76 protein-coding genes, 1 tRNA gene, 1 other RNA gene and 1 pseudogene (2 of these 79 cut by a window edge) are annotated in these 115343 nt (G+C 61.3%); 57 read left to right on the top strand and 22 right to left on the bottom strand.

Features of this window, described 5'->3' with window-relative positions:
- Both ACGHIZ_RS11345 and ACGHIZ_RS11340 read left to right on the top strand, forming a co-directional pair.
- A protein-coding gene (locus ACGHIZ_RS11345; protein WP_390448152.1) for an ABC transporter ATP-binding protein crosses the window boundary here: on the top strand, positions 1–1689 show its 3' portion. 36 nt of this gene lie to the left of the window's left edge; the window shows 1689 of its 1725 coding nt (coding positions 37–1725); its start codon lies beyond the left edge, outside the window; the stop codon is at positions 1687–1689.
- Between the two features lies 1 nt (position 1690).
- A complete protein-coding gene (locus ACGHIZ_RS11340; protein ID WP_390448149.1) occupies positions 1691–3685 on the top strand; it encodes an ABC transporter ATP-binding protein in 1995 nt (664 codons plus the stop codon).
- A gap of 108 nt (positions 3686–3793) precedes the next feature.
- On the opposite strand, the gene cysE is transcribed toward ACGHIZ_RS11340, so the two are convergent.
- Positions 3794–4498 (bottom strand): serine O-acetyltransferase, encoded by a 705-nt coding sequence (gene cysE / locus ACGHIZ_RS11335; protein WP_118081701.1) that lies wholly within the window; start codon positions 4496–4498, stop codon positions 3794–3796.
- Between the two features lie 223 nt (positions 4499–4721).
- On the opposite strand from cysE, the gene ACGHIZ_RS11330 reads away from it, so the two are divergent.
- Together ACGHIZ_RS11330 and ACGHIZ_RS11325 are read left to right on the top strand one after the other, a co-directional pair.
- Entirely contained in the window at positions 4722–5360 is a 639-nt protein-coding gene (locus ACGHIZ_RS11330; RefSeq protein ID WP_138113555.1) for a DedA family protein, read from the top strand.
- Positions 5361–5657: 297 nt separating this feature from the next.
- Entirely contained in the window at positions 5658–6710 is a 1053-nt protein-coding gene (locus ACGHIZ_RS11325; protein ID WP_035138743.1) for a branched-chain amino acid aminotransferase, read from the top strand.
- Positions 6711–7270: 560 nt separating this feature from the next.
- Here the strand turns inward: ACGHIZ_RS11325 and ACGHIZ_RS11320 are convergent.
- A complete protein-coding gene (locus ACGHIZ_RS11320) occupies positions 7271–7822 on the bottom strand; it encodes a LemA family protein (protein WP_082421874.1) in 552 nt (183 codons plus the stop codon).
- A 211-nt stretch (positions 7823–8033) separates the two neighbouring features.
- On the opposite strand from ACGHIZ_RS11320, the gene ACGHIZ_RS11315 reads away from it, so the two are divergent.
- A complete protein-coding gene (locus tag ACGHIZ_RS11315; protein ID WP_390448144.1) occupies positions 8034–8618 on the top strand; it encodes a TetR/AcrR family transcriptional regulator in 585 nt (194 codons plus the stop codon).
- A gap of 3 nt (positions 8619–8621) precedes the next feature.
- Here the strand turns inward: ACGHIZ_RS11315 and ACGHIZ_RS11310 are convergent.
- Positions 8622–8711, bottom strand: a tRNA-Ser gene (locus ACGHIZ_RS11310).
- A gap of 51 nt (positions 8712–8762) precedes the next feature.
- On the opposite strand from ACGHIZ_RS11310, the gene tadA reads away from it, so the two are divergent.
- Positions 8763–10544 carry a tRNA adenosine(34) deaminase TadA gene (gene tadA / locus ACGHIZ_RS11305; protein ID WP_390448141.1) on the top strand — a complete coding sequence of 594 codons (1782 nt, stop codon included), beginning with the start codon at positions 8763–8765 and terminating at the stop codon, positions 10542–10544.
- A 226-nt stretch (positions 10545–10770) separates the two neighbouring features.
- Here tadA and ACGHIZ_RS11300 read toward each other — a convergent pair whose 3' ends face one another.
- Together ACGHIZ_RS11300 and ACGHIZ_RS11295 are read right to left on the bottom strand one after the other, a co-directional pair.
- The gene (locus ACGHIZ_RS11300; protein WP_238023331.1) at positions 10771–10929 is read right to left on the bottom strand and encodes a helix-turn-helix domain-containing protein; all 159 of its coding nucleotides are present in this window, start codon (positions 10927–10929) and stop codon (positions 10771–10773) included.
- Between the two features lie 66 nt (positions 10930–10995).
- A pseudogene (locus tag ACGHIZ_RS11295) lies at positions 10996–11214 on the bottom strand (transposase); the annotation flags it as partial.
- Positions 11215–11380: 166 nt separating this feature from the next.
- On the opposite strand from ACGHIZ_RS11295, the gene istA reads away from it, so the two are divergent.
- Entirely contained in the window at positions 11381–12619 is a 1239-nt protein-coding gene (gene istA / locus ACGHIZ_RS11290) for an IS21 family transposase (RefSeq protein ID WP_390447819.1), read from the top strand.
- Positions 12620–12627: 8 nt separating this feature from the next.
- Positions 12628–13404 (top strand): IS21-like element helper ATPase IstB, encoded by a 777-nt coding sequence (istB, locus tag ACGHIZ_RS11285; RefSeq protein ID WP_390447822.1) that lies wholly within the window; start codon positions 12628–12630, stop codon positions 13402–13404.
- A 99-nt stretch (positions 13405–13503) separates the two neighbouring features.
- Here istB and ACGHIZ_RS11280 read toward each other — a convergent pair whose 3' ends face one another.
- Positions 13504–14259 (bottom strand): transposase, encoded by a 756-nt coding sequence (locus ACGHIZ_RS11280; RefSeq protein ID WP_390448138.1) that lies wholly within the window; start codon positions 14257–14259, stop codon positions 13504–13506.
- Positions 14260–15082: 823 nt separating this feature from the next.
- Here ACGHIZ_RS11280 and ACGHIZ_RS11275 point away from each other — a divergent pair.
- The 3 genes from ACGHIZ_RS11275 to ffs all read left to right on the top strand — a co-directional run bounded on the left by ACGHIZ_RS11275 (position 15083) and on the right by ffs (position 27206).
- Positions 15083–22084 (top strand): Spy0128 family protein, encoded by a 7002-nt coding sequence (locus tag ACGHIZ_RS11275; RefSeq protein ID WP_390448135.1) that lies wholly within the window; start codon positions 15083–15085, stop codon positions 22082–22084.
- 12 nt (positions 22085–22096) lie between these two features.
- Positions 22097–27016, top strand: a complete 4920-nt coding sequence (locus ACGHIZ_RS11270) for a Spy0128 family protein (protein WP_390448132.1) — start codon at positions 22097–22099, stop codon at positions 27014–27016.
- Positions 27017–27110: 94 nt separating this feature from the next.
- Positions 27111–27206: signal recognition particle sRNA small type (gene ffs / locus ACGHIZ_RS11265), an RNA gene on the top strand.
- Between the two features lie 251 nt (positions 27207–27457).
- Here the strand turns inward: ffs and ACGHIZ_RS11260 are convergent.
- Positions 27458–28471, bottom strand: coding sequence for an LPXTG cell wall anchor domain-containing protein (locus ACGHIZ_RS11260; protein WP_390448129.1), 1014 nt, complete (start codon positions 28469–28471; stop codon positions 27458–27460).
- Positions 28472–28686: 215 nt separating this feature from the next.
- Here ACGHIZ_RS11260 and ACGHIZ_RS11255 point away from each other — a divergent pair, with 215 nt between their 5' ends.
- From ACGHIZ_RS11255 to ACGHIZ_RS11240, 4 genes are all read left to right on the top strand, one after another.
- Entirely contained in the window at positions 28687–30558 is a 1872-nt protein-coding gene (locus ACGHIZ_RS11255) for an ABC transporter ATP-binding protein (RefSeq protein ID WP_390448126.1), read from the top strand.
- On the top strand, positions 30559–32418 hold the full coding sequence (locus ACGHIZ_RS11250) for an ABC transporter ATP-binding protein (RefSeq protein WP_390448123.1): 1860 nt from the start codon (positions 30559–30561) through the stop codon (positions 32416–32418). It abuts the gene before it with no gap.
- 127 nt (positions 32419–32545) lie between these two features.
- Positions 32546–33097 carry a flavodoxin family protein BilS gene (bilS, locus tag ACGHIZ_RS11245; RefSeq protein WP_035138751.1) on the top strand — a complete coding sequence of 184 codons (552 nt, stop codon included), beginning with the start codon at positions 32546–32548 and terminating at the stop codon, positions 33095–33097.
- Between the two features lie 873 nt (positions 33098–33970).
- Positions 33971–37987, top strand: a complete 4017-nt coding sequence (locus ACGHIZ_RS11240; RefSeq protein ID WP_390448119.1) for a fibronectin type III domain-containing protein — start codon at positions 33971–33973, stop codon at positions 37985–37987.
- A 679-nt stretch (positions 37988–38666) separates the two neighbouring features.
- Here the strand turns inward: ACGHIZ_RS11240 and ACGHIZ_RS11235 are convergent.
- A complete protein-coding gene (locus ACGHIZ_RS11235) occupies positions 38667–40967 on the bottom strand; it encodes an LTA synthase family protein (RefSeq protein ID WP_390448116.1) in 2301 nt (766 codons plus the stop codon).
- 213 nt (positions 40968–41180) lie between these two features.
- Here ACGHIZ_RS11235 and ACGHIZ_RS11230 point away from each other — a divergent pair, with 213 nt between their 5' ends.
- From ACGHIZ_RS11230 to ACGHIZ_RS11210, 5 genes are all read left to right on the top strand, one after another.
- Complete coding sequence (locus ACGHIZ_RS11230; protein WP_390448114.1) at positions 41181–42056, top strand: nitroreductase family protein; 876 nt, start codon at positions 41181–41183, stop codon at positions 42054–42056.
- Positions 42057–42222: 166 nt separating this feature from the next.
- Positions 42223–44250, top strand: coding sequence for a KUP/HAK/KT family potassium transporter (locus ACGHIZ_RS11225; RefSeq protein WP_390448111.1), 2028 nt, complete (start codon positions 42223–42225; stop codon positions 44248–44250).
- A 61-nt stretch (positions 44251–44311) separates the two neighbouring features.
- On the top strand, positions 44312–44506 hold the full coding sequence (locus tag ACGHIZ_RS11220) for a hypothetical protein (protein WP_346978728.1): 195 nt from the start codon (positions 44312–44314) through the stop codon (positions 44504–44506).
- A gap of 110 nt (positions 44507–44616) precedes the next feature.
- Positions 44617–46242 carry an ATP-binding protein gene (locus ACGHIZ_RS11215; RefSeq protein ID WP_390448108.1) on the top strand — a complete coding sequence of 542 codons (1626 nt, stop codon included), beginning with the start codon at positions 44617–44619 and terminating at the stop codon, positions 46240–46242.
- Between the two features lie 4 nt (positions 46243–46246).
- Positions 46247–46960: a response regulator gene (locus ACGHIZ_RS11210; RefSeq protein ID WP_390448105.1), complete on the top strand. Its 714-nt coding sequence runs from the start codon at positions 46247–46249 to the stop codon at positions 46958–46960.
- A gap of 94 nt (positions 46961–47054) precedes the next feature.
- On the opposite strand, the gene rlmKL is transcribed toward ACGHIZ_RS11210, so the two are convergent.
- On the bottom strand, positions 47055–49613 hold the full coding sequence (gene rlmKL, locus ACGHIZ_RS11205) for a bifunctional 23S rRNA (guanine(2069)-N(7))-methyltransferase RlmK/23S rRNA (guanine(2445)-N(2))-methyltransferase RlmL (protein ID WP_390448102.1): 2559 nt from the start codon (positions 49611–49613) through the stop codon (positions 47055–47057).
- A gap of 75 nt (positions 49614–49688) precedes the next feature.
- Between rlmKL and ACGHIZ_RS11200 the strand changes: the two genes are divergently transcribed.
- Both ACGHIZ_RS11200 and ACGHIZ_RS11195 read left to right on the top strand, forming a co-directional pair.
- A complete protein-coding gene (locus ACGHIZ_RS11200; RefSeq protein ID WP_390448099.1) occupies positions 49689–50516 on the top strand; it encodes an HAD-IIB family hydrolase in 828 nt (275 codons plus the stop codon).
- 193 nt (positions 50517–50709) lie between these two features.
- Positions 50710–51414, top strand: a complete 705-nt coding sequence (locus tag ACGHIZ_RS11195; protein WP_390448096.1) for a transaldolase — start codon at positions 50710–50712, stop codon at positions 51412–51414.
- 226 nt (positions 51415–51640) lie between these two features.
- On the opposite strand, the gene ACGHIZ_RS11190 is transcribed toward ACGHIZ_RS11195, so the two are convergent.
- Positions 51641–53788 carry a Tex family protein gene (locus tag ACGHIZ_RS11190; RefSeq protein WP_390448093.1) on the bottom strand — a complete coding sequence of 716 codons (2148 nt, stop codon included), beginning with the start codon at positions 53786–53788 and terminating at the stop codon, positions 51641–51643.
- A gap of 473 nt (positions 53789–54261) precedes the next feature.
- Between ACGHIZ_RS11190 and ACGHIZ_RS11185 the strand changes: the two genes are divergently transcribed.
- A complete protein-coding gene (locus ACGHIZ_RS11185) occupies positions 54262–55500 on the top strand; it encodes an IS110 family transposase (RefSeq protein WP_055310779.1) in 1239 nt (412 codons plus the stop codon).
- A gap of 259 nt (positions 55501–55759) precedes the next feature.
- Here the strand turns inward: ACGHIZ_RS11185 and ACGHIZ_RS11180 are convergent, their stop codons facing one another.
- From ACGHIZ_RS11180 to ACGHIZ_RS11170, 3 genes are all read right to left on the bottom strand, one after another.
- On the bottom strand, positions 55760–56800 hold the full coding sequence (locus ACGHIZ_RS11180; RefSeq protein WP_195568715.1) for a Gfo/Idh/MocA family protein: 1041 nt from the start codon (positions 56798–56800) through the stop codon (positions 55760–55762).
- 67 nt (positions 56801–56867) lie between these two features.
- On the bottom strand, positions 56868–58124 hold the full coding sequence (locus tag ACGHIZ_RS11175) for an MFS transporter (protein WP_117637692.1): 1257 nt from the start codon (positions 58122–58124) through the stop codon (positions 56868–56870).
- Positions 58125–58190: 66 nt separating this feature from the next.
- The gene (locus tag ACGHIZ_RS11170) at positions 58191–59072 is read right to left on the bottom strand and encodes an SDR family NAD(P)-dependent oxidoreductase (RefSeq protein WP_138375130.1); all 882 of its coding nucleotides are present in this window, start codon (positions 59070–59072) and stop codon (positions 58191–58193) included.
- A 233-nt stretch (positions 59073–59305) separates the two neighbouring features.
- On the opposite strand from ACGHIZ_RS11170, the gene ACGHIZ_RS11165 reads away from it, so the two are divergent.
- Complete coding sequence (locus ACGHIZ_RS11165) at positions 59306–60184, top strand: LysR family transcriptional regulator (RefSeq protein ID WP_390448088.1); 879 nt, start codon at positions 59306–59308, stop codon at positions 60182–60184.
- Between the two features lie 43 nt (positions 60185–60227).
- On the opposite strand, the gene ACGHIZ_RS11160 is transcribed toward ACGHIZ_RS11165, so the two are convergent.
- From ACGHIZ_RS11160 to ACGHIZ_RS11145, 4 genes are all read right to left on the bottom strand, one after another.
- Entirely contained in the window at positions 60228–61376 is a 1149-nt protein-coding gene (locus tag ACGHIZ_RS11160) for a GGDEF domain-containing protein (protein ID WP_390448085.1), read from the bottom strand.
- A gap of 476 nt (positions 61377–61852) precedes the next feature.
- Positions 61853–63772, bottom strand: coding sequence for an ABC transporter ATP-binding protein (locus ACGHIZ_RS11155; protein WP_390448081.1), 1920 nt, complete (start codon positions 63770–63772; stop codon positions 61853–61855).
- Entirely contained in the window at positions 63765–65579 is a 1815-nt protein-coding gene (locus tag ACGHIZ_RS11150) for an ABC transporter ATP-binding protein (RefSeq protein ID WP_195568712.1), read from the bottom strand. The genes ACGHIZ_RS11155 and ACGHIZ_RS11150 overlap by 8 nt, the downstream gene beginning before the upstream one ends.
- Positions 65572–66075: a MarR family winged helix-turn-helix transcriptional regulator gene (locus tag ACGHIZ_RS11145; RefSeq protein ID WP_195919859.1), complete on the bottom strand. Its 504-nt coding sequence runs from the start codon at positions 66073–66075 to the stop codon at positions 65572–65574. The genes ACGHIZ_RS11150 and ACGHIZ_RS11145 overlap by 8 nt, the downstream gene beginning before the upstream one ends.
- 447 nt (positions 66076–66522) lie before the next feature.
- Here ACGHIZ_RS11145 and ACGHIZ_RS11140 point away from each other — a divergent pair, with 447 nt between their 5' ends.
- From ACGHIZ_RS11140 to ACGHIZ_RS11130, 3 genes are all read left to right on the top strand, one after another.
- A complete protein-coding gene (locus ACGHIZ_RS11140; RefSeq protein WP_215693952.1) occupies positions 66523–67347 on the top strand; it encodes a PfkB family carbohydrate kinase in 825 nt (274 codons plus the stop codon).
- The gene (locus tag ACGHIZ_RS11135; RefSeq protein WP_390448077.1) at positions 67340–67669 is read left to right on the top strand and encodes a TIGR04076 family protein; all 330 of its coding nucleotides are present in this window, start codon (positions 67340–67342) and stop codon (positions 67667–67669) included. Before ACGHIZ_RS11140 ends, ACGHIZ_RS11135 begins: the two co-directional genes overlap by 8 nt.
- A 182-nt stretch (positions 67670–67851) precedes the next feature.
- Positions 67852–69213, top strand: a complete 1362-nt coding sequence (locus ACGHIZ_RS11130) for an ATP-binding protein (RefSeq protein ID WP_390448074.1) — start codon at positions 67852–67854, stop codon at positions 69211–69213.
- 148 nt (positions 69214–69361) lie between these two features.
- On the opposite strand, the gene ACGHIZ_RS11125 is transcribed toward ACGHIZ_RS11130, so the two are convergent.
- The 3 genes from ACGHIZ_RS11125 to ACGHIZ_RS11115 all read right to left on the bottom strand — a co-directional run bounded on the left by ACGHIZ_RS11125 (position 69362) and on the right by ACGHIZ_RS11115 (position 72673).
- Entirely contained in the window at positions 69362–69811 is a 450-nt protein-coding gene (locus ACGHIZ_RS11125) for a low molecular weight protein-tyrosine-phosphatase (protein ID WP_055286304.1), read from the bottom strand.
- A gap of 33 nt (positions 69812–69844) precedes the next feature.
- A complete protein-coding gene (locus ACGHIZ_RS11120) occupies positions 69845–71215 on the bottom strand; it encodes an ATP-binding protein (protein ID WP_390448070.1) in 1371 nt (456 codons plus the stop codon).
- A gap of 195 nt (positions 71216–71410) precedes the next feature.
- On the bottom strand, positions 71411–72673 hold the full coding sequence (locus ACGHIZ_RS11115) for an MFS transporter (RefSeq protein ID WP_390448067.1): 1263 nt from the start codon (positions 72671–72673) through the stop codon (positions 71411–71413).
- Between the two features lie 151 nt (positions 72674–72824).
- On the opposite strand from ACGHIZ_RS11115, the gene ACGHIZ_RS11110 reads away from it, so the two are divergent.
- The 12 genes from ACGHIZ_RS11110 (at position 72825) to ACGHIZ_RS11055 (ending at position 96518) form a co-directional block, all read left to right on the top strand.
- The gene (locus ACGHIZ_RS11110) at positions 72825–73772 is read left to right on the top strand and encodes an isopentenyl-diphosphate delta-isomerase (RefSeq protein WP_055286308.1); all 948 of its coding nucleotides are present in this window, start codon (positions 72825–72827) and stop codon (positions 73770–73772) included.
- 241 nt (positions 73773–74013) lie between these two features.
- On the top strand, positions 74014–75471 hold the full coding sequence (locus ACGHIZ_RS11105; RefSeq protein ID WP_070100742.1) for an SLC13 family permease: 1458 nt from the start codon (positions 74014–74016) through the stop codon (positions 75469–75471).
- Between the two features lie 142 nt (positions 75472–75613).
- Complete coding sequence (locus ACGHIZ_RS11100) at positions 75614–77101, top strand: UbiD family decarboxylase (RefSeq protein ID WP_390448062.1); 1488 nt, start codon at positions 75614–75616, stop codon at positions 77099–77101.
- Positions 77102–77138: 37 nt separating this feature from the next.
- Positions 77139–77717: a UbiX family flavin prenyltransferase gene (locus tag ACGHIZ_RS11095; protein WP_390448059.1), complete on the top strand. Its 579-nt coding sequence runs from the start codon at positions 77139–77141 to the stop codon at positions 77715–77717.
- A gap of 91 nt (positions 77718–77808) precedes the next feature.
- Entirely contained in the window at positions 77809–78678 is an 870-nt protein-coding gene (locus tag ACGHIZ_RS11090) for a MerR family transcriptional regulator (RefSeq protein ID WP_199408659.1), read from the top strand.
- A 195-nt stretch (positions 78679–78873) separates the two neighbouring features.
- Entirely contained in the window at positions 78874–79743 is an 870-nt protein-coding gene (locus ACGHIZ_RS11085; protein ID WP_390448056.1) for a hypothetical protein, read from the top strand.
- Positions 79744–79856: 113 nt separating this feature from the next.
- A complete protein-coding gene (locus ACGHIZ_RS11080; RefSeq protein WP_217108334.1) occupies positions 79857–80750 on the top strand; it encodes an aldose 1-epimerase family protein in 894 nt (297 codons plus the stop codon).
- 340 nt (positions 80751–81090) lie between these two features.
- The gene (locus ACGHIZ_RS11075) at positions 81091–81957 is read left to right on the top strand and encodes a transporter substrate-binding domain-containing protein (protein WP_271755812.1); all 867 of its coding nucleotides are present in this window, start codon (positions 81091–81093) and stop codon (positions 81955–81957) included.
- Positions 81958–81966: 9 nt separating this feature from the next.
- A complete protein-coding gene (locus tag ACGHIZ_RS11070) occupies positions 81967–83115 on the top strand; it encodes an amino acid ABC transporter permease (RefSeq protein WP_195503145.1) in 1149 nt (382 codons plus the stop codon).
- Between the two features lie 22 nt (positions 83116–83137).
- On the top strand, positions 83138–83923 hold the full coding sequence (locus ACGHIZ_RS11065) for an amino acid ABC transporter ATP-binding protein (RefSeq protein WP_138375234.1): 786 nt from the start codon (positions 83138–83140) through the stop codon (positions 83921–83923).
- A 72-nt stretch (positions 83924–83995) separates the two neighbouring features.
- Entirely contained in the window at positions 83996–85423 is a 1428-nt protein-coding gene (locus tag ACGHIZ_RS11060; protein ID WP_138375235.1) for a M20/M25/M40 family metallo-hydrolase, read from the top strand.
- Positions 85424–85721: 298 nt separating this feature from the next.
- The gene (locus ACGHIZ_RS11055; RefSeq protein ID WP_390448051.1) at positions 85722–96518 is read left to right on the top strand and encodes a Spy0128 family protein; all 10797 of its coding nucleotides are present in this window, start codon (positions 85722–85724) and stop codon (positions 96516–96518) included.
- Positions 96519–96599: 81 nt separating this feature from the next.
- Here ACGHIZ_RS11055 and ACGHIZ_RS11050 read toward each other — a convergent pair whose 3' ends face one another.
- Positions 96600–96758, bottom strand: coding sequence for a hypothetical protein (locus ACGHIZ_RS11050; RefSeq protein ID WP_158567811.1), 159 nt, complete (start codon positions 96756–96758; stop codon positions 96600–96602).
- A 508-nt stretch (positions 96759–97266) separates the two neighbouring features.
- Between ACGHIZ_RS11050 and prfA the strand changes: the two genes are divergently transcribed.
- The 18 genes from prfA (at position 97267) to ACGHIZ_RS10960 (ending at position 113968) form a co-directional block, all read left to right on the top strand.
- Positions 97267–98334: a peptide chain release factor 1 gene (gene prfA, locus ACGHIZ_RS11045; protein WP_138375237.1), complete on the top strand. Its 1068-nt coding sequence runs from the start codon at positions 97267–97269 to the stop codon at positions 98332–98334.
- A 595-nt stretch (positions 98335–98929) separates the two neighbouring features.
- On the top strand, positions 98930–100204 hold the full coding sequence (locus ACGHIZ_RS11040) for a HemK/PrmC family methyltransferase (RefSeq protein ID WP_161115375.1): 1275 nt from the start codon (positions 98930–98932) through the stop codon (positions 100202–100204).
- Between the two features lie 75 nt (positions 100205–100279).
- Complete coding sequence (locus tag ACGHIZ_RS11035; protein WP_022094268.1) at positions 100280–100675, top strand: type II toxin-antitoxin system RelE/ParE family toxin; 396 nt, start codon at positions 100280–100282, stop codon at positions 100673–100675.
- Positions 100662–100964: a helix-turn-helix domain-containing protein gene (locus ACGHIZ_RS11030; protein WP_006235701.1), complete on the top strand. Its 303-nt coding sequence runs from the start codon at positions 100662–100664 to the stop codon at positions 100962–100964. The genes ACGHIZ_RS11035 and ACGHIZ_RS11030 overlap by 14 nt, the downstream gene beginning before the upstream one ends.
- Before the next feature lie 148 nt (positions 100965–101112).
- Positions 101113–101856 (top strand): L-threonylcarbamoyladenylate synthase, encoded by a 744-nt coding sequence (locus ACGHIZ_RS11025; protein WP_138375268.1) that lies wholly within the window; start codon positions 101113–101115, stop codon positions 101854–101856.
- Between the two features lie 13 nt (positions 101857–101869).
- Positions 101870–103411: a glycerol kinase GlpK gene (gene glpK / locus ACGHIZ_RS11020; protein WP_390448047.1), complete on the top strand. Its 1542-nt coding sequence runs from the start codon at positions 101870–101872 to the stop codon at positions 103409–103411.
- A 123-nt stretch (positions 103412–103534) separates the two neighbouring features.
- Complete coding sequence (gene upp, locus ACGHIZ_RS11015; protein ID WP_022094265.1) at positions 103535–104182, top strand: uracil phosphoribosyltransferase; 648 nt, start codon at positions 103535–103537, stop codon at positions 104180–104182.
- A gap of 281 nt (positions 104183–104463) precedes the next feature.
- Positions 104464–104775: a hypothetical protein gene (locus tag ACGHIZ_RS11010; RefSeq protein WP_138375267.1), complete on the top strand. Its 312-nt coding sequence runs from the start codon at positions 104464–104466 to the stop codon at positions 104773–104775.
- 3 nt (positions 104776–104778) lie between these two features.
- Positions 104779–105582: a F0F1 ATP synthase subunit A gene (atpB, locus tag ACGHIZ_RS11005; RefSeq protein WP_022094263.1), complete on the top strand. Its 804-nt coding sequence runs from the start codon at positions 104779–104781 to the stop codon at positions 105580–105582.
- A gap of 125 nt (positions 105583–105707) precedes the next feature.
- A complete protein-coding gene (locus ACGHIZ_RS11000; RefSeq protein ID WP_022094262.1) occupies positions 105708–105902 on the top strand; it encodes an ATP synthase subunit C in 195 nt (64 codons plus the stop codon).
- 15 nt (positions 105903–105917) lie between these two features.
- On the top strand, positions 105918–106520 hold the full coding sequence (atpF, locus tag ACGHIZ_RS10995) for a F0F1 ATP synthase subunit B (protein WP_006235712.1): 603 nt from the start codon (positions 105918–105920) through the stop codon (positions 106518–106520).
- Positions 106510–106986, top strand: a complete 477-nt coding sequence (locus tag ACGHIZ_RS10990; protein ID WP_390448043.1) for a FoF1 ATP synthase subunit delta — start codon at positions 106510–106512, stop codon at positions 106984–106986. Before atpF ends, ACGHIZ_RS10990 begins: the two co-directional genes overlap by 11 nt.
- Complete coding sequence (gene atpA, locus ACGHIZ_RS10985) at positions 106986–108584, top strand: F0F1 ATP synthase subunit alpha (RefSeq protein WP_390399174.1); 1599 nt, start codon at positions 106986–106988, stop codon at positions 108582–108584. Before ACGHIZ_RS10990 ends, atpA begins: the two co-directional genes overlap by 1 nt.
- Positions 108585–108589: 5 nt before the next feature.
- Entirely contained in the window at positions 108590–109498 is a 909-nt protein-coding gene (gene atpG / locus ACGHIZ_RS10980; RefSeq protein ID WP_006235716.1) for an ATP synthase F1 subunit gamma, read from the top strand.
- A complete protein-coding gene (gene atpD / locus ACGHIZ_RS10975) occupies positions 109498–110952 on the top strand; it encodes a F0F1 ATP synthase subunit beta (RefSeq protein ID WP_118081617.1) in 1455 nt (484 codons plus the stop codon). The genes atpG and atpD overlap by 1 nt, the downstream gene beginning before the upstream one ends.
- 3 nt (positions 110953–110955) lie before the next feature.
- A complete protein-coding gene (atpC, locus tag ACGHIZ_RS10970; protein ID WP_055286336.1) occupies positions 110956–111348 on the top strand; it encodes an ATP synthase F1 subunit epsilon in 393 nt (130 codons plus the stop codon).
- An 88-nt stretch (positions 111349–111436) separates the two neighbouring features.
- Positions 111437–112720, top strand: a complete 1284-nt coding sequence (murA, locus tag ACGHIZ_RS10965; RefSeq protein WP_390448039.1) for a UDP-N-acetylglucosamine 1-carboxyvinyltransferase — start codon at positions 111437–111439, stop codon at positions 112718–112720.
- A 96-nt stretch (positions 112721–112816) separates the two neighbouring features.
- The gene (locus ACGHIZ_RS10960; protein WP_390448036.1) at positions 112817–113968 is read left to right on the top strand and encodes an LCP family protein; all 1152 of its coding nucleotides are present in this window, start codon (positions 112817–112819) and stop codon (positions 113966–113968) included.
- A 251-nt stretch (positions 113969–114219) separates the two neighbouring features.
- Here the strand turns inward: ACGHIZ_RS10960 and pepT are convergent, their stop codons facing one another.
- Positions 114220–115343: the 3' portion of a peptidase T gene (gene pepT / locus ACGHIZ_RS10955; protein ID WP_390448033.1), read on the bottom strand. It continues 124 nt past the right edge of the window; the window shows 1124 of its 1248 coding nt (coding positions 125–1248); its start codon lies beyond the right edge, outside the window; it ends in the stop codon at positions 114220–114222.

Raw genomic sequence — 115343 nt, 5'->3', positions numbered from 1 at the left:
GTGACGCTGTTTGCGGTGCTGATAGATAACGTCGGTACGCTGTTGGTTCCCACGATGCTGGCGAACATGGTCAACACCGGTATTACCACGGGCGATATCGACTATATTTTACGCAACGGCCTGTACATGCTTATCGCGACCGGCATGGCCAGCGGCGGCACGGTGCTGGGCTGCTATCTTTCGGCGCGCCTGGCCGCCAACGTGGCCTGCGATATCCGCAATGCCGTGTACGACAAGTCGCTCGAACTCGCGGCTAGCGACTTTGAGCGCTTTGGCACGGGTTCGATGATCACACGCTCGCTCAACGACATCAACGTGATTCAGCAAGCTGTCCTTCAGACGATTCAGTTGGTGCTGCCGGTGCCGTTCTTGGCCGTGGCAGGCATCATTTTTGCTTGGTTCATCGATCCCGCCATGGGCACGCTGCTGGGTGTGGTCGTTGCGATCGTGCTGGTGGCGGCGGTCTTTACGGTGGCTAACGCCGCGCCGATCTTTATGCGCCTGCAGAGCTTTATCGACCGCATGAACGTGGTGCTGCGCGAGAACATCGTGGGCGTGCGCGTCATCCGCGCATTTAACAAGGAGCGCCACGAGGAGCAGCGCCTGGACGAGGTGTTTAGCGATTACGCGGCCAACGCCATCAAGGTCAACCACCTGTTTGTGGGTCTCGACAGTTCCAGCTTCTTTTTGATGAATATCGCCGAGGTGGCGGTGCTGTGGGTGGGCGGCAACCGCGCGGGCGTCCACGCCATGCAAATCGGCAGCATCTCGGCCGTGTTGGAATACGCGATCTTGATCCTGTTCTTTGTGATGATGGCGCAGATGGTGATTCTGACGCTTCCGCGCGCTGCGGCGTGCCTCAACCGCGCGCAACAGGTGCTCGAAATCGAGCCGAGCATCGTGGACGGCAAGGCAACGCTGGGCGACGGGGCGCCTGAGTCCGCAGATGGTGCCGACGCGGTTGCCGTGTTCGACCATATGTCGTTCCGTTTTGACGATGCCGACGAGGACACCCTGTGCGACCTGAGTTTTGCCTGCCGCCGCGGACAGACGACCGCGATCGTGGGCTCAACGGGCTCGGGCAAGTCAACGGTGGCCAAGCTTTTGCTTCGCTTCCACGATGCCACGAAGGGCGCCATTCGCCTGAACGGCGTTGACCTGCGCGACCTTTCGCAAGGTGAGATTCGCGGGCATATCGCTTACGTGCCGCAGAAGGCGTGGCTGTTCTCGGGCACGGTGGCGAGCAACCTTCGCTTTGGTAACGAAGGCGCGACCGAGGGCGACATGCTTCACGCGCTTGAGGTTGCCCAGAGCACCTTTGTACTCGACCAACCGCAGGGGCTCGATACCCCGGTTGCCCAGGGCGGTACGAACTTTTCGGGCGGCCAGCGCCAGCGCCTGGCCATTGCTCGCGCGCTCATGAAGCGCGCCGACCTGTATATCTTCGACGATAGTTTTTCGGCCCTGGACTTTAAGACCGATGCGGCCCTGCGCCATGCGCTGCAGGACGAGACGCGCGACGCCGCGGTGCTCATCATCGCGCAGCGCATCTCGACTATTTTGCATGCCGACCAGATCGTTGTGCTCAAGGACGGCGAGGTCGTGGGCTTGGGCACGCATGGCGAGCTTATGGAAACCTGCGAGGTGTACCGCGCCATCGCGGAATCGCAAATGAAGGGAGGTGAGTAGCATGACCGGGGAGCTCAAGAAGCAGGGCGGCGTTGATGACGCCGCTGCCGCGGGACTGGTCGAGGAAACGGCTGCCGCGTCGACCGAGCTGGATGACGCCGCCAAGCGCGAGGCTCGCCGCCAAGCGCTCTACGAGGAAAACGAACGTGCCGAGGACGAGCGCGCCCGCGCCGAGGCAGAGCGTATGCGCGACGTGGACGACGAAGACGAGGACGAGACGCCTCGGGATACCTGGGCGACGGTGCGCCGCCTGTGGAGTGAGGCTGCCGGCGACCATTGGCGCTTCTATATCGTGTTCGCGAGCATTGTGTTCTATGTCATCTTTAACACCGCCGCGCCGGCATATAGCGCCCGCGTGATCGATGAGCTGTGGGGCCACATTCAGGTGGCGTTTGCCAACGACACCACCTTCAACATCACCTGGGAGAACTGCGGCAAGACCATTTTCGTCTACTTTATGATCTGGACTGCCGCTGCCTCGTTCTATGCGCTCCAGAGCTTTTTGATGTCGAGCGTCGCTGAGCGTCTCAATCTGCGCCTGCGCAACCGCATCGCGCAAAAGCTCAACCGTCTGCCGCTCGCCTATTTTGACGCGCATCGTCCCGGCGAGGTCGTCAGCCGCGCGACCAACGACCTGGACAAGATGTCCGAGAGCATGCAGCGCGGATTGCTGCAGCTGCTCGTGTCGATCGGCACGGTTGTTGGTGCTGTGAGCGTGATGTTCGTGTTCAGCGTGCAGCTTACGCTCGTCTTTCTGTTCTTTACGGCACTGTCGCTGCTGGTGACGAAGGTCGTCTCGCGCCGCACACACGATGTGACGGGCGAGCGCCAGGAGTGGGTGTCCAAGATTACGAGTGCGGTCGAGGAAGGCTATTCGGGCCGTCTGGTGATCCGCGCGTTTAACCGCGAACGCCAAAGTTCTGCCGAGGTGCACCAGGCCTCGGGCGAGCTGGCACGCGTGAGTGCCAAGGCCGACTTTATGATCAATGCTGTCGGCCCCGCAGTGCGCTTTATCGGCCGTTTGGCGCAGATCGTTATTGCGCTTGTGGGCTGCAGCATGCTGGTTGCCGGTCACATGACCGTCGGCGTGTTCCAGGCGTTCTTCCAGTTTATCTACGAGGCGTCCGAGCCCATGACGCAGTTGTCGTTTACCTTCAACTCGCTGCAGAGCGCGCTGGCGAGTGCAGAGCGCGTGTTCGACCTGCTCGATGAGCCCGAGATGGAGGCCGATCCGCTGCCGGACGAGGCCGCCAAGCTGCCGGGTCGCGTGGAGGGCCGCGTCTCCTTTGAGCACGTGCGCTTTGGTTATTCGCCCGACAAGCCGCTTATGCGCGACGTGTCGTTTACCGCCGAGCCGGGCCAGAAGATTGCCGTGGTGGGAACCACGGGCGCAGGCAAGACGACGCTCATCAACCTGCTCATGCGCTTCTACGAGATTGACGGCGGGCGTATTACGCTCGATGGCGTGGATACGGGCCGCATGGACCGCGGCGAGCTACGGCAGCAGTTTGGCATGGTGCTGCAGGACGCCTGGCTGTTCGATGGCACGATTGCCGAGAACATCGCCTACGGCTGCCCCGAGGCAACGCGCGACGAAATTGTGGCCGCCGCTCGTGCCGCGCAGGTCGACTTCTTTGTGCGCACCATGCCGCAGGGCTACGACACGCGCGTGGCCAACGATGCCGAGAGCATCAGCCAGGGCCAGCGTCAGCTGCTGACCATCGCACGCGTGCTGCTCAACAACCCGGCGATTCTCATCCTGGACGAGGCGACCTCAAGCGTGGACACGCGTACCGAGCTTGCCATCGGCCGTGCCATGGATGCGCTTATGCGCGGGCGCACGAGCTTTGTGATCGCACACCGCCTGTCGACGATTGTGGATGCCGACCTGATCTTGGTCATGGATCACGGCAACATTATCGAGCAGGGCACGCATAAGGAGCTGCTGGCTGCCGAGGGTGCCTACGCCGACCTCTATCTGAGCCAGTTCGCATAATGTGACAAAGGGACAGTCTCTTTGCCACATCACAAATAAGGCGCGCCGGGGGTGAATCCTCTGGCGCGCCTTTGCGTTGGCGTCAATGTTGTCGGTGGTCGTCCGCCTCTAGCGTTCGTCCACGAGCTTGGCGACGAGGGCCTTGAGCTCGGCCACCTCTCGCTCGAGTTCCTTGACGCGGCGGGCGTTCTCGGTGATGCCCTGGCGGTTGAGGGCACTCTGCTCGGCGGCGTCGTCGGGCATGTACTCGCGATGCTGCTTGGCGTCGAAACTCTCCTCAAACACGCGGCAGCCGTTGCGCTTGATGATGCGTCCCGGCACGCCCACGACGGTGCAGTTGTCGGGGACGTCCTTAACGACGACCGAGTTGCCGCCGATTTTGACGTTGTTGCCGATGCGGATGTTGCCGAGCACCTTGGCACCCGTGCCCACGGTGACATTATTGCCGAGCGTTGGGTGGCGTTTGCCGGTCTCGTTGCCGGTGCCGCCAAGCGTGACGCCCTGGTAGAGCACGCAGTTGTCGCCCACAATGGTAGTCTCGCCGATGACGACGCCCATGGCGTGGTCGATAAAGAAGTGCTTACCAATCTGCGCGGCAGGGTGAATCTCGACGCCGGTGATGTGGCGGGTGAGCTGCGAGAGCACGCGGGCGAGCGAGCGATGTCCGTGCTCCCAGAGCCAGTGCTCGGGCACGTGGTTCCACTTGGCGTGCAGGCCAGGATAGGAAAGGAAGATGACCAGACCGTTTTGCGCGGCGGGGTCCTGCGCTTGGACGGTCTTGATGTCCTCGCGAATGGTATTGATAAAGCTCACCGGCCGCCCTCCCTTAGCGCCATGGCAATGCGATTCAATAAAGTATAGCGATTCGCTAGGGATTAAAAAGGACAATCTTGGCGGCTTTGCGCTACAAGTGTCAGTTATGCAAACTTGCTGGTAATGGAGTCATGCTTTTGTGGGGTTGCGCACGAGGGGGCGCCGCAACCGTATACTGGTCAACTTGGACGTATCCGCGCCCACAACTGAGAGGTTTTACTTCATGGGTTTCATCAATTTTATCGCCGAGCTGCTTAAGGATCCGCGCACCGCGATCGCCAGCTGGATCGCCGCCGGCCCGCTTATGGCCTACGGCTGCGTGTTCCTGATCATCTTTATCGAGACGGGCGTGGTGTTCTTCCCGTTCCTTCCCGGCGATTCGCTGCTGTTCGCCTCGGGGTTCTTCGCCCACAACGGCGGCTTTAACATCGTGGCGCTTCTGGCCACCGCATGGGCCGCGGCCATTTTGGGCGATCAGTGCAACTTTATGATCGGTCACTTCTTTGGCCGCAAGATCATCGCTTCGGGCAAGGTCAAGGCCATGACGCCCGAGCGCATCAAAAAGTCCGAGGACTTCTTGGACAAGTGGGGTCACCTGGCCATCTTCCTGGGTCGCTTCTTCCCGTTTATCCGCACCTTTGTGCCTTTTATCGCTGGCATGGGCGGCATGCACTGGCGCAACTTTGTCGTCTTTAACGTGCTGGGCGGCATTACCTGGTCGACGGTCTTTACGCTGCTGGGCTACTTCTTTGGCGGCATTCCCTTTGTGCAGGAGCACTTTGAGCTGCTGATTATCGGCATCGTTGCCGTGTCGATCATCCCGACCGTGGTCGGTCTGGTTAAGGCCAAGCTGGGTAAATAGAACGCCTAGCTCGAGCCAGCGCGCAGACCGTACAGTTGAGGCCCGTCACCGCTTACGGTGGCGGGCCTTTTTGCTTCGGTCAAATGAAAATACTTTACTTAGTTAAAGAAAAGCGTTTTATCAGACGCGTGCGGGGAGTACAATCTCGTGCATGCGAATCGACGTGCCATCGGCTTTGATGCTGCTCGCGTGTCCCGTCCGGCTCTACGCTCCGGGCGTGCGACGTTGCGACGCGGTCGGCCTCGGTCCTTGCGTGCGGGTTCGCGAGTATGCAACTGTGTATGTAAGGAGCGACATATGACTGTCGAGAAGAAGGATATCGATTGGGGTAGCCTCGGCTTTGGCTACATGAAGACCGATTACAGCTACGAGGCCCATTGGAAGGACGGCGAGTGGGACGAGGGCGGCCTGACCACCGACCACACCCTGCATGTCTCCGAGTGCGGCGGCATCTTCCATTACTGCCAGGAGGTCTTTGAGGGCCTGAAGGCCTACACCGCCGAGGACGGCAGCATCGTCTGCTTCCGTCCCGACATGAACGCCGAGCGCATGTACAACTCTGCGCAGCGCCTCGAGATGCCCCCGTTCCCCAAGGACAAGTTCGTTGAGGCCGTCAAGCAGGTCGTTTCTGCCAACGCCGCCTGGGTTCCGCCCTTCGGTTCCGGCGCGACCCTGTACGTGCGTCCGTTTATGATCGGTTCCGGTGACGTGATTGGCGTGGCTCCCGCTCCTGAGTACACGTTCCGCATTCTCGTGACCCCGGTCGGTCCGTACTTTAAGGGTGGCCTCAAGCCCGTCAAGCTGCGCGTTTCCGAGTACGACCGCGCCGCACCGCACGGCACCGGCAACATCAAGGCCGGCCTGAACTACGCCATGTCCCTTAAGCCCACGATGGAGGCCCATCGCGAGGGCTATGCCGAGAACCTGTATCTCGACTCCGAGTCCCGCACCTATGTCGAGGAGACCGGCGGCGCCAACGTTCTGTTCGTGAAGGAGGACGGCACGCTCGTCGTTCCGCAGTCGCACACCGACTCCATCCTGCCTTCCATCACCCGCCGTTCGCTCGTTCAGGTTGCTCAGGACCTGGGCATGACCGTCGACCAGCGCCCCGTCGAGTGGGCCGAGGTCAAGGCCGGCACCTTTGTTGAGTGCGGTCTGTGCGGCACCGCTGCCGTTATCTCCCCGGTGGGCGAGATCGACAACAAGGTCTACGGTGCCGACGAGACTGTGACCTTCCCGGCCGGCTACACCGAGATCGGTCCTGTGATGAAGAAGCTCCGCGAGACCCTGACGGGCATCCAGTCTGGTGCTGTTGAGGATAAGCACAACTGGGTTTACACCGTCGCGTAATTCGTCTTACCTGCCCGGGCGGAGAGTAAGTTCCCTCCCGGCGCGTCCTCGGACATGCAAGAAGCCCTCGCTGCGCACTTCGTGCGGCGAGGGCTTCTTGCGTCCTGCGGAATGCGCCGGGAGGGAACTTACTCTCCGCCCTGCGGGCTCGGCGATGTCACAACGAACAATAATTAATCTGAATTAAAAATGATGCGCGGCCTTTTAGGCCGCGCTTTTGTTTTGGTTCGCGCCATGTGGGGGTGGTGGCGACGTGCATTTTTGCGAGTATTCTGCAATCGAAGACCCCTGCATACCGGCCTCGGGCAAAAAATCGGGATTTCTCGATGTTTTCTACGAATGATGGGCGGGGTTATGGGCTGACAGCGTTTGATTTGTAGGGATATTCGCGGTCTTTGGCATTTATCGTGGCGCCCGAAACTCTTGGTTATGCTGAATACTCCCAAAAATGCACGGCGCCTTGAGGGGGACCTTCGCGAAAAAGGAAACCGCCCCGTCGAAGTATGCATTCGACGGGGCGGTTTATGCATTTGGCCGATTAAGGATGCGCTGCCAAACTACTAGAACTTGACGGTCGGGGCCTGGCGGGCTGCTTCGGCGGCCTCGAAGCCCTGGCGCTCCTTAAACTGGAAGATGCCGGCAAAGATGACAGCCGGGAACGTTTGAATGGCGTTGTTGTAGCTGAGCACGCAGTCGTTGTAGCTCTGGCGTGCATAGCTAATCTTGTTCTCGGTATCCTCGAGCGATGCCTGCAGCTGCGTAAAGTTGGTGTTTGCCTTAAGATCGGGATAGGCCTCGGCCACAGCGAAGAGCTGGCGCAGTGCGCCGGTCAGCACGTTGTCGGCTTCCATCTTGGCCTCGGGCGTGGTGGCCTTGACGGCGGTGTTACGCGCGCTGATCACGGCGGAGAGCGTCTCCTGCTCGTGCTTGGCGTAGCCCTTGACGGTCTCGACCAGGTTGGGGATCAGGTCGTTACGGCGCTGCAGCTGCGTATCGATGTTCTGCCAGGCGTTATCGATGCGGTTACGCTTGGTGACCATGTTGTTGTAGATGCCGGCGATGGCGCAGACAATCACAATGACAACAACGATGCCGATGATGACGGTAATCATGATGTCTCCGTTTCGAATGGCCGCGGCGGCATGCGCCAGCTGCCGTTGGTATAACGCTACTAGTATACCCGCAACGTTTTGCCGTGCCGAACTTTCCGGTAAGCGTTGTGTTTTCGGCGGGGTTGGCACCGGGGCAAAGCGCGCGAGGTACAGGTGTAAGATATGCGACAGATTGACGAGTGTTGTCTTTGCCCTGAGGATGGCGATACCAGTGGACCTTCGCATCAAGAAAACCTACCGCGCCCTGTTCGATGCCTTCACCGAGCTTCTCGAGGAGCATCGTTTTGAGGACCTGACGGTTGCCATGCTGTGCGACCGCGCCATGATTCGCCGCACGACGTTCTACAAGCACTTTCGCGACAAGAACGATTACTTTGCCTTTTATATCGATGAGCTCATGTCGGGCTTGCCGCAAAAACAGCCCGATGAGGCCGGCGCGGTATCTGCCGAGGACGTGCGCGCGCTTCGGCACGCGATTTTGGACGATGCCATGGATTTGATTCTGGCGCACGAGCAGCTCATGGATAACATATTGGCAAGCAGCATGTCGGGCATGTTGACCAACGTTATTTGCGACCGCATTGCCCGCTCCATCCGCGAGCGTGTGATGAACGTGCTTGCCGAGGATGCCCTGGCCCCCGTGTCACTCGAGACGACGTCTGAGTTTATCGCCGGTGGCATTATTCGACTGTTCACAAATTGGTGGGAGTCGGGTCACGACCTCGAGCGCCGACTCGAGATGGCCGACGTGGTCGATGCACTGTTCGAGCGAACCATGACGCCGGTGCATCACTAGAAGTGGCGGAGAGAGGGGGATTCGAACCCCCGGAACGCTCTCGCGCTCAACGGTTTTCAAGACCGCCGCATTCAACCGCTCTGCCATCTCTCCGTGAGTCGTAATGATAGCATCGTTTTGAATTTGCAACAGGGAAGGCGAACGATGACGATCACCGAAATCGACGAGAAGTTCATGCGCGAGGCGCTGGCCGAGGCGCGCGACGCCGCTGCGGTGGGCGAGGTGCCCATCGGAGCCGTAGTAGTGCGCTCGGGCGAGGTTGTCGCGAGGGCGCATAATCGCCGCGAGCTCGACCAAGACCCTTCGGCTCATGCCGAGTTTTCGGCCCTGTGTGCCGCCGCTCAGGCGCTTGGACGCTGGCGTCTTTCCGATTGCACGGTCTACGTAACGCTCGAACCCTGCTGTATGTGCGCGGGGCTTATGGTTAACGCGCGTGTGGGGCGTTGCGTGTATGGCGCGGCCGATGCCAAGGCGGGCGCGCTGGGCTCGCTGTATGACCTCAATGCCGATTCGCGCCTGAACCATCGGTTTAACGTAGATGCCGGCGTGCTGGCGGATGAGTGTCGTGAGGTGTTGAGCGACTATTTTAGTGGGCTGCGTGGCACCGATGGTGCTGGCTGCGGTTGTGGGGCCGATCTTGAGGCGCACGCCGCTCATGCCGAGGCACTCGCGTGTGCCGAAGATATTGCCGTTGAGGCGGCCGACTTTGGCCCCGTGCAGCGGCGGCCCCGCCGTGTGCTGCTGGCGATCGACTCCTTTAAGGGCAGCGTTTCGAGCGCGCAGGCGGAGGCGGCGGTTGCCGAGGGCATGCGCCGTGTGTGGTCCGATGCCCAGGTGGCTACGTTGCCGCTGGCAGATGGCGGTGAGGGAACGCTCGATGCCGTTGCCGCCTGCGGTGGCGAGCTTGTGACCTGCGAGGTTGCAGGCCCCTTGGGCGACCGCGCGTCTGCCCGGATGCTGGTGGACGGCGAGCGCGAGTCCGCGGTCATCGAGATGGCCGAGGCGGCGGGTATTGGGTACTCGCCCTGTACAGAATCGGCGGCGCTTGCGGCTTCGACCTATGGCGTGGGCGAGCTCATGCTTCGCGCGGTTCGCACGGGCGCAAAGACTATCTATATTGGTTTGGGCGGCAGTGCCACCAACGATGGTGGCGCCGGCATGCTGCAGGCGCTGGGCGCGCGTGTGGTCGATGATCAGGGATGCGATGTCGCCCCCGGTCTTGCCGGCCTTGAGCAGGTGGCGAGCGTTGATCTGGCGCCCGCGCTGCAGGCTTTGGATGATGCTCGTATCGTTGTGCTTTCCGATGTCGAGAATCCGCTCGTGGGGCGTCGAGGCGCACTGGCGGTGTTCGGCGGGCAGAAGGGCCTGCCGGCGGATGATGTCGAGGTGCTGCGCAGATACGACGGCTGGATGGTCGGCTACGGTCGCTTGCTCGATGCGGCGATTGCCAGAGCTCGAGCCCAGGGGTTGTTGCGCACACCCGAGGGTGCTCGGACATTTGGCTCGGTGCTCGGAGTGCCCGGTGCCGGTGCCGCAGGCGGCCTGGGTGCCGCGCTGCTGGCGCTCGGGGCGGAGCTGCGTTCGGGCGTGGAGACGGTGCTCGATCTCGTGGGGTTTGACGAGCGCGTGCGCGATGTCGACCTGGTCATAACGGGCGAGGGCAATATGGATGAGCAGTCCGCCGCCGGTAAGGCGCCGGTGGGTGTGGCCCGTCGTGCGAAGCGATATGGCAAGCCGGTGATTGCTGTCGTGGGCGGTCGCGCTGATAACCTGGATGCGGTGTATGGGCAAGGCATCGACCTTGTACTGCCGATTTGCCGCAAACCCATGGGCCTGGAACAGGCACTCGATCCGCAAGAAGCCACAACCAACCTCATCTGCGCCGGCGAAGCGGCCGCTCGATCCTACGACCTTGGCCGTATCTAAAACCCATCCCCTCGATAAGTCGCGGTGAAATACGGAGCGTTTTTGCCTTTAAGGGGCCAATTCAGTCCGTATTCCACCGCAACTTCGAGAATGGCCATTCGAGGTTGACCGCCTTGTGCCTTGGGTCGGACCGTTTGCCACGAAATGCGGCCATCTACTACGTTAAACCGGCCACCTTCGACCATCCCGGAATTTGCAAAAACAAAACCGACGCTCCTATAAGTTGTCAAGAGGCAGTTTGCGGGAGCGCTCTCTCCAATTCGCACAGGAGCTCGTAATACCTCCTCTCCAGTTTCGTCGACCGCCGTTTCCCCCGTTCCAAGTGCCCGAGTGTGGCTGCGGACAGGCCGAGCTCCGCGGCGGCTTTCTTCTGAGTCACCCGCATCGCCTTGCGCATCTTCGCGAGCTCGGGGCCTTCCGGCGCGGCGCCGTCGGGGTTCGGGTCCATGAGCACGTGGTACACCTCCCGCGCTATGTAGCGCTTCAGGCAGCGGACCGCCTCCCGCCGGGACTTCCCCTCGGAGGTCCGCCTCGCCACGTACCTCCTCGTCCTCTCGTCGTACGCCATGCGCTTGATCGCGATCTCGTAGAGCGCCCAGTTCGCCTGCCGGTTGCCGCCGCGGTTGAGCCTGTGCCGGTCCGTCTTCCCGCTCGACGCGGGGATCGGGGAGGCGCTGTTGGCGCTACTGTAAAAACAACCATTTTGACCAACGCTCAACAACCAATCATGCCAACGCAATCCCGCCATTTGCGCCAACGCATTTTCACCATTTCCACCAACGCCGGGGCTTACGCTTCGATCGACGAGCGAACGATGCTTTCGGGAGGAGCGGGCCGTGGCGGAGAAGAGCCTGATCGGAGAGTTGGACATGTACAGGGAAGCGGGCATAAAGCCCAACTTCAGCGACATAGCGAAGCGCTACGGCAAGGACAGGCACACCGTGGCGTCGTACTGGAGGGCCGAGGGCGGGCGGCCCCGCGACGGGCGCGGCGACAGGGCGGGCTCGTTCGACGCGCACATCGAGGAGGTGGCCGCCAAGGCGCAGCTGCCGGGAGTCACCAAGAAGGGCATCCACGAGTGGCTGCTGCACAGGTATCCCGGCGAGGACCTGGCCGGCTACAACGCCTTCACCCAGTTCATGCGCAAGAACGGCATCGCCGTCGGGGCCTCCGGCGGCCCGGAGCCGCACCCGCGCTTCGAGACGCCGCCCGGACTGCAGCTGCAGTTCGACTGGAAGGAGTCCGTCAAGATGGCGAACCGCGACGGCGAGCTGTTCGAGTTCAACGTGTTCGCGGCGACGCTGGGCCATTCCCGCAGGCACATATTCATCCGGTCGGGGACCAGGACGACCGACGACCTGGTCAGGTGCATGTACGCCACGATCGCGAGGCTCGGCGGCGTGCCGCGCGAGTGGGTCACGGACAACATGTCCGCCCTGGTGACGGTCAAGGGCGGCAGGCGCCTCAAGGTCCAGCGCGCATACGAGTTCGCCAAGGCCGCCGGCTTCGAGCTGAAGCTGTGCCGCCCGCGCAGCCCCCAGACGAAGGGCAAGGTCGAGTCGTCGAACCGCTTCCTGTCGCGGCTCGCGGCCTACCAGGGCGACTTCGACGGCTGGGACGACATCGACGAGATCGTCGCGCGGATCGAGGACGCCAGCAACTCCGAGCCCAACGAGACCACGGGGCTGCCGCCCTCCGCGCTGTTCATGGAGGAGAAGGACGCGCTGCTGCCCGTCGGCAACCTGCGCGCCCTCGAGGAGGCGATGGGCGACGTGGTGCGCGTGGCCAGGGTGCCGGCCACGATGCTGGTGAGCGCGCACGGCGAGCCCATGTCGGTGCCCAGGCGCTGCATCGGCAGGCCCGCCCGCATCGTCTGCATGCCCGGCGGCGCGATGGACTGCTACGTCGGCGGCGAGCTGGTGGCCACGCACGTGGCGGGCGGGCCGGCCTACGACCCGGCGCACTACGCCGAGGCCATGGCCGGGAAGCGGTGGTTCGGCGACGCCGCCGGCGACATCGAGGCGGCCGCCGCGGCCAACCTCGGCCTGCTCGACTCGATAGGGGGCTCGCTGTGAGCGCCGCCGTGCAGGCCAGCCCCCTCAACCGCCTGGCGGCCAACCTCGAGGAGCTGGGGCTCGAGGGCATGGCGTCGTCGGTGCCCGAGTACGTCAGGCTCGTCGCCGACGGGAGGAAGGGCCTGGTCGACGCCATGCTCGAGCTCACCGACGCCCAGATAGCCCTCAAGCGGCGCGCCGACGACGAGCGCCGCTTGAGGATGGCCAACTTCCCCTACATAAAGACGCTGGCCGACTTCGACTGGGGCTTCCAGCCGAGCGTGCCCCGCGGGCTGGTCGAGCAGCTGGCCACGCTCGAGTTCGTCGACCGCGGCGACAACGTCGTGCTCGTCGGCAGCCCGGGCGTCGGCAAGACCCACCTGTCGATAGCCATAGGCCACGAGGCGGTGATGGCCCGCAAGCAGGTGTACTTCGCCGACTGCTCGAGGCTGGTCGAGGACCTCAAGCACGCCTCGGCGAAGGAGGCGCTGGCGCGCAGGATGCGGTTCTACGAGCACTGCAGCCTGCTGATAATAGACGAGCTCGGCTACCTCGACATCGGCAAGGAGGGCGCCGACCTGCTGTTCCAGCTGGTCAACAGGCGCTACGCGCTAAAGCGGTCGACCGTCGTCACGACCAACGTGCCGGTGGGCAGGTGGGGCGACGTGTTCGGCAGCAACGTCACGGCCTCGGCGGTGGCCGACAGGCTTTGCCACCATTGCGCGATGATCAAGATAACGGGACGGTCGTACCGCCTGAAGGACGTATCCATCGGCGGCGAGGACGGGAAGGAGGAGGGAGCCTAGGCGCCGAAAGCGGCGCATCCGCGTTGGCGAATCCGGCGCATCCGCGTTGGCGCGATTGGCGAAAATACGTTGGTGAAAATGGTGAAAAATATATTGACGCTAACAGGCGCCGCACATCATCGAGAACGCCGCCTCGCCCTTCAGCCTGCCGGGGTTGTCGCCGGCGGCCACGACCAGGGCGGCGGCGGTCGTGGTGCCGCAGCCCTCGACGCCGAGCAGCGCGGGCGCGTTCGCCTCCAGCAGCGCGCGGATGCGCTCGTCGAGGGACTCGACCTGGCTGCGGGCCTCCTTCCAGACCGCCGCGACGGACCGCAGCGAGGCCAGCACGCTCTCCTCGAGCGCGTCGCCCGCCTTCCTCCCGCGCGCGAGCAGCGGCATGAGGTCCTTCGGCCGCTCGCGGCCCCTGAACCGCTCCCTCAGGGCGCTCGGGGCCGTCGTGAGCATCGACTTCGCGCAGGCCACGCAGGACGTGGACGTCGCGACGGCCAGCCTGCGCGCGACGTAGAGCTGGCGCACCGCCTCGACCCAGCCGTCCTGCGACTTCGGCACGGAGCAGCCCTTCCCGGACGCCGCCTTGCGCGCCGCGCGCTCGGCGTCCAGCGGGTCGCTCTTCCCCTCGCCGGGCCTCACCTTGTCCCTCTTGGGCCTGAGCACCTCGACGACGTTGTACCCGAGCTCCACGAGCCTCCTTGTCAGCCCGGCCCCGTACGATGCCGTGCCCTCGACGCCGACGACCATGCAGCTCCCCGGGTCGCCTATCGCCTCCGCCAGCCTGTCGTAGCCCTCGGGGTCGGCCCCGAAGCTCCCGCTCCAGATCTTCCTCCCGAGGCCGTCGAGCAGGCACAGAACATGCACGTCCTTGTGCGTGTCGACGCCCGCGATGACCGTTTCGCCTTCCATTTTCGCTCCCCTCGGTCTGCCGCCTGCTCCGCGCCCGGGTCTCCCAGACATTGCACTGACGGGAGCGCTACAATCCAATTGGCTTGTCCGATTGTCCGCGCTCATGCTCCTATTAGGTCATGGCAGGACTCCGGGACGCGGATGCCGGGGCGAGACAGGTCGGATTTGAGGACGGCCGAAGAGGCGTCAGCAGGTCAGTGGGTCATCGTCCCGGCATTCAGCATCAGGGTAGCGCTGCGACGCGGAAATCGCGCGCCGTTGCCGCGCCCCGCAGTGCCCGCTTCCCCCGAGAACAATTATCAGTGCAGGTAGAAAGCTTGCCGATTTTCGAAAAAGCCGGCTATGGTTGACCCTTGCGGCCTAAACGTAGTAGATAGGTCCTTTTCGTGGCGCAGCGTCAGACCAGTCTTTTTGGGGCGGGGTTATTTTGACTACATGCCGATCTGATTGCCCAAGTAGTCAAAATAGCCCCGTCCCAAATTAGCTACTTTGTGGGTTGTGGGGGATAAAGATTGCCGGTCGATTTGTCCTACTGGGGTATGTCGATGGCGCGAGTGGTTCGATTTTGAGCTTGAGTGGCAACCCGAGGCGAAATTTCGGGTCACCCAAATCGCTACAATTTTAAGCATATAGCGATGTCCTGCCTTGCGTTTCTGCGCGGGGGGGGCGTATATTTGCATCGATGGGGACGACGACACACATACAATGAGCCGTTTCTTGCCGTCCTCATGGATTGGGGAGGACCTTCATGAATCGCGTGTGTGCGAGAGCTCGAGAAATGCTAAAGCCTTTTGGCAAGAAAACCAATACCGCCAAGCGTGTCCTGAGGGTTTTGGCCGTCCCGCTGGCGGCGTGTGCACTCTTGTTTGGTGCGACGAGTGCGTCGGCCGACCAAACAGTTCCCTTTAGCAACCACATCGTGAAGACGGTGAATCCCACCGGCACTACGGTCAATTTGTTCGACTATTGGGTCGTGAACGGCGACAACGATAAGTCCGTCAACATAAACAACAAGAATGGCAATGACAACACCGGCATCAACAAAGGTCACCAGCTCAAGTTCAATGGCGGTGCCGGATCGGGCATTAATAAATGGACGGGAAGAAGCGGCATTGGCGGCTTTGGACGTCTTCAATTTGTGAAGAACACGCTGGTAGATGGCTATCCGTCAATCAAAGCCGGCACCTACACCTCCTATAACACGAGTGGTACGTACACCGACGAGTCGCTGGCTTATCTCTTTAATAACGACAGCCAGGTCAACGGCAAGGCCGTTTACAACAAAGTGCAAGGCCTTTTCCAGCTCAAGGATGGCTATTACGTTTACGACTCGTACGGCTCTGACGGCTCTGACGGCTCTGACGGCAACTATGCTGTGTATAACTCCACGACTAACTCCTTTGACGTCTACGATAAGGCTGGCGTATATAAGGACAGCGTGTCAGATGCGAATCGGGGTCAGTTCTTCCCCTTTGACTCGGCTGACAAGGTTTTTGAAGAGAGGAACGGCCAGCTTTCTCCTATAGGGATAACGGACGGAACGAACGATAGGCTCAACCACCACTTTGGCATGTCCATGACCACGGAGTTTGTCCAGCCTAAGGAAGGCAAGACCACCGATCTCAAAGACATGGTCTTTAAGTTCTCGGGTGACGACGACGTATGGGTGTACATCGATGGCGTACTCGTGGGCGATCTGGGTGGCATTCATGAGAAGGCAACGCTCGAGATCAACTTCGCTAACGGTGAAGTAAAAGTCGGTCATGTCGACGGTGCGAATGGAACCAAGAAGGAAATCGAAAAAACCAACATCAAGGCAAAGTTCGAAGACGCCGGCGCAGATACTACCAACTTCTTCGGCAACACCTTCCGCGACAGCACCAAGCATACGCTGAGCTTCTTCTACCTGGAGCGCGGCGCGGGTGCATCGAACATGTCGCTTAAGTTCAACCTCACCACCCTGCCGTCGTCCGAGGTCGCGAAGGTCGACCAAAACGGCGAGGCAGTCAATGGCGCAACCTTCAAGCTGTACCGGTCCGATGGACCAGATGCCGACTGGAATAAGGGTGAGCTCGTCGCTCAGGGCACGACGAAAGACAGGGGTCAGCTGATACTTCAAAAGTCGAACGGCTCCGTCCTCTCGTTTGACGAAGAGCACAACACCAATCATTGCGACTACTTTGTACTCAAAGAGACAGACCTGCCCGAGGGATACCGCTCGAGCCTGACCTCGTCGACCACTGCAACGCCAGGTGAGCTGCACCTGCAGTATAAGCAGGCTGCGGCGAGTGGCTCGGGTGGTGTGGTGGTTGCACCGCAGACGACGGTCACCACGGCCGACGGCAAGTCATGGACGGGCAGCCGCATGTGGCTGAACGGCGGCTATCTGGCTGCCAAGGAGACTATTTCCCTAGATAAAGATACGCAAGACAATAAGGGCAACGCCATTAGCTCGGGTACGACCTTCGCCGTCGTGCTCAAGCTCACCGGTGCGAGCGAGGACCACACAAGCGAAGACGCATGGACGGCGGTCACGGGCAACCCGCTCAATGGCTATAAGCTGTGCTCCGCGCACGGCATTGCCGGTGCGGTCGAGGCTGCCAAATCGGCGGACACGAGTGTCTTTGATGTTGATACCAAGGGCGACTACGTGGTGACGGTCAGGTCGCTGCCCGGAGATATCGAGAAGTACGCCGCCATGATGACGGACAAGTCGAAGGCGGAATATACCGTGGCGGTGTATCACACCACGGCATCGTCTCTGGCGGGGGCAACCATCGACAACACCTCTATGGTCCAATATCAAACGATAAACAGGCAGTTCTCTACGGTGATCCACCTCACCAACGTTCAGAACCGTCTGTTTGTGCAGAAGGTTGACGACCTGGGCAAGCCCGTGAACGACGCGACGTTTCAGCTGTACCAGGCCAAGGACGTTACTGGCAATAGCCCCAGCACGTATGCCATCAAGCCCGGTGCCGAGCCGTATGACACCGTGAAGGCGAACGACGCGACCTATCCGTATGAGATTAAGGGTACGGCATGCTTTCCACTCGATTCGGTAAACCACAAACCCCTTACCAAGGGTACGTACTACCTGCGTGAGTCTGTAAGCCCGGACGGCTATGAGATTAACAACACTATCACCAAGGTGATTGTGGATGATTCGGGCGTGTATGTGGATGCCGGTGAGAAAGGCGACGGCGTGCTCAGCGTGAGCGGCCCGGGTTCGCTGATCGCCTCCCTGGCACAGTTTGGCTCTCCTGACTCCATTGACAACACGCTTACGCACATCAAAGGCAAGCTGCAGAGTGCAGTCGTTGACGCCGACGGAAACCTGACATGGGGCCAGAAGAGTACCGCCGAGGGCGTGACGCCTTCGCTCGAAAACGACTTGATGCACATGCGCTATGACAAGACGGCGCAGGGCACCAAGACCGTCTTGCGCTATGTCGAGGACGGTGGTGGGCGCAACGGTAAGCTGGCGACGATCTTTGCCGATACGGGCATCAACCGCATGGCCCTTTATCAAGACGATGATGCCACCAATGGCACCGATTTGGGCACGCTCCAGCTCAACCATCTCTTTACCACGGCAACGGGTGTGCAGTATGCCGATCGTCGCGTGGCACGCCTACAAGTGACTAAGACCGTGACGGCGGACAGTGGCCTTACCGCGCCCACCAAGGATGCGAACGGCAACGATCTGACGTTTACGTTTAAGTTCACCCTGCCGGATTCCGAGGAGGGCTATGAGGCACGCGTATTCGATGCGAATGGCAAGTCCGTGGGCAACTCCTTTACGCTCAAGAACGGCGACACCCATTCCATCAAGGCAGGCGAGACGATTCGCGTATACGACCTTAAGAAGGGCGACAGCTATAGCGTGAGCGAGCTCACCACTAAGGGCGAGGAGTCCAGTGGTAATGTGCTGGCGAGCATCGTTAGCACTGTGACCGGCTCTGCCGACGAGTCGGTGCTTCCGGCTGGCTTTAGCCTCGTGAGCCGCAAGGCCGGCGGTGAGGAGCAGTCTGGAACCGGCAGCACCATCACGGGCAAGATCGTCGCGCTCGAGGACGGAAAGATTCCCGCGAGCAACAAGCTAGAGTTCATCAACAAATACAGTGTCAGCCCCGTAAAGAATGGCCTAAGCGCCAAGAAGGTGCTCGAGGGCCGCAATTGGGCCGATGGCGATTCCTTTACCGTGCAGCTTACGGCCGACGACGGCGTTCCCATGCCCGGCGGTGCCAAGAGCAAGGTGGCTACGGTTGAGCTCACCAACGACCAGCCGGCGACGTTTGGCGATATTACCTATAGGAAGCCGGGTACCTACACCTATACCATCTCGGAGGTTATCCCCGGATCCGACGCCAGGGCAGACGGCATAAGCTACTCCGCTGCTGTCTATACCGCGACGGTCGTGGTGGAGGATAACCATGCCGGTGCTCTGGTCGTTAAGAGCGTGAAGATGGTGCAGGAGTGCGACGACGCGGGTGTCGACACCAAGACGGATGTTGTCGGTAAGGGCGCAACCTTCACCAACCGCTACGATACGCACGAACATAGCATCATCATCCATGCCCAAAAGAACCTGACCGACAACGCCGGGACGTTCCCGCTTGCCCAGAATACCTTTGACTTTAAGCTCGAGGGCGTGGGTGGCTATGCAGATGCCAGCGCGGTATTCAGCCTCGATACGGTCGATAAGAACATGGCGGCCCCCATGCCTCAGGGTACCGAGGGCAACACCGCGACCGTGGGCAATAACGCCGACGGTACGGTGACGTGGCCGGCGATCTCCTATACCGCCAAGGCGGATGCGGGACGTGCCTACGTTTACAAGTTCGCCGAGAATCCCGGCAGCGTTACGAGCATGACCTACGATGGATCGGTCTATTACGCCGTGGTGCGCAACGCCGAGAAGGGTGCTGGCATCCAGACTTCGATCGAGTACTACAAGATTACAGAAGACGGTTCGGTAAAGCAGCTGGACACGAACGTTACGCCTTCCTTTACCAATATATATAGCGTGGATCCCACGAGCGCGACCCTGCAGGGCCAAAAGACCGTGAGCGGTCGTGACTGGAACCAGGACGAGAGCTATACCTTTAACCTTGCCGCCGCTACGGACGATGCCAGTGCAACTGGTCTGGGTAAGACCACCGCAAAGGCAGTGACGGATGGGGCCGTTGCTATCGGCATTAACCAAGCTGTCGCCAGCGCGCCCGCGTCGGGACGCGTGGCATCGTTCGCCTTTGGCGCCGAAGCCGCCCCGACCGTGACGTTCAACCGCGCGGGTACCTTTAGCTTCAACATCACCGAGGATACTGCGCGGGATGGCCAGGCGGGCATGTCCATGGACAAGCACACTGCACGCGCGACCGTCGTGGTGGCCGATCTGGATGAGTCGGGCAACCACACGGGCAAGCTGCGCGTGTCGAGCGTGACCTACGCCAACACCGGTGCCTCCGATGCGGACAAGGCCGTAACCGACAAGGCTGCCTTTACCAACGCGTACCATGCATCGGGCACCTTTGGTGGCGTGACGGTCAGCAAGACCCTCGAGGGTCGCGCCTCTGTCGCGGGACAGTTTACCTTTACCGCGACAGGCCTTTGGCACAACGGCGTTCAGACATCGGTCGATGGCTCCGAGGCCAGCCTGTCTAATACGGCTGCGGGGGCCGGCGTGCCCGGCACCGTGGTGAGCGCGAGTGGGGCGGAGAAGCTCTTTGCCCGTGAGCTCACGGAACAGGATCTGGGGCGTACGTTTGCCTATCGCATTCACGAGAACCAGCCTGCTGCCGCCGGCTACACCTATGACACCGGCTACACCGGCGATGTCATCGTGCTCGTCAAGGTTCTTGCACACAAGGATGACCCCGCTAAGCTCTACACCGTGACGACCGTGCTCAAGGGTGCGGGTGTGACGGAGCTGCTGGGCGACGGCGCCGACGCGAGCGCGCTGACGGACGAAAAGATCGTCCAGCTCAAGCAAGATTCGCATACTTACGTGCAGCAGTACGATGCAAGTGAGGTCGGCGCCACAACGCCTGCCGTCTCGTTTGTGAATCGCTATGAGGCAAGTCTCGACTATGGCGCCGCTGGCGGTCTGCAGATCGAGAAGACGTTGACGTATCCCAAGGACGCGACCGTTTTTGGCTCGCCTAAGAGCACGTTCCGTTATATCGTCAAGCCTGCCGACGAGACATCTGCCAGCAAGGTTGGCATTTCCACGAATGGCAAGGTCTTTGAGACCGCAAACGTCGAGGCCGACGCCCCCAAGACCGTGAGTTTGATACCTGCGGGTGGGTTGACCTTCACTCAGGATGATGCCGGCAAGACGTTCACCTATACGGTGAGTGAGATTGACGACAAGGCGACGGACTATACGTACGACAAGACGGTCCATGCGGTTAAGGCTGTCGTGGCGGATAACGGCGACGGTACGCTTAGAGTCACGACAGCGGTAAGCAAGCAGGTCGATGGCAAGGACGAGCTCGAGGGCCAGTGGATCTATCCGTCTGGTGCAACGTCCACCGGTGTCGCGACGGTCAAATTCAAGAACACCTATACGGTCACCGAGGCGGCAACCTACACCCCGTCCGTGACGAAGGTGATTGCCGGTGCCGATGCTCCGGGCAAGTTCACCTTTGCTATGACTGCGGCTGACGATGCTACCAAGACTGCCATCGATGGCAAGCTCATCACCGGCTCTTCGATGAGCGTGGACAACGGCTACGCTGAGGAGAAGCAAACGACGGCGGCCCTCAAGGACGGGGAGCACGAAAAGATTGACTTTTCGAAGCTCACCTTCAACAAGCCGGGCACGTATAAGTTCGCTATTAACGAACAGGTTCCGAATGATCTCGGCGAGTGGAAGTATGACACGCACACTTATGTCCTGACCATTACCGTAACCGATGAGGGCGGCAAGCTTGTGGCCCGTGGCGATGGCACGACCGGCTCGGAAGGCTTCATCTTCACCAATAGTTACCAAACTTCAACGAGCTACGAGCTCCAGGGCGGTCTAGAGCTCGTCAAGACGCTCAGCGGCCACGATCTGCATGCCGGCATGTTTGGCTTTACGGTGACGGGCGAAGACCCCGCCTCAACCGATAAACTCAACAAGCTGCTGCGCGCAGATGAGGGCAAGCTCACCGTGAGAAACGATGAGCCGCAAACCGACGGCATGTCCCATACCGGTATTTTGGGCGGTCTGACCTTTGCGACGAAAGATGCGGGTAAGACGTTTACCTACAAGGTTGTCGAGAATGGCGGCGGCAAGTCCGGCTATCAATACGACTCCACCTATTGGACGGTAGAGATTGCGGTTAAGAATCGCGGCAACGGCTCGCTCTATACCGAGACTACCGTCAAGCATTTTGACGCCAACAATGTCGAAGATACCGATGATGCAAAGACTTATAGCTCCAAGGACGGTACCGCCAAGCCCCAGGTGTTCTTCACCAACAGCTATGTCGCGACCGGAACATTCGACGGTCTTGCTGCCGAGAAGGTAATGGACTCCGGCGACAAGATCGAGTCTGGCCAGTATACGTTTGACCTGTATGCGGAGAGGGCCGACGGCTCGCTCGAAAAGATGGATGAGGGTAAGACCAAGACGGGTGAGAACGGCACCGCTACGGTCGACTTTGGTAAGGTTCACTTTAAGCTTGGCAATGCTACCAGTGGAACTCAAGAGCAGACGATCGACCTTGCCGGTGCCGTCAACGATGGTATTGCCACCAAGCTGCACAATGCCGACCACACCACTACCTAGAGCTTTAACCTGGTGGCAAAGGAGCGCTTGGCCAACCTGCCCGAGGGTGTGCGTCCCGTGGACTCGTCCGCGACGTGCCGCGTGCTGCTCGAGGTGACCGATAACAACAACGGCAAGCTTACGTCCAAGGTGACCTATCGCGACGGTACCGAGAAGGGCAAGATCGTCTTCCACAACACACGCGATAAGGTCAAGACGATCGGCACGGTCGCGAAGCCCGATGTGGACATCGACGGGCAGCTGCTCTCCGTGGGCGACTCCTACGTCTACACCATTAACTGGGTCAACACCGAGGCCGATGACAATGGCAACCTGGTTCCGGCCAAGGTGACCGTGACCGACGAGCTTCCCACGGGCGTCGTGTTCGAGGCCTTTGAGGGTAAGAACGCCGATAAGGGCATCGCGAGTGGCCAGTCGCTCACTTGGAACCTGGGCGAGCAGCCTGCGGGCAGCCATGGCTCGGTGCGCGTGCGCGTCAAGATTACCGAGGATGCTGTGAAGGACGCCCAGGGTGCGGTCGGCGCCATCAACAATGCTGCCACCGTTACGATCGGCAACAAGAGCTATACCGGCACCACGACCAATTACGTGCCCAAGAAGTCTGAGAGCGATGCTCAGGATTCAACGGGGTCGGGTGTGGCGCTGGGCGATGAGCTCACCTACACCATCGGCTACAAGAACACCGAGGGCGCGTCTGCCACGGTGACGATCACCGATGCCGTTCCAGCGGGAACCGAGTTCGTGGGGTTCGCCGGCGACCATAAGGATGCCGGCTCCAAGGACAATGACGGCAACCTCACCTGGGCATTGAAGGACGTTCCCGCCGGCAAGGAGGGCACGGTTCAGTTTAAGGTCCGCGTGACCGAGGACGCGTTTAAGAGCGGTGGCGCTTCGGGCGACATCTCCAACCAGGCGTCGGTGGCGGTCGGCAACAACCCTGCCGTTAAGACCAACACCACTACCGACGAGGTGTCTGACGGCCGCCTGACGCTGAGCAAGACGGTCACGGCCGCCGAAGGCATTGTCGCGCCCAACAAGGCATTCACCTTTAAGGTGCCGCTCTACCAGGCCGATTGCGTAACGCCTCTGACCGGTACCTTTGCGTATGCTGGCCGTCCCAGCGGCACCAACGGCACCTATGTAAGTGGACAGATCAAGAGCGGTGACACCATCGCGCTTAAGGCCGGCGGCTCCGTGACGGTTACCGTGCCCGTGGGCGCTCGCTACGAGGTGCAGGAGCTTGACTCCAAGGGCGATCTCATGACGAGTGAGGACGGATTTGCAATTGCCGACAAGGCGAACACCAAGAAGGGCACCGTCGGACAGACAACGCAGGCAGGCTTCACCAATGTCTATAGCGTGGAGTCCACGAAGGTGGAAAACGCTTTTAAGGTGCAAAAGAAGATCTCCGGACGCAACTGGATAACATCGGATGCCTTTACCATGACGCTGACTGCCCAGGGTGAGGCACCCATGCCCAAGGGCGCCAAGGAGGGCGTGTCGACGATTGCGCTGAACAAGGATGCCCAGGTCGGCAACTTCGGTACCATCGAGTACACCAAGCCCGGCACCTATACCTATGTGATTACCGAGCAATCGGGTGACGAGGCGTCACTCACGTTTTCGAAGGCCACCTATCGTGCCACCGTCACGGTGACCGACAACGGCGCCGGTAAGCTGCTTGCCAAGACCAAGATTGCACAGCTGACCGACGATGCGGGCGACGCTGCTGAGCGCACGGTCGAGGCGGCAGTCTTTACTAACACCGCCAAGACCGGCAGCCTCATCGTCAAGAAGACGGTCGTCGGCGGCGACAGCCAGCGCGAGTTCGGCTTTACGGTCGCGCTGACCGACGGGGACGGCGAACCCGTCTCCGGCACCTTCGGCAAGGGCGAGCACGCCGTGACGTTCACGGACGGCAAGATGACCTTCACGCTTAAGGACGGCGGGGAGAAGACCATCGCCGGCCTGCCCGTGGGCGCGCGCTGCACCGTGACCGAGGACGCCGCCGAGGGCTACACGACCACGGTCAACGGGGCCGATGGCTCCAAGGCCGAAGACGCCGTGACCGAGGACGGCGCGATCGTCGCATTCACCAACACGTACGGAACGGCCACCGAGGGCAGAGACGTCTCCACCGCGGGGCTCTTCACCAAGACGCTCAAGGGCCGCGACTGGGCTGAGGGCGATAGCTTCCAGTTCACGCTTACGGGCGAGGGCGGCGCCCCCATGCCCGAGGGGTCTGCCGACGGCTCCAAGACCGTCAGCGTGACGGCCGCCGCCGGCACCAAGGCGGGCGATAGGGTCGCCTTCGACTTCGGCCCTATCCGCTACACGCTTAACGACATCAAGGACGCCGGGTTCGCCGAGGTCGGCGGCAAGCGCGTGCGCGCCAAGACCTTCACCTACACGGTGCGCGAGGCCAGGCCCGATGACGGCTCCGCCATCGCCGGTGTGGCCTACGACGGCCACGTCGCCACGATGACGCTGACCGTGACCGACGACGGCTCCGGCAACCTCACGGCCACGACGCCCGCGATCGCGCAGGCGAGCGGCGGCGACTTCGTCAACACCTACACGACCGAGCTCGACTACTCGGCCCGCGCGGGCGTGCGCCTGTCCAAGACGCTCTCCGGCCGCGCCATGGAGGCGGGGCAGTTCGCCTTTACCGTGACCGCGGACGCCGAGACGGCCGCCAAGCTCGGCCTCAAGACCGACAAGGATGCCTACGCCGTGGCCGCTGCCGATGGCGGAGAGGCCGACCTGATCGACCTCGTCGGCGGTGCTGCGGGCAGCGACGTGAAGTTCACCGACGTCGACGCGGGCAAGACCTACAGCTTCACCGTCACCGAGACCAAGCTCGGCGGCGAGAGCTACACCAACGACACCGCGCCGCGCACGGTGACCATCGCGCCCGGCTACGACGCCGCGACGGGCAGGCTCACGGTCACGACCACGGTTGCCAAGGACGGTGTCGAAGTCGCCCGCAGCGAGGTCTCCACAGCGGATGACGCCGCGGCGGCGCCCGCGCCCGTGACGGTCGCGTTCCAGAACTCCTACGAGGCCACCGGCGTGCTCGGCGGCGAGGGCAACGTGGCAATTAACGCCACCAAGATGTTGACGGGCCGCGCCGCGGCGGCGGGCGAGTTCTCGTTCTCCGTCCGCGATGCCCAGGGTAACGTGGTCGCGACTGCGACCAACCAGGCCTCCGGCGACGGCGAGGCCGCGGGACTTGCGTTCTCGCCCATTGCCTACACTACCGACGCTCTCGAGCGGATGGTGGCGGACGGCATCGCCACCAGGGCTGTCGACGGCTCCTGGGTCATTTCCTATACCGTATCCGAGGACGGCACGGACCGGCTGCCCGCGGGCGTGACGGCGACCGCCTCGAGCTTCGACATCACGGTCAAGGTGACCGATAACGGCAAGGGCGGGCTGGACACTGCCGTGGTCTATCCCGAGGGCTCCGGCGACACGCTGTCGTTCGTGAACGGCTATGGCACCAACGAGGCGACAGTTGACCTCGCGGGCACCAAGACGCTGGCGCTCGGCCAGGCCGGGCTCGGCCTGGCGCAGGCCGACATCGCGGGCAAGTACACCTTTAAGATCGCGCCGCTGGACGGCGCGCCCGCGCCGGTCGACGCCTCCGGCAAGACGGTGGCCGAGGCGACCAACGACGCCGCCGGCAACGTCGAGCTGGGCCACGTCACGTTCAGGCAGCCGAGCGACCTCGACGACGCCGAGATCGACGGCCAAGGTCTGCGCACCAAGACGTTCGCCTACCGGGTGAGCGAGTCCGGTTCGGTCGACGGCGTGGTCAACGACGCGACGGCGACAAGGACCTTCACGGTCAAGGTGGTCGAGGACACCAACGCGGGCACGCTCGCCGCGGAGGTCCTGCCCGCAGAGGGCACGCCCGAGGGCAAGGGCGCGTTCGAGTTCACCAACACCTGCGTCGTGAACCCGACGCCGAGCTCCGTCACCGACCGGATCGCGGTGAGCAAGAAGCTTAAGGGCCGTGACCTGGTCGAGGGCGAGTTCGAGTTCCAGCTGGTCGAGATTGCCGCCGACGGCAGTGAGAGCGTCGCGGCAACGGGCAGGAACGCCGCCGACGGCACGGTCGCTCTCAGCCCCGTCACCTACACCGCGCCCGGCACGCACAGCTATGAGCTGCGCGAGGTCGCCGGCACGGCGGGCGGCGTGACGTACGACAGGGCGACGTACCGCGTGCGCACGACGGTCACCGATGCCAAAAACGGCACGCTCGCCGTCAAGCACGAGCTGGCGGATGCCGAGGGCAATCCCACGGGCGACGACTCGGTGACGTTCACCAACGGCTACGAGGCCGCGCCCGTCACCCTCAAGCTGGGCGCCGCCAAGGTGCTCAAGGGCGCCGAGCTCAAGGCGGGCCAGTTTAGCTTTGAGCTCAAGAGCCGGGACGGCAAGGTCATGTCGACCGCCAAGAATGCCGCGGACGGCAGCGTCACGTTCGATGCGCTGACCTTCAAGCAGGCCGGCACCTACACCTTCACGGTGAGCGAGGTCGACGACGGCCAGGCGCACGTGACCTACGACAAGGCGGTGCACAAGATCGTCGTCACGGTGGGCGACGAGGCGGCAGACGGCACCAAGACGGGCTACCTGTCGGCGAAGGTCTCCTACGAGGGCGACGCCAACGTGCCGCCGGTCTTCACCAACAGCTACGCCGAGAATCCCGGGACCCCCGGCACCCCCGAGAACCCCGGCACGCCGGGCGGCGGCTCGGACGGCGGTTCAGATAACGGCTCCGGCGGCAGCTCCGGTGACGGCTCCAAGGGCGGTATGCCCGACACCGGCGACCGCAGCCTGCCGGTCGAGGCGCTCGCGGCCATGGCCGGCATCGGCGCGCTGACCGCAGCGGGCGGCGCGGTCCTGTACCGTAGGCGCCGCTAGCGATATGGACGAGTGGGGCGAATCCATCCGATGGGTTCGCCCCACTTGCCCTGCTGGGCGGGAGCAGGTAAGATATACCGAGCGCCTAGCGCGTTCGATGGGTTCGGATGACGACATGTTCCGAATCTGGTCAGGTCCGGAAGGAAGCAGCCATAAGGAGCCTCTGTCGGGCATCCGAATCCATCGAGCGCACGGGCGCTATTTTGGTGCCGGGCCACTTCGTCCAAAAATCACTCGTAAAGGCGCATTAATCTGAATTAAATCTATCCCTGTCGTTATGCTGTTTGCTGGTGTTGCCTGGGCATCGGTGGCTATGTGGTTCAAGAGACGGCGGCATTGCCATTTGTTTTTACAAGTAAAGAGGCCCGTTTCCCTGGTGGGGAAACGGGCCTCTTTTTGTCTCTGGGTTTGTGGATTGGTGAAGGCAGAATGCTCTGTCGGCTATTTTGAGTTCTTGATGCGGCGTGTGGCTGTGGCGGTTATTCCGAGGCCTGCGGTGGCGATTCCTGCGAGTGCGATTGCGCTCGGTGCTGTGTCGCCCGTGTTTGCGAGCTTGCCGGCGGTCGTATCTGCTTGCTTGCCGCTGCTCGAGTTCGCCTGCTTGGTGGAGCTTGGTAGGGCGTCTTTGCCGGTTGCAGGTGAGGCAACGGGCGGTGTCGCCTCGGCGGGTTGCGTTGAGCCGGAGGGAGGCACTGTCTCGGCGGGTTTCGTTATCTCGGGCGAGGTGGTCTTATCTGCCGCGGCCTTTGCCTCTTCGTATGCCTTGCAGGCGTCGTCATAGGCCGCTTGCGCCTTTTCCAAATCGCCGAGGAGCGCATTTCGCTTGGCAATGTCCTCGTCGATCTGGGCTTTAGCTTCCTCTGCCTCACTTTCGAAATACTGAACCTGTTTTTCCTGGCTTTCGAGCCAGCGTTGGTAGCGGTGAAGATCATCTTCACAAGATTCTTCTCGCCTTTCTGCCGACATGATCTCACTGCGCAACTGCTTAATATGCTCCTTAATAGCTGTGCTGGGCGCCTCGTCGCCGAGCTCCTTGAGTACCTTATCTAATTCTGCCTGAAGGCCGCTTGTCCGGTTGCGGGCCTCATCGTATTTGGCTTGGGCTGCATCGACGTTCGCTTGCATGGCGGGAAGGGGTTCCCTCCGTTTGGCGGCTTCCGCCACCACCATGTCGTAGAGTTCTTGAAATGCGGCAATGTCATCATCGATTTCCGCAAGTTTCTCGGGACTTGCGGCGTCTTTCGCGGCCTCGAGGTTTTTGAGCGCTTCCTGCATGGCTGCATACGCTCTTTCTTTTGCGGCGGCCGCATCTTCCGTCTGCAAGGCAACTGCACCGGTGGGGGAGCTGGTTTCCGCCGCGATCGCCGTTGCGGGGGCGATTCCCGCGACAAGTGCCGCGGAAAGGGCGATGCCCACGGTTGCTCGTCTTGCTCTTCTTGCGAGAATGTCGTTCATCTCGGCACCTCATTTCAAGGGTCGGCGACTAACTTGGTAGCACTAAGGTAAGTATACCAAGTGGTCGACCCGACACTGGCTGGGCGTGCGCGTGCCCCTCCGCTTCTTTGGAAACCGAACCCCATTAGAAATGACGAGTTGTTTACGCTTCTTTTGGGGTGGCGGTACTATCATGGTTCGAATTGAGTGTGAATGATGATAGGGAGCGCCTATACATGATTGAGCTGTTCAGGCGTTTTGGTGGCAAGTTTCGCCGGTATATGGTGATCGGCCCAGCGTGCAAGCTGATCGAAGTGATCTTTGACCTGCTGACGCCGCTGGTGATTGCCCAGATGATCGACAAGGGCATTGGGGCGCACGACGTGAACGCCGTTATCCACTACGGCATGGTGCTTGCCGCCATGGCCGTGATCGGCATCTCGTTTACGCTTGTCTGCCAAAAGATGGCGGCACTGACCTCGCAGGGCATGGGCACCGACATTCACGGCGCGCTCTACGAGCACATCAACAAGCTGAGCTATGCCGAACTCGATCGCTTTGGCACGCCGTCGCTCATCACGCGCATCACCAACGACGTCAACCAAGTGCAGCTCGCTGTGGCACTGGGCGTGCGCATGCTCATCCGCTGGCCCTTCTTGGCGGTGGGCTCCATGTGCGCGGCCCTCGCCATCGACCTTAAGCTCGGCGTGATCTTCTTGATCTGTACGCCCGCCATCGGCTTGGTGTTTTGGTTTGTCATGGCGCGCTGCATTCCGTACTACAGGCAGCTGCAGGCAAAGCTCGACCGCATCGCGCTTATCTGCCGCGAGGGCCTTTCGGGCGCCCGCGTGGTTCGCGCCTTTGTACGCGAAGGTCATGAGCGCGAGCGCTTTGCCCAAGCCGCCGATGACCAGGCCAATACCGCCATCGCGGTGGGCAAGCTCTCGTCAATCCTTAATCCCGTCACGTTTTTGGTGATGAACCTGGGCGTGTGCGCCATCCTGTGGGTGGGCGGCGTTCAGGTCAACGTGGGCGAGCTTACGCAGGGCCAGGTCATGGCGTTTGTGAACTACATGACGCAGACCCTCACCTCCATCGTGTACGTCGCCAACCTGGTCGTGGTCTTTACCAAGGCGAGCGCCAGTGCGTCGCGTATCAACGAGGTGCTCAATTGCGTGCCGAGCATCACCGACGAGGACAACCAGCCGGTCGCGCTTCCCGAGCCGAGCGCGGCGGACGATGCCGCTTCGGTTCCCGCGCTGAGCTTGAGCCATGCGAGCTTCTCCTTTGGCGCGGGCGCGGCCAACGCCGTCGACGATGTGACCCTGGAGCTGCCGCTGGGCAAAACACTCGGCATCATCGGCGGTACGGGCAGCGGTAAGTCGACGCTCGTCTCGCTCATTCCGCGCCTGTACGACGCGGGCGTCGGCAGCGTAAGCGTAATGGGTACCGACGTGCGCACTTGGCCGCTCGACCAGCTGCGCCATGTGGTCGCGACCGTCCCGCAGCGCGCGTCGCTCGTGAGCGGTACGATCCGCAGCAACCTGACCTGGCGTGACGAGTCGGCAACCGACGAGGAGCTCTGGGCGGCGCTCGACATGGCGCAGGCGAGCGAGTTCGTGCGCAACAAGCCGCAGGGGCTCGATGCCCCGGTCGAGGCGGGCGGTAAGAACTTCAGCGGTGGCCAACGCCAGCGCCTGACCATCGCGCGCGCCCTGGTGGGCTCGCCTCAGATATTGATCATGGACGATTCTGCCTCGGCGCTCGACTTTAAGACCGACGCGGCGCTTCGCCATGCCATTCGCGAGCGCAGCATGCGCGGCGCTGCCGAGGGCGGGTTGCCGCTGACGACCGTCATCGTGAGCCAGCGCGTCTCGACCGTGCGCGATGCCGACATGATCTGCGTGCTCGACCACGGCTCGGTTGCGGGTCTGGGCACGCACGACGAGCTGTATGCAAACTGCCAACTCTACCGCGAGATCTGCCAGTCGCAGCTCCGCCGCGAGGAGCTCGAGGGCCAGCAGGGGAGCGCGGTGCCCGCGTCCGCCCCGAGCCCCGCGTCCGCCTCAACCGCCCCGGCATCCACCTGCGCAAAGGAGGGCTGCTAAATGAATCCGTATACTTCTTCCGGTTCCGTCGCCACGATGACGGCCAATGTGTCCGGCAACGATAACCTCAACGACCTGGGCGACGGCCCGCGCCAGCCCGGCGATCCCGAGCGCTATCCCGTGGGCGCGGTGACCCGTCGCCTGATGGGCTACGTGCGTCCGCATCGCATTTCGTTTGCGGCGTCGTTTGTGAGTGCCGCCGTCTCGGTGATCTTGCAGCTCTACACGCCCATCCTCATCGGCGAGGGCATCGACCTTATCGTTGCCGCCGGACGGGTGGACTTTGACGCGCTGCTACCGCTCGTCACCAAGCTCGCGATTGTTGTGGTGGGCGCCGCGGCCTTCCAGTGGCTGCAGGGCTATTGCGTCAACCGCTTGTCCTACGAGACGGTGCGCGATATGCGCGTGGAGGCGAGCGACAAGCTCAGTCGCATGCCGCTCAGCTTTATCGACGGCCACGCCCATGGCGACCTTATGAGCCGCGTGGTCAACGATGTCGATCAGGTGGGCGATGGCCTGCTGCAAGGCTTCACGCAGCTCTTTACCGGCGTCATCACCATCGTGGGCACGCTCGCGTTTATGCTCTCCATCAACTTGACCATGACACTCGTGGTGGTGCTCGTCACGCCGCTCTCCATCTTTGCGGCCGGTGCTATCGCCAAGCTTTCCAACAAGAGCTTTACCGCTCAGCAGCGCATCCAAGGTCAGCTGGGCGGTCATATCGAGGAGTACGTGGGCGAGCAAAAGCTGGTGGATGCCTTTGCCTACGGCCCGCACGCCCAAGCGCGCTTCGACGCCCTCAACGCCGAGCTCTACACGGCGGGCGAGCGCGCGCAGTTTATGGGTTCGCTTTCCAACCCCGGCACGCGCTTTATCAACAACATCATCTACGCTGTGGTCGCCGTGATCGGCTGCGTGGGCGTGATCACGGGCGTGCCCGCGGCGCTCACGGTGGGCGGCGTGCAGATCTTCCTGTCCTACGCCAACCAGTACACCAAGCCGTTCAACGAGGTCACCAACGTCATCACGCAGATCCAGACGGCCTATGCCTCGGCGCGCCGCATGTTCGCGCTGCTCGATGCACGCGAACAGGAGCCCGACGCCGCAGATGCCGTTGAGCTCGCGGCGCCGCAGGGCGAGGTCGCCTTTGAGCATGTGGACTTTAGCTACGTGCCCGACCGCAAGCTACTGCAGGATATCTGCATCGAGGCTAAGCCCGGCATGCGCTTTGCCCTGGTCGGTCCTACGGGCTGTGGCAAGACGACGCTCATCAATTTGCTACTGCGTTTTTACGATATCGATGCCGGTCGCATTGCGGTCGATGGCCGTTCCTCGCGTGACTACACGCGCGCAAGCCTGCGCCGCGCCTTTGGCATGGTGCTGCAGGACACTTGGCTGTTCGAGGGCACGGTGGCGGAAAACATCGCCTACGGTTGTCCCGATGGCACGCGCGAACAGGTTGTCGAGGCGGCCAAGCGCGCGCACGCGCACAAGTTTATCGTGCAGCTGCCAGGCGGCTACGATACGGTCATCGGCGAGGACGGCGGCACGTTTAGCCAGGGTCAAAAACAGCTGCTGTGCATCGCACGCGTCATGCTCACCGATCCGGCTATCTTGCTGCTGGACGAGGCGACTTCGAGCATCGATACCCGCACCGAGCTGCAGGTGCAGGCGGCATTCGACGAGCTCATGGCTGGCCGCACAAGCTTTGTCGTGGCGCATCGCCTGAGCACCATCCGCAACGCCGACTGCATTTTGGTGATGCGCGACGGCCAGATTATCGAGCGCGGCACGCACGACGAGCTGCTAGCGGCAGGCGGCTTCTACGCCGAACTCTACCGCAGCCAATTCGCCCAGTAAGCAAGCCCGTGGGGCAAATTAATCAATCGACAGACGGTGGTTTACATCTGTCACGTAAGTACTAAGATATTCATCTAATAAATTGCATTAGTGGCTTTAGTTTTGGGGGAAACGAGGCAACGTGACTATGACGTGCTCTTTGGTGGTTAACAGCAAGAGCGGTAATACCAGGATGGTTTCGGGCGCGATCAAGCGCGCTCTGCAGGCTGCGGGTGTTGATTTTGTCCATGCCGCGGCGTTGAGCGACGATGCGGATGCAGATCAGGTTGCGCTCGAGGCGCAGGGCGCCTGCGCGGCCGACACGGTGCTCGTCGGTTTTTGGTGCGACAAGGGCGCGTGCACGCCTTCAGTTGCGGCGTTGCTCTCCGCCTTGCACGGCAAGCGCGTGTTCCTGTTTGGCACCTGCGGCTTTGGGGCCGACCAGAGCTATTATCAGCAGATTATCGACCGCGTAACTTCCAATTTGGCTGGGGATGCCGAGCTTGCGGGCTGGGCGATGTGCCAGGGCAAGATGGGCCCTGCCGTAAAGCAGCGCTACGAGGCAATGCTTGAGCAAGAACCCGAAAACGCGCGCTATAAGATGCTGCTCGACAACTGGTTTGCCGCAAAGGACCATCCCACCAAGGAGGACCTGGACAACATGGCCGCAGCCGCCAAGAAGGCCGTGCTGGGGGAGTAGCTCCCATCGCTGACGGCGGTCGGTCCATCTTTCTAAATGAAACGTCCTCCCGGGCGTCGGGGCACGAAGTTCCCTGCTCTACAGTCCTGCGCAAGACGAAGGCCACATTAAGTGGCCTTCTTTGCGTGCGGAACTCGCGATGAACTTCGTGCCCCGCCGTCCGGGAGGACGCCTCTTTATTGATGGGAGGCCTGATAGGTCGATGGTTCCGTGCCCGGATGCGTCCAAAGTGGGACGGGCTTTCCGGATGGGCAGGCTTTCGAAAAATGCGTCCCGGAATTTGCCTTTGGAATGGGACGTAGTTTCCCGTTGAGGTGCTTTGCGGAAAGTGCATCCCACTCTGGGCGGTCGAAGTGGGACACACTTTCCCAAAGGCGCTCCAACGGGAAATTGCGTCCCATTATTCGGTCAAGAAACGGGATGCATTTTCCCAATGAGAGCAAAACCGGAAAATGCATCCCACAATCAGCCCTCAAAGTGGGACGCCGTTTCCCAATGAGGCTCAAGCGGAAAATGCATCCCGGAATTTGCGCTCAAAGTGGGATGCGGTTTCCGGTTGAGGGTCTAAGGGGAAAATGCGTCCCAGAATCGACGCTTGAAATAGGATGCAGTTTCCCGATGAGGCACTCGACGGAAAATACATCCCAGAAATGGCCTTTGAGCTGGGATAAGATTTCCGCGGCATCTCGGATTCTCAAAAATGAGACACGCCGTTGGCGAAGATGAGACACGTGATATCGGGCATCGGATGTATCATTTGCAAAAATGAGTCCACTCCACTCGAATAAAGCGAGGTCCCTCATGTACGTTCCACACCCCCGTATCCGTAGGCTGTCGAAAATCCCGCTTGTTGGGACGGCGGCGCTTGCTGCGTTGATCGCCACGAGCGTCGCCTGCTTCACGGCCACGCCCCAGGTTGCCCAGGCGGCAGACGCGCCCGCAATCACCGATATGACCGAGCAGGATTATCAAGCCCTGGGTCTGGGCACGAGCGAGGACATTCCGGCCGATACCGTTGGCCCCTATTCCACTGATACCCCCACGACGTTTGCCACGCGCAGCGAGGTCTATATGGCAGCTAACGGTAGCCATGGCAATCGCTACACTCTGCGCGACAAGCTCGAGAACGTCGAGCGCGGTGACATTGGCGGCAGCAGCAAACTCACCGATGGCTATGGAAGTGTGTGGGGCGCCGCAAAGTTCTGGCAAAACGTCAACAACTTCGATACGAACAGCGATCTCTACAAGCATAGCGACTACGGTGGCGGCACCTGGTCGTACCTAAGCAACAATGAGTCCTCAACAGTACTCGCCAACGACAACAACGGTTTCTCGGGCATTCACGCCACGAGTGTTGAGTTCTGCAGCGACGCCAGCACGGGCAAAAAGAGCCGCGTTGCCGAGCTCCGTGCCTACGGCGACAGTTCCTCCACGACGATTGACGGCAAGTCATACGCCGGAAAGGTTGAGCTGGTCCTCTACTCGTTTAGCAACGGGCGTACGCGCACTCTCGACACACACCTGCCGGTGACGGTCAACACTAATATGATGCACGAAGGCCGTTTTAAGTACCTGGATGCCGGTTACCTGCAAGAGCACGACGCCGTCTTTGATGTCGAGGCGGGCGATGTCGATGGCGACGGCGTCGACGAGCTTTTTGTCTACGCGGGCTGCTATGTCGACGAGAACGGCGTGCGCAAGGCTGTAGTCGACATGTATGACTTGGAGGGCGGCAACTGGAAGCAAAGCGTCGTCAAGATCGATGCCGGTAACGCCGCGGACTACACCACGCACAACAAGGGCGAGAACGACTCCTGGACGCAGCTTCAGTCAGCTCCTGTCGTTTCGCTAGCGGCCGGCGACCTCGATCGCGATTTTTGCGATGACCTCGCCATCGTGGTCTCGGCACCCTACGGCAAGAAGAATATTGATAAGTCGACGCATTGCGAGCTGTTTTCGTGGGATGCATCCAAGGGTGCGCTCGTCCATGTCGATGCTCTGGGCGACGCGGGCGCAATCTCCCTCTCCGCGAACGGCAAGACCATGGTCGCTGCGAATGCGACGTTCGGCACGTTTGCCGCCTACGATGAAGAAGGAAAGAAGACGGGTGAAACCGTCACGGGCCTTATTCTTGCGGGCTATGACTGGCAACGCAGCGCTTTTGATTACGGCGCTTCTGACGGCAGCAAGGGGCTGTACGGCGCGCTGTACCGCTACGCGTATTTTGACTCGGAGTCTGGCGAGTTCAAGCTTTCCGATTGTAAGGAATACAGAGACGGGCTCCTCGCCTCCTATGGGCTGATGCATGTGCCCAACAGCGCATGGAAGGATAGCGCTCAGGATAAGCGCTATCCGTGCACCTTGGCGCCTATTGCCCTTGCCACTGCCAACCTTGACGGCCTGTCCGAGCAGCTGGCGGTTGACGAGGTGCTCGTGGGCGGCGATGTGTTCCGCGACTTTGCCTGCAACACGGCGCAGAGCGGGGCTCAGGGCTTGGGGTCCATGGTCGGAACCATGAGCATGAGCGGTCAGCAATACAACAGCAGCAACAAGCATGACCACAAGGGTATAGAACAGGTGTGGATCAGCGACGTCAAGGCGGGCAGCGTCTCGGGTTCGGACCGCTATAACGAGAGCTTTATCGCCGTGGTGGGCAAGCACCGCGACGAGGACCTGCGCAAGAACGATGACTACTATTGGATGACCGCCTCGCATTTTTCGCTCGACGAGAACGGAAAGGTGCGCCGCGGCGAGGAGCAGGTGATTAGCGAGAGCAACCGTCGCGGCACTACCTACGGCACATTTATCTCGCTCGCGCTGCCCGATGTCGACAACGACAGCGTCAAGATCACGTACAAGGACCGCTACAAGGTCTATACCAACCCGCGCGTGCTTGCCGTGCTGCAGGATGCGCCCTATGTTGAGGATCTGGAGCAGGCATACGGCTATCTGGTGTTGGGCGGCACGTCATACGGAGAGGAAAAGGGCACGGGGACATCCCAGGGCTATACCATTGGCGCCGAGTTGGGCGTTGCCGTCGAGGTGCAGACCGGTCCGCCCCTGGTCGCGATGAATGCTTCAGTCGATTTTGCCGCCGAGGGATGCTATGACTACCGGAGCGAGCGCACGGTCAGCGCAAGCGTAAGCTATGAGTCGCATGCCGGCGAGGGTGACAAGGCCGTGCTCTACACGATTCCGATGGTCTATTACGAGTATGAGATCGAAAATGAGGAAACTGGTGGCAAGGGCGTGATGGCGGCGCCCGTGTCGCTCGGCGCGCAGACCTCGGTCGTTAATGTCGAGGCCTATGACCGCATTGCCAAACAGCACAATATGACGCCGCTCAGCTACTTTTTGACCAACCGGTCGGGAGAACCCGGAACCTATCAAACGACGCTCAACGGCGAGACTCCCGTTGGGGATTCCTTTGGCCTGGGCAAGCCTGGCGTAACGCGCGCCTACACGCACGATGGGTTTAACGGCGCCGCCGCGCAGTCGGGGGCGAGCATTGAGCAGACCATCGAAGTCGAGGAGGGCAAGGAGCAGGAGCTCGAGCTCGGCTTGACGCTGAACGGCAGCGTTGTCATGGGCGCGAAGCTCGCAAAGCACGAGTTGTTTGGCGGCCTGTGCTTTGGTGCCAACGCCGGCTTTACTACGGGTAACTCCTCGAGTGAATCGACCGAATACGGCGGCACCGTCGACAACCTGCCCGAGGCCGCGCAGGGCAAGTACGGTTTTGTGTGGCGTCTGGGCGTCAACGCGGTGGATGTCGACAAGTTCGAGGCAGACTCGGGCGACAAGCTCGGCACCAAGGACACCGACCAGTTCTGGATCGTGGGCTATGACGTTAAGGACGTCGAGATGCCCGACGCGCCGGCCGTGACGGGCTTTACGGCAAACGCCGTCGATTCGACCAGCGTTACGTTTAGCTGGGACGATGTACTCGCAAACAAGAGTGGCTTTAGCTACGGCGTGGGCATGCTGCAGAGCAATGCGGCGGATGCGGTCGTCAATAGCTGGAAGATTGCCGACAACACGCAGACCTCGCTCAAGTGGGATGGGCTGCAGCCCAATACGGAGTATCGATTCGCCATCGCCGCCGTTAAGAATGGATCCACGACCGAAACAGGTATTCGCTCGGCAATCATCACGGCCAAGACCATGCCCGATGGCATGACGATGACCGTGAGCGGACCTGCGGCGGATGCTGCGGAGGGGTCGGATCTTGGATACGACTCTTCGGTTGAGCGCGCGGCGGGAAGCCACCTGACGCTCTCGGCGATTGGCCATGTGAAGCAACTCGGTGTCGACGATAGCGAAACAGGGCTGGCACCGACCTATATGTGGTACCGCAAGGGCCGCGGCGAGACAGAGTTTAAGCTCGTGGGTGCCGATGGCAACCTCGCGGCTGGAACGGCCTCAAAGCTCGAGATTGACCTGACCGCAGACGATGACGGTGCGCAGTATTACTGCCACGTGGGATACAACGACGTGGGCCTCGACACCGGCACGACGCTCGTGAATATCGAGGCCGAGGAGACGGCGCCCACAACGGTGAACGCCACCCCGATCCGCACGCGCCGCCTGTTCTCACAGGCAAGTGCGGGCGCCAAGAAGTTCCTGGACCATACGCTGGTAAACACCGCCGGCCCAACCGATTCCGAAGGCTCAAAGGACCCCGAGACTCCTGAGACCCCGACGAACCCGGACAAGCCCAAGTCCGACAACGGAGCTAAGACCGACACCAAGGTCAAGACTACGACCACAGCGAAGAACCTCGCAAACACCGGCGACCAAACATTCGCCCTAGTCGCCACCGCAGCAGCAGCGGGAGCAACGCTCGTAGTGATAGCCCTCATCATGCTGATCAAGCGCCGCAAGACCCACTAGTAGCCAGTCGAACATATCGACAACCCAAAAACCCGGGTAGCCAAAAAACAGGCCACCCGGGTTTTCTGTTGAGTGGAGACTCCGCAAGTGGAAACTGCACCCCACAATTAGCGCCCGGAACGGGACACATTTTCCGTCAAGCCCTCATCCGGAAAATCCATCCCAGTTTGAGCGCCCAGACCGGGACGCACTTTCCCAAAGGGTCCTCAACGGGAAACTGCGTCCCATAATTAGGCCGAGAAATGGGATGAACTTTCCCAATGAGAGCCAACCGGAAACCACGTCCCAGAATCAGCCCCCAAAGTGGGACGCATTTTCCCAACGAGCCTCAACCGGAAAATACATCCCGGAATCCAGCTGAATAGTGGGACACACTTTCCCAATCGGGTCCCAAGCGGAAACTGCATCCCATTCCAGACAAGAATTCTGGGACACGGTTTCCGGATGCAAAAAAGGCCACATGACGTGGCCTTCAACTTATATATGTTCAGAAGGTGTCTCCATGACAAGCCGCGCTTCAACACCGAGGCGTCTGCCCGGCGACGCGGAATGTAAGGTTCATCGCGAGTTCCGCACGAGCCGGAGAGCACTTAATGTGCTCTCCGTGCGAGCAGGACTGTCCGAGCAGGGAACCTTACGTTCCGCGCCGCCGGGCAGACGAACCAGTTAAGACGCGCCGCTACTTGATCTTGGTCGTACCCGGTGCCAGGTTGGGGTCGGTTTCGTTGGCCTCGGTCTGGAAGTGCTCGGTGTACACGTTCTTGCCGTCGCGGAACATCTCGTAGTACTGCATCTTGGCGTAATCCTCGCGCGCCTTGGTGGCGGCTGCTGCGGCGGCGTCGTCGCCGGTGACGTTGGAGGAGAGCGCCCAACGCAGGCTGGCGTCCTCGTAGCCCACGGAGTTGATAGCGGGCAGCGACTCGCGCAGCGTCATGTGCGCCTTCTGATAGTCGGTCAGCGGTGCGCCGATCAGCTGCATCAGCTGCGTGGACAGGTAGTTGGTGGACAGGTCGTCGACCTCGCTTGTCTGGTCGCAGCCGGCAACGTCGTAGTTGGCCCAGATGATGTAGTCGGTCTGCCACAGGCGCTCCTGGTGGGTGGCGTCATCCTCGTTGGTAAACCACTTGTCATTGAACTTGGACGGGAAGAACGGCTGGTGATCGCCCCAGAACACCACGACCACCTTACGGTCGAGCTTGCTCAGGGCGTTGAGGAAGTAGCGCAGCGCCTGGTCGGACTGCTCGATGCACGAGACGTACTCATCGACATCGGATAGCGTGCCGTCCTCGACGGTCTTGGCGTCCAGGTCGGTCGTGTCGATGTTCAGGTGCATCTGCTTGTCGACCGGCAGCAGGCCCGTATCGTAGCCCGAGTGGTTCTGCATGGTCACGTCGAAGATAAACTGCGGATCGGCGTTCTGGTCGAGCAGCTCAAGAATCTTGTCGTAGGTAGCCTGGTCGGTCACCATGCCGCGCAGGGTATCGGCGCCCTGGAAATCGTTGATGGACAGGAACTGGTCAAAGCCAAAGTCCTTGTAGACGTTCTCACGGTTCCAGTTGGTCGCGTGGTTGGGATGCATGGCCGTGGTGGAATATCCGAGCGACTTGAACTGCTCTGCCAGGTTCCCGGTCGTTTCCATGTTGTAGATGGTGTAGGGGTACACGCCCGAGCCCAGGTTGGCCATGGAGTTGCCGGTCATAAACTCAAACTCGGTATTGGCGGTACCGCCGCCGTAGGCGCTCACGTAGAGCTTGCCGCGGCTGAGGCAGTTGGACAGGCTCTTAAAGTACTGCGGACCCTCGTAGCCAGCGCGCATGTTCTGGTAGATGGATAGGTCCGAGAACGTCTCGTTCATGATGGCGATGACCGTGGGCTTCTCGCTATCGAATTGCTCCTTTGCGGCGGTGCGCTCGTCACTCTTGGCGGCGTCGGACTTGTCGTAGGCCTTGGCGTACTTTTTGAGCGTGGCCTTGGCATCGTCGACGGAGTAGTCGGCGGGTTTGGGCGGCTTGATGGACTGCGCCGCACTAATAAAGGCAGGCAGGTAGCCCTCGCGCCAGTAGCTCTCGAGCGGGCGCCAGGTGTAGACGGTGATGCCGAGGGTGTTGTAGTAGTCGATGAGCGTGACGTGTGCGGTCACACCGCCCAGGCACAGCACGGCGACGAGCAGGTTGGTGAGCAGCATGCGCTTGGCGTTGGCGGCGCCCTTCTGACGGTGCGGTGCCACCAGGCCGGCGTACTCGCACAGCAGCATGGCGATGGCGGTAAAGCCCATGGACAGCACGCAGAACAGTGAGATCGAGAAGGTGTAGCCGGTGCCGGCGACCGCGGCGGCGGTGGAGATGGCCGAAAGGTCGCCCGGCTGGATGGGCATGGATTTAAACGTGATGACGAAGAACTCGGCAATGCCCAGGACAAAGAGGGCAAAGGCCAGGACCGCGGGAGCTGCGCCGTGGCGTTGGAACAGGAAGAACAGACCGGTCATGAGCGTGGTGATGATGGCCCACTCGAGCAGGATGCACAGGGGGTAGACCCAGGTAAAGTCGTGGTTGGACGAGACCTCCATGCCCAGCAGCGCAAAGACGCCGGCGAGCAGCAGGCACAGGACGGCGGCGACGAGTGGTTTGCCCACAAAGGCGCCGCGCAGGCGGGCGAGCTTGCCGGTGGGGGCGGGGGCGTCGGGCTTGGCGAACGCAAAGACGCGCGGGGCGATGCGGTCGCGTGCGATGCTGGCCCAAGCGCAGCCGGTGAGGATGGCGTTGGTCAGGATGAGCATCACAAAGGCGAGCGGCTCGTTTTGGGCGACGAGGCCAATGGCGCCCCAAATGGTCAAAAAGAGCTGGAACAGGCCGAAGGCGACGCTCCACCCAAGAGCGCTTTTGGCAACGGTGCCCGACTGAGTGCAAATGGCCTTGGCCTCGCGCAAGACAAGGTAGACGGTCGCCGCAAGACCGACGAGCGAGATGGCGGCAGCGAACATGCTGAGACTCCTCACAAACTAAAACGTACGAAAGCGGGGGTTTACCCGATTGTTACCAAGATATGCGCTGCAATTGGTGGCTGCGCACAACAACCAGCCATATTAACGCGCACGTGCGGCGGTGTGGCGCAATGTAGTGGCGACCTGCGCGATAATGGACGGGAATTACACGGAAACGTAAAGGCTTCTTAAAGAAATGGCGAGGGTAGGGCGATGAGCGAGCAGGTTTGTATGACGGGCGCCGAGTACTGCGGCGGAGCTGCGGGCGTGGATACGTACGGCTATCCGGTCGAGACTACGGGCAACGCGGCGCTGGACATCTTGGAGCACCGTTCCTCCACGCGTGCCTTCGCGCGTGATGACGACGGCCGTCCCGTAGCGGTGACCGACGAGCAGCGGGCGGCGATCTTGCATGCGGCGAGTCGCGCACCGTCGGCGGGCGCCATGATGATGTATTCCATCGTGAGCATCCGCGAGCAGGCTACGCTGGACCGCCTGGCCGACCTGTGCGACCATCAACCCATGATTGCCAAGGCGCCCTGGGCACTAATATTTGTGGTCGATTATGCCAAGTGGATCGATCTGTTTGAGCACGTGGGCTGCTTTGAGCCCGAGTTTGTCGAGCGCACGGGCAAGGCGCCCCGCCGCGCGCCGGGTTTGGGCGACTTTGCCATCGCGGCCCAGGACGCCGTGATCGCCGCCCAAAACGCCGTGGTTGCCGCCGAGGCCCTGGGCCTGGGGAGCTGCTATATCGGCGACATCGTCGAGAATGCCGAGGAAGTGGCCGAGCTGCTCGATCTGCCGCCCTATACCATGCCGCTGTCGATGCTCATCATCGGCACGCCCCGTAAGGAGCGCCCGGCTATTGCGCATCCCGTGGTGAACCTGGTGCACGAGGAGCGCTACTGCCGCGCCGATGCTGCGACCATGGACGCGCAGGTGGCCGAGATGGACGCGATGTTCCGTCCGCATGCCCGCGAGGTAGGCGAGCGCGTGGTGGATATCTACACCCGCAAGCACACGAGCCCCTTTATGGCCGAGATGAGCCGTTCCATGGAGTGGTGGTTCAAAAACTGGCTCGGCAAGTAACGAATGCGGCGATGTGCCAAAGGGACAGTCCCTTTGGCACATTCCATATCGCCGTGGTGGCCTAAAGGCCGTATAAATGTTTATCTAGCTGGGAAAACAGTGCATTAAAACATGGGCCGATTACCTATAATCCCCTCGAACGTTAAAGTTGGGAGGAAACCGGCTTATGGAACAAAAGGCCAAGGAGGCAGCCTCGCACGCTGCGATTCCTGTGAGCATCTCGGCGATGCTCGTCACGCTGGGCGTGGTGTACGGCGATATCGGCACCAGCCCTATGTATGTAACCAAGGCGCTCGTTGCCGGCAACGGCGGCATCGGGAGCGTGACGGAGGAGTTCGTGCTTGGCGCGCTCTCCCTTGTCGTGTGGACGGTCACGCTGCTGACCACCATCAAGTATGTGCTCATCTCGCTGCGCGCCGATAACCATGGTGAGGGCGGCATCTTTGCCCTGTACAGCCTGGTTAAGCGCTGCGGTAAATGGCTCATCATCCCCGCCATGCTGGGTGGCGCCGCGCTGCTCGCCGACGGCATCCTGACGCCGGCCGTTACCGTTACCACGGCCATCGAGGGCCTGCGCACCATCCCGGCGGTCCATGCCGTGCTGGGCGATGACCAGGGCCGCGTCGTCGCCATTACGCTCGCCATCATCATCGCGCTCTTTTTGGTGCAACGCATCGGTACGGCCAAGATCGGTCACGCCTTTGGCCCCATCATGACGCTGTGGTTCCTATTCCTGGGCGGCACGGGTCTGTTCTTTGTCTTACAGCACCCCGCCGTGCTGCTGTGCCTCAACCCGCTCCGCGGCATCGCCTTTTTGTTGAGCCCCAACAACCACGCGGGTATCATGATTCTGGGCAGCTGCTTCCTCGCCACCACCGGTGCCGAGGCGCTCTACTCCGACATGGGCCACGTCGGCCGCGGCAATATCTACGCTACCTGGCCGTTCGTTAAGTGCTGCCTGCTGCTGTCCTATATGGGCCAGGGCGCTTGGCTTATGAACAACGCTGCCAACCCCGAGCTCATGGGCATTGCCGATCTCAACCCGTTCTACCAGATGCTCGCCCCGGGCCTGCGCCCGTTTGCCGTCGGCCTTTCCACCGTCGCGGCCATCATTGCCTCGCAGGCGCTCATCACCGGTGCATTCTCGCTGGTGTCCGAGGCCAGCCGTCTGGACCTCATGCCGCACATGCAGGTCTTCTACCCTGCCGAGACCAAGGGCCAGCTCTACATCCCCATGGTCAACAATGTCATGCTTGTCGGCTGCGTCATTGTGGTGCTGCTGTTCCAGAACTCGGCGCATATGGAAGCCGCCTACGGCCTTGCCATTACGCTGACTATGATGTGCACCACACTGCTGCTCTTCTTCTACCTGCACGAGGAGCGTAAGCTCAAGGTTGCTCCGTGGATCTTCGCAGCCTTCTTCCTTTTGCTCGAAGGCTTCTTCTTCGTGAGCTCGCTCACCAAGTTCTTCCACGGCGGCTACTTCACCATCCTCATGGCTGCACTCATCATGGGCATTATGGTGTGCTGGTACAACGGTACGGCTGTTGAGCAGCGCCAGTTTACGCTGCTGCCGCTGCGCAGCTACCTGCCGCAGCTCAAGCGCCTGCGCGATGACGATCGCTACGAGCGCCTGAGCGACAACATCGTGTACCTGACCAAGGACACCCATACCGACTACATCGACCGTGATATCGTCTACTCGATTCTGGACAAGCATCCCAAGCGCGCTCGCGCCTGGTGGTTCGTGAATGTCGAGACCATGGACGAGCCGCATACCTTTGCCTATTCGGTCGAGACGTTCGGCACTGACTACGTGTTCCGCGTGCATCTGTACCTGGGCTACAAGATTAACCAGCGCGTCAATGCCTATCTGCGTCAGGTCGTTCAGGACCTGGCTGCCACCGGCGAGCTGCCGCCGCAGACGCATGACTACTCGGTCTACAAGGATCCGGGTAACATCGGTACGTTCAAGTTCGTCCTGATCCGTAAGCTTCTGGCGCCCGAAAGCGATGTGGAGCCCAGCGAGCGTACGGCCATCACGCTCAAGTACATCATCCGCCGCGCCGCCGGCACGCCCGCACGCTGGTACGGCCTGGAGAACTCCAACGTGAGCTTTGAGTACGTGCCGCTGTTCACCAAGTTTAAGGCCGTGAACAAGATGCAGCGCCTGGCTCCCAACGAACGCCCGTAGGCGCCGACGGGTTGCACGGAGTTGGTTTTCGATGGACAAGATTGAGACCGGGGAGGCAAACATGGATGCAAAGATGCTTGATGGCCGCGAGGTGGTTGCCGAGCTGGTACGTGAGGCGCGTGTCGACGCCGCCGAAGATCGGTTCTTTACGAATCGTGCCAACATGGACATGGCCGACCGCGTGATCTCGATCGTGGCACTGGTATTTGGAGCGGTGTGCGTGTGTGCCCTGCTCGCGCACGTGCTGTTTGTCTAGCGACCGCCGGTTGCAAAGGCTATACACTTGGAACCACCACAAGGGAAACCACCACAAAGGTGCCTGTCCCCTGTGGTGGTTTTTGTTTTTGAGAGAGGGGCGGGGCGCTGATGGACGTCCGTACGGACGGTGATATTGCCGATAGCTTTTGGTGGCGGCGCACAACGCTGACGCGCCGCACTCCTCTGTATGACGCCTGCGTGTCGGTGGGGCTGTTGGTCGCGGCGACGATTGTGGGCGCGCTGCTCGACCATCCGGGTCTCGCGCCGAGCATCATGATTGTCTATGTGTTCGCCGTTCAGCTGTGCGCATTCTTTACCTGGAGTCGCCTGTATTGCTTGCTGAGCTCGGCTGCCGCCGTGGCGCTCTACAACTTCTTGTTTGTCGACCCGCGCTACTCGCTGTCGCTTATCGACCGCGTCTATCCCGGCATGTTCTTCATCATGTTTGTGGTCTCGCTCGTGTCGAGCTCGATTGCGTTGGCCCTGCGCCGCGCCTTGGCACAGGCTGCCGCTAGTGACCGCCGAACGCATATGGTGCTCGAGACCAACCGCATGCTGCAGCGGTGCGCCGATCAGCAGCAGATTGTCCATGCCATGGCAACGCAGCTGGCGCGTCTTTCGGGCTGTCCGGTCGTGTGGTACAGCGCCGACGCCGAGGGCGATGACCTGCTGCCGCGTTCGACATACACGGCCGTGGGCGATGCTGCACCGGTGCACGAACTGGCGCCGCAGATGCCGCCGCGGCTCTCGGCGTCCGCCTATGTGGGAACGCCGCTCGACGCCACGTTTGGCGGCTCGGCGTTTTATGGCATCTACCTGACGGTTCGCACGGGCGACGGCTTCGTCCGTTCGGGCGACCCCGCCTCGGTGGTGGGCGTGCTGGCTATCGTTGCCGAGCCCGACGTGCTGACGCACGAGGAGCGGACGCTTGCCGATGCCATCGTGAGCGAAGGCGAGCTGGCGCTCGACCGCGCCCGCGCCATGGAGGCCCGCGAGGAGGCGGCGGTGCTCGCCAAAAACGAACAGCTGCGCGCCAACCTGCTGCGCTCCATCTCGCACGATCTGCGCACACCGCTTACCAGTATTTCGGGTAATGCCGACGTGCTGCTCGACCAGGGCTCGACCGGCACCGCCGTGCTCGATGCCCAGACGCGCCGCGGCCTGCTTCTATCCATTCGCTCGGATGCGCTGTGGCTCAACGCCACCGTCGAGAATCTGCTCGCCATCACCAAGCTCGAGGGCGGCGGCATGCGTCTGTCGACTACGCTCGAGCTCATGGACGATATCGTCGAGGAGGCGCTGCGCCACGTGAACCCTGCCGTGCGCGAGCACGACCTTAAGGTGGTGGCGTGCGATGAGCCGGCGCTCGTCAACGTCGATGCGCGCCTGATGGTGCAGCTGGTGGTCAATCTGGTGAACAACGCCATCACCTATACGCCCGCAGGCTCGCATATCATGATTTCGATTAGCGTCGACGATGGACGCGTGGCGTGCTCGGTGGCCGATGATGGTCCGGGCATCGCACCCGAGGACCGCGAGCGGATCTTTGAGTCGTTCTACACCGCCAACCACGGTCTGGCTGACAGTCATCGCAGCGTGGGCCTGGGTCTTTCGCTCTGCCGCTCCATTGCGTTGGCGCATGGCGGTAGCATAGAGGTTGCCGCGGCGGACCCGCACGGCTCGGTCTTTACGATTGAGCTTCCCGTCGCCGATGTTTCGTTTGATAAGGAGTAGCGTCGTGCCGAACTCTGCCGTAAAACCGCTCATCTTGGTCGTTGAGGACGACCCCGCCGTTCGCAACTTAATCGTTGCCGCGCTCGAGGCGCACGGCTTGCGCCATATGGCCGTGGAGACCGCCCATGCCGCCATCGCCGCCGCCTCATCGCAGGCACCGAGCATTGTGCTGCTCGATCTGGGCCTGCCCGATATGGACGGCGTCAAGGTGGTTGAGTCGGTGCGCGCATGGTCGGGCATGCCGATCATCGTGGTCTCGGCGCGCAGCGAGGATGCGGACAAGATCCGCGCGCTCGATGCCGGCGCCGACGACTACCTGACCAAGCCGTTTTCGGTCGAGGAGCTGCTCGCGCGCATTCGCACGACGCTCAGGCGTCTTTCGTATGCGCAGACGGGCGGCGTTGTCTCTGAGGGTTCGTTCGATACCGGTGAGCTGCATATCGATTTTGATGCCGGCATCGCCACGATGGATGGCGAGGAACTGCATTTGACGCCGATCGAGTACAAGCTCCTGTGCCTGCTGGCGCATAACGCCGACAAGGTGCTCACGCACCAGTCTATCTTGCACGAGATTTGGGGCACGGCAACTAAGAGCGACCTGGCGAGCCTGCGTGTCTTTATGGGCACGCTGCGCAAGAAGATTGAGTCCGACCCCGCGCATCCGCGCTATATCCAGACGCACGTGGGTATCGGCTATCGCCTGGTCACCCAAGGGTAGGACGGCGTCCGCCATCCCACTATGAGTTGCGGTGAAATACGGTCTAAATTTGCCTAATTCCAGGCAAAACAGTCCGTATTCCACCGCAACTTCGTTATTTGCCCTTGGGCTTGCTGGCGTAGAACTTTTTCTTTTTGGGCTTGCCGGCGGGGGAGGGCTTGCCGACAAAGTTGGGCTTGCCGTTGCCGGCCTGCGCGTGCGCGGGTGCTGCCGCGCGAGGCTTGCGGGCCTCGGGGTTACGCAGCTCCTCGGTTCGCTCGGCAATTTCCTCGGCGCTAAAGCCGACCTCGGCCATGGCGTCCTCGATGGGCAGGCGGCGCACGATATAGCAGTGGTGCACCTTCTGGTTGCGCGCGAAGTCCTCGGGGATGGTCTGTGCCGTAATGTCCTCCAGCACCACGCCCGCGCGCGCGAGCTTGCGCGCCTCGGGGCGGAAGCCGCGCAGGTTGCAGCTAAAGATGGCGTGGCCGCCCTGTGCGAGCAGGCGCGATACGCCGGCCAAAAGCTCAACATGGTCGCGCTGGACATCCCAGGTGCGGCGGCCCATCTTGGACGAGTTCGAAAACGTGGGCGGGTCGACAAAGATCAGGTCCCAGCGGTTGCGCGTCTGGCGCTGGTCGCGAATCCAGGCGAGCACGTCGTCGCGCACAAAATGATGCTGCGGACCAACAAAGCCGTTCTGGCGCATATTGCGCTCGGCCCAGTCCAGGTAGGTGTTGGAAAGGTCGACCGTCACGGTCTCCTCGACGCCGCCATCGGCCGCGTAGCAGGTGGCAGTGCCAGTGTAGGCAAACAGGTTGAGGAAGCGGCGCGCCTGCTTGGCGTGCTCGCGCACTAGGTTGCGGGTGACGCGGTGATCCAGGAAGATGCCCACATCCAGATAGTCGTCAAAGTTGACGGCAAAGGTAAGGCCGCCCTCTTCGATGAGTGGCAGACGACGGCGTGCGATATTGGCGCGCTCGCCCGAGCCGCCCTTGCCGGCGCCCTGCTTGCCGTACTGCGAGCCGCCGCGCGAACGCATGCGGGCCTTGGCGTGCACATGCTCGGCCGGAACATCAAGGATGCGCGGCGCGATGGCCAGAATGTCGAGCATGCGGGCCTGGGCTAGCGCGGGGTCGATGGTCTTGGGCGCGGCGTATTCGGCGATGACGAGCCAGCGGCCCGGCGTCTGCGGGCAACCCTCGTACAGGTCGATGGCGGCGGAGTAGTCGGGCAGGTCGGCATCGTAGACGCGGTAGCAGCTCACGCCCTCGCGCTTTGCCCACTTGCGACGCAGGCGTGCGTTCTTGCGCAGGCGGTTGGCGAACTGCTCGGACTCGGGGATGAGCACGGGCAGCGGCTTGCCGTCGCCCAGGTCGAGCGTGGCAGCAGGTTCGGGCATGGGGGTGTTGGCGGCTTCGTCTTGAGCGTCTGCGGTCTGCTCCTCGGCATCTGCGCTGGTCGCAGCTTCAAATGCCGCGGCGGCGTGGTCGAACGAGGGCCAAACCTCAATAGCCGCCTCCTCGTTATTGGGCATGACGGCGATGGAGCGCGTGGGCTCGGCATGGAGCGCGCGGGCCATAAGGCCATCGCGGGTGAGCGCGGCGACCGGTGCCGAGGCGAGCTCGGGCGCGCGGCGCAGCTCGCCGACCAACGTCATGGCGTCGTGCATGAGCGAAAGCGGGGTTTCGGTGGTGTCTGCGACCACGGCGGCGCCAGCGACGGCGCCCGCATGGTCCAGCGCGGTGGCGGGCTTGGCGGCGCAAAAGTCGATAAAACGCTTGTAGCCGGCGCACTTGACCATGCGCTCGGCAGTCTTGCGGGCGGCGGGGTCGATATCTGCGGCCACGATGCGCGCCTGGCGCTCGCGTGCTGCCGCCTCGCGCTCGCGCGCCTCGGCAAGCAGCTGCTCCCACAGGGCGGCATCATGCAGCTGCCAGCCCTCAAAACCCCAGTGCTCGCGTGCGGCGCCCGGGGCGCGGTCGGTCAGAATGTTCACGGCTTCCAGCAACAGGCCGCCGCCGGCGCACGAGGCATCGATTAGCGTGGGAAGGGCTTCATTCTCGTAATCGTCAGCCGTTAACTCGCGCTCGCACAGTGCGGTCCAGCCGACCTGCGCCAACACCAGGGCGGCGTAGTCGGGGCGCAGCACGTGCGCGCCCTCGCCGGCACGGGTCGCCGCGGGCGGTAGGCGCTTGAACAGCGGGTCGCCCGAAAGGTCCAGGCTGATGCTAGCGCGGCGCTGACGCAGCGAAAGCAGCAGGTGAACATCTGGGTCGGCGGCGTCGACATCGGCACGACGGCCCGTGGCCTCGGCCAGACGGTCGCACAGCGCGTCCTTGGCGCGCAGGGCCGAGAAGCGCGTGTTGCGCAGCTGCTCGGTCACGCCGCGGGCGGTGATGGCAATGGTGGCGCCGGGGCGGACGATGTTCTCCCAGGCGATGTCGTAAACGCTATCGTACAGCTCATCGGCATCCTGCGCCTCAAAGCGCCCGAGCACCGCAAACACGCGGCTCGCCAGGCGCGACCACAGACAGGCGCGGTAGCCTTCTTCGAGCTCGCCCTCAAACGTAGCGCGGCCCTTCAAGCGGCGGACATGCGAAAGCCCGAGGCGTTTAAGCTCATCGGCGAGTGCGGACTCAAAGCCCTCGGGGCAGCTTGCGTAAAATTCCATGGGTGACCTCTCTGGTTGCGTCGCTCCATTATATGATGGATACTTCGTTTACTCTCGCCCCCGAAAGGAACCCATATGATTGATGCGTGCCCCGATTCCGCCGTGCTCTTTTTTGACGTGGACGGCACGCTGACGTCGTTCGATCCCGACGATATGACCGATAAGGACTTCAATGCAGTCCATCCGTCGAAGGCTGTTGTCGATGCATTTGGTCGCCTGCGCAATGCGGGTCACCAGGCATTTATCTGCACGGGTCGTCCCTTGTGGCTGATTGCCGATGGCCTGCGCGCGCTGAACCCGGCGGGTGTCGTTGCCATGGCGGGAGCGACGCTCGAGGTCGAGGGCCGCGTGGTGCATGAGGACTGCTTTGACGAGGACGTTATCGAGGAGCTTGCGCGCCGTATGGCCGCGGCAGGGATTGAGGCCTTTTTCGAGACCAACGTTGCTACTTTTGCCCTGGAACCCGCGGGTGTTGAGCAGTCGTCTCTGATCGGCACTTCTGTGGTGCACAGCACCGAGGAAATGCGCGTCGACGGCAGTCTGCGCGTGGGCAAGGTATGCCTCAGTGTGCCCAGTTTGGCTCGCGTGGCCAACGATGACGGCTTTATCGATCGCGAGTTTGAGCTGTGCAACACCGGTGGCCAGAATCGCGAGCTGAGCCCCAAGGGCATTGACAAGGGCGTGGGCGTGGCGCGAGCGCTGGAATACCTGGGTCGCACCGGCAACGCGCGCACCTTTGGCTTTGGCGATTCCGGCAACGATCTGGGTATGCTCGCCGCTGTCGAGACGGCCGTGGCCATGGGCAACGCTATGCCCGAGGTCAAGGCGCTCGCCGACTACGTGACCGACGATGTCGCACGCGACGGTACCGTCACAGCGATGCAGCATTTCGGCCTCATCTAATGAATCCCGCGTTCTGACGTTTGCCCAAACTGCGACTCTTTGCTTTTGCATGCTCAATCGATTTATCAATCCAAACACTGAGGTGTTTATACCGTTCGCCGAGAAGATAAAAAACCGCAGCTCACGCCTTGATAAACGTAGGTAAAGTGTTTAGCAGTTTATCGGCCGTATGCTAACGAAAGGAATCAGGCAGATGGCAATCAAGGTGTTCGCTGACGGTGCAAACCTCGAGGGCATGCTCGACATGTACGAGAACGGCAACGTTCAGGGTTTCACGACCAACCCGTCCCTTATGAAGAAGGGCGGCGTGACGGATTACCGCGCGTTTGCCAAGGAGGTCCTGGCCCACATCACCGATGTATCCGTCTCGTTTGAGGTCTTTGCCGACGACGTCGAGACCATGGAGGTCGAGGCGCGCGAGATCGCTACCTGGGCCGAGAACGTCTACGTCAAGATTCCGTGCGTGACCACCAAGGGCGAGTCAACCGCCGAGCTTGTCCGCAAGCTTTCCGCCGACGGCATCAAGGTCAACGTCACCACAATCTTTACGCCTAAGCAGGTCGATGAGATGGTCGAGGCCGTTGACGCCGAGATGCCGTCCATCATCTCGCTCTTTGCCGGCCGCATCGCCGACACCGGCGTCGACCCCATTCCGTTTATGACGGAGTCGGTCAAGAAGGCCGCCGCCAAGCCCAACTGTGAGGTCCTGTGGGCGTCCACGCGCGAGCTCATCAACATTTACCAGGCCGAGGCCTGCGGTTGCCAGATCATCACGGTGCCCAACAGCATCCTGGCCAAGCGCAAGAACATCGGTCGCGACCCGTACGAGGTCTCGCTCGACACCGTGCGCGGCTTTGCCAAGGATATCGCCTCGCTCGGCTTTCATATTCTGCCGTAAGCAAGGGTACCCCCTGTAGCGACGTGCAAAATTGCGAGTATTCAGCAAGGTAAAGGTCTTTATCAGTTAACCGAAGCATGGAACGGCCCCCGTTTTGGCTCTGACGACGCTAAAACGGGGGCTGTTTTTTTGCTTTTTCGCCTCTGAGGGGCATCCGGAACGGTGGAATTTGCAGAATACTCGCGATTTTGCACGTCACTACAGGGGGTACCCCTGCTTTGGCGGTTTACTTCCCCTGTACCATGGTGAGCGAGATCTTCTTGCGGTCGCGATCGACCTTTTCGACCCACACCTTGACCGTGTCACCGACGCGCACCACGTCGCTCGGGTGCTTGACAAAGCGGTTGGCCAGCTTGGAGATGTGTACGAGGCCGTCCTGGTGCACTCCCACGTCGACGAAGGCGCCAAAGTCGACGACGTTGCGCACCGTGCCCTTGAGCTCCATGCCGGGCTCCAGGTCGTCGATGGAAAGCGCCGAGCGGCTAAAGACCACCTCGGGCGCGTCATCGCGCGGGTCGCGGCCGGGCTTCTTGAGCTCGTTGACAATGTCGATGAGCGTGAGGGTGCCGCAGTTCAGATCGCTAGCCAGCGTTGAGATGCTGCCCAGACGGCGCTCGATGTCGGGCACGCCGCCGCGGCTGAGCTCGCTGGCTTTAACGCCGGCGCGTTCCAGGACGGACGTGGCCACCTCGTAGCTCTCGGGGTGGACGCTTGTCGCGTCGAGTGGGTTCCTGCCGCCGCTAATGCGCAAAAAGCCCGCGGCGTTGAGATATGCCTTGGGTCCCAGCTTGGGGACCTTCTTAAGCTGGCGGCGATCGGTAAAGGCGCCGTTTTCCTCGCGGTAGGCCACGATGTTTTTGGCCACGCTCGGCGTGATGCCCGATACGTATCCCAGCAGGCTTGCGCTCGCGGTGTTGACGTCGACGCCCACGCGGTTAACGACGTCTTCCACCACGTGGCCCAGGGTGCGCGAAAGCTCGGCCTGGTCAAGGTCGTGCTGGTATTGGCCAACGCCGATGGACTGGGGCGGAATCTTGACGAGCTCTGCCAGCGGGTCCTGCAGGCGGCGGCCCAGGCTCATGGCGCCACGCACGGTGACGTCCAGGTCGGGGTATTCCTGGCTGGCGAGCTCGGAAGCCGAGTACACCGATGCGCCGGCCTCGTTGACGATGGTGTATCGCAAGTTGGGCGCCTGCTCGGCAATGAACTCCGAGACGACTTCCTCGGTCTCGCGGCTGGCGGTGCCGTTGCCGATGACGATGGTGTTGACGCTGTCCTTCTTGACGAGGCGGGCGAGCTCGCGCTTGGTGCCGGCGACGTCGTGGCGCGGCTTGGTGGGGTAGACCACGCCGTGGTCGAGCAGCTTGCCGGTCTCGTCCATGACGGCGACCTTGCAGCCCGTGCGGTAGCCCGGGTCGAGCGCGAGCACGCGGGCGCCGCGCACGGGGCGTGCCGAGAGCAAGCCTTCGAGATTCTTGGCAAAGACGTTGATGGCCTCGGTCTGGGCGCGAACGGTGAGTTTGGCGCGGGCCTCGCGCTCCAGCGAGGGGGCCATGAGGCGCTTGTAACCGTCAGCGATGGCGGCATCGAAGATGGGCGCGAAGACGCCCTGGCGTCGGGGCCAACGGCTGCTGAGGCGCGCTGTGGCGGCAGCGCCGTCGACGTTCACGCGCACGCGGAGCTTGCCCTCGCGCTCGCCGCGGTCGATAGCCAGCACGCGGTGGTTGGGTATACGGCGCAGCGGCTCATCATAGTTGTAGTAGGGCTCGTAGGGAGTCTTTTCGGCGGGGTCGGTGGCCTCGACGACGATGTCGGCGGTGTTTTGCGTAAAGGCGCGCAGGTCGGCGACGTTCTCGGGGTCTTCGGCCACCGTCTCAGCCACGATGTCCGCCGCGCCGGCGAGCGCCTTCTCGGGCGTGTCGAAGCCGGCTTCCTCGTTGACGTATTCCGCGGCGGCGTCGAGCGCGCTGCCCTTGGCCGAGGCCTGCATGATGATCATGTTGGCGAGCGGCTCTAGACCTGCCTCGCGGGCCTTCTGCGCGCGGGTCATGCGCTTTTTGCGGTAGGGCTTGTAGAGGTCCTCGACACGCTGGAGCTGCGTGGCCTCGCGAATCTGCTGTTCGAGTTCGGGCGTGAGCTTGCCCTGGGCGTCGATGAGCAGAATGACGTCCTCTTTGCGCTGCTCAAGATTGCGCAGGTAGGACAGGCGCTCGTCGAGCGCGCGCAGGGCGACGTCGTCCATGCCGCCCGTTGCTTCCTTGCGGTAGCGCGAGATAAAGGGGATGGTGTTGCCCTCATCGATGAGCTTGACGGCAGCCTCGACGTTGGCGGCCTTAAGGTTGAGCTCGCGGGCGAGCTGGGCGATAAGATCCATGGGACTCCTTGCGTTTAAGGTGCGTTTGCAGCACAGGGCTACCAAGGATACCACCCGTCCCAAAAGACTGTTTTGGGGTTGCGCCACGAAAGGGGCCTATCTACTACGTTTGAACCGTATGGGTCGACCATCCCCCGGTTTTCCGAAAATCGGCAAGCCGTCTACCTGCACTGATAATTGTTCTCGGGGGAAGCGGGCACTGCGGGGCGCGGCAACGGCGCGCGATTTCCGCGTCGCAGCGCTACCCTGATGCTGAATGCCGGGACGATGACCCACTGACCTGCTGACGCCTCTTCGGCCGTCCTCAAATCCGACCTGTCTCGCCCCGGCATCCGCGTCCCGGAGTCCTGCCATGACCTAATAGGAGCATGAGCGCGGACAATCGGACAAGCCAATTGGATTGTAGCGCTCCCGTCAGTGCAATGTCTGGGAGACCCGGGCGCGGAGCAGGCGGCAGACCGAGGGGAGCGAAAATGGAAGGCGAAACGGTCATCGCGGGCGTCGACACGCACAAGGACGTGCATGTTCTGTGCCTGCTCGACGGCCTCGGGAGGAAGATCTGGAGCGGGAGCTTCGGGGCCGACCCCGAGGGCTACGACAGGCTGGCGGAGGCGATAGGCGACCCGGGGAGCTGCATGGTCGTCGGCGTCGAGGGCACGGCATCGTACGGGGCCGGGCTGACAAGGAGGCTCGTGGAGCTCGGGTACAACGTCGTCGAGGTGCTCAGGCCCAAGAGGGACAAGGTGAGGCCCGGCGAGGGGAAGAGCGACCCGCTGGACGCCGAGCGCGCGGCGCGCAAGGCGGCGTCCGGGAAGGGCTGCTCCGTGCCGAAGTCGCAGGACGGCTGGGTCGAGGCGGTGCGCCAGCTCTACGTCGCGCGCAGGCTGGCCGTCGCGACGTCCACGTCCTGCGTGGCCTGCGCGAAGTCGATGCTCACGACGGCCCCGAGCGCCCTGAGGGAGCGGTTCAGGGGCCGCGAGCGGCCGAAGGACCTCATGCCGCTGCTCGCGCGCGGGAGGAAGGCGGGCGACGCGCTCGAGGAGAGCGTGCTGGCCTCGCTGCGGTCCGTCGCGGCGGTCTGGAAGGAGGCCCGCAGCCAGGTCGAGTCCCTCGACGAGCGCATCCGCGCGCTGCTGGAGGCGAACGCGCCCGCGCTGCTCGGCGTCGAGGGCTGCGGCACCACGACCGCCGCCGCCCTGGTCGTGGCCGCCGGCGACAACCCCGGCAGGCTGAAGGGCGAGGCGGCGTTCTCGATGATGTGCGGCGCCTCCCCGATCCCCGCGTCGAGCGGGAAGACGGACCGGCACAGGCTCAACCGCGGCGGCAACCGGCAGGCGAACTGGGCGCTCTACGAGATCGCGATCAAGCGCATGGCGTACGACGAGAGGACGAGGAGGTACGTGGCGAGGCGGACCTCCGAGGGGAAGTCCCGGCGGGAGGCGGTCCGCTGCCTGAAGCGCTACATAGCGCGGGAGGTGTACCACGTGCTCATGGACCCGAACCCCGACGGCGCCGCGCCGGAAGGCCCCGAGCTCGCGAAGATGCGCAAGGCGATGCGGGTGACTCAGAAGAAAGCCGCCGCGGAGCTCGGCCTGTCCGCAGCCACACTCGGGCACTTGGAACGGGGGAAACGGCGGTCGACGAAACTGGAGAGGAGGTATTACGAGCTCCTGTGCGAATTGGAGAGAGCGCTCCCGCAAACTGCCTCTTGACAACTTATAGGAGCGTCGGTTTTAATTTCGCGAAATTCGGCATGGTTGAGGGTAATCGGTTAAACGTAGTAGATAGGCCCATTTGGTGGCGAACGAATCAAGCCGAGGTGCAAAATAGCCCCCGCCCCAGAAAAATCGTCGTTAAGGTAGCAAAAAGCCCCGCGGGCAGGAGGCTGCTCGCGGGGCAAAGAAGAGGGGCATATTTGTGGCGGACCGAGGGGTTCGGCATGGGGTTTCTGCCGCGGCCGCTCTTAAGGCATTACAGCTCGACGAGCTGGCCGGTCTCGGCGGCCTCCTTGATGGCGTTAAGCAGCGTGAGCGTCTTAACGTTGTCGGCGGGGGTCACGACGGGCTCGACCTCGCGGCGAACGACCTTCACAAAGTGCTTGAGCTGCATCTTGTGCGGCAGCGCCGGGTCGACGGCCGGAATCTCCATCTGCAGCGGCTTGTGCCAGTTGGAGGCTCCGTCGTAGGAGAACTGGTGCAGGCGGGGCAGCGAAAGGGCACCCAAGGTTCCGCCAATAAAGTAGGCGTCGGCGTCGAAGGGGCGGTACTGCGGATCCTCGCGAGCGGTGGCCTCCCAGTTCCAGGGGCTGGCGGTGGCGTCGGAGATGGTCATGCTCGCAAGCGCGCCATCGGCAAAACGGACGTTGACCACGGCGGAGTCCTCGGTCTCAAAACCGCGGGCGGCGCTGGACTGCATGCCCTGGACGGCAACGGGCTCGCCCAGCAGGTAGCGGAGCAGGTCGACGTCGTGCACCAGGTTGACCAGGATCGGGCCGGCACCCTTCTTGCGGCGCCACTCGACATCGAAGTACTCGTCATTCTTATAGATCATGTAGTGGAAGCTCGACACGGTGAGCTTGCCCAGCTCGCCGGCCTCGATGATCTCCTTGGCCTTGTTGACGAAGGGATTGTGGCGACGGTGCTGACCCACGAGCACGGGCACGCCAGCGGTCTCGGCCTCGGCGGCGAAGGCCTGGGCATCCTCCAGGTCGTTGGAGATCGGCTTTTCGACCAACGGCACGATGTTGCGTTTCACAGCCTCGCGGGCAACGCCCAGGTGTAGGTCGTTGGGCGTGGCGATGATGACGGCCTCGGGCTTGACCTCGTCCATCATCTGGGCGGGATCGGTATAAAACGGCACGCCGGCGGCCTCGGCCGTGGCGCGGGCGCCCTCAAAGGCGTCGGCGATGGCGACGAGCTCGGCCTCGGGCTCCTCGGTGACAAAGCGGATGTGGTTGCGGCCCATGGCGCCGGCGCCGATAACGGCAATGCGGACGGGGTTGAGCTCAGACATTTCGACTCCTTAATACTGGTGGCGGTGGAATGCGGCAAGGGGGCGGTCCTTGCCGCATCAAGCAAAACTAGGCGGACTTCTTCTTGCTGTCGGAGACCATCATGTAGACGGTGAGCACGACGGCGATTGCGGCGATTACGATGGCACCGTAGAAGGACTGCTGGTAGGCGGCGCTGCCGGCCTCGGCGTGATACAGCACGGCGGTGATGGGCTGGCTGATCCAGGTGGAGGCGGCGTAACCCAAAAACATGATGCCGTAGTTGACGCCGATGTTGCTGGTGCCGAAGGCGCCACCGGTGAGCGGCGGGTAGATGACGAGCAGGGCGCCAAAGCTAAAGCCGAGCAGGGCGAGCGCCACAAAGAACATGCTCTGCGTAAAGCTCATCGACATGATGACGAGCGCGACGATGGTGACGACAAGGCTGATGAGCAGCGACTTATAGGCGCCGAGCTTGTCGATGATCTGGCCAAAGGACAGACGACCGACCAGGTTGGCGCAGGTGTTGACGGAGACGACCACACCGCCGAGGGCGACGGCCGCGGCGCTCGTGGGGTCGGCGAAGAGCTGGACGGCGGCGATGGAGGCAACCTTGCCGACGAGCAGGGTGCCCGCGGTGGCGGCAAAGGCGAAGGTGACGATGAGAACCCAGAAGCGCGGGGTCTTGACCATCTCGCCCGGAGTGAGGTCACCGAAGGTGCCGGCATGCGCGCCACCCTTGGGGGCCTCGAAGCCCTCGGGCAGCCAGCCGGCCTCGGGGGCCTTCAGGAACAGGGCGGAGGCGGCGATCGTCACAAAGAAGATGACGCCGAGTGCCTTGAGGGCGCCAAAGATGCCCAGGCTCGGGATGAGCAGCGAGGCGAGTACCGGGGACAGCACGGCGGGACCGGCGGTCGAAGCGGCCAGGGTGATGCCGGAGGCGAGACCCTTCTTGTCGATGAACCACTTTTGGCCGGTGGTGAGCGCCGGGTTGTAGCCCAGGCCGTTGCCGACAGCGGCGACGAGCGAGAACCACAGGTAGAACTGCCACGGCTCGGTGACGGTGCCGGACATGAACCAGCCCAGGCCGTAGCACACGGCGGCAGCGATCACGACGTTGCGCGGGCCGATCTTATCGGAGATGCGGCCGGCGAAGATGCCCGTCACGGCCATGATGGTCTGGAAGACGGGGAAAGCCCAGGTAAGGGCGCTCGACCACTCGGGGTAGACGGCGAGCAGGTTCTTGCTCACGACGGAATACAGCGCGATGGAGCTGATGAAGAACATGGTGACGCACGCGGCGGAAAGCACGACGGCGCGACCCTTGTTGGAGTTGGTGGAAGCCATTGGACTCTTTCTAATCGATACGGGGGAGGAGCGGGCGTGTCCGCGGGACCTCCCTGCCAGGTTGGTTTACTGGTCGGTCGGCTTGGCGACACCGGACTCATCGGACCAAAGCTCGACACCCTTGTTCTTAAGGTAGTTGTCGGCATAGGCGCGACGGCCGCCGGGCTTGGCGGTGAGGTCGCCCATCATGTTGGAGAAGCCGCCGTCGACCTTGATGGCGTCGCCGGTGGTAAAGTCCGAGCGCGTGGACGCCAGGAACATGACGGCGTTGGCGATATCGCTGACCTCGCCGATGCGGCGCGTGGCGATCAGACGGCTGCGGCTCTTTTCGACCTCGGGGTCGGCGTAGAAGTTGGCCGACATCGGGGTCTTAACGAAGCAAGGCTCGACGCAGTTGGAGCGGACGCCGTAGGGGCCCCACTCGGCGGCGAGCATCTTGGACATCATGTTGACGCCGGCCTTGGTGGAGCTGTACACGCCCGAGAACGTCTCGGGGGAGTGGCTGGCGACGGTCGAGATGTGCACCAGGCGACCCTGGCCGGCCTTGATCATCTCGCGACCAAAGCGCTGCGAGGTGATGAAGTAGCCGGTGAGGTTGACGTTGAGCACCTGCTCCCAGTCGCTCAGCGGCAGGTCCTCCATAGCGGCAAAGCGCAGGATGCCGGCGGTGTTGACGAGGACGTCGACGCGGCCGAAGTTGGCGATGGTGGCGTCGACAGCAGCCTGAACCTCGGCCTCGTCGGTGGCGTTCATCTTGTAGCCCTCGGCGTGGATGCCAAACTCGGCAGCGAGGTCGGCGGCAGCGGCCTTGACCTTCTCCTCGTCCAGGTCGAGCATGACGACGTTGGCGCCATTGCGGGCGAACTCGCGGCAGATCTCGGCGCCCATACCGCCGAGCGCGCCAGTCACGGCGCAGACATCGCCCTCGAGCTTAAGCCAATTGCTCATAGGAACTTCCCTTCTTGTGCCTCCCGGTGGGTCGCTCCCATTAACCGACCCACGTGGTTTTCGCTGGTTATCGTATGCTTTGCATTTGCGCAGGTGAATTGCATATTTGTTAGAATGTCGTTAACCGTAGGTTTACACCGTGCGATGCAGTTTATTCTCAATTGAGCGCGTGACCTGCGAAAACAACCCCCTGTGGCACCATGCGGTCACGGGCGCGAAAACGGGAGATTGACGTGTACGATCGACGACTTGAGGCCATATCGGCCGCCGCGGAGCTGGGAAGCTTCTCGCGTGCGGCGGCAAAGCTGCGCGTGTCGACGCCGGCGCTCGTCAAGCAGGTATCGGGTTTTGAGGCGGAGTTCGGTATTACGCTGTTCGAGCGCTCGCATTCGGGCGTCAAGGTGACGCCGGCGGGTGCTCTGCTGGTGGACGACGCGCGCTCGATCATGCGCCAGTCCGAGGACGCCCTGCGCCGTGCCCGACGTGCGGCGGGCGATGGCGGTGCCGTACGCCTGGGCGTGTCGATGATGTGCCCGGGGCGCCAAACGCTGTCGATGTGGACGGGCATCCACGATCTGGAGCCGTCGCTGCGATTTGAGATCGTGCCGGTAAGCGACCTCTACGACGAGCGCGAGACAGTCATGCGCAGCCTCGGTCGCGAGGTGGATGTGGTGCAGTCGAGTTTTTCGACCCCGCGCTGGGGTGACGTCTGCCAAAAGCTCCGCATCGTTAACGTGCCGTTTTATATCGACGTGCCACGCACGAGCCCGCTGGCGCGCAAGACACGCATTACGGTTGCCGACCTGGAGGGCATGCGCCTGCGCGTGCTCCGTCACGGCAACGACGCAATGGACAGTCTGCGCATCGACCTTCTGGCCGACGGCGGCGTTGACGTGATCGACGTGGACAGCTTTGACTTTGCGCTCTTTAACGAGGCAGAGGAAAAGGGCGACGCGGTGCTCACCTGCGGCGCATGGTCGGGGGTGCACCCGGCCTTTGTGGGCGTGCCGTTCCTGTGCGGGCGAGAGGTGCCGGTCTTTCTGCACTACCCGCTCGAGCCCACCCTCCAAGTCCAAAAATTCGTCAACGCCATGGCCCAACTCCTCAAGTAGCCAAAAGAGTCCCGTCCCAAATTAGCTACCCTTTGCTACGGGTTTAGCGGTCCTCGCGTTGCGGCCCGGCTGCCTCGGCTGTCTTTACGCGGTTCTTGTCGATGTACATGTTTTTGTCGGCCTGGGAAAAGAGCTCGCGCATCGTAGGCGGTTCATCAAAATCACTGGAAAGCGCGAAGCCCACCGCATAGCTGATGGGCATGTCGGGGTGAGCCTCGGAATACTCGTTCACGTTCGCACGGACCCGAGCGAGACAGGACTCCACGGCAGCCCGATCGGAATCCCGCAGCACCGCGATAAACTCATCGCCGCCGTCGCGGCCCACAAAGCACGTCTCGGATGCCACACTTCCCAGTTGTTGGGCAAAAGAGCGAATGTATTCATCGCCCTTCTCATGACCGAAGTTGTTATTGACCGTATGCAGATTGTTAAGGTCGAAGACGCACACCGCAACGGGCGCCTCCGCGGAGACAGGCTGCTCCTGCCCCAAGACCTCCTCGCACTTGTTCTTGTTGGGCAGTCCTGTGGCTTCGTCGAGATAGACTTTGTTCTGCAGTTCGCGATTGAGCGCGGCAGTTCGCACCGCGCGAACAAGTTCGACCGCAAAGGCCGCCACCAATCCCATGATGTCGATGATCACCAAGCCCTCGAGATAGTTGAGCGCCGACGCCTTCTCCTGAGAGTAGTCCTCTGCGAGTCGCGTAGTATCGTCGCAAATGCCAAAGAACTCCTCGCTCATAGAGATGATGTCGGTGTTCTCATAGCCGACTTCGCGCACGCGGATGATCTCGGTGCAAAGCTCATCAAAATAATTAGCAAGCTCGGTCATTTTTGCCTGATACTCGTCGTCGTCGAGACGGACGAGGTTGAGGTCGTCACTTCCGTAACGCAAACCGTTGATGTATGAATCCACGGCTTTGAGCAGGTCATCTTGAGGCTGGCCCGCGTCCTCGAGCTTAACGATTCGCTGCGTGGTACCGCGCACCAGACCGGCGTAGTTGACCACGCGCGCCGTGCCCTGGATATCGGAGACGAGCAGCATAACATTGATGAAGAAGAAGATGAGAACTGCCGTGAGTACCATCATGAGCAGGCGCACCGCCTGGCTGGCCTTCTTGGCGACAGAAGTATTCACAAGTTCAATCCCCCAAATGGCAAAAGAATAGGTAGCACGCAGTGTGCTGAAATTCATGGGTGGTTAACTCTACCATATGGGCCAGCAGCCTCAAACTGCAGCAGACGCTCGTCCAAATTGGCGTGACGCTTGCCTTGTTGTTCTTGACCTGGCCGCGCTATCGGACATGCTTCTGGTCTTGGATCACCATGGGAAAGCTCATCCCGTTTTGTGCGTCTAGAGTGGGATGCGGCTTCCCAAAGGTGCCGTTAGGGGAAATCACATCCCGGTTTACTCCCTTGAAATGGGATGCCGTTTCCCGGAGGGGGTCCAGCGGGAAACGGCATCCCATTTTGGGCCCGAAAAGTGGGATACGGTTTCCGGCCGGCATGAATAAAGCCTCCGCAGCTCGTGTGGCTGCGGAGGCTTTATTCGTTGCGGTGCATTGTGTTTGGGTCGTTGAGATGAGTCGATTTGCCCCGAAAGAGGAGGGCATTGACCTTAGGGTCATGCCCGACGAATGAGCGGCAAATCGGCCATCTCGGCGAGCCGAACTACTCCAGCTCAAACGCTCCGGTATAGAGCTGGTAGTAATACCCGCGCTTGGCAATCAGCTCGTCGTGGTTGCCGCGCTCGATGATGCGGCCGTGATCCAGACAGATGATCGCGTCGGAGTTGCGCACGGTGGACAGGCGGTGCGCGATGACAAACGTCGTGCGGCCTTCCATGAGCTTGTCCATGCCGGCTTGCACGATGGCCTCGGTGCGGGTATCGATGCTCGACGTGGCCTCGTCCAGGATCATCGCCGGCGGATCGGCGACGGCGGCGCGTGCGATCGAGATCAGCTGGCGCTGGCCCTGCGACAGCTGGGCGCCGTTGCCGGTGAGCATCGTGTCGTAGCCGTCGGGCAGGCGGGTGATAAAGTCGTCCGCGCCGGCGAGCTTTGCTGCCGCGATGCACTCCTCGTCGGTGGCATCCAGATTGCCGTAGCGGATGTTATCCATCACGGTGCCGGTGAACAGGTTTACGTCCTGCAGCACCACGCCCAGCGAGCGGCGCAGGTCTGCCTTGCGGATCTTGTTGACGTTGATGCCGTCGTAGCGAATCTTGCCGTCGGCGATGTCATAGAAGCGGTTGATGAGGTTGGTGATGGTCGTCTTACCGGCACCGGTGGCGCCGACAAACGCGACCTTCTGGCCCGGCTTGGCAAACACGGACACGCCGTGCAGCACCTCGTGGTCGGGCGTGTAGCCAAAGTCGACGTTGTCCATGACCAGGTCGCCACGCAGCGGCACGTACTCGATCTCGCCGGTTGCGCGGTGCGGATGTTTCCACGCCCACATGCCGGTGTGGTGGTCGGCCTCCTCGAGCTGCCAGGTGTCGGGGTTGACCTGCGCGTTGACGAGCGTCACATAGCCTTCGTCGGCTTCGGGCTCCTCGTCGATGAGCTCAAAGATGCGGTCGGCGCCGGCGAGGCCCATGACCACGGCGTTGATCTGCTGCGAGATCTGACCGATCTGTCCGCAGAACTGCTTGGTCATGTTGAGGAACGGCACTACGACGGCGATGGACAGCGTCATGCCCGAGATGCTCAGATTGGGCACGCCCAGCGCCAGGAAAATGCCGCCTGCCAGTGCGACCAGCACGTAGAGCAGGTTGCCCAGGTTCATAAGGATAGGCATGAGGATGTTGGCGTACATGTTGGCCTTCTGCGAGACCTCGAAGAGCTTTTCGTTGCGCTCGTCAAAATCGGCCTCGGCGGCAGACTCGTGGCAGAATGCCTTGACGACCTTCTGGCCGTTCATGACTTCCTCGATATGGCCCTCGACCACGCCGAGTTCGGTCTGTTGCGCAATGAAGAAGCGCGCGGAGTTGGAGCCGAGCAGCTTGGTCATAAAGGTCATAAAGGCGACGCCGGCCACAATGACCAGGCACATCCACACGCTGTAGTACAGCATGATAAAGAACACCGTGACGATGACGATGGTCGTCATGAGCAGGTTGGGCAGCGACTGGCTGATCATCTGGCGCAGCGTGTCGATGTCGTTGGTGTAGTGGCTCATGATGTCGCCGCGCTGGTGCGTGTCGAAGTAGCGGATCGGCAGATCCTGCATGCGGTTGAACATCTTCTCGCGCAGCTTCTCGAGCGAGCCCTGCGTGACGATGGCCATGACGCGGTTCCAGAACAGCGAGGACAGGATGCCGACGCCGTAGATGCAGGCGAGGGTGGTCACGAGCTGTGCGATCTTGGGCTGTGCAGCTTCCCAATCGCCCGACTGCCACGATTCGCTAATAATCTGCAGGGCGCTCTGAAGGAAGGTCGCGCCGATGGAGTTGATGATGGCGCAGAGCACCACGCCGACGACGACGAGGGGCAAAAGCACGGGGTAGAAGCCAAAGAGCGTCTTGATGAGGCGCGACATGGTGCCACCCTTGCGGTTGAGCGCGCGCTCGGCGGTCGTTGCCTTACTCATGTGCCTCGCCTCCTTCCTGGGTCTGAGCTTGTGTTGCGGATGCCTCGGTGTCGGCTTCGACGGCCTCTTCGCCCTCGGCAGACATCTTGTTCTGCGAGGTGAAGGTCTCGCGGTAGATCTCGCTCGTCTTGAGCAGCTCGTCATGGTTGCCGATCTGCGCGATACGGCCACCCTCCATGACGATGATGCGGTCTGCGTCCTGCACGGAGCTGATGCGCTGGGCGATGATGAGCTTGGTCGTGTTGGGCAGATAGCTTGCCAACCCTGCGCGAATCTTGGCGTCGGTCTTGGTGTCGACGGCGCTGGTGGAGTCGTCCAGGATTAAGATCTTGGGGCGACGCAGCAGGGCACGCGCAATGCACAGGCGCTGCTTCTGACCGCCGGAAACATTGGAGCCGCCCTGTTCGATCCAGGTGTCATAGCCCTTGGGGAAGCCATCGACAAACTCATCGGCGCAGGCCAGATGTGCCGCCTCGCGGACTTCCTCGTCGGTGGCGTTCGGGTCGCCCCAGCGCAGGTTCTCGGCAATGGTGCCGCTAAACAGCACGTTTTTCTGTAGCACCATGGCCACTTGGTGGCGCAGCGCGTCCAGGTCGTAGTCGCGTACGTCCATGCCGCCCACGCGCACGGTGCCTTCGGTGGCGTCGTACAGACGGGCGATGAGGTTTACAAGCGTGGACTTGGCCGAGCCGGTACCGCCGATGATGCCGATGGTCTCGCCGCTCTTAATGTGCAGGTCGATATCGTCGAGCGCCTGGCGCTTCGCATGCGCGGAATACTTAAAGCTCACGTGGTCAAAGTCGATGGAACCGTCGGCAACCTCGAGCACGGGCTCGGCGGGATCGGCGATCGTGGGCTCGGCGGCCAGCACCTCGGTAATGCGGTGCGCCGATTCGTCGGCCATGGTCACCATGACAAAGATCATCGACAGCTGCATCAGGCTCATGAGGATCGCGAAGCCATAGGTAAAGATCGAGGAGAGCTGGCCCACGTCGAACAGCGTGCCCTGGCTCGTGATGATGAGCTTGGATCCCAGGTAGATGATGACGACAAATGCGCCGTTGACGCAGATATTCATCATGGGGTTGTTAAAGGCGAGTAGCTTCTCGGCGCGGGTGAAGTCCATCTGGACGTCGCGCGCGGCGGTCGCGAACTTCTCCTTCTCAAAGTCTTCGCGCACGTAGCTCTTAACCACGCGCATGCCGGTGACGTTTTCCTCGACGGACTCGTTAAGGGCATCGTACTTGTGGAACACGCGCGAGAAGATGGGGCGCACCTTAAAGATGATAAAGAACAGTCCAAAGCCCAGCAGCGGAATGATGACCAGGTAGACCATGGCAACGCTGCCGCCCATGATAAATGCCATGGTAAAGGCGAAGATCAATACCAGCGGCGCGCGCACGGCGATGCGGATGATCATCATAAAGGCCTGCTGCACGTTGTTGATGTCGGTGGTCAGGCGCGTGACGAGCGAGGAGCTCGAGAACTCATCGATGTTGGCAAAGCTGAACGTCTGGATCTTGTAGAACAGGTCGTGACGCAGGTTCTTGGCGAAGCCGCAACTCGCATGGCTGCAGGTGACGCCGGCAGCGGCACCGAAAGCAAGCGACGTCAGCGCGATGAGCACCAAAAAGCCTGCGGTGGGAAGCATCTCGGCTACGGTGGCGCCGTCTTTGATGGCGTCGATCAGGTTGGCGGTGATAAATGGAATCAGCATCTCGCAGAGCACCTCGCCAAGTACGAGCAACGGCGTGGCAACGGTGACTTTCATATAGTCGCGGATGCTGCCCATGAGGGTTTTAATCATCCAGTTCCTCCCAAGTTTTGCGGATTTTCTCGAGCATTTCGGCGAGCTGCTCACGCTCGTCGTGGGTGAGGGCGCTAAAGGCCTGCTCTCTAAAGCGAATGCGGGCGGCCTGGTCGATGCGGGCGTTTTCCCGGCCGGTTTCGGTCAGGCGAATGGTGAGTTGCCGTCGATCCTTGGGGTTACGGCTGCGCTCAATGAGGCCGTTGACCTCGAGCTTGGACAGGATCTCGGAAAGCGACCCCGGCTTGAGGTCAAAGTGCATGCCGAGTTCCTGCTGCGACATCTCGCTGCCGGGCTGCTTGGCCAGCAGGCAGATGATGGGCGCCTTGCCGGATACGCCTCCGCCATGAAAGTGCATGTAATGGCCGCAAAAGCCCAGACCGCTCAGGATGCGCTTGGCGAGTTTGTCTTCGGCGCTGACCGCTTCGGGTATGTCTACCGGTTGCGACGGGTCACCGCCGGGCTCATGTGGAAGGACGAGTGGTTCAACACACATATCTAAGCTTCGCTCCTTTCTTTAGTTAGGTAGTGGAATTGTTTTGTGCCTAACTAATCTAGGAGCATAAGAAATCAATGTCAAGGTACCAAACTTATTAAGTTACGGAGTTTTGCCAAACGCCGTAACCGCTCGACGCTGCAAACGTTCCTAAGCGGCAATCTGGCGTTCAATCGTCGGGCATGGCCACAAGGCCTATGCCCTCCTCTTTCACGCCACCTTGCTCGCTTAGGAACGTTTTCGCTGTCCGTCCTCAACCTGTGATTCCGCCACGGTCCGTTTCGGTGCATGCAATCCCTTGGGGACGGAGGAAAAGGGATCATTTTCCGTAACCTTTCCGCAACAATTTGCCCTTCGCACTGCTCGACTCCGCTCGCAACGTCCCCTGCGCTACACTTAGTTGCACTGTGGCGCCGTTGCGCCGCGCCCGATCCAAGGGGGACACTCATGAAGAATACTCAGCTGCTGCTGATCAACGATATGTGCGGCTACGGCAAGGTCGCGCTTTCCGCCATGCTGCCGGTGCTGTCGCACATGGGCTACCGTATCCATAACCTGCCGACGGCGCTCGTTTCCGATACGCTCAACTACCCCAAGTTCTACATCCACGACACCACCGAGTACGTGCGTCAAAGCCTCGCTATCTGGGAGGAGCTCGGCTTTGAGTTCGACGCCATCTCGACCGGCTTTATCGTGACCGAGGAAGAGACGCGTATCATCTCGGACTTTTGCCACCGCCGCGCGCAAAAGGGCACCAAGGTGTTCGTCGATCCCATCATGGGCGACAACGGCAAGCTCTATGCGGGCGTGCCCGAGTCGACCATCGGACTCATGCGCAGCCTGGTCGAGTGCGCCGACTACGCGGTGCCCAACTATACCGAGGCGTGCCTGCTCACCGATACGCCTATCGCCGAAGAGATTACGGCCGATGAGGCCCGCGCGCTCGTGGACGCTATGCTCGCGTTGGGCACCAAGTCGGTTGTCATTACGAGTGCAAAGGTCGATGGGGCGAGTGCCGTCGTCGGTTACGATCATGTGGCGGGGGAGTACTTTGAGATTCCGTTTGAGCTGATCCCGGTGTACTTCCCGGGCACGGGCGATACGTTCTCGGCCGTGTTGATGGGTCGCGTGATGAGCGGTTGGAGTCTGCAGCGCGCGACGGCCGATGCCATGCGTGTGGTGGCTGAGCTTATCGAGCGCAATGCCGACCAAGAGGACAAATCGGCCGGCCTTCCCATCGAGGCCTGCCTGGATGTGATCGACCATGAGTAATGCTGGCGAGGGCGGCATCAAGCCTGCGGGCGATAACAAGCCGCTCGGCGCGCCGCGTGGCAAGCGTCCGCGTATCCGCGTGAGCTGCGTGGACCAGCTGGGTGCGTGCCGCTGCCACCATGGTCACAAGCCGGGCGACGTTTTTGACTTCGACCGAGACCGCGGCAAGATGTGCGCCATGGCCTGCCATGTGGGCTTGCCCTATATCGATATCCTGCGCTATGGCGGAACCGTGCCTGGCAACGAGCCCGGCACGGCAAAGTTCTGCTGCCCCGAGGTCGATACACTGAACGTCTGGCTTGCCGAGATCGTTGACGAGTAGTCGAGCGCAATGTGGCAAAGGGACAGCCCCTTTGCCACATTCGCCGGTGGCGCCCCTTCTTTTGCTTATAATCTCAAATCTCTGCATTTCATTTGATTTTAAGTTCTATAAATTCTGCGTTTCATCGATAATCAAGCGTATAAAACTTTGCATTTCATTCGATGACGCTGAGGGGAGAGCCTATGCTGCGCAGGAAAATAGCGGCAGAGCTGGAGCGTTGGCTGAAGTCTGCCGAGCAAAAGGCCTTATTCATTACGGGTTCTCGCCAGATTGGCAAAAGCTATTCGATTCGCGCATTTGGCAAAGCCAACCATGCAACCTACATCGAGTTTAACCTCATGGAAAATCGCCAGGCAAAAGATGCTCTTCTCGAGGCGCGGGATGCCGATGATTTCATCAGCAGGGTGACGCTTCTTTCGGGAAAGTCGATTGCACCAGGCAAAACGCTCGTGTTTATCGATGAGGTCCAAGAGGCCCCCGACATCATGACGATGGCAAAGTTCCTTGTTGAGGACGGGAGGTGCCGCTGGGTGTTTTCGGGGTCAATGCTCGGGACTCAGTTCAAGGGCGTCAGGTCCTATCCCGTGGGGTATGTTCACGAGCTTAGGATGTTCCCGCTCGATTTTGAGGAGTTTTGCTGGGCAATCGGGGTGAGCGAGGGGGCTCGCCAAACGATACGTGACGCGTGTATCAGCGAGAGGCCCATTCCTGATTACATTCATGACGCGATGATGGCAAACTTCAGGACCTATACCGTTGTCGGCGGAATGCCGGAGGTCGTGCAGCGTTTCCTTGACACGCAGGGCGACCTTGCCTCTGTTCGTCAGCTACAGTCCGAGCTCAACGAACAGTACCGACGGGATATTTCCAAGTATGCAAGCGGGCGTGCCCTTCAGGTGCAGAGCATCTACGATCAGCTCCCCATTATGCTTGAGGGCGAACACAAGCGTTTCGTGCTCAATTCCATTGACCCCAAGGCGCATTATGAGAAGTACCAGCGAGATTTTGTCTGGCTTGTCGATGCCGGCGTTGCTCTCAAAGCCGATATCGTAACCGAGCCAAAGTCGCCCCTGCTCAAGACGGCACGGCCATCGCAGTTCAAGCTATACCAATCGGATACGGGCATGTTGATGGCGCGCTACCCCGTTGGAGTCGCCCAAGCGGCGTATCTTGATAGCAAGGAGCCCAATCTGGGCGGCATTTACGAAAACGTGGTGGCCCAGCAGCTGGCTGCCCAAAATCGCCAGCTTTACTACTATCAGACAAAAAAGCGCGGTGAAGTGGACTTTGTGGTCGATGGACCGGATGGGACGGCTGTTCCGATCGAGGTTAAATCGGGCTCCTATTACCACGCGCACGCTGCGCTCGGTCATGTGCTTGATACGGCTGAATATGGCGTAAGGCTCGGGATTGTTTTCTCGAAAGGCAACGTTGAGCGCAACGGAGCGGTTCTCTATTTGCCGCTATATGCGACCTGGGCCCTTTCGGATGTTTTGGGCGACTTCTGTGCCAAGGGGATTAAGCTGGAGGTCAAGCCGGTCTAGGGCCGGTCCCGGATGTGACAAAGGGGCAGTCCCTTTGTCACATTCATGAGCGTTGATTTTCTCCCGTATAGAGCGCACTTGAACGCTCAAAGTGGGAGAAAATCTACGCTCGATTTATGCCGTGGGCGCGGTTCGTGCGCCCACGAACCTACAGCTGCTCGAGCATAGCGGTGCAACCGGCGAGCACATCGCGGTAGGTGGCATCGAAATTGCCGGTGTACCAGGGGTCGGCCACGTCGCCGGGACACTCGGTCCAATCGAGCAAGCGCGTAATCTTTCCGTCGGGGCCTGCGTCGCCAAAGATGCGACGCAGGCCCCGCGCGTTCTCAGCATCCATATAGACAATGTGATCCCAGTCGCCATACTCCGCGCGACGCACCTGGCGGGCACGGTGCGCAACGACGGGAATCCCGACTTCGCGCAGCTTGGCGACCGTGCCATGATGCGGCGGGTTGCCGATCTCCTCAGTTGAGGTCGCAGCGGAGTCAATGACAAACTCGCCCGCGCGCCCGGCGCGCCGCACCAGCTCGGTAAACACGGACTCAGCCATCGTCGAGCGACAGATATTTCCATAGCAGATAAAAAGAATGCGTTGCATGAGCGGCTTCCTTTCTAGGCGGTCGCGCAGGGCTTACAGACTGCTCTTGAGGCAGTTTGCTCCAATAAAGCCCGCTGCGTACAAGGGGAGGTGGCGCAGCTCGCGCCCGTCATCGGTTTCGCTGCGGGAAAAATTGTTCTCGGACAAAATGTAGGCATATGGCGATCGGGCTTTGTCCATAAACGACCCGAGGGTTCTCGCGCGCACGTTACGTGCGGACTTTACTTCGACGGGCACAATTTCCATACGGTCGGTCTGAAGTAAAAAATCGAGCTCGCCGGTCGTCTTCCAAGACGACGGCGGCACCCAGTAATACGTCTGCAAGCTATTGCCCGAAAATGCTTGCATGACCGAGTTTTCCGCCAGGGCGCCTCGGAAGTCGGAAGATAGCGCTATGGCGGAATCCTCTTTGAGGTCGAGCCAGAGCCGCGGGTTGATGCCGAGTTTGTAGAACATGAGGCCGGTATCGAGAAGATAGACCTTAAAGAAACTTCCATCTTCGTCGTCGAAGGGAACGAGGGGAGGCTCGATGCCTTCGGTCAGGTTGTTGACCGATATGATGCCGGCGCCTTCGAGCCAGTCGAGCGGCTCGATAAGCTTGGCGCGACGGCCTCCGCGTTCGACCTCGGAGTACTTGAATTTTTTTGTGGACGATCTCAGCAGCTGGGACGGAATGGAGCGCCAGACCTTGCGCGCCGCCACGCCGCTGATCCCGTTTTCGGGGTCGGTCATATCGGCGGTATAGGTCTCGTCGATTTCGCGCTGCTCGACGCGCGCATCCTCGATGGATAACGTCTTGCGATATGCGTTGACGGCGGCGGGCATGCCGCCCACGATCTGGTATCGATGAAACAGGCTGAGCGCGGCTTGGTGCGCGGCGTAGGTATCGAGCGTGCCGGCGTGGGTACGAATGGCATTGGCCATCTGCTCCTCGTCGAGCGCCCAGAGAAACTCCTCGAACGACATAGGATGCATGGTCTCTTGACGAACGCCGCTGGGAAAAGGCAACTTGCGCTTGCGCGTGGCGACGCCGAGCTGACTGCCGGTCGCGCATATGCGCCAGCCCGAACCCGAAAAAAAGCGAAGCGAGTTGAGCGCCCGTTCGCAGAGCTGCACCTCGTCAAACAGGATGAAGGCGGTTTCTTTGCGAATGGGGGTGCGTTTATAGTCTGAGATTCGCGCCACGATGGCGTTAACGTCGTCGGTGGGACAGTCGAACAGCGGAGCGATCAGCTCAAGATCGGTCTGAAAGTCGAGTTTGACAAACGCATCGCCGGCGATTCGTCTGCCGATTTCCTCGGCAACGTACGTTTTGCCTACGCGTCGCGCACCACGGATGAGGAGGGGGCGCGACGCGTCCTTTGTCGCCCATGATTCGATAACGGATTCGATTGATCTGCGCATGGGGCCGCCTTTCCAATTTCGTGTACTTCAGATACATAGTTTAGTACGATTTCATGTACTTGGAATACACGAAATAGTAGAAAAGTGTGTATCTGAAGTACACGAAATTGCACTGCTGGAGCTTGCAGGCGGATAAACACTACTCGTATGGGACGGTTTTCACCGGTTGCTCGCCACCTTGGGCTATGTTCGCCCCTATGCCTGCATCCGGGGCTGTGCAGATTGACGACGGCGCTCCCAGCGAGCCAACTTAATCGTCACCAGCGTGAGCGCCCAGGCCACAAGCGAGAACGCGGCGCCCACTGCACCCACGTACGCAATGCCAATGCTGCTTACCACGGCGCCGCCCACTGCGGTGCCAAACGAGATGCCGACGTTAAACGCCATGGGCTCAACCGAACTTGCGAGTACCATCGACTTGGGATGGCGGCTGCGAGCCACGTCCATAAAGTGCGTGATGCATGAGACCGAGAACAGGTACATGAGCATCGCCAGGCTAAAGACAAAGACCAGCGCGAGCGGCATGGCGGCGCCCACGGCAAACAGCCCGAGCAGTGCCGCCGCCTGCAGCACAAACGTAACCAGCAGCGCCTTCATGCCAAAACGCGCATCGATCCATCCGCCCAGGATGTTCGAGATCAGGCAGAACACGCCATAGGCCATAAGTGTGGTGCTCGCCTGAACGGTATCCATGCCCAGCATCTGCTCCAGATAAGGCGTCACGTAGCCGTAGAATACGTAGACCGAGCCCACGCCAAACAAGAAGATGAGCATGCCGGTGATGATACTCGGCTCGCGTAGTAGCCCCGCCTGCTCGCGGAAGGTGGCGGGCTCATCGGTCTGCCCGGCGCGAGGCATAAACGCCACGAGCGCGCTACAGATCAAAACGGCAAAGGTCAGCGTGCCGTACATGGCCACGTGCCAATCGAGTGTGTCGGCCACAAACTTGCCAATCGAGGTCACAAAGACCATTGCTACGGAAAACGCACCATATACCACCGAGATGGCAAGCGAAGTTTGCTGCGGGGACAGCAGCTCGGGGATGTACGTCACACCCACGGCGAGCAGTGCGCCCGAGACGGAGCCCAGGACAATGCGTGAGATAAACAGCACCTGGAAGTTGGGCGCCAACGCCATGACCAGGTTGCCGAGCACAAAGACGATGCTGTAGCACACGAGCAGCTGGTAGCGGCGAAAACGCCCCGTGCTGAGCGCAAGCACCGGCGTGGCGATAGCGTAGACAAGCGCGAACACGCTGATAAGCTGGCCCGCGGTGGCAAGCGAGATGCCGAGCTCCGTCGCCAAGTCGCTTTCGATGCCGATGACCACGAACTCGGAGCAGCCGAGCGAGAATCCCAACAGCACGAGCAGTGCCAGGCAGAGCTTGGTGCGCGCGGGGGAGAGCGCGGCAGCGGTTGACTTACTTTTAGGCGTGGTTGCAGCGGTCAAGGTTGTCACTCCAATGTCGCATGAATAAGCGGGATTCAATCCCTGCAACTCTAACAGAATGCGACAAAGGACAGTCCCTTTGTCACATGGAGGGCTTGCCTGTATAGTCGCAATACAGGCGAAGATGGTCTCAGGTACATCGCGGGCGGCAGGAGATCCCATGGGTATGCACACGACAAAGGTTGCAGTGGGCGAGGGCAAGTTTGCGCTCGAGGCCCAGCTGACGGTGACGCCGCGAGGCATGGCGGTGTACGCCTGCTCGCCGGAGTTTGCGCACCTGGGCGCCACGGCGCAGGCCATTCCGCGCCCCGAGCCCGGCCGTACGGCAACGGTGAGCATCCTGGCCGTTCCGTGCCATCGAGACGAGATCCCGGCGCACGATATCGCGGCGGCGCTGGCCACGCGCTTTGGCGTGCCGGTAGTTGCAAGCACGGGTTTTCATGTTGAACAAGCGAGCGGTGACGACCTGCAGCGCGTGCTCGACACCACCAAGGAGCTCATCGCCGCGCTCGAGGAAGCCGCAGCCCGCATTCTGCGCGCCGGCTGGGATGAGGGCGGTGCGGGCGCCGAGGTCGTGGCGGTCGATGCTGCGACCGGCGAGGCGCTTGGCCCCGTCGACCGCATCGAGGCCCATGCTGGTGAGGGCATCCTGCATCAGGCATTTCTGACGCTTTTGGTCGAGGGCCGGGGCGAAGACGCGCGCCTGCTGCTCTGTCGCCGCAGTCCGCTCAAGCGCCTGTGGGGCGGGGTGCTGGCCGATAGCTGCGCCGGCCATCCGCTCCCCGGGGAAGACGTCGCGGCCGCCACGGCGCGCCGCATCAACGAAGAGCTCGGCATTACGCGCGAGCCCGATCAGCTCAAGCACCTCGGACACGTGGTGTACCGCGAGGACCACGGCGACGGTCGCTGCGAGTGCGAATGGTGCGAGGTCTACCTTGCCCATGTTGAGCCGGGCGAGCTGCATATCAACCAAGAGGAGATCTCGGAAGTGCGTCGCGTGGCTCCGTCCGAGCTCAAAGGCTACCTGCAGGGTCACCCCGAGCAGCTGGCCCCCTGGCTCCGCGAGGCCCTCGGCGACCCATTCATCCGCACGGCCCTCGCTATGTAAAAAAGACAGTCCCTTTGCCACATCCAAACCGTCACAACATTCGGCGAAAATCTCGAAAACGAGGAAAAGCGTCGAATGTTGTGACGGTTTTTGTCTAGGGAATCGCTTCTCATCCAAAAAATCCGCTTGACTGTATTGCCGCAACACAGCGCAACGTAAGGGGTGTCCGATAACGGGCGCCCCTTTTTAAGCGGCAACATGGCTGCGAATTCGGAGCGCCCCCAACAAGAAAGGTGGGGAGATGGAAGCGGAAAAGAAGGCGTTTAAGATCACCAAGCGCGAAATTGGCTTTGTGCTGGGTATCGTTGTCTTTTTGCTGGTGAAGTTTCTTCCTTTGGCGGAGCTGAGCTCGACGGTCGAGCTCACGGTCGGCGGTCAGACCTGTCTGGCACTGACGCTCGCCACGGTGGTGTTCTGGGCATGCGGCGTGGCACAGCCGGGCTTTGTGGGCCTGCTCTACTGCGCACTGCTCGTCCTGTTCAAGGTGTGCGTGGACGACACGGGCGCCGCGAGCATCTCGGCGACGGTCGCCTCCACGTTTAGCTCGTGGACCAAGGCCACCATGTGGCTCGTCATCGGCGCCTACCTCATCGCCAGCGCGGTCAAGGAGTCGGGCCTGGGCGAGCGCATCGCCTACGCGTTCATGCTCAAGTTCGTGCGCGACGCCAAGTCGCTCATCATCTCGATCTTCGCGCTCACCTTTGTGCTGTCGCTGCTGATCCCGCATCCGTTCCCCCGCGCCTTCCTCATCCTCGCCGTCGTCTCGGTCATCGCCGAGTCCGCCGGCTACGGTGACGACGACAAGGGCAAGCTCGGCTTCCTCGTGTTTGCCGCTGCCGCCCCGGGTTCCATGTTCTTCCTGACGGGCGACTCCACGCTTAACCCGCTCGTTGCGCAGTACAGTGCCGAGGCCGGCGGCATGAGCCCGTCCTTCGTCGACTGGTTCCTGTACATGAGCGTGCCTATGCTGGTTGCGCTGCTGTGCACCCTGTTCCTGGGCCTTTTCCTCTTTAAGCCCAGCAAGGAGCTCGTCTACGATCGCGAGCAGATCGTGGCCAAGCAGGCCGCGCTCGGCAAGCTCTCCGTCAAGGAGATCCGCACCATCGTGTGGCTTGTCATCGCCATCGCGCTGTGGCTCACCGTCTCGGGCGACTATATCGGCTGGGTCACCCTGGCCATTGGCGTTGCTCTCGCCATGCCCATCATCGGCGAAGTTCTCACTCCCGCCAGCTGGAACGCTGTCGACATCAAGTCCCTCATGTTCCTGACGGCCGCCATGGCCGTGGGCTCCGTGGGCGGTGCCACCGGCATGAACGCCTGGATCGCCGACGTCGTGCTCCCCAGCTCCGTGCCTGAGAACATCTTCCTGTTCGCCCTGCTCGTCGCCGCGCTTTCCATGATCATCCACATGTTCATGGGCTCGGTCATGGCCGTGCTCGGCGTGTGCGTGCCGGCATTTATCAGCTTTGCCGCCGGCTCCAGCGTGAGCCCACTCGCCGTGGCGCTCATCGTCTTCACGTCCATCAACATCCACTACATCCTGCCGTTCCATAACCTGCCGATCCTTATCGGCGAAGGCAAGGACGCCGGCGGCTACACCTCCAAAGAGGCTATGCGCATGGGCATCCCCCTCACCGCGGTCGTCTTTGTCGTCGTGCTGGTCGAGGCCGCCTGGTTCCACCTCTTTGGCCTGATGTAAGCGGTCGAGCGCCCCGGCTGTAAGCAGCCAAGCGCTTGAACTTCGAGTGGTCGAGCGCTCCATTTGTGAGCGCCGCGGCCCCATTACGTTACCCCGTCCGGCGGCACCCCGTCGCCGGACACTCTCCCGAAAGGAGTACGCCATGTCCACTACCGATGCTTCCCAGATCCACGACCTGCGTTCCGCGCTCGACTTTTTGCGTGAGATGCCGGGCCAGCTGCTCGAGACCGACACCCAGGTCGATCCCGATGCCGAGGTCTCGGGCGTCTACCGTCACGTCGGTGCTGGCGGCACCGTCATGCGCCCGACCAAAGAGGGTCCGGCGATGGTCTTCAACAACGTCAAGGGCTTTGACGACGCCAAGGTCTGCATCGGTATGCTTGCCAGCCGCAAGCGCGTTGCCGCCCTGCTCGACCTTGACGAGGAGCACCTGGGCCTCGAGATCGGCAAGCGCTTCGAGAACCTGATCGCGCCCAAGCAGATCGCCGAGGGCGCGCACATCGACTGCCAGGAGGTTGTGTACAAGGCGACCGACGAGGGCTTTGACCTGCGCAAGATCGTCCCCGCTCCCACCAACACGCCCGTCGACGGCGGCCCCTACATCACCATGGGCCTCGCCTACGGCACGAGCCCCGACGGCTCCCAGTCCGACGTGACCATCCACCGCTTCTCCTGTGTCGACAAGGACAAGCTCGCCATGTGGATCACCCCGGGCAGCCGTCACCTTGGCGCCTTTTTTGACGAGTACTGCCAGCGCGGCGAGGACATGCCCATCTCCATCTCCATCGGCTTGGACCCCGCCGTGTACATGTGCTGCGGCTTCGAGGCTCCCACCACGCCGCTCGGCTTCAACGAGCTGCAGATCGCCGGCGCCCTGCGCGGCCATGCCGTCGAGCTCGCCGACTGCGTTACCGTTCCGCAGAAGTGCATCGCCAATGCCGAGTACGTGCTCGAGGGCTACCTCATGCACGACGAGACCATCAACGAGGACGTCAACGGCCACGGCTATGCCATGCCCGAGTTCCCCGGCTACACCGGTGGCGCCAAGGTCTGCCCGGTGATCAAGATCACCGCCGTCACCACACGCGTCAATCCCATCATGGAGAGCTGCATCGGCCCTTCGCACGAGCACGTGTCCATGGCGGGCATCCCCACCGAGGCTTCCATCTACAAGATGGTCGAGACCGCTATCCCGGGCCGCCTGCTCAACGTTCACGCCGCCCCCTGCGGCGGCGGCAAGTTCGTTGCCATCATGCAGTTCAAGAAGTCGAGCAAAAATGACGAGGGCCGTCAGCGCAACGCCGCCATGCTCGCCTTCTCGGCATTCTCCGAGCTCAAGCATGTGATCCTGGTTGACGAAGACGTTGACATCTTCGACATGAGCGACGTGATGTGGGCCATGACCACGCGCTTCCAGGCCGACGTGGACCTCATCACCATCCCCGGCTGCCACTGTCACGTGCTCGACCCGTCCAACGACCCCGCGTTCGATCCTTCGATCCGCGAGCACGGCATCGCCTGCAAGGCCATCTTCGACTGCACGGTCCCGTTCAACCTTAAGAAGAACTTCATCCGCTCGCAGTTCATGGAGATCGACACGGACAAGTGGGCCAAGGAGATTGCTTTCTAGTAAGTAACCCTACCGAGTAACTAAGTAAGGAGTTGTCATGCCTGAGCCTTCTGTCCGTCCCCGTCGCATTGTCGTTGGCGTATCTGGTGCCAGCGGCGCTGCGCTGGGCCTCGAGTGTCTCAAATGCCTGCGCCAGGCCGGCGCCGAATCGGCGCTTGTCGTCACGCGCGGGGGAGAGATCACCATCGAGCAGGAGCTCGGCATGACGCTCGACGAGTTTGCCACGCATGCCGATGTGGTCTACGACAACAAGAACATCGGCGCCGCCATTGCAAGCGGCACCTATCCGGTCGATGGCATGATCGTGGCGCCCTGCTCCATGAAGACGCTTGCCGGCATCGCGAGTGGTTACAGCGAAAACCTGTTGCTGCGTGCGGCCGACGTGCAGATGAAAGAGCAACGCCGCCTGGTACTCATGGTGCGCGAGACGCCCTTCAGTGCGATCCATGTCGATAACATGGCGCGCTTGGCGCGCGTACCGGGCGTCATGCTCATGCCGCCCATGCTCACGTTTTACAACGGCCCCGCCACGCTCGACGATGCGGTGCATCACATCGCCGCCAAGGCGCTCGAGGCCGTCGGCGTGTCATGTGCAAACTATAAGCGCTGGTCATAGGCGCATTTAGGGTAGGATACGAGGAGTGTTTGAGCCCGCTGCCCCTGTGGGCGGCGGGCTTTTCGCGTCAAAGGATGTGTCGGGAGGACCTATGCAGACGGGTATGTATGCGATTAGCGAGATGGCGAGCTTGTTTAACGTTTCGCGCCAAACGCTCATCTACTACGACAAGATCGGCCTGTTTAAGCCCGCCGTGGTTAACGAAAAAGGCTACCGTTTCTATTCGCCCACGCAGATCCCGCTTATGCGTCTGATCTGCATGCTGCGCGACCTAGGGCTCGAGCTCGACGAGATTGACCGCCTGACCTCGACGTTCGACATTGGCGAGATGACCGATCACCTGCGCTCGCGGGTTCAGGCGCTCGATGGGCAGATTGCCGGGCTCAAAGCCGAGCGTGCGAGCGTGCAGGAGCGGCTGAGCTTTTACGACGAGGCGGTTTATTGGCGCGAGCGCGAGGGCAAACCGGAGCTCAAGCAGTTCGAGCGCCGCTTCGTGGTCTTTGAGGAGTTCCCGGCCGATATCGAGCGCGGCCGTTCGATGCTGCACCCCACGCTCATGCGCGCGATTCTGCGCATGCGTGCGCTCACGGGCACGCGCCCCATGCGCGGCTGGGGCGCCATGCTGCGTCGCGAGGCGCTGCATTCCGACGACCCCATCGCCGGTGCCGGCTCCTTTGCCGTGCTGCCGCGCGGTGCCGAGGAGCTGCTGCCGAGCGATCCTGCCGAGCTGGCAGAGATTGGCGTCGAGGTGTTGCCCGAGGGCACATACCTGTGCATGAGCCGCTGGGGCATGCCGTACGAACCCGAGGGCATTCGTGCCATTGTGGCATGCATGGACGAGCACGCACTCCAGCCCATCGGCGATGCCTTCGATTTTTGCTACCTCGATACCACCAGCTACGACGAGTCCCACCAAGAGGACTTCTGCTGCATCCAAATCCCCGTCGCCCTTCAGATGTGACAAAGGGACAGTCCCTTTGTCACATTCGCGGCATGGCTGCCGCCCAAACCGTCACAACATTCGATGAAAATCTCGAAAACGAGGAAAAGCGTCGAATGTTGTGATGGTTTTCCTATCTGTGCCGGCGAGCCGCCGTGCCGTCTGGGGGTATAAGGCTAGCAAGTGTTTATTTGCGAGGCCAAGGGGGCGCCCCGTATGGATATCGATAACTTTGAATGGTGGTATAGCGAGGGCGAGGCTCCGGACGAGGAGTGGGACGAGCCCGCGTCGCGTGACGTGTCGAGCGACGAGGACGAGACCGGCAACGATGCCGCTGTCGAGCCTGATGCCGCCTCCGATGCCGCCGAGCCCCTGACCTTTGAGCAGGCTTGGGCCCAAGCCGAGGCCGATGAGGCTAAGGCCGATGCCACGGCCACACTCGGTGAGCCGGCGGACATGTCCATCTCGCCGGCAAAGATCCCGCAGCCGCGTCACACCATCGACCCCGACAGCACGGCATCCTTCAGCATTCTCGACGTGCCCGCGCAAGGCGCCCAGGCGCCTGCGCCCACACATCGCCCCGACCTGGCTCGTGAGGAAGACGCGGGCCGCCGTTCTCCGCTCGGCCCCATCCTCATCGCCTTCATGGCCGGCGTTATCGCCTGCTCGGCAATTGGAAACGTCTGGAGCCATGTTGAACAACAGCGAAAAGACGCCGCCAAGGCCGAGATGTCTGTCGAGCAATCGCTCAGCCGCACGCGCTCGGTACATGTGTCGGTCGAGGTCAAGGACGGCGCGATGTGGGACACCGCGCGTGGCGACAGCCAAATGCTCATCCACATCGTGGGGCGTACGCTCAAAGGGCAGACGATTGACGAGTATCAATACGTCAATTCCGCTGGTGACGGCATCGAGCTCAAGCCCGGCGACTACGAGCTCACCGTCGACGAACCGCCCGTCGCCACCGACGGCACGCGCTTCCGCGCCTCAAAGCGCATGGTTCCCGTGAGCTTTAACTCGCAGGCGCCCGATACGGTCGATAGCACTCCGCAGGGCGGGTTTGACCTTTACGTGGATACCCAGTAGGAGCTCGCCGCTCATTCCGCTATGGCTACTCAATAATCGCCTGCCGCCCCGTCCCGCCGCCAAGAGTGGGACAATAACCCTCGACACTATTGTTTACTTTTGGAGGAAGTAGCATGTCTACCGTCACTACCATCAAGCGCGGCGGTCTCACCGCGGCCATCGATTCCATGGGCGCCCAGCTCACGAGCCTTGCCCTCAACGGCAACGAGTATCTGTGGCAGGGCGACCCCGCCTTTTGGGGCAAGCATGCGCCCATCCTGTTCCCCATTGTGGGCTCGCTGCGCAACAACACGGCGACGTCTGCGGCTGGCACCTGCGAGATGCCGCGCCACGGCCTCGCGCGCATCGTCGAGCACAAGCTGGTCGAGGTTTCGGAGGACGGCTCCTCGGTAACGTACGAGATCACCGATACGCCCGAGTCGCTCAAGGCGTTCCCGTTCCACTTTAAGCTCAACATGACCTATGCCTTGACCGGCGACGCCACCCTCACGCAGACCTTTGCCGTCACCAACACCGGCGACGTGGACCTGCCGTTCTCGGTGGGCGGCCACCCCGCGTTTAACGTACCGGCTCCCGGCGCCGAGGACGAGGCATTCGAGGATTACGAGCTGGCGTTTACCGAGGCTTGGACCAATGAGGCTCCCATCATCACGCCCGACGGTCTTATGACGTTCGAGGGTAGCTACAAGGCTCCCGATAACTCGGACGTGCTGCCCATCACGCACCGCAGCTTCGATAACGATGCCATCATGTTCACCGATACCCCGGGCTCCACGCTCACACTGCGCGGCCGCAAGTCGGGCCATGGCGTCAAGATCGACTTTGAGGGCTTTAAGTACATCGGCGTGTGGTCTGCCGCCAACGACGCTCCGTTTGTGGCGCTCGAGCCCTGGACCGGTCACACCACCATGGACACCGAGGACGACGTCTTTGAGCACAAGGTCAACACCATCACCTTGGCTCCCGGCGCTACCGATAAACGTAGCTTTAGCGTCACCCTGCTCTAGAGGTTCCGCCGTTCTAATGAACGGCGGGCCGGTCGATGCTGCGCGCCGTCCAGAGCGATAATTTGTCATTCAAAAGGCACGGCATGACCAGAAGGTCTATGCCGTGCCTTTTTCATGCCAACTTGTTCGCTTTGGGCGGCGCTCGCTGGCATTGCCAAAACATCGACGTTCCCAATGACTACCGCGTGTCTATTAATTTTTCGCGCACATGCCGCGCTGCTGGTTGCGGGCGTATATCCTGTTAAGTCGTCAGCATACGATTCAACAGGGAAGGCAGATTATGCATTCTCCCCATCAACGCGACGCGCATCCACAGCCGGTATGCAGCCGTCGCATCTTTTTGGGTAGTGCTCTCGCTGCGAGCGCTTCTGTCGTCGCCGGCGCACTTGCCGGTTGCCAGCGCCCCTCCACGCTGGAAGTAGTTCAGCCCACGACGGGTGGCGGTCGCGACGACCTGTCCGATTCCGTTATCGGCAAGGATAAGATCCGCATTGGCATGGAGGCGGCCTACGCCCCGTACAACTGGCAGGTCTCCGAGGCCAGCGAGTACACCATCCCCATCGACAACGTGCAGGGCGCCTATGCCGACGGTTACGACGTGCAGATCGCCAAGATCGTCTGCAAGGCCCTCGGCGGCGAGCCCGTTGCCGTCAAGCAGAGCTTCTCGGGCCTTATCGATTCGCTCAACAACGGCCAGATCGACCTCATCATCGCCGGCATGAGCGCCACGCCCGAGCGCGAGGAGTCCGTCGGCTTTTCCGACCCGTACTTTATCGGTTACTTTGGCCTGTTCGTAAAAGAGGGCTCGCCCTATCAGAATGCGACCAAGCTCAGCGACTTTAGCGGCGCAACGGTCCTCGGCCAAAAGGACACCATGCTCGATACCGTCATCGACGAGATCCCGGGCGTTGTCCACAAAAACCCGGTCGACTCGGTCCCCACGGTGTTTTCGAATCTGCTGCAGGGCACGTGCGACGCCGTGACCTACAACACTGAGAACGAGAAGGGCTATATGGCCCAAAACCCGGGTATCGTGCCGATTCAATTTGCCGAGGGCGAGGGCTTTAAGCAGGAGGTCACGGCAAACGTCGGCTGCCGCAAGGGCTCGGACAAGCTGCTTAAGCTCATCGACAAGACACTCAAGGGCATTAGCCAAGAGGAGCGCGACCAAATGTGGGACGCGTGCCTCGACCGTCAGCCGGCATAGGGAGGCAGCATGAAAACCATTAATCGCCTGGCCTCCTTTATCAGGGCCGACCACCGTTATGTATACCTGGGCACGAGCGTTATCGCGGCGCTCGGCCTGGCGTTTAGCCAGCGCAACCCCACGCCGCTGAGCTTCTTGGCCCCCACGGGCGTGTTCCAAGATTGCCTTTGGGCGATCCTGTGGGCGTGGCTCGTCGTGTCGGCGGCGGCGCTGGTCACCAAGCTTATGCACTGGAACGACTATCGCGAAAAGTCGCCGTTTGCTTCCGAGCGCTTCCGTCGCGGCGCGCGCCTGGGCAGTTATGTTGTCGTTGCTATTGCGGCGATCTTCTTTGTCGACCGCTGCGTCATGTCGTTTATCGACCTGGTGCAGGTGAGCATTGTCTCGGATTCCAACCCCAGCGACTTTTTGTCGAGCCTGGTCTACATGACCTACAAGAGCGGCGACTTCTTCATCCGCGGCATCGAGATCACCATCGCGCTTGCCACCTTCGGCACCGTCATCGCATTCTTCCTGGCGCTGCTCTTTGTGTTCCTGCGTATTCAGACCTTCGACCGCGTGGACAACGACCTGGTGCGCTTCTTTAAGAGTATCGGCCGCGGCTTTGCGACCATCTATTCCACCATCGTGCGCGGTACGCCCATGATGGTCCAGGGCCTACTCATCTATTACGCGGGCTTCACCGTTTTGCGCGGCATGGGCTTCGAGACCGCCCAGGCCAACCAGATCTGGAGTACCTTCACCGCCGGCCTCGTCACCATCTCGCTCAACTCCACCGCCTACATGATGGAGGTCCTGCGCGGCGGCATCGAGTCCATCGATCCCGGCCAGGCCGAGGCGGCGCGCTCGCTGGGTCTTTCGCAGTGGCAGGCTATGCGCAAGGTCGTGTTCCCCCAGGGCATTAAAAACGCGATTCCGGCGCTCACCAACGAGCTCATCATCAACATCAAGGATTCGTCGGTGCTCTCGGTCATCGGCGTGTTTGACCTCATGTACGCTACCACCACCGTCGCCGGCGTGTACTACCGCCAGATGGAGGTCTACTGCGTGGCACTCGTGGTCTACCTGATCTTGACGCTCGTGGCGAGCCGCCTGCTCGAGGCCTTTGGCAAAAAGCTCGGCGCCGAGGCTCCGGTCACGCTGCCCAGCTCCAACTAGGCTCAAGACGAGGAGAATCATCATGGCAGATACCACTACCACCGGCGCTGTGGCCGCCGCACAAACTAAAGAGTCGCTCATCCGCGTCGAGGGCCTGCGCAAGAGCTTCGGCTCGCTCGAGGTACTCAAGGGTATCGACTTGTCCGTCAATCCTGGCGAGGTCGTCACCATTATCGGCGCTTCGGGTTCGGGTAAATCGACCTTTCTGCGCTGCCTCAATCTGCTCGAGACCCCGGACGCGGGCCATATCTGGTTCCATGGCCAGGACCTCACGGCCGAGCGCTGCAACATTAACAAGCTGCGTGAGGACATCGGCATGGTGTTCCAGGGCTTTAACCTGTTCAACAACATGGACGTGCTCGACAACTGTACGCTCGCGCCCGTCACGCTCAAAAAGATGGGCAAGGTCGAGGCTGAAAAAATTGCGATGGAGCATCTGACGAGCGTGGGACTCGAAAAGTTCGCGCACGCCGCCGTGGGTCGCCTGTCCGGCGGCCAAAAGCAGCGCGTGGCCATCGCCCGCGCCCTGTGCATGAACCCGCAGATTATGCTGTTCGACGAGCCGACCTCCGCACTCGACCCCGAGATCGTGGGAGAGGTGCTCGAGGTCATGCGCAAGCTCGCTGCCGACGGCATGACCATGGTCGTCGTCACGCACGAGATGGCCTTTGCCCGCACGGTGTCCGACCGCGTGGTCTTTATGGACAAGGGCGTGGTGCTCGAGGACGCCGCTCCGGCCGAGCTCTTCGGCAACCCCAAGCACCAGCGCACCCGCGAGTTTCTCTCGCGTTATCTCGAGGACAAATAACCGACCGCAAACGCTTATGTGGCAGGGCCGCTCCGGTGGGGCGGCCCTCGTCATCACGATCGAAAGGACGTTATGGCCGAGGTTTGGCGCTTCTTTGCGCATGAGGATGATTTTGCCGATTTGGACAAGGCCGGCGCATGCGAGCGCCTGAGCCGCGTGCTGTCGTTTCCGACCATTTCGAGCATGGATGCCGAGGCGGTGGACTGGCAGCCGTTCGACGACCTGCGCGCCTATATGCAGCAGGCCTGGCCGCACGTATTTGCGGCGGGCGAGGTCGAACTCATCGACCACTCGCTGCTGGTGACGTTTTCCGGCTCCGACCCCGCACTCAAGCCCGTTATGCTCATGGGTCACATGGACGTGGTCCCCGTGGTGCCGGGCACCGAGGACGATTGGACGCACGCCCCCTTTAGCGGACAGGTGGACGACGCCTACATTTGGGGTCGCGGCGCCGTCGACATGAAAGATCAAGTTGCAGGTATTCTCGAGGCGGTTGAGTATGCGCTGGCCCACGGCTGGGAGCACGAGCGCACCCTGCTGCTGGCTTTTGGCCAAGACGAGGAAACCACGCAGTTCGGTGCGGGTGCCATCGGCCGCGTGCTCGAGGAGCGCGGTGTTGAGCTCGAGTTCCTGATCGACGAGGGCGACTACCGCATCGTTCCGACTGCCGAGTACAGCGCGGGCGAGGGCTGGCTTATGCATGCCGATCTCGCGGAGAAGGGCTACGCCGATATCGTGTTGAGGACGCGTAGCGAGGGCGGGCATTCCTCCAACCCCTACGGTGGCACTTCGCTCGAGGTGCTGAGCCGCGCCATCGCCGCAATCTGCGATATCGAATGGCCGACGCGCGTCACGGACCTGCTTGCCGCACAGCTCGTCGAGCTGGGGCTCTACACGGCCGACGAGATCGCCTCCAACAAGGACGCCATCGTGCGCGAGTGCCTCGCCAGCAAGAAGCTCTATCCGCTCGTGACCTCCACCTGTGCACCGACCCAAATCGAGGGCGGTAGCACCGGTGCTAACGTGATGCCGCAGGATATGTGGGCCAATATCAATTTCCGCATGCTCGAGGGCACGAGTGTGGCCGATGTCGTGGCCCGCTGTTGCGTCGCCGTCGCCGAGGCGGGGCTCGCCGACCGCGTCGAGATCGAGCTCGGCCCTGGCAGCTCCGAACCCTCGCCGTCTCCGCGCATCGGCGGACCGGGACTCGAGGCCGTCCGTGCCATCGCCGCCCGCTATTTCCGCGATCCAAAGGGGACGGAGGAAAACGGATCATCGGCGGCGGGCGGAGCTCCTATCGGCATCGTTCCCTCGACCGTGATTGGCGCGACCGATGCTGCCAACTACCAGCGCATTTGCCCCGAGTGCATTCGCTTCTCGGCCTTTGTGGTAGACGATGACGAGTGCGAGCGCGGTGTCCACGGCACCAACGAGCGCATCACCCGCCGCGCCTACCTCCAGGGCGTACGCTTCCTCATCGCTCTGCTTCAAACGCTCTAGAATGTGACAAAGGGACTGAGCCGATTTCATCGGTAATGAGACAAAAACTGTCATAGAAAAAGACTAAGATATCTTAAGAGACATATGCTGGGGTTGGTATTCCTTGAACGACTGCGGGCATGTGCCAGACTGCCTCGGCCCCCCGGGGAGTGCCCGGGCAGGTCGCCGTGTGACTGGGGAGGAAATTATGCAGGAGCTCAGAGAGATGACGTCTCGACTCGTGAATATTGCTACCGGGGGGGGGTGTCTAAGCAGGGAACTTCCTGGTGAACATCGGCCGCGCGAGCGGTGGTCCGTCATGTCTTATGGCCGCCGTCGTGGGCTGCGCCCGGTTTCGCCATATGCGATTGTTCTGGCCCTCGCCGTCGCGCTGACGGCGAGTTTCTTCCTGCCGCTTCGTGCCGAGGCGGCGATCTCCGACCACACGGTTCCGACGACCTCGCCCTCGGGGACGACGATCAACCTGTTTGATTACTGGGTGAATCCCGATGACCATCTGTCGGTTTCCGGCAGCGGCGGCGTCAACGCAGGCCACAAGTTCCAGTTTAACGACGGCAAGGGTGATGGGCCGCTCAACCAATGGACGGGCGGCACGAGCCCGCGGCCCGGCATCGTCAACAACACGCTTTCAGACGGCTACCCGAAGCTTTCCGAAGCCTTGGGCGACGAGTCCCTCCGCTACCTGTTCGATTCCTCTGCCCAGACCGGCAAGACGTCCCATTTTGGCGTGACGGGCCTCCTCAAGGTTCAGGGCGGCTACTACGTCTATGACAGCTCCGAAAACTACGCAGCCTACAACGCTGACAAGAATGCCTTCGACATCTATGGCACCTGGGGCATTGACAAAGTGGGCGATTCGTCCCACCAGGGTCAGTTCTTCCCGTTCGACGCGGCAGACAAGGTGTTCAAAGAGGAAAACGGCCAGCTCGTCCAAACCGGCATCAAGGCAGACAACACCGGTGATTCGCACTACAACGGCGGCAAACCCGTCAACCACCACTTCGGTCTCTCAATGTCCACGCGATTCGTGCAGCCCAAGGGCGGCCTGACGAACAATAATAATGACATGACCTTCGAGTTCGCCGGCGATGATGACGTCTGGGTGTTCATCGATGATGTCCTCGTGGGTGATATCGGCGGTATTCACAACCGCGCGAGTCTGAGCATCAACTTTCATACGGGCAACATTAAGGTAAACGACAATTACAACGGCACGCTGAAGAGCAAGTACCAGAAGGCGGGCAAGGCCGGCGACACGAGCTGGGAAGGCAACACCTTCGCCGACGACACCAACCACACCCTCAAGTTCTTCTACCTGGAGCGCGGCGCCACCGACTCCAACATGGAGCTCAAGTTCAACCTCGTGACGGTGCCCGAGTCCGACATCATAAAGTTCGACCAGGACGGCAAGTTCGTACAGAGCGCCGAGTTCGCGCTGTACAAAACAGACGAGAACTTTACAGATACGACCAATGACAAGAACGCGCTCCTCGGCTCCGGCACCACGGACGAGGCCGGCCACCTAACGCTCACGAACGACGATGACAACGGCGTCATCAACTTCGACGATCTCTACAACAAGAATCACGGTAACAAGTACTACCTCCTGAAGGAGACGCGCGTGCCGGAGGGATACCGCTCGAGTCTCACGGCGACAGGTGGCAGCATGCAGCTCGAGTACGTGCCCGCGAGCGCTGAGAACGGCGCGGGCGGCGTCATCATCAACCGCGGCGGTATGGATGCGGACAGCGTCGTGTGGAAGACTGGTGCGTTTGCCGGCGCGAAGGAGACCATCACCGCACCGGTGAACGTGTACAAGGCGAATGATGACCTGACGAAGTCCGACGAGACCGTCAACCTGAAGTCTGGCATACTGTTCGCTGTGGTGCTCAAGCGCGATAAAAGCGCAAACGCAGATATCAAAAATCAGAACAATTGGTACGCCGTGTCGGGCGACCCATCGACGGGAATGGGGTACACCCTCGCCGAGAAGCCGAGCAAGGCCGGCGCTATCGAGGCGGCGAAGAAGGACCTGCACGCCTTCACGCTCAACACGAGCGGCCAGTACCAGGTAGAGATTCAAAATCTGCCCGGTGACATCTCCAAGTACTACTACCTGCTGAGCGGTGATGCCCGCAAGGATGCCGAGTACACGGTGGCCATCTACCACACAACGGCGAGTTCCATCGCCAACGCGAATACGGACAACACGGTCCACGTGTTCAGCGATGACCTCCCCAGCGGCGAGAAGAATTTCCAGCGACAGTTCGCCACGCGCCTGCTCGTCACGAACATCCAGAACCGCCTGTTCGTGCAGAAGACCGATACCGCGGGTAAGCCCGTTGAGGGGGCGAAGTTCGGCCTGTACACGGCCGATCAGGTGACAACAGACGCAAACGGCAAGGTCGTGCTCAAGGGCGAGCAGACCCCCTACGACACCCTGACGACGGGGTCGGTCGGCAACCCGGTCCCGCTCGAAGGTGCGGGCATATTCCCGAATACGAGCAAGGAGCACAAGCCGCTTACGAAACGCACCTACTACCTGAAGGAAATCTCAGCGCCGAGCGGTTTCCTGCTCAACGACACGCTCACCAAAGTGATTGTGGACGATTACGGCGTCCATGCCGATGCCGGTACGCGCGATGACGGCGTTTCGACGTTTGTGGGCCCGGGCGCGCTGATGAAGAGCCTGGGCCAGTTTGGCGCAGAGGGCGACATCGACAACACGCTCACGTGGATCAAGGGTGTGCGGCAGACCTCGAATGGTGTGACCGATACTGACGGTAATCTGTCGTGGAGCAATGTCGATCCCGCCGGTGCCGGCGACACGGTGCACCTCAAGTACGGTGCCAACGGACGTGTCTACCAGTATGGGCCCACCGAGGAGGGCAAACCCTACCGCCTGGAGACCGAGACGGGCTGGATACGTATGGGTATCACCCAGGACGAGCAGCCCAAGGGGACCAAGTCGAAAGGTGCCCGTGCCGATCTGCGCGACATGAACAACCTGAATGCCCTGTTTACGGGCGCCACCTGCGTGCGCGTGGCTAACAAGCGCGAGGCGAGCCTCGAGGTGACGAAGAAGGTTGACGTGCCCGATGGACTGACGGGCAATAAGGATGCGGAGTTCACCTTCAAGTTCACCGTGCCCAAGGGGAAGACGTATAAGGCTGCAGTCTTCGAGAAGGCGGGCGCGGCCGATGAGAAGCAGGTCGGCGATATGTTCGACCTGACGAACGGACGCGAGCAGACCATCACGGCCGGCCAGACGATCCGCGTGTACGGTCTCGCCGAGGGTGACAAGTATACGGTTCAGGAGCTGACCCGCGCGGGCAAGATGCCGGCCGGCTTCACGCTGACCAAGCGCGAGCAGGGCGGCAACGCCCTGGGCGGCGAGGGCGACAGCATCTCCGGCACGATCGCGAAACAGAATGCCGACGGCACGTTGGCCGAAGCCAACAAGCTGGTGTTCACAAACACCTACAGCGTAAAGTCGCCGGTGACGCTCACCAATGCGTTCTGGGCGCAGAAGGTGCTCCAGGGCCGTGACTGGAAAGATGGCGATAGCTTCAAGATTTACCTGCGCGCGGACAAGGGCACGCCGATGCCCGACGGTGCCGAGAATGCACCCGTGAGTGGTATGAAGCAGGTTGTGAAGACTGTTGAGAACGGGGACAAGTTCGACTTCGGCGAGATTGAGTACACCAAGCCCGGCACCTACACCTATCTCATCGCCGAGGCCACGCCGTCTCAAAACGACGCTAGCTGGCTGCCCGGGTTCGGGTATTCAAGCGCTTCCTACCGCGTCACGGTGACGGTGAAGGATAGCGGCGACGGCACGCTGTCGCAGCCGGCAGTCAAGATGGAGCAGACCTACACCGACGACGGCGTGAGCCATGAGGACAGCCCGATCGAGGTTGCTGACAAAATCGCCAAGATAACGAACACCTATAACACCGATGAGAAGACCATCTCCTTCCACGTGCAGAAGACGTATGTCGACCAGTCCGGTGCAAATCCGCTTGTGAAGGATAAGTTCACGTTCCAGCTCGAGGCACTCGGCGGGATGAAGAATGATGCCGTGCCGAGTGGCACCCTTAAGTTCGGCGATCTTGCCTACAGCGTCGATGCCAGCAAGGTCCCCATGCCTATGGGGTGCACGTCCACCACGACCACGGCGAAGAACGATGACGGCGGTATCGCCGCGTTCCCGCAGATCACCTATACGATGGGCAGCGAGAACCTCACTTACGTGTACAGGGTGACCGAGGTCAAGGATTCCGATACATCGACGTCCAGTGGCATGGGCTACGATGACGCGGTGTACTACGTGCTGGTGAAGAACCAGCAGGTTGATAACGAGTCTGGGACGGGTAGGTGCCTGTCCTCCACGGTCACGTATTGGAAGGCCGACGGCACGCAGCTGACGGACGCCAACGGATACATTCCGTTCAAGAACACCTACACGGTGACCCAGGCGACGTCGGCGCCAATCAGGGTGCAGAAGACGTTCACCGGGCGCGCGTGGGAGACGAGCGATACGTTTGATTTCACACTGACGCCGGCGGATGACGCCACGACGAAAGCGGTTAAAAACAAGGTCGTTATCCAAAAGACGGGCACGGGCGAGGACGTTGGGGATATTGCTGCTAAGATTTCGATCTCCGGCGATGGTTCTTCCGTGACCCGTACCGCAGCCTTTGGTGTGGGCGACCTGGTGTTTACCAAGCCTGGCACGTACAAATTCAAGGTGAACGAGAAGGCGTCGGAGAACGTGGACAAGACCGGCATCAGCTATGACGGCCATACGTCCACGGTGACCTACACAGTGACCGATATCGAGAACGGCACGCATACCGGTAAGCTGACCGCGACGGTTGCGTACGACAACAAGCAGGCGATGACGGATGTCGACCGACAGGTGACGGGCGCTGCCGCGTTTACCAACACCTATACGGCCTCCGGTACCTATGCGGGCATCGATGTGACCAAGACTCTGGTTGGTACCCCGCTGAAGAATGGCATGTTCCCGTTCACCATCGAGGCGATGACGTATAACGGTACGACGGCCCCGGAGCCGGCTGATACCGATAAGTCGTTCAAGAACACCGTGGGCAAGGATGACGGTGACGATACGCAGACCGCCACGATGTCCGGCAAGCTGAAGATGAACTTCACGCAGCTGAGCTACAACAAGGTGTATGTGTACAAGGTGTCTGAGGCGCATGGCGCCAACGCTGGTGGATACACGTATGACACCGAGTACCCCGGTGACGCCTACGTGCTCATTGCGGTGAAGCCGAATCCGGACAACAAAGGCCAGCTCTACACCGAGACGACCATCGTGAAGGGCCCGGACGTGACGGCGCTCGTTGGCGAGAACGACAACGTTGATGCGCTGACGGCCGAGGCGATTAAGGGCCTCGATACCACGACCAACTACGTGCAGACGGTCTCGAGTCGCGATGCGAAGCCCGCTACGCCTATCGTCCCGTTTAAGAACGAGTACAAGGTCGAGACGGTTGAGTACGGTGCGAAGGCCGGTCTGCAGATTGAGAAGAAATTCACCGGCACCGGTGATGTGAGCAGCACATTCAGCTTTACGGTGACGCCCGAGGACTATCAGGCCGAGGGTCTGGATGGCACGAAGTTCATCCTGACCTCCGCCGACGCCGCGGCGAAGAAGCTCGGCATCACGGGTGGGACGAAGACAGTCAAGATTCCCGAGATGAAGCTTGGGGACACCAAGACCGTGAGCCTGCTGCCGAAGGGCTTGCAGTTCACACATGACGACGTGAACAATGAATACGGCGCCAACGTCTACCAATACAGGGTGGAAGAGAACGTGCCGAAGTCCGTTCCCGCCGGCTACACCTACGACAAGGCGGCCTACACCATCGAGATCGCGGTGTTCGACAACGGCGACGGTACGCTGAAAATCGAGACGACAGTTCTGAACAGTGATGGCGAGAAGGTCGATTATCGTGAGTTTGCGCCCAACGGAACGCTCGAGGGCAACACGGCAACCATCCCGTTCAAGAACAGCTACAAGACGACTGCCAGCGATAAGCTGGCCCCGCAGGTGACGAAGAAGATCTCCGGTGTTGAGAGCACGGAGAAGGCGTTCTCGTTCACGCTGACCGCCACGCCGGAGACGCAGAAGCAGATCGATGACGGCGCCCTCACAGTCTCGGATGCTCTGGCGAGCAATGAGCATGCTGAGTCAAAGGTCACGAGTGGCAAGATCATCAAGGACAAGGGCCAGACGGTCGACTTCTCGAATATGGCGTTCAACAAGGCGGGCGAGTACACGTTCACGCTCACCGAGGTGCACAACGCTGATGATGATCCCGCGGCGGACGGCGTGCAGAACGCCGGCTGGACGATGGACGATTCCACCTACACCGTCACGGTGAAGGTTGAGGACAAGAATGCCAAGCTGACTGTCACAGGCGTGACGGTAGAGAAGGGCGGCGATGACAAGAGCGAGACGCTTGAGGTCAAGAACGGCAAGGTGAACCTCGCCACCTTCAACAACACCTACGACGCAAAGGGTTCCGTAACCCTGGCGGCGAAGAAGCACTTTACAGGCGGCACCCTTGAGAACCAGCAGTTCTCATTCCAGGTGAAGGAAGGCAATAAGGTTGTCGCCGAAGAAAAGAACGATGCCAATGGCAACATCACCTTCCCGGCCATTTATTACACCGAGGCCGGTGAGCACGACTACACCATCAAGGAGGTCGAAGGCGCCGACCCGACTATCGTTTACGATGGCAAGACGGTGAAAGTGCACGTTAGCGTCACCGATAACAAGAACGGCACGCTGAGCGCGGCCGCCACCTACGACGGCGAGAAGGCCGTGCCGACCTTCACCAACTCGAAGCCGACGGCCGACGCCACTATCGAGGCGACGAAGATCCTCAAGGGCAAGGACCTGACGGCTGGTGCGTTCACTTTCGGCCTATATCAAGGCGACACGACTACGGTTGATCCCATCCAGACTGTCCAGAACGACAAGGACGGCAAGATTAAGCTCATCCTCACCGGTCTGACCATAGGCGAGTACGACTACACGCTCAAGGAGGTCGCTGACAGCGATTCGACCATCACCTACGATTTCACGGCGGTGAAGGTCCACGTCTCGGTGAAGGCGGACGGTGACAAGGCAAAGGCGACTGTCACCTATGACGACAAGAATGATGCCCCGACCTTCACTAACAAGTATCAGCCTGCCGAGACCTTGGCTACACTCACGGCGAAGAAATCGTACGTGAAGTCCGACAACACGCAGGCCACGCTCAGGGGCGGCGAGTTCACCTTCGACCTGTACGAGGGTGATCTGACGGCTGAGCAGCTGAAGGGCAAGCAGCCCATCCAGACCGCTAAGAACGGCGAGGACGGCACCGTTACCTTCCCGGCCATCAACTACACCAAGGCCGGCGAGTACAAATACACTATCGTGGAGCAGAAGGGCGACCTGTCCCACGTGGTCTACGACGATGCGGTTCACCACGCCGTGGTGAAGGTCGTGGACAACGCCGGCCAGTTGGAGGCGAGCGTCACCTACGATGACGGCAAGACGGTCGCCCCCACCTTCACGAACACCTACACCGCAAAGGGATCCGTGGAGCTGACGGCGACCAAGATCGTTGCGGTCGCGCCGGGCTTCACGCACGACACCAAGCTGAAGGGCGGCGAATACACGTTCGAGCTGAAGGACGCCGACGGCAAGGTGCTCGGCACCACGACGAACAAGGCCGATGGCACGGTGAAGTTCACGCGCAAGTTCACGCTCTCCAACCTGGGCGGCGCTGCGAGCAAGGACTTCACCTACACCATCGCGGAGAAGCCGGGCACGGAGCCGGGCATGGTCTACGACACCCATGCGCTCATCTACAAGGTGACGGTCGCGGACGATGGCACCGGCTCGCTGACGGCCACACCGCAGGTAACGAGTGGAGACAAGACCTTCACGAACACGTACCACCCGAAGGAGACCTCGGTAACGCTCAAGGCGACGAAGCGCTTCACGGGTGGCGAGCTCGCAGGGGGCGACTTCACGTTTCAGCTGCTCGACAAGGATGGCAACGTGATCCAGACCGTCCAGAATGACAAGGACGGCAAGGTCGCCTTCCAGGCAATCAGCTACGACACGCCGGGCGATCACGACTACACCATCAAGGAGGTTGCCGGCAACGACCCGACCGTCGTGTACGACACGAAGGACGTGAAGGTCCACATCAAGGTCTCCGATGAGAAGGGCGAGCTAAAGGCGACCGCCACCTACGACGGCGAGGCCGACGTTCCGACCTTCACCAACTCGAAGCCGACGACGGACGTTACCGTCGAGGCGACGAAGATCCTCACGGGCAAGGACCTGACGGCCGACGCGTTCACCTTCGGCCTGTACGACCAGGCCGGCAACGAGGTCGCCAAGGGCACCAACGACCGGGGCGGCAAGGTCGAGCTGGCCGTCAAGAACCTGAACCTGGGCGAGTACGACTACACGCTCAAGGAGGAGAAAGCCGGCCAGACCGTCGACGGCGTGGCCTACGACGCCAAGGAAGTCAAGGTCCACGTCAAGGTAGAGCAGAACCAGGGCGACAACAACAAGACGAAGGTGACCGTCACCTATGACGGTGCCGCTACGGCTCCCACCTTCAACAACACCTACGACGCAAAGGGTTCCGTAACCCTGACGGCGACCAAGACCATCAAGGTTGCGGACGGCTTCGACCACACGACGAAGCCCGCGGACGGCGAGTTCACCTTCGACCTGAAGGACGCTGCCGGCAACGTGCTCGACACCGCGAAGAACGATGCAAACGGCAAGGTCAGCTTCACGCGCGAGTTCCAGCTCTCCGACTTGGACGGCGCCGCGAGCAAGGACTTCACCTACACCATCGTGGAGCAGCCGGGCGCGGAGCCGGGCATGGTCTATGACAGCCATCCCCTCACCTATACGGTGACGGTCGCGGACGGCGGGAACGGAGCACTGAATGCGAAGGCGATCGTGACGAGCGCATCCGGCTCGGATACCTTCACCAACACCTACCAGCCGGCCGCGACCGGCCTGGCCCTCGGTGCGCAGAAGAGCTATGTGAAGAAGGACGACAACACGCCGATCGTCCCCAAGTGCGGCGAGTTCACCTTCGATGTGTACGAGGGCAACCTGACGGCTGAGCAGCTTGCCGGGGCCAAGCCCGTCCGGACCGCGACCAACGGCGCGGACGGAAGTGTTAACTTCGACGCCTTCTCCTACGCGAAGCCGGGCACGCACGAGTACACCATCGTGGAGCGGAAGGGTGATCTGGCCTACGTGACCTACGACGCCGCGGTGCACCATGCCGTGGTGACGGTTGCGGACAATGCCGGCACGCTGCAGGCGAGCGTCGCCTACGACGGCACGAATGTCACGAAGCCCAGCTTCACCAACACCTATGAGGCACAGGCGACGGACTCCGGCGCGATCGCCCTCACCAAGAGCGTTGACGTGCACGACGGCAGCTATCAGCTAAAGGCGGGAGACTTCGCCTTCGAGCTGGTGGGGTCTGACGGCTCGGTGATCCAGACCCAGAAGAACGATGCGCACGGCAAGGTTGCCTTCGACAAGCTGACCTTCGACCATGCGGGCACCTTTACCTACACGGTCCGCGAGGTGCAGCCGACGGGGGACGCGCCGGGCGTGCCGGGCGTGACCTACACCGGCAAGACGTACACCCTGACCTACGTGGTGAAGGACAACAACGACGGCAAGCTGGTGGTAGAGAACTCCACGGTGAAGCCGAGCGAGGGCACCGAGAACGGCGTCACCCCCAACACCATGACGTTTGCGAACAGCTACCAGCCGGGCGCGACCTCCTACCAGATCTCCGGCACCAAGGTGCTTGAGAATACCGATTCGGCCACCATGCGGACGCCCGCCGATGGCGAGTTCACGTTCGCGCTGATTGACGTGGCCACCGGGCAGGAGATCGACCGGACCACGAACGTGGGTAACGCGTTTACCTTCAAGGCCATCTCGTACACCGCGACTGGTTCGCATGCGTACCAGGTGAAGGAGGTTGCGGGCCAAGATGGCACCATCACTTACAGCGATGCGGTGTTGGATGTGACGGTGAGTGCGACCGACGACGGCAGCGGCCAGCTGACCGCGACGGCGAACAAGACGGCCGCGGATCTGACCTTCACCAACACCTACACGCCGACGGCAACGACGGCGACGATTACCGGAACGAAGGCCCTGACCGGCCGCGACCTGGCCGAGGGTGAGTTCTTCTTCGACCTGAAGGACGCCGACGGTAACGTGGTGCAGACGGTGCAGAACGGCGCCGACGGCACGTTCGGCTTCGCGCCGCTGCAGCTGGACAAGGTGGGGACGTACGTCTACACCGTGTCCGAGCGGGCAGGGGCGACGGCGAACGGCGTCACCTACGACACGACGGTCTTTACCGCGACGGTGACGGTGACGGAGAATGCGGAGACGCACGCGCTGGAGGCGCAGGTTGCCTACAGCAAGGGCGGCAAGGCTGCGGATGCGGTGGCGTTCAGCAACAGTTACGCGCCGGCCGCGACTGAGGTGAAGCTGGGGGCCTCCAAGGTGCTGAGCGGCGAGGACCTGAAGGAAGGGCAGTTCTCCTTCCAGCTGAAGGATGCCGACGGCAAGGTGCTGCAGACCGCAAAGAACGCGGCGGACGGCACGGTGGGCTTCGAGGCGATCTCGTACGACAAGCCCGGAACGTACGCCTACAGCATCTCCGAGGTGGACGACGGTCAGAAGAACGTGACGTACGACGCGGCCGAGCACCGGGTAACGGTGACGGTGACGGACGACGGTGCGGGCCATCTGGTGGCGACGGTAACCTATGACGGCGCCGTGGCGCCGGTGTTCAAGAACACGTACACGCCGCCGACCACCCCGCCGACGGAGCCGCCCACCAATCCGCCGAGCAAGTCACCGGTGCCGAAGGAGGAGAAGCCGGGTCTGCCGTATACGGGCGATACCAGCTTGTCGCCGATGGCCCTGGGTGGCATCGCGGGCGGCGCGGTGGTGCTGATCGCCGCAGGCGTTATCCTGCGGCGCCGGAACCGGTAGCTACGGCGGCCGAGAAGGGCTTTGATTGAGGGCGGGTGGTCGCAGGGCGCGGCCGCTCGCCCTTTTTGGTGAAAGGCTATGTTAACCCGCCGTTTGCACGTCCGGCTCCAGATGGAACTCGTACTCCGGCTCCATCATCTTCTTCCGGATCTTTTCGTAGCGCCCGTCGTCGAGCTGCTCGCGCATGAGCGACGTCCTGTCCCCGACGCGTGCGGCCTCGCGCAGCCATCTGAACCACATCAGGCAGCTGTGGAGCCTGCGGGTCGATACGCCCTTGAACCTCTCGAGAAAGTGGCCGAGCGAACCCTGCGCTTCAGCATCCTCTGGACCGTGTCCCGCTCGTACCCGGTGAGCCTGCCGTGGGTCCTCGGGACCGCCCTCGCGGCGCCCTTCCCGCCCTTTCCGGACATGGCGTCCTCCGATCTCCCGGGGCCGGCCGATCCGGCCCTCAGGGTATCGGATTCCCAAATTTATCCGTATATGTGCGGATGAATGCGGGAGGCGTTCGGATGAAGTTGTATTCAAGGAAAGAGACTGACCCTTTGTCGCATTCCGTGCGGGTTATATGCAGGTATGCCTGCGCACGCTATCATGTATGGGTTAGACCGCAACTATGTACCTCATACGCGAAGGGATGCGCATGTATCTGAAGATCGACATGTTCTAGCTGGGCTTACCCCCGCAGTGGCGCCGCGCGCCCCATCAACTCTGCCGATTTTCGCCTTCACGCACATAAAGGAGTCCCGCCATGCGCGACAAGCTCGAAAAGATCATTAAGGCCTACGAGGAGCTCGAGAAGAAGCTTTCCGACCCGGCCGTCGCCTCCGACATCAAGGAGTTCACGCGTCTCAACAAGGAGTACGCACACCAGTCCGACCTCATCGCTGCCTCGCGCGAGTACATCGGCGCGCTCGATGACATCGAGGCCGCCAAGGAGATGCTCCGCGACACCAGCGATGCGGACGAGAAGGAGATGCTCCAGATGGACATCTCCGAGAACGAGGAAAAGCTTCCCCAGCTCGAGGAAGACATCAAGTACATGCTCATCCCGAGCGACCCCAACGACGACAAGAACACCATCGTCGAGATTCGCTCCGCCGCCGGTGGCGACGAGGCAGCCATCTTCGCCGGCGACTTGTACAAGATGTACCAGCGCTTCTGCGAATCGCGCGGCTGGAAGACCACCGTGCTCGATTCCAGCCCCAGCGAGGCCGGCGGCTTTAAGTCCATCGAGTTCAAGGTCGAGGGCGACCGCGTCTACTCCGTCATGAAGTTCGAGTCCGGCGTGCATCGCGTCCAGCGCGTTCCCAAGACCGAGTCCCAGGGCCGCATTCAGACCTCCACGGCTACCGTCGCCGTACTTCCCGAGGCCGAGGAAATTGACGTCCAGATCAACCAGTCCGACCTGCGCATCGACACCTACTGCGCCTCCGGCCCTGGCGGTCAGTGCGTTAACACTACCTACTCCGCCGTGCGCATCACCCACTTGCCCACCAACACCGTGGTGCAGTCGCAGGAGCAGCGCTCCCAGATTCAGAACCGCGAGGTCTGCATGCAGATGCTGCGTGCTCGTCTGTACGAGATGGAGCTCGAGAAGCAGCAGGCAGAGCTTGGTGCTGAGCGCCAGAGCCAGATCGGCCACGGCAACCGTTCCGAGAAGATCCGTACCTACAACCAGCCCCAGGACCGCGTGACCGATCACCGCATCGGTTTCAACTCCACCTACAACGGCGTCCTTCTGGGCGATCAGCTCGGCACCGTCATCGAGGCGCTCGCCGCCGCCGAGCGAGCCGAGAAGCTGGCACAGGCTGTTTAGGTTACGCGGTTTTACCAAACCGCGTAACGGCTCGACGCTGCAAACGCCCCTAAGCGGCAATCTGACGTTCAATCGTCGGTCGCGTACCGAAGTACGCTTCCCTCCTCTTTCACGTCACCTTGCTCGCTTAGGGGCGTTTTCGCTGACTTATGCTCAACCTGCGGCGCCTTAGAGGTGGTCATTGGGGACGTTCTTAAACGACTAGGTTGGGCTTATTGCTTTGAGATGTTATTCAATCGTCTTTGATAGACTTCAAGCTGTCTACCTGCTGAAAGCAATTAACGGTATGCATCTGCAATTGAAAATATTGCTTGAAAAATCGTCCAAGAAGTCGCGGGGTGATTTTTGACGCGTTGCGCGTCAAGTGATGTGGCAAGCGTTTGGTTAGATATTGGTTAGTTTTGGGGCAACCTTGCCAAAAGCTTGACGAATGCAAATCTGGACGTCGGCGAATGAACACTTTGAGCGAGCTCGGTGCAAAATTCTGGGCTGATTCTCGATAATCGCTTCCAATCGTCCCTTGCCGCGTGCCACCCTCGCGTACAATCTGCTCCGACATTCGCGCGCCGCCCGGCGCTTAAGAGGGGAGGACCCCATGGCAAACGAGATCTGGACCATCAAGCGTTGTCTCGAGTGGACCAAGGAGTACCTGGCCGAGCGCGGTGAGGAGCATCCCCGTCTTTCTGCCGAGTGGCTGCTGTGCGCGGCCACGGGCCTGGCGCGTATCGACTTGTATATGCGCATGGACGAGACGCTCGACGCATCGCAGCTCGAGACCATGCACGCGGCGGTCGTCCGTCGCGCGAAGGGCGAGCCGCTGCAGTACATCACCGGCAGCACGCAGTTTCGCATGATCGACGTCGCGTGCGCCCCCGGTGTGCTCATTCCGCGCCCCGAGACCGAGATGCTCGTCGAGGAAGTCCTCAATTATCTGGATGCCGAGGTGCTGAGCCCCGAGGCTGCTGCCCGTCAGCGTGTTGAGCTGCCTTGGAACGATGAGGTCGAGCAGGCCCGCAAAGCCGAGGCGGCGCTGGCTGACGAACGCGCGGCCGCCGAGCGCCGTGCCGCCAACCTGACGGCCGCCGATGAGGCTGCGCTGGGTAGCGACGTGCTCGGTAGCCGCGCCTATGCCGAGGAACTGGCCGACCGCGAGGCCGAGGAAGCCGCCGCGCAGGCAGCAGAAGCCGAAGCGGCAGAAGCAGAGGCCATGGAAACCCCCGAGCCCGAGCTCGACGAATACGGCATCGCCATTGAGGACAACGACCAACAGGCGACTCCCGCGCAAGATGCCGCCGAGGCTAACGTATCTGCCCCAACCGAGCCCTGCACTGCCCGCGTTCTCGAGGTCGGCTGCGGCACGGGCTGCATTTCGCTCTCCCTTGCCTGGGAGCGCCGCGGCCACGTTACCTGCACCGCCACCGATATCGAGCCGCGCGCCATCGATCTGGCCACCAAAAACCGCGACGCCCTCGGCCTCACGGCAGATGAGGTTGCCTTTAGCCTCACCAACCTGGTGAGTTCCATTCCCCGCGAAGAGTGGGGCACCTTTGATGTGCTCGTCTCCAACCCGCCTTACATCCCGACCGACGTCATGCGCTCGCTGCCGCACGAGGTCAAGGACTTTGAGCCCGACCTGGCGCTCGAGGGCGGCGCCGACGGCCTCGATATTTTCCGCCGCCTGCTCAATGCGGCGCCTTACATGCTGCGCGCCGGCGGCCTGTTTGCCTGCGAGCTCTACGAGGGTGCCCTCGATGCCGCGGCCGAGCTCTGTCGCCAGGCAGGCCTTTCGGACGTGCGTATCGTCCATGACCTCACCGATCGCCCCCGCATCGTCCGAGCCATCGTCACCGAGCCCAAACAGCGTATTTAAGCTGAATTAATAGACATTTGCGCAAGTTTGTCCTTGCAATATACCGTAAAACTTCTACTATAGAAGGAGAAAGGTATGTCAAATCAGCTGCATCGGTACCGTATCGTGCTTGATTACATTGAACCTTGGCTTGATGAGCAGGATGAAGCTACGCTGAAGCAGATTTATGCAGACCTTTTGGTGCTCGAGAAGGAAGGTCCCAGCCTTGGTCGTCCGCTGGTTGACCGCGTAAAGGGCTCGAAGCTTCATCATTTAAAGGAGCTGAGAGTGACGTCGTGTGGTGGGCAGGTGATTCGCATCCTCTTCGCCTTTGACCCCAAGCGCCAGGCGGTATTGCTATTGGCGGGTGATAAGTCGCGAGCGGGATCGTCAAGGGCAAAATGGAACGGTTGGTATGCGATCAACATTCCAAGGGCCGAGCAAATATACCGTCGCCACGTAAGGAGGCTCGATCGAGATGGAACTGCATGAGTATATGGAATCTCGCGGGATAACACGCGACTCCATTACCGCCGAGCAGGAGAGGACTCGCGATCGTATCGAAGCCTATAAGCTTGCTCAGATTCGCAGGTTAAAAGATCTAACACAGGCGTCGGTCGCCCAGTCGATGGGCGTTTCTCAAAAACGTGTATCCGAGCTCGAGCGTGGGGAGTTGGGTTCGATGAGGCTCGACACGCTGAGCAGGTACGCAGAGAGCCTCGGCGGAAAACTGGTTGCAAGCATCGAGTTTCCCGATCGTACCGTTACGCTTGCGCGCTAAAAATCTTCAATTAACCCCCTCACTTTCACCGACTACTAGAGCCGCTCACCAAACCAACATGCACTCTGGCCAAATAGGTTGAACGTTTCGTGCGAGAATGCCCCTCAGTAAACAAACTTTCACCAGAGCGTAAGGGGCTGGCATACACATGCAGACGGTCTATCGGGTATACGAGGGAACGCGCGAGCCGCATCGGCTTGCCGTCGAGCGCACAGCCGAGGTGCTCGGCCGCGGCGGCCTGGCCTTGATTCCGACCGAGACCGTCTACGGTGTCGCCGTGGCAGTCAACGCCTTCTCGGACGCCGTGCCCCAAGATACAAGCGAATTCCCATCGTGGCCGCGCGATCCGCAGGCTGCCGTCAACGGTGCCGCAGTCCCTGCGCTCGGCACCGGCTATCGACGCATCTTCACTCTCAAGCAACGTGAACTCACCCAAACGGTCGCCTGGCTGGTCGATGGCGTCGAGGCGCTCGACCGCTATGGCGTGGATATCCCGGAAGATGCCCGCGTACTTGCGCGACGATGCTGGCCGGGAGCCCTGACTATCGTGGTCAAGGCGGCTCCCTGCGTGCCGACCTTTATGCGTGCTGCCGACGACACCGTGGCCCTGCGCGCTTCGGCCTCTCCCGTGGTCCAAGCGCTCATCCGCGCCTGCGGCAGTCCCCTTGCCTGCACGAGCGCCAACACACACGGCGCGCCCTCGCCGGCAAGCTTTGCCGCCGTCGAAGGTCGCATCCTGGAGGGGGTCGATGTTGCCGTCGACGCCGGCGAGACCCCGTGTCGCGACGCCTCGACCATCGTGTCGTTCCAGCGCGGCGGGCTCCAGATCCTGCGCCAAGGCGCACTTCCCGCATCAGAGATCGAACGGGTCCTGTCCGACCCGATGCAATAGAAAGGTGTAAGCGATGTCGTTGAATCTGGGCAGCCTGGGCATGGAAGATGCCTCGTTTAACTTTGGCGGTTCCTACATCATGGCGCTCGACTGCGGCACCACCTCGGTACTTGCGACCATCGTCGACGAGTATGGATGCATCGTCGCGCAGGCACGTCGCAGCGTCAAAACGAGTTTTCCGCGTCCCGGTTGGGTAGAGCAAGACCCCATGACGGTCCTTGCCAGCCAGATTGCCGTCATGATGGAGGTTCAGTTTAAGAGCGGCATCCATTCCGATCGCATCGCCGCCATCGGCATCTCCAACCAGCGCGAGACCACGGTGGTCTGGGACCGCGTGAGCGGCCAGCCCATCTATAACGCCATCGTATGGCAGTGCCGTCGTACCGCGCCGGCGATCGACGCGTTGGTTGAACAGGGTTGCGAGGAGCTGGTGCGCTCCCGCACGGGACTCACGCTTGACCCGTATTTCTCGGCCTCCAAGGTGCAGTGGATTCTCGACAACGTCGACGGCGCACGCGAGAGCGCGGCGGCGGGCGACCTCATGTTTGGCACCATCGACACCTGGCTCATCTACAACCTCACCGGCGGCCAGGTCTTTGCCACCGACTACACCAATGCCAGCCGCACGGCACTCTTTAATATCCATACGCTCGATTGGGACGACGACCTGCTGGCGCTCTTTGACGTTCCACGTTCCATGATGCCCGAGGTTCGCTGGAGCTCGGGCGACTACGGCCGCGTCGCGAGCGACATCATGACCAACATGCCGCCCATCATGGGCGTGGCGGGTGACCAACAGGCGTCGCTGTTCGGCCACTGCTGCTTCTATCCCGGCCAGACCAAAAACACCTATGGCACGGGCTGCTTTATGCTCATGAACACCGGTGACGAGATCGTCGAATCCAAGAATGGCCTGGTCTCCACCATCGGTATCGCTGCGGACGGCAAAGTCAGCTATGCGCTCGAGGGCTCTATTTTTGCCGCCGGTTCAACGATGAACTGGCTTCGCAACAACATGGGCATCATCTCGAGTGTGAGCGAGTCGGCACAACTCGCCGCTTCGATTAGCGACAACGAGGGCTGCTACTTCGTTCCCGCCTTTGCAGGTTTGGGTGCTCCCTGGTGGGACCCGCATGCCCGCGGTATCGTGTGCGGTCTGACCGGCGCCTCGAGCCGTGCGACCATCGTACGTGCCGCCTGCGAATCCATGGCATATCAGAGCTACGACGTGCTGCGCGCCATGGAGCAGGACGTGGGGCTTTCGATTGAGCGCCTGTCTGTCGATGGCGGTGCCTCGCGCAACGAGTTCATCATGCAATTCCAGGCCGACCTGCTGGATATCCCCGTGCTGCAATGCGAGACGGTGGAGACCACGGCAATCGGTGCCGCGTACTTGGCGGGTCTTGCCGTCGGCTATTGGGAAGACCTTGAAGAGCTGGAGCAAAATGCCCAGATCGTTAGGACCTTCCTTCCCCATATGTCCGCCGAGCGTCGCGAGCAAAACCTTGCGGGCTGGCGTGATGCAGTCAAGCGCTCGCTCAGTACCGCACAGTAGGGCTGCGATGGGCTGCTCGATACAACAAACCGCTAAACTTATGCATGGCGTGCGGCGGCAACATTGCTGCGCGCCTTGTCAGCAAGGCCGTTTTGCGGCTGCAACGAAAGGGGCAATCAACCCATGACCGTCACCTACGATGCGTCCCGTGTGACGCTTGTCGATCATCCGCTCGTCCAGCACAAGCTGTCGATCCTGCGCGACAAAAACACCGGCACCAACCAGTTCCGTCAGCTCGTGCGCGAACTCGCGCTTTTTGACGGCTACGAGGCCATGCGCGACCTGCCTATGGAAGACGTCGAGGTCGAGACCCCCATCACTACTGCCACGTTCAAACAGCTTGCCGGCAAGAAACTCGCCATCGTGCCCATCCTGCGTGCGGGCCTTGGCATGGTCGACGGTATCCTCGACCTGGTGCCCTCCGCTCGCGTGGGCCACATCGGCATGGAGCGCGACGAGGTTACCCATGAACCTCACGAGTATTACTGCAAGATGCCCAAGGATATCGACCAGCGTATCTGTCTGGTCGTCGACCCTATGCTCGCCACGGGCGGCTCGGCCGAGATGGCCATCAGCTATCTGCGCGAGCGCGGCGTCAAGGACATTCGCATGCTGTGCATCGTCGCGGCCCCCGAGGGCCTCAAGTCACTGACCGAGAAGGATCCCGACGTGCATATCTATACCTGCGCTATCGACGACCATCTCAACGAGGCCGCCTACATCGTTCCCGGCCTCGGCGACGCCGGCGACCGCATCTTCGGCACGCTCTAGTCGCTGGGCTAAGACGGCCGCGGCTGCAAATACGAAGAAACGGTGCGCGCGGTCGAACAAAAGGCGACCGCGCGCACTCCTGTTAACGGACGTTTAGCCCAGAGGGGTTCGAGAAAAACGTATTACCTACCTGCGGCATAAAGAAGGTCTTAAGAAAACGAACAGGTGCGTATTAACCGATGCTTTTTCGGTTGTACTTTAGCGATTGGCTCGTACAATAGTCACCAATGTTTGGCGGGAACTGTTCTGGGAAGCGTTAAAAAAAGAAAGTGAGGACGCCAGTGTTTCAGATAGCCGATCTGCTCGCTATCGTTGCAGGCGCCATCGCGGGCGCGGTCGCCTTTCTTCCCTTTGTTTTTACGCTCAAGCCGGTTCTTGACGATAAACAGAATGCGGACATGCTCAAGGGTATGGTGAGCCTGGCGGTCTCGGCAATCGCCCTGCTCGTCTTTACCTTGGTTGTGTTTGCGTTGTTCGGAGAGGCGTTTCGCATGTTCCTCCTGGGCGAGGCGATCGGCTTCGTGGCCTTTATGGCCGCCTGCGCGGTTCGCGTCGCCAAGGTGCTGCGAGATCCTCATGAGGTCGAAAGGTAAGTCGTGGAAATTTTTGAAAAGCTGCCTGATGAGATTAATCATCTGGTCAGCGAGTTCAGCTCCACCCCTGTCGTGGGCGATCTGAGCTGCGGCATCACGCAGTACTCGTTTTGGCTGATCGTCTCCACGATCGTGCTCCTGATCGTCCTGGCCGTGTTCAAGAAGAAGCAGACCCTGGTTCCCAAGGGCTTCTTCGTCAACGGTTTCGAGTACATCATCGAGTACGTCGAGAACGATATCGGCAAGGGCGTCGTGGGTGAGAACTGGAAGAAGCACTTCCCGTTCCTGTGCTCGCTTTTCCTGTTCATCCTGATCAATAACATGATTGGCCTGATTCCGGGAATGAAGCCCGGCACCGGCGCAATCGGCTCCACCGCCGCGCTCGCCATCTTCGCCTTCGTGTACTTCATCTACTACGGATGCAAGGCTCACGGCGTGATCGGCTACATCAAGAGCCTCGCCCCGCAGGGCGTGAGCTTCCCGATGAACGTGCTTGTGTGGGTCGTCGAGCTTTTCTCGACCTTCCTGCGCCTCATCACGCTTGCCGTCCGTCTGTTCTGCAACATGTTCGCAGGACACGTGGTCATGGGCTCGTTCGCCATCATGGCGAGCATGTTCATGCAGCCGCTGCTTCAGCAGGTTTCCGCGGCTCACGCCGTCGGCGCCCTGCCTTCGCTGGCCTGGCTTGCCATCCTCATCCTGATCTATGCGATCGAGCTTGTAGTCGGCGCCATCCAGGCTTATGTCTTCACGGTCCTTACCGCCGTGTATGTCTCCGAGGCAGAGGAGGTTGCGGAGGAGGAGTAGTCTTCCGTTCGCGCCTTAAAGGTAAGGCAATTCGTTAAACCGCTGGTGCCCGTACCCATGGAGCCCGGCAGTTATAAATAAGGTTATCCTGCGTGAAATAAGACACGCACGACAAAGGAGGAATCGTGGGAGTTATCGGTTACGGTCTCGGTGTTATCGGCGCTGGTCTTGCTATCGGCCTGTCTGCTCTGGGTGCTACGGGTGCTATGGCCCGTCAGCCTGAGGTCCAGGGCCGCGTGTTCACCGTCTTCATCATGGGCTCCGCCTTCGGCGAGGCTCTGGCTCTGATCGGCTTCGTTGTCGCGCTGATCGTTAAATAGCACGGAGCGTCAAGTATGAATCTTTCATCCCAGAAGAGCGCGATCGCACTCTCCGCGTCCGCGGCCGCGCTGCTCATGCCGGTTTCCGCGTTCGCCGAGGACGGCGCTGCCGGTGCGGACATCCTCATCCCTAAGATGGCGGAGTTCATCCCGGCACTTATCGCCTTCCTGATCATCTGGATCGTGCTGGCCAAGGTCGCCCTGCCGGGCATCATGAAAACCATGGAGGAGCGCGGCAAGAAGATCGAGGAGAGCCTCGACGAGGCCGAGAAGACCAAGCAGGAGGCTATCGCCAAGCGCGCTGAGTCCGACTCGATCGTCACCGACGCCCGTCGTCAGGCTGCCGACATCGTTCTCGAGGCCCGTAAGGACGCCGAGTCCGAGCGCGCCCGTATCATCGAGGCTGCTCACAAGGAGGCCGAGGAGATCATCGCCAAGGCCCATACGACCGTCGAGGACGAGCGCAAGTCCATCTACGCCGGTGCCGCGAGCTCCATCGCCGACCTGTCCGTTGCCGTCGCCACCAAGATCGTGGGCGAGGCACTCGAGGACGATGCCGAGCAGAAGAAGCTCATCGAGCGCTACATCCAGGAAGCAGGTAGCCTGAATGCCGACTAGCCGCTATCAGGACAAGGTGCTCGAGACCTACGCGCGTTCCCTTTTGGAAGCCGCCAAGGCCGAGAACCATGTGTTCGAGGACCTCGAGATGGTCGAGCGCTTGGCTTCTGCCAGCCCCGAGATCATCGCCGTGCTCGACACCATGTCCAAGCGCGACCAGCTCGACCTTCTTCCCAAGGTGGCAGCTGCCTTTAAGTATGTTGCCGAGGAAGACGAGGATGTAGTGGGCGTGACCGTCACCACGGCGATCCCGCTCGACGACGAGCTGCGTCAAACCATCACTAAGAAATGCGAGCAGGACTTCGGCCGCAAGGTATTCCTTATCGAGCAGGTCGACCCGTCTATCGTGGGCGGCCTGGTGCTCGAGGCCCGCGGCGAGCGTCGTGACATTTCCGTCAAGACGCAGCTGCGCGTTGCGCAGGAGACCCTCGCAAACTCTGCTAATTCGTACGGAGGTGAAGCCTAATGTCCGAAACCCTCAATGCCCAGGATATCGCCAAGAAACTGCAGGAGCAGCTCACGAGCCTCTCCGCGACGGTCGATACGCATGAGGTTTCAACGGTCGACGAGGTAGGCGACGGCATCGCGCGCGTCACCGGCCTCAAGAGCGCCATGGCAGGCGAGCTTCTGGAGTTCAAGAGCTCCGATACCGGTGAGACCGTCTTCGGCCTTGCCCAGAACCTTGACCGTGACGAGGTCGGCGCCGTTCTGTTTGGTGCCGTCGACTCCATCAAGGAAGGCGACGAGTGCCGCACCACTGGCCGCATTATGGATATCCCCGTGAGCCGTGCCATGCTCGGCCGCGTCGTCAATCCGCTCGGCCAGCCTATCGACGGTTTGGGTGACATTGTCGCCACGCACCGTCGTCCTATCGAGTTTAAGGCCCCCGGCGTCATCGACCGTACCCCGGTGTGCGAGCCGGTTCAGACCGGTCTGTTGGCCATCGACTCCATGGTGCCTATCGGCCGTGGTCAGCGTGAGCTCATCATCGGCGACCGTAAGACCGGTAAGACCGCCATTGCCATCGACGCTATCCTCAATCAGCGCGGCAAGGGCATGGTCTGCATCTATGTCGCCATCGGCCAGAAGGCCTCCACGGTTGCCAACATCCGCGAGACCCTCGCTCAGCACGGTGCGCTCGAGTACACCATCATCGTTTCGGCAACCGCTGCCGATTCCGCCCCTATGCAGTACATCGCGCCTATGGCCGGTGCCGCTATCGGCGAGTTCTTCATGTACAACGGCGAGGACGGCAAGCCCGCCAGCGAGACCAACCCCGGCGGCCACGTGCTCGTCATCTACGACGACCTGTCCAAGCAGGCTGTGGCCTACCGTCAGATGTCGCTGACGCTGCATCGTCCGCCCGGACGCGAGGCCTATCCTGGCGACATCTTCTACCTGCACTCTCGTCTGCTCGAGCGTGCCGTCAAGATGTCCAAGAAGAACGGTTACGGCTCCATGACGGCTCTGCCGATCATCGAGACCCAGGACGGCGACGTCTCGGCCTACATTCCGACCAACGTCATTTCCATTACCGATGGTCAGATCTACCTGCAGTCCGAGCTCTTCTTCCAGGGCCAGCGCCCGGCAGTCGACGTGGGTATCTCCGTGTCCCGCGTCGGTGGCGACGCACAGACCAAGGCCATGAAGCAGGTTGCCGGCAATCTTCGTCTTGACCTCGCTTCGTACCAGGAGCTCGCCGGCTTTACGCAGTTCGGCTCCGACCTCGACGAGGCCACGCAAAAGCAGCTTACCCACGGCGCTCGCATGACTGAGCTCCTTAAGCAGCCGCGCTACAAGCCGTTTGAGGTTGGCGAGCAGATTGCAGTTCTGTTTGCAGGCAACGAGGGCTTCCTGGACGACCTGGAGATCGCCGACGTGCTGCCTTTCCGCGCTGAGCTTATCGAGTACCTGGACAACGGCTTTGGCTCGCTGCTCGATAAGGTTCGCGCCAAGAAGATCGACGATGACACCAAGGCTGAGCTTCTGCGCGTTATCGGTGACTTCAAGCAGCAGTTCATGGCCAAGCACCATGCCGATACGACTGGATCAGAGGAGAACTAAGCCCTATGGCCAACCTTCGCGACATTAAGAAGCGAATCTCCTCGGTTACCACGACCAAGCAGATCACGCGCACGATGGAGATGGTCTCTACGGCCAAGATCCGTCGTGCCCTCGATCGCTCCAAGCAGGCCGAGCCCTATAAGGAGGCGCTGACCGACGTCATGTTGACGGTCGCCGGCGACGCCTCCTGCTCGGGCACCGATCCCATGCTACAGAAGCATGAGAGCGTCAAGCATGGCCTGATTGTCGTTATTGCCTCGGACCGCGGCCTTGCCGGCGGTTTCAATACGACGGTGGAGCGCACGGCCGAAAAGCTCGCCGCTTCTTGGGCGAACGATGGCATCGAGTGCGAGATCATTGCGTGTGGACGTAAGCCGGCCACGTATTTCCGCGACCGCGCAAACGTCGTCATGCACTTTGAGGGCAATTCCTCCGAGCCCGATTTTAATCAGGCTCGCATGATTTCCTCTCATATCTGCGATGCGTATCGTGCCGGCGAGCTTGACCGCGTCGAGCTTGTCTACCACCACGCCAAGAACCGCGTGGATCAGGAGCTTCGCGTCGAGCACTTGCTGCCGCTCGATCCCGAGATGATCGCTATGGCCCACGGTCCGCGTAAGAACGAGACCGACGCCCCTAAGCGCATCTCGTCCACGTTCGAGTTCGTGCCCTCTCCCGAGCATGTTCTCGGCAAGCTTGTACCGTCGTATATCCTGACGGTCATCTACCAGGCCCTGATCGATTCGGCGGCTGCCGAGCAGGGTGCACGTCGCAAGGCCATGCACTCCGCGACGGAAAACGCCACCGCGATCATCTCGACCCTTACCCGCACGTATAGTCGCGTGCGCCAGGCTTCGATCACGACCGAGATTAACGAGATCGTCGGCGGAGCCTCAGCATTGGAGGAACAGTAATGGCTAATAACACCGTAAAGCTTGCGGTCGAGGAAGCCACCAAGAAGACGACTGCCGGTGATGGTCGCATCGTGCGTATCATCGGCCCTGTCGTCGACGTCAAGTTTGACGGTGCGGTGCCCCCGATCTACAACGCGCTCACGGTCGAGGCCGAGACCCCGATCGGTCACCTGAGCACGATCCTCGAGGTTGAGAGCCAGCTTCCGGGCGGCGTCGTCCGCACGGTCGCCATGTCCTCGACCGACGGTCTGCAGCGTGGTCTCATTGCCACCGATACCGGTGAGCCCATGAAGATGCCCGTTGGTCCCAAGACACTCGGCCGCATTTGGAACGTCATGGGCAAGCCCGTCGACGGCAAGCCTATGCCCGAGGTGGAGGAGTTCTATCCCATCCACCACGCAGCGCCCCGCTTCGACGAGCTCACCACCAAGACCGAGATCTTCGAAACCGGCATCAAGGCCGTTGACCTGCTCGAGCCCTACATCCGTGGCGGCAAGACGGGTCTGTTCGGCGGCGCCGGCGTCGGCAAGACCGTTCTGATTCAGGAACTCATTAACAACCTCGCCCAGGAGCATGGCGGCACCTCGGTGTTCACCGGTGTCGGCGAGCGTACCCGTGAGGGTACCGACCTTTATCTCGAGATGAGCGAGTCGGGCGTTATCGACAAGACCTGCTTGGTCTATGGTCAGATGAACGAGCCGCCCGGAGCGCGTCTGCGCATCGGTCTGGCCGGCCTTACCACCGCTGAGTACTTCCGCGATCGCGGCCAGGACGTTCTGCTGTTCATCGACAACATTTTCCGCTTCTCCCAGGCAGGTTCCGAGGTTTCCGCACTGCTGGGCCGTATGCCGTCCGCCGTCGGTTACCAGCCCACGCTGGCTACCGAGATGGGTGACCTCCAGGAGCGCATTACCTCGACCAAGACGGGCTCCATTACCTCCGTCCAGGCTGTCTATGTCCCTGCAGACGACCTGACCGACCCGGCGCCTGCCACGACGTTTACGCACCTCGACGCCACCACGGTTCTTTCGCGTAGCATTTCGTCGCTCGGCCTGTTCCCGGCTATCGACCCGCTCGCGTCTTCTTCGGACGCTCTCGATCCCTCGATCGTCGGCGAGGAGCACTACCGTGTTGCCGTCAAGGTCCAGGAGCTCCTGCAGGAGTACTCCGACCTTCAGGACATCATCGCCATTCTGGGTATGGACGAGCTGTCCGAGGAGCAGCGCCTTACGGTCAACCGTGCTCGTAAGATCCAGCAGTTCCTCTCGCAGTCCTTCCACGTTGCCGAGAAGTTCACCGGCAACCCCGGCGTCTACGTCCGTGTCGAGGATACCGTCCGCTCCTTCGCCGAGATTGTCGACGGCAAGGCCGATGACCTGCCCGAGCAGGCATTCCGCTATGCCTCCACGATTGAGGACGTGCGCGAGCGCGCCCGCAAGATGGAGGAGAAGTAGGTTATGCGTATCCGCATCGTGTGCCCCGTGAGCCTCGCCTATGAGGGTGACGCTGCGTTTGTGTCGATTCCGTCTACGGATGGCGAGTTTGGCGTTTTACCTGCTCACTCCAGCGAAATCTGCACGATCGACCGCGGTTACGTTCGCGTTTCCGATAAGGCCATGGGCACTGTCGACCACACGTTTGCCGTGGCCGGCGGCTATGCCCAGGTTGCGGAAGATGTCGTGACCGTCCTCGCCGAGCGCGCTTGCGATTTGGCGACCGTCGACGCCGACAAGGTTAAAGCTGATATTCAAGGTTTTGAAGAGAAGCTGGGTAATTTGTCGGAGGATGATGCACGCCGCGCCTACCTCTATAATGAAATCGCATGGTGTAAGCTCAAGCTTGCCCAATAGTCAAACGTTTTAGCGTTCGACCATTTGCGAACACATCATGCCCGGGATGGCCCAGCCACCCCGGGCATGCTTTTTGAAAGGGTAGACCTTGGATATTATCCGCGTTGAGGGTGGCCACGCCATCGGAGGTTCCGTGCCTGTCTCGGGTGCTAAGAACTCCGCGCTCAAACTTATGGCGGCAACGCTTCTGGCGCCGGGCAAGACGACGCTGCGGAACGTGCCCGATATTTCCGATGTCCACGTGATGGGCAAGGTGCTCAAGGGCATGGGCGCTACGATCGATGTTCTCGACGAGCACACGCTCGAGATCGATACCTCCCAGGTCGATTCTTGGGAGGCGCCCTACGAGCTTGTCGCCAAGATGCGCGCCTCCACGGCTGTGATGGGTCCCCTGCTGGGTCGTTTCCATCGCGCCAAGATCGCCATGCCGGGCGGCTGCAACCTGGGTGCTCGCAAGATCGATATGCATATCTTGGGTCTCGAGGCTCTGGGCGTCGAGTTCGACACCGCCCACGGCTACATCAACGCTAATGCGCCCCAAGGTCTGCGCGGTACCACCGTCACGCTCGAGTTCGCCAGCGTCGGTGCGACCGAGAACCTCATCATGGCCTCTGTGCGCGCACAGGGCACCACGGTTATCGACAATGCCGCCCGCGAGCCCGAGATCGTCGATCTCGCTAACATGCTCAACGAGATGGGCGCCAAGATTGTTGGCGCCGGTACGCCCGTCGTGACTATCGAAGGCGTGGAAGAGCTCCATCCCGTTACCCATCGCGTGGTGGGCGACCGCATCGAGGCCGGTACCTTTATCGTTGCCGGTGCGTTGATGGCCGACGATCGCGGTGTCGATGTCACGGGCTTTTGCCCCATTCACTTGGGCATGGTGCTCAAGAAGATGGAGCTCATGGGTATCGACTGCGAGCGCGTCGAGGATGGCGTCCATGTGAACCGTGCCGAGCGTATCAAGCCGGTCGACATCCAGACGCTTCCGTTCCCCGGTTTCCCGACCGACATGCAGGCGCAGATTATGGTGCTCTCCGCCCTTGCCGACGGCAGTTCCGTTATTACCGAAAACATCTTCGAGAATCGCTTTATGTTTGCCTCTGAGCTGGTGCGCATGGGTGCCGACATTCGTATCGAGAGCCATCATGCCATGATTCATGGCGTCAAGGGCTTCTCGGGTGCACAGGTTACCTCGCCCGATCTGCGCGGCGGAGCGGCCCTCGTCGTAGCGGGCTTGATCGCCGACGGGACGACCGAGGTTTCGGCTATCCATCACATCAAGCGCGGCTACGAGCAGTTTGTCGAAAAGCTGCAGGCGCTTGGCGCGCATGTCGAGCATGCTACCGTCCCCGATCCCGTCATCTACTAATACAGGTTGCCTATGTTTAATAAAAAGCCCCTCGCGGATACCACCACCCGAAGACCCTCAACTGGTGCGCAGGCCAAGATCTACAGTCGCGATAACGTGGCTCGTTATTCCGAGCGAGCTCGCCAACGTCGTCGTAGCCACACGATTCGCCACGTCGCGCTCATTGTCGTGCTTGGCGTGCTACTGAGCGCCACTACCGCTGCCGGCCTGTGGTTTGCCACCATTATGGGCAAGCTCGGCGATTCTAATGTCATTACCGACAATCTGCGTCGGGTTCTGGTTGACACCGATGAAGCAAAGGATCCGTTCTACGTGCTGCTTCTTGGCACCGACGGCCGTCCGGGCGAGGATACGTATCGTGCCGACTCGATTATCCTGGCACGCATCGACCCCACGCAAAAGCAGGCGACGCTCATTTCCGTTCCGCGCGACACCAAGGTCGTGTACAAGGGCGAGACCATGAAGATCAACGCCTGCCATACCGTTGGCGGCGCCGAGGCCATGGTCGAGGCGGTCAACGAGCTGTGCGGTGTTCAGATTTCCCACTATGCCGAGGTCAGCTTCGACGGTATGCAGGCGCTGATTGATTCGGTTGGCGGTATCGACATTAACGCAACCGATGATGTTGACGACCCCGAGCACCTGGATATTAAGATTACCGCTGGCCAGCAGCATATGGACGGTGCCACCGCCCTTACCTATGCCCGCTGCCGCTACACCTATGCCGACGGCGATTACACGCGCATGCGCCACCAGCGTCAGGTGCTTGGCGCCCTTGCCAACCAGATTCTCAATAACTTCGATGCCACGAAGATCTTTGGCCTGGTTAATTCGCTGTCCGATATGCTCGTGACCGATATGAGCGTTCAGGATATCGTCTCTACGGTCAACGCCATGCGCGGTATGGATGTCGACGGTATCTACTCGGCCAACCTGCCTTCGTACGCCGACGACAGCACCATGATTGACGGTGTGAGCTACGTCTTTGTCTACGAGGACGAGCTCAAGGAAATGATGGAGCGCGTCGATGCCGGCAAGGATCCCAAGGGTCCCAACACCATGGGTCTTTCCGACGGCTCCAGCTCTACGATCGGCGACCTCAGCAACAACACGTCTGACGACTACGCAAACGGCACCGCAACCTCATCGGTCAGCTCTGACGATTCCGATGGCTCAAGCGATTCGAGCGATTCGGACTACTACGAACAGCCCACCGGCGACGGCAACGGTTACGAGGCCAACTACTAAGTTACGGCGTTTTACCAAACGCCGTAACGACTCGACGCTGCGCGCCGCCCAAGGCGACAATTTGTCATTCAAAAGGCAGGGCATGACCAGAAGGTCAATGCCCTGCCTTTTTCATGCCAACTTGTTCGCCTTGGACGTCGCTCGCTGACGTTGGCTCAACCTGCGATGTTGACTACTCCCCTTGTATCAAAAACCGCCCCGTTCTCTGTAGAGGACGGGGCGATTCGTCTTTTGGGCTTATGCAGCCAGGCTTATGCGAAACGGGCGACGAGCTCCTGCAGGACGTCGGTCATCTTGACGAGCGAACTGACCGGGACAAACTCGTTGACGCCGTGGTAGCAATAGCCGCCGGTGGAAAGGTTGGGGCAGGGCAGACCGCGGAACGACAGCTGCGCGCCGTCGGTGCCGCCGCGAATCGGCAGCACTTGGGGCTCAACGCCGCAGGCAAGGTAGGCTTCCTTGGCAACATCAATAAGCTCGGGATAGTCACGAACGATCTCGGCCATATTTCGATACTGCTGCTTAATCTCGACCGTCACGCGCTTGTCACCCAAGCGCTGGTTGAGCATCGAGGCGGCGGCATCAATAAGGTCGAGTTTCTGCTGGAACTTGGCTGCGTCATGGTCGCGGACGATATAGCGCGCTGTGGCGTGATCGACGGTTGCAGATACACCCTCAAGGTGATAAAAGCCCTCGTAGCTTTCCGTATACTCCGGGCGCTGCACGTAGGGGAGCAACGCGTTGAAGTCGCAGAACAGATTGCCTGCGTTAACCATACGGCCTTTGGCGTCGCCCGGGTGGATGGACTGGCCCTCAAAGCAGACGGTCGCCTCAGCGGCATTAAAGCACTCCCACTCCAGCTCGCCGATGGGGCCACCGTCGACCGTGTAGGCATACTTGCAGCCAAAGGTATCGATATCCAACAGCTCGGCTCCGTGGCCGATCTCCTCGTCAGGGCAGAAGCAAATGCCGAGTGCGGGATGGGGCAGAGAAGGGTCCTGAGCGATACGCGCGACAAGCGACATGATCTCGGCGACGCCTGCCTTGTCGTCCGCGCCCAGCAGCGTGGTGCCATCGCTGCAGACCAGGTCCTCACCCGCGAGGTCGTTCAGGGCGGGAAGCTTGGCGGTACTCATGGCAACGGGCTTACCGTCAACCGTGCCGCAGACCAGGTCGCCGCCTTCGTAGTGCACGATGTGCGGCTTCACGCCGGCGCCCGGTGCAACTTCGGTGGTGTCGAGATGGGCGATCAGGCCCAGGGCGGGCTTGTCCTCAGCGCCCACACTTGCGGGGATATGCGCGCAGACATAGGCATGCTCGGTCACGTGGGCATCTTCCGCACCAAGCTCGCGCAGCTCTTCAGCCAGCACGTTGG

The sequence above is a fragment of the Collinsella sp. i05-0019-G5 genome (assembly GCF_042851345.1).
Lineage (GTDB): Bacteria > Actinomycetota > Coriobacteriia > Coriobacteriales > Coriobacteriaceae > Collinsella.
This window is presented reverse-complemented; position numbering and strand designations above follow the sequence as displayed.

What these genes read in the sequence shown, in the direction of transcription:
- ACGHIZ_RS11340 (WP_390448149.1), top strand. Translation starts at nt 1,691, where the DNA reads ATGACCGGGGAGCTCAAGAAGCAGGGCGGCGTTGATGACGCCGCTGCC.
- ACGHIZ_RS11330 (WP_138113555.1), top strand. Translation starts at nt 4,722, where the DNA reads ATGGGTTTCATCAATTTTATCGCCGAGCTGCTTAAGGATCCGCGCACC.
- ACGHIZ_RS11325 (WP_035138743.1), top strand. Translation starts at nt 5,658, where the DNA reads ATGACTGTCGAGAAGAAGGATATCGATTGGGGTAGCCTCGGCTTTGGC.
- ACGHIZ_RS11320 (WP_082421874.1), bottom strand. Translation starts at nt 7,822, where the DNA reads ATGATTACCGTCATCATCGGCATCGTTGTTGTCATTGTGATTGTCTGC.
- tadA (WP_390448141.1), top strand. Translation starts at nt 8,763, where the DNA reads ATGACGATCACCGAAATCGACGAGAAGTTCATGCGCGAGGCGCTGGCC.
- ACGHIZ_RS11300 (WP_238023331.1), bottom strand. Translation starts at nt 10,929, where the DNA reads ATGCGGGTGACTCAGAAGAAAGCCGCCGCGGAGCTCGGCCTGTCCGCA.
- ACGHIZ_RS11275 (WP_390448135.1), top strand. Translation starts at nt 15,083, where the DNA reads ATGCTAAAGCCTTTTGGCAAGAAAACCAATACCGCCAAGCGTGTCCTG.
- ACGHIZ_RS11260 (WP_390448129.1), bottom strand. Translation starts at nt 28,471, where the DNA reads ATGAACGACATTCTCGCAAGAAGAGCAAGACGAGCAACCGTGGGCATC.
- ACGHIZ_RS11255 (WP_390448126.1), top strand. Translation starts at nt 28,687, where the DNA reads ATGATTGAGCTGTTCAGGCGTTTTGGTGGCAAGTTTCGCCGGTATATG.
- ACGHIZ_RS11250 (WP_390448123.1), top strand. Translation starts at nt 30,559, where the DNA reads ATGAATCCGTATACTTCTTCCGGTTCCGTCGCCACGATGACGGCCAAT.
- bilS (WP_035138751.1), top strand. Translation starts at nt 32,546, where the DNA reads ATGACGTGCTCTTTGGTGGTTAACAGCAAGAGCGGTAATACCAGGATG.
- ACGHIZ_RS11235 (WP_390448116.1), bottom strand. Translation starts at nt 40,967, where the DNA reads ATGTTCGCTGCCGCCATCTCGCTCGTCGGTCTTGCGGCGACCGTCTAC.
- ACGHIZ_RS11230 (WP_390448114.1), top strand. Translation starts at nt 41,181, where the DNA reads ATGAGCGAGCAGGTTTGTATGACGGGCGCCGAGTACTGCGGCGGAGCT.
- ACGHIZ_RS11225 (WP_390448111.1), top strand. Translation starts at nt 42,223, where the DNA reads ATGGAACAAAAGGCCAAGGAGGCAGCCTCGCACGCTGCGATTCCTGTG.
- ACGHIZ_RS11220 (WP_346978728.1), top strand. Translation starts at nt 44,312, where the DNA reads ATGGATGCAAAGATGCTTGATGGCCGCGAGGTGGTTGCCGAGCTGGTA.
- ACGHIZ_RS11215 (WP_390448108.1), top strand. Translation starts at nt 44,617, where the DNA reads ATGGACGTCCGTACGGACGGTGATATTGCCGATAGCTTTTGGTGGCGG.
- rlmKL (WP_390448102.1), bottom strand. Translation starts at nt 49,613, where the DNA reads ATGGAATTTTACGCAAGCTGCCCCGAGGGCTTTGAGTCCGCACTCGCC.
- ACGHIZ_RS11200 (WP_390448099.1), top strand. Translation starts at nt 49,689, where the DNA reads ATGATTGATGCGTGCCCCGATTCCGCCGTGCTCTTTTTTGACGTGGAC.
- ACGHIZ_RS11195 (WP_390448096.1), top strand. Translation starts at nt 50,710, where the DNA reads ATGGCAATCAAGGTGTTCGCTGACGGTGCAAACCTCGAGGGCATGCTC.
- ACGHIZ_RS11190 (WP_390448093.1), bottom strand. Translation starts at nt 53,788, where the DNA reads ATGGATCTTATCGCCCAGCTCGCCCGCGAGCTCAACCTTAAGGCCGCC.
- ACGHIZ_RS11185 (WP_055310779.1), top strand. Translation starts at nt 54,262, where the DNA reads ATGGAAGGCGAAACGGTCATCGCGGGCGTCGACACGCACAAGGACGTG.
- ACGHIZ_RS11180 (WP_195568715.1), bottom strand. Translation starts at nt 56,800, where the DNA reads ATGTCTGAGCTCAACCCCGTCCGCATTGCCGTTATCGGCGCCGGCGCC.
- ACGHIZ_RS11175 (WP_117637692.1), bottom strand. Translation starts at nt 58,124, where the DNA reads ATGGCTTCCACCAACTCCAACAAGGGTCGCGCCGTCGTGCTTTCCGCC.
- ACGHIZ_RS11170 (WP_138375130.1), bottom strand. Translation starts at nt 59,072, where the DNA reads ATGAGCAATTGGCTTAAGCTCGAGGGCGATGTCTGCGCCGTGACTGGC.
- ACGHIZ_RS11160 (WP_390448085.1), bottom strand. Translation starts at nt 61,376, where the DNA reads ATGAATTTCAGCACACTGCGTGCTACCTATTCTTTTGCCATTTGGGGG.
- ACGHIZ_RS11155 (WP_390448081.1), bottom strand. Translation starts at nt 63,772, where the DNA reads ATGAGTAAGGCAACGACCGCCGAGCGCGCGCTCAACCGCAAGGGTGGC.
- ACGHIZ_RS11150 (WP_195568712.1), bottom strand. Translation starts at nt 65,579, where the DNA reads ATGATTAAAACCCTCATGGGCAGCATCCGCGACTATATGAAAGTCACC.
- ACGHIZ_RS11145 (WP_195919859.1), bottom strand. Translation starts at nt 66,075, where the DNA reads ATGTGTGTTGAACCACTCGTCCTTCCACATGAGCCCGGCGGTGACCCG.
- ACGHIZ_RS11140 (WP_215693952.1), top strand. Translation starts at nt 66,523, where the DNA reads ATGAAGAATACTCAGCTGCTGCTGATCAACGATATGTGCGGCTACGGC.
- ACGHIZ_RS11135 (WP_390448077.1), top strand. Translation starts at nt 67,340, where the DNA reads ATGAGTAATGCTGGCGAGGGCGGCATCAAGCCTGCGGGCGATAACAAG.
- ACGHIZ_RS11130 (WP_390448074.1), top strand. Translation starts at nt 67,852, where the DNA reads ATGCTGCGCAGGAAAATAGCGGCAGAGCTGGAGCGTTGGCTGAAGTCT.
- ACGHIZ_RS11125 (WP_055286304.1), bottom strand. Translation starts at nt 69,811, where the DNA reads ATGCAACGCATTCTTTTTATCTGCTATGGAAATATCTGTCGCTCGACG.
- ACGHIZ_RS11120 (WP_390448070.1), bottom strand. Translation starts at nt 71,215, where the DNA reads ATGCGCAGATCAATCGAATCCGTTATCGAATCATGGGCGACAAAGGAC.
- ACGHIZ_RS11110 (WP_055286308.1), top strand. Translation starts at nt 72,825, where the DNA reads ATGGGTATGCACACGACAAAGGTTGCAGTGGGCGAGGGCAAGTTTGCG.
- ACGHIZ_RS11105 (WP_070100742.1), top strand. Translation starts at nt 74,014, where the DNA reads ATGGAAGCGGAAAAGAAGGCGTTTAAGATCACCAAGCGCGAAATTGGC.
- ACGHIZ_RS11100 (WP_390448062.1), top strand. Translation starts at nt 75,614, where the DNA reads ATGTCCACTACCGATGCTTCCCAGATCCACGACCTGCGTTCCGCGCTC.
- ACGHIZ_RS11095 (WP_390448059.1), top strand. Translation starts at nt 77,139, where the DNA reads ATGCCTGAGCCTTCTGTCCGTCCCCGTCGCATTGTCGTTGGCGTATCT.
- ACGHIZ_RS11090 (WP_199408659.1), top strand. Translation starts at nt 77,809, where the DNA reads ATGCAGACGGGTATGTATGCGATTAGCGAGATGGCGAGCTTGTTTAAC.
- ACGHIZ_RS11085 (WP_390448056.1), top strand. Translation starts at nt 78,874, where the DNA reads ATGGATATCGATAACTTTGAATGGTGGTATAGCGAGGGCGAGGCTCCG.
- ACGHIZ_RS11080 (WP_217108334.1), top strand. Translation starts at nt 79,857, where the DNA reads ATGTCTACCGTCACTACCATCAAGCGCGGCGGTCTCACCGCGGCCATC.
- ACGHIZ_RS11070 (WP_195503145.1), top strand. Translation starts at nt 81,967, where the DNA reads ATGAAAACCATTAATCGCCTGGCCTCCTTTATCAGGGCCGACCACCGT.
- ACGHIZ_RS11065 (WP_138375234.1), top strand. Translation starts at nt 83,138, where the DNA reads ATGGCAGATACCACTACCACCGGCGCTGTGGCCGCCGCACAAACTAAA.
- ACGHIZ_RS11060 (WP_138375235.1), top strand. Translation starts at nt 83,996, where the DNA reads ATGGCCGAGGTTTGGCGCTTCTTTGCGCATGAGGATGATTTTGCCGAT.
- ACGHIZ_RS11055 (WP_390448051.1), top strand. Translation starts at nt 85,722, where the DNA reads ATGTCTTATGGCCGCCGTCGTGGGCTGCGCCCGGTTTCGCCATATGCG.
- ACGHIZ_RS11050 (WP_158567811.1), bottom strand. Translation starts at nt 96,758, where the DNA reads ATGTGGTTCAGATGGCTGCGCGAGGCCGCACGCGTCGGGGACAGGACG.
- prfA (WP_138375237.1), top strand. Translation starts at nt 97,267, where the DNA reads ATGCGCGACAAGCTCGAAAAGATCATTAAGGCCTACGAGGAGCTCGAG.
- ACGHIZ_RS11040 (WP_161115375.1), top strand. Translation starts at nt 98,930, where the DNA reads ATGGCAAACGAGATCTGGACCATCAAGCGTTGTCTCGAGTGGACCAAG.
- ACGHIZ_RS11035 (WP_022094268.1), top strand. Translation starts at nt 100,280, where the DNA reads ATGTCAAATCAGCTGCATCGGTACCGTATCGTGCTTGATTACATTGAA.
- ACGHIZ_RS11030 (WP_006235701.1), top strand. Translation starts at nt 100,662, where the DNA reads ATGGAACTGCATGAGTATATGGAATCTCGCGGGATAACACGCGACTCC.
- ACGHIZ_RS11025 (WP_138375268.1), top strand. Translation starts at nt 101,113, where the DNA reads ATGCAGACGGTCTATCGGGTATACGAGGGAACGCGCGAGCCGCATCGG.
- glpK (WP_390448047.1), top strand. Translation starts at nt 101,870, where the DNA reads ATGTCGTTGAATCTGGGCAGCCTGGGCATGGAAGATGCCTCGTTTAAC.
- upp (WP_022094265.1), top strand. Translation starts at nt 103,535, where the DNA reads ATGACCGTCACCTACGATGCGTCCCGTGTGACGCTTGTCGATCATCCG.
- atpF (WP_006235712.1), top strand. Translation starts at nt 105,918, where the DNA reads ATGAATCTTTCATCCCAGAAGAGCGCGATCGCACTCTCCGCGTCCGCG.
- ACGHIZ_RS10990 (WP_390448043.1), top strand. Translation starts at nt 106,510, where the DNA reads ATGCCGACTAGCCGCTATCAGGACAAGGTGCTCGAGACCTACGCGCGT.
- atpA (WP_390399174.1), top strand. Translation starts at nt 106,986, where the DNA reads ATGTCCGAAACCCTCAATGCCCAGGATATCGCCAAGAAACTGCAGGAG.
- atpG (WP_006235716.1), top strand. Translation starts at nt 108,590, where the DNA reads ATGGCCAACCTTCGCGACATTAAGAAGCGAATCTCCTCGGTTACCACG.
- atpD (WP_118081617.1), top strand. Translation starts at nt 109,498, where the DNA reads ATGGCTAATAACACCGTAAAGCTTGCGGTCGAGGAAGCCACCAAGAAG.
- atpC (WP_055286336.1), top strand. Translation starts at nt 110,956, where the DNA reads ATGCGTATCCGCATCGTGTGCCCCGTGAGCCTCGCCTATGAGGGTGAC.